At 46.3% G+C, this 115,343-nt stretch carries 103 protein-coding genes, 4 tRNA genes and 3 pseudogenes (2 of these 110 running past the window's edge); 77 read left to right on the forward strand and 33 right to left on the reverse strand.

Annotated elements, in window-relative coordinates; translation table 11 throughout:
* The 8 genes from ACYZ97_RS03190 to ACYZ97_RS03225 all read left to right on the forward strand — a co-directional run.
* Window positions 1–948, forward strand: the 3' portion of a protein-coding gene (locus ACYZ97_RS03190) for a pyruvate dehydrogenase complex dihydrolipoamide acetyltransferase (RefSeq protein ID WP_473300620.1). It extends 339 nt beyond the left edge of the window; the window shows 948 of its 1,287 coding nt (coding positions 340–1,287); the start codon falls outside the window, past its left edge; the stop codon is at window positions 946–948.
* A 4-nt stretch (window positions 949–952) separates the two neighbouring features.
* Window positions 953–1,591, forward strand: coding sequence for an SGNH/GDSL hydrolase family protein (locus ACYZ97_RS03195; protein ID WP_473300054.1), 639 nt, complete (start codon window positions 953–955; stop codon window positions 1,589–1,591).
* A 28-nt stretch (window positions 1,592–1,619) separates the two neighbouring features.
* A complete protein-coding gene (lpdA, locus tag ACYZ97_RS03200) occupies window positions 1,620–3,080 on the forward strand; it encodes a dihydrolipoyl dehydrogenase (RefSeq protein WP_473300055.1) in 1,461 nt (486 codons plus the stop codon).
* Window positions 3,081–3,150: 70 nt separating this feature from the next.
* Window positions 3,151–4,125: a lipoyl synthase gene (gene lipA, locus ACYZ97_RS03205; RefSeq protein ID WP_473300056.1), complete on the forward strand. Its 975-nt coding sequence runs from the start codon at window positions 3,151–3,153 to the stop codon at window positions 4,123–4,125.
* A complete protein-coding gene (locus ACYZ97_RS03210; protein WP_473300057.1) occupies window positions 4,126–4,593 on the forward strand; it encodes a type II toxin-antitoxin system RatA family toxin in 468 nt (155 codons plus the stop codon). It begins immediately after the preceding gene.
* A 119-nt stretch (window positions 4,594–4,712) separates the two neighbouring features.
* The gene (locus tag ACYZ97_RS03215; RefSeq protein ID WP_473300058.1) at window positions 4,713–5,537 is read left to right on the forward strand and encodes an ABC transporter substrate-binding protein; all 825 of its coding nucleotides are present in this window, start codon (window positions 4,713–4,715) and stop codon (window positions 5,535–5,537) included.
* 71 nt (window positions 5,538–5,608) lie between these two features.
* On the forward strand, window positions 5,609–6,334 hold the full coding sequence (locus ACYZ97_RS03220) for an amino acid ABC transporter permease (RefSeq protein WP_473300059.1): 726 nt from the start codon (window positions 5,609–5,611) through the stop codon (window positions 6,332–6,334).
* Complete coding sequence (locus tag ACYZ97_RS03225) at window positions 6,331–7,023, forward strand: amino acid ABC transporter permease (protein WP_473300060.1); 693 nt, start codon at window positions 6,331–6,333, stop codon at window positions 7,021–7,023. The genes ACYZ97_RS03220 and ACYZ97_RS03225 overlap by 4 nt, the downstream gene beginning before the upstream one ends.
* On the opposite strand, the gene ACYZ97_RS03230 is transcribed toward ACYZ97_RS03225, so the two are convergent.
* From ACYZ97_RS03230 to rirA, 3 genes are read right to left on the reverse strand one after another with little or no spacing between them, the layout of a single operon-like run.
* A complete protein-coding gene (locus ACYZ97_RS03230) occupies window positions 7,007–7,504 on the reverse strand; it encodes a CinA family protein (RefSeq protein WP_473300061.1) in 498 nt (165 codons plus the stop codon). The two genes, ACYZ97_RS03225 and ACYZ97_RS03230, sit on opposite strands and share 17 nt — an antisense overlap.
* The gene (locus ACYZ97_RS03235; RefSeq protein ID WP_473300621.1) at window positions 7,501–8,691 is read right to left on the reverse strand and encodes a bifunctional 2-C-methyl-D-erythritol 4-phosphate cytidylyltransferase/2-C-methyl-D-erythritol 2,4-cyclodiphosphate synthase; all 1,191 of its coding nucleotides are present in this window, start codon (window positions 8,689–8,691) and stop codon (window positions 7,501–7,503) included. The genes ACYZ97_RS03230 and ACYZ97_RS03235 overlap by 4 nt, the downstream gene beginning before the upstream one ends.
* Window positions 8,692–8,718: 27 nt before the next feature.
* Entirely contained in the window at window positions 8,719–9,177 is a 459-nt protein-coding gene (gene rirA, locus ACYZ97_RS03240) for an iron-responsive transcriptional regulator RirA (protein ID WP_473300062.1), read from the reverse strand.
* A 235-nt stretch (window positions 9,178–9,412) separates the two neighbouring features.
* Between rirA and ACYZ97_RS03245 the strand changes: the two genes are divergently transcribed.
* The 9 genes from ACYZ97_RS03245 (at window position 9,413) to ACYZ97_RS03285 (ending at window position 21,030) form a co-directional block, all read left to right on the forward strand.
* Window positions 9,413–11,647, forward strand: coding sequence for a sensor histidine kinase (locus tag ACYZ97_RS03245; protein ID WP_473300063.1), 2,235 nt, complete (start codon window positions 9,413–9,415; stop codon window positions 11,645–11,647).
* A 50-nt stretch (window positions 11,648–11,697) separates the two neighbouring features.
* A complete protein-coding gene (gene ntrX, locus ACYZ97_RS03250) occupies window positions 11,698–13,059 on the forward strand; it encodes a nitrogen assimilation response regulator NtrX (protein ID WP_473300064.1) in 1,362 nt (453 codons plus the stop codon).
* 6 nt (window positions 13,060–13,065) lie between these two features.
* Window positions 13,066–14,442 (forward strand): Trk system potassium transporter TrkA, encoded by a 1,377-nt coding sequence (gene trkA, locus ACYZ97_RS03255; protein WP_473300065.1) that lies wholly within the window; start codon window positions 13,066–13,068, stop codon window positions 14,440–14,442.
* 15 nt (window positions 14,443–14,457) lie between these two features.
* Entirely contained in the window at window positions 14,458–15,261 is an 804-nt protein-coding gene (locus ACYZ97_RS03260) for a glycosyltransferase family 32 protein (RefSeq protein WP_473300066.1), read from the forward strand.
* Window positions 15,262–15,270: 9 nt separating this feature from the next.
* Entirely contained in the window at window positions 15,271–15,765 is a 495-nt protein-coding gene (locus tag ACYZ97_RS03265; protein WP_473300067.1) for a chorismate--pyruvate lyase family protein, read from the forward strand.
* Window positions 15,766–15,862: 97 nt separating this feature from the next.
* Window positions 15,863–16,495 carry an ATP-dependent Clp endopeptidase proteolytic subunit ClpP gene (gene clpP, locus ACYZ97_RS03270; protein WP_473300622.1) on the forward strand — a complete coding sequence of 211 codons (633 nt, stop codon included), beginning with the start codon at window positions 15,863–15,865 and terminating at the stop codon, window positions 16,493–16,495.
* A gap of 183 nt (window positions 16,496–16,678) precedes the next feature.
* On the forward strand, window positions 16,679–17,953 hold the full coding sequence (clpX, locus tag ACYZ97_RS03275) for an ATP-dependent Clp protease ATP-binding subunit ClpX (protein WP_473300068.1): 1,275 nt from the start codon (window positions 16,679–16,681) through the stop codon (window positions 17,951–17,953).
* Window positions 17,954–18,094: 141 nt separating this feature from the next.
* Window positions 18,095–20,518: an endopeptidase La gene (gene lon / locus ACYZ97_RS03280; protein ID WP_473300069.1), complete on the forward strand. Its 2,424-nt coding sequence runs from the start codon at window positions 18,095–18,097 to the stop codon at window positions 20,516–20,518.
* A gap of 233 nt (window positions 20,519–20,751) precedes the next feature.
* Window positions 20,752–21,030: an HU family DNA-binding protein gene (locus tag ACYZ97_RS03285; protein ID WP_473300070.1), complete on the forward strand. Its 279-nt coding sequence runs from the start codon at window positions 20,752–20,754 to the stop codon at window positions 21,028–21,030.
* A gap of 183 nt (window positions 21,031–21,213) precedes the next feature.
* Here ACYZ97_RS03285 and ACYZ97_RS03290 read toward each other — a convergent pair whose 3' ends face one another.
* The 3 genes from ACYZ97_RS03290 to trmFO are packed head-to-tail and all read right to left on the reverse strand — an operon-like array spanning window position 21,214 to window position 23,951.
* The gene (locus tag ACYZ97_RS03290; protein ID WP_473300071.1) at window positions 21,214–21,858 is read right to left on the reverse strand and encodes a YrbL family protein; all 645 of its coding nucleotides are present in this window, start codon (window positions 21,856–21,858) and stop codon (window positions 21,214–21,216) included.
* Window positions 21,859–21,869: 11 nt separating this feature from the next.
* Window positions 21,870–22,541 (reverse strand): HAD family hydrolase, encoded by a 672-nt coding sequence (locus ACYZ97_RS03295; protein ID WP_473300072.1) that lies wholly within the window; start codon window positions 22,539–22,541, stop codon window positions 21,870–21,872.
* 12 nt (window positions 22,542–22,553) lie between these two features.
* Window positions 22,554–23,951, reverse strand: a complete 1,398-nt coding sequence (gene trmFO / locus ACYZ97_RS03300) for a methylenetetrahydrofolate--tRNA-(uracil(54)-C(5))-methyltransferase (FADH(2)-oxidizing) TrmFO (RefSeq protein ID WP_473300073.1) — start codon at window positions 23,949–23,951, stop codon at window positions 22,554–22,556.
* Window positions 23,952–24,131: 180 nt separating this feature from the next.
* Between trmFO and ACYZ97_RS03305 the strand changes: the two genes are divergently transcribed.
* The 3 genes from ACYZ97_RS03305 to tig all read left to right on the forward strand — a co-directional run bounded on the left by ACYZ97_RS03305 (window position 24,132) and on the right by tig (window position 26,750).
* The gene (locus ACYZ97_RS03305; protein WP_473300074.1) at window positions 24,132–24,677 is read left to right on the forward strand and encodes a hypothetical protein; all 546 of its coding nucleotides are present in this window, start codon (window positions 24,132–24,134) and stop codon (window positions 24,675–24,677) included.
* 405 nt (window positions 24,678–25,082) lie between these two features.
* Window positions 25,083–25,165: transfer RNA gene (locus ACYZ97_RS03310), tRNA-Leu, on the forward strand.
* 142 nt (window positions 25,166–25,307) lie between these two features.
* A complete protein-coding gene (gene tig / locus ACYZ97_RS03315; protein ID WP_473300075.1) occupies window positions 25,308–26,750 on the forward strand; it encodes a trigger factor in 1,443 nt (480 codons plus the stop codon).
* A 58-nt stretch (window positions 26,751–26,808) separates the two neighbouring features.
* Here tig and ACYZ97_RS03320 read toward each other — a convergent pair whose 3' ends face one another.
* Window positions 26,809–27,408: a LysE family translocator gene (locus tag ACYZ97_RS03320; RefSeq protein WP_473300076.1), complete on the reverse strand. Its 600-nt coding sequence runs from the start codon at window positions 27,406–27,408 to the stop codon at window positions 26,809–26,811.
* A gap of 107 nt (window positions 27,409–27,515) precedes the next feature.
* On the opposite strand from ACYZ97_RS03320, the gene gcvA reads away from it, so the two are divergent.
* From gcvA to ACYZ97_RS03345, 5 genes and pseudogenes are all read left to right on the forward strand, one after another.
* Window positions 27,516–28,406: a transcriptional regulator GcvA gene (gcvA, locus tag ACYZ97_RS03325; RefSeq protein ID WP_473300077.1), complete on the forward strand. Its 891-nt coding sequence runs from the start codon at window positions 27,516–27,518 to the stop codon at window positions 28,404–28,406.
* A 124-nt stretch (window positions 28,407–28,530) separates the two neighbouring features.
* On the forward strand, window positions 28,531–30,030 hold the full coding sequence (gatB, locus tag ACYZ97_RS03330) for an Asp-tRNA(Asn)/Glu-tRNA(Gln) amidotransferase subunit GatB (protein ID WP_473300078.1): 1,500 nt from the start codon (window positions 28,531–28,533) through the stop codon (window positions 30,028–30,030).
* Between the two features lie 7 nt (window positions 30,031–30,037).
* The gene (locus ACYZ97_RS03335; protein WP_473300079.1) at window positions 30,038–30,526 is read left to right on the forward strand and encodes a GNAT family N-acetyltransferase; all 489 of its coding nucleotides are present in this window, start codon (window positions 30,038–30,040) and stop codon (window positions 30,524–30,526) included.
* 93 nt (window positions 30,527–30,619) lie between these two features.
* Window positions 30,620–31,021, forward strand: coding sequence for an NADH:ubiquinone oxidoreductase subunit NDUFA12 (locus tag ACYZ97_RS03340; protein WP_473300080.1), 402 nt, complete (start codon window positions 30,620–30,622; stop codon window positions 31,019–31,021).
* 160 nt (window positions 31,022–31,181) lie between these two features.
* A pseudogene (locus ACYZ97_RS03345) lies at window positions 31,182–31,520 on the forward strand (DUF2155 domain-containing protein); the annotation flags it as partial.
* Window positions 31,521–31,629: 109 nt separating this feature from the next.
* On the opposite strand, the gene prfH reads toward ACYZ97_RS03345, so the two are convergent.
* A complete protein-coding gene (gene prfH / locus ACYZ97_RS03350; protein WP_473300081.1) occupies window positions 31,630–32,247 on the reverse strand; it encodes a peptide chain release factor H in 618 nt (205 codons plus the stop codon).
* On the reverse strand, window positions 32,240–33,403 hold the full coding sequence (locus tag ACYZ97_RS03355) for an RNA ligase RtcB family protein (protein ID WP_473300082.1): 1,164 nt from the start codon (window positions 33,401–33,403) through the stop codon (window positions 32,240–32,242). Before ACYZ97_RS03355 ends, prfH begins: the two co-directional genes overlap by 8 nt.
* A gap of 296 nt (window positions 33,404–33,699) precedes the next feature.
* Here ACYZ97_RS03355 and ACYZ97_RS03360 point away from each other — a divergent pair, with 296 nt between their 5' ends.
* The 3 genes from ACYZ97_RS03360 (at window position 33,700) to ACYZ97_RS03370 (ending at window position 35,600) form a co-directional block, all read left to right on the forward strand.
* Entirely contained in the window at window positions 33,700–34,203 is a 504-nt protein-coding gene (locus tag ACYZ97_RS03360; protein ID WP_473300083.1) for a hypothetical protein, read from the forward strand.
* Between the two features lie 135 nt (window positions 34,204–34,338).
* The gene (locus tag ACYZ97_RS03365) at window positions 34,339–34,770 is read left to right on the forward strand and encodes a L,D-transpeptidase (RefSeq protein ID WP_473300084.1); all 432 of its coding nucleotides are present in this window, start codon (window positions 34,339–34,341) and stop codon (window positions 34,768–34,770) included.
* Between the two features lie 110 nt (window positions 34,771–34,880).
* Window positions 34,881–35,600 (forward strand): rhomboid family intramembrane serine protease, encoded by a 720-nt coding sequence (locus ACYZ97_RS03370; RefSeq protein ID WP_473300085.1) that lies wholly within the window; start codon window positions 34,881–34,883, stop codon window positions 35,598–35,600.
* Here the strand turns inward: ACYZ97_RS03370 and ACYZ97_RS03375 are convergent, their stop codons facing one another.
* Window positions 35,601–36,431: a TrmH family RNA methyltransferase gene (locus ACYZ97_RS03375; protein WP_473300086.1), complete on the reverse strand. Its 831-nt coding sequence runs from the start codon at window positions 36,429–36,431 to the stop codon at window positions 35,601–35,603.
* Between the two features lie 203 nt (window positions 36,432–36,634).
* Here ACYZ97_RS03375 and ACYZ97_RS03380 point away from each other — a divergent pair.
* From ACYZ97_RS03380 to rpoC, 12 genes are all read left to right on the forward strand, one after another.
* Window positions 36,635–36,718: transfer RNA gene (locus tag ACYZ97_RS03380), tRNA-Tyr, on the forward strand.
* A gap of 19 nt (window positions 36,719–36,737) precedes the next feature.
* A tRNA-Gly gene (locus ACYZ97_RS03385) sits at window positions 36,738–36,811 on the forward strand.
* 143 nt (window positions 36,812–36,954) lie between these two features.
* A complete protein-coding gene (tuf, locus tag ACYZ97_RS03390; RefSeq protein WP_473300087.1) occupies window positions 36,955–38,130 on the forward strand; it encodes an elongation factor Tu in 1,176 nt (391 codons plus the stop codon).
* 38 nt (window positions 38,131–38,168) lie between these two features.
* A tRNA-Trp gene (locus ACYZ97_RS03395) sits at window positions 38,169–38,244 on the forward strand.
* Between the two features lie 221 nt (window positions 38,245–38,465).
* On the forward strand, window positions 38,466–38,672 hold the full coding sequence (secE, locus tag ACYZ97_RS03400) for a preprotein translocase subunit SecE (protein ID WP_473300088.1): 207 nt from the start codon (window positions 38,466–38,468) through the stop codon (window positions 38,670–38,672).
* A gap of 34 nt (window positions 38,673–38,706) precedes the next feature.
* The gene (gene nusG / locus ACYZ97_RS03405) at window positions 38,707–39,237 is read left to right on the forward strand and encodes a transcription termination/antitermination protein NusG (RefSeq protein ID WP_473300089.1); all 531 of its coding nucleotides are present in this window, start codon (window positions 38,707–38,709) and stop codon (window positions 39,235–39,237) included.
* 131 nt (window positions 39,238–39,368) lie between these two features.
* Window positions 39,369–39,797, forward strand: coding sequence for a 50S ribosomal protein L11 (gene rplK, locus ACYZ97_RS03410; protein ID WP_473300090.1), 429 nt, complete (start codon window positions 39,369–39,371; stop codon window positions 39,795–39,797).
* Window positions 39,798–39,801: 4 nt separating this feature from the next.
* The gene (gene rplA / locus ACYZ97_RS03415; RefSeq protein ID WP_473300091.1) at window positions 39,802–40,503 is read left to right on the forward strand and encodes a 50S ribosomal protein L1; all 702 of its coding nucleotides are present in this window, start codon (window positions 39,802–39,804) and stop codon (window positions 40,501–40,503) included.
* Window positions 40,504–40,854: 351 nt separating this feature from the next.
* A complete protein-coding gene (gene rplJ / locus ACYZ97_RS03420; RefSeq protein ID WP_473300092.1) occupies window positions 40,855–41,373 on the forward strand; it encodes a 50S ribosomal protein L10 in 519 nt (172 codons plus the stop codon).
* Between the two features lie 124 nt (window positions 41,374–41,497).
* Window positions 41,498–41,875, forward strand: coding sequence for a 50S ribosomal protein L7/L12 (gene rplL / locus ACYZ97_RS03425; protein ID WP_473300093.1), 378 nt, complete (start codon window positions 41,498–41,500; stop codon window positions 41,873–41,875).
* Window positions 41,876–42,290: 415 nt separating this feature from the next.
* A complete protein-coding gene (gene rpoB / locus ACYZ97_RS03430; protein WP_473300094.1) occupies window positions 42,291–46,430 on the forward strand; it encodes a DNA-directed RNA polymerase subunit beta in 4,140 nt (1,379 codons plus the stop codon).
* A 117-nt stretch (window positions 46,431–46,547) separates the two neighbouring features.
* A complete protein-coding gene (rpoC, locus tag ACYZ97_RS03435; RefSeq protein ID WP_473300095.1) occupies window positions 46,548–50,756 on the forward strand; it encodes a DNA-directed RNA polymerase subunit beta' in 4,209 nt (1,402 codons plus the stop codon).
* Window positions 50,757–51,146: 390 nt separating this feature from the next.
* On the opposite strand, the gene ACYZ97_RS03440 is transcribed toward rpoC, so the two are convergent.
* Complete coding sequence (locus ACYZ97_RS03440) at window positions 51,147–52,460, reverse strand: MFS transporter (RefSeq protein WP_473300096.1); 1,314 nt, start codon at window positions 52,458–52,460, stop codon at window positions 51,147–51,149.
* A gap of 220 nt (window positions 52,461–52,680) precedes the next feature.
* Between ACYZ97_RS03440 and lhgO the strand changes: the two genes are divergently transcribed.
* Both lhgO and ACYZ97_RS03450 read left to right on the forward strand, forming a co-directional pair.
* Window positions 52,681–53,826: an L-2-hydroxyglutarate oxidase gene (lhgO, locus tag ACYZ97_RS03445; protein ID WP_473300623.1), complete on the forward strand. Its 1,146-nt coding sequence runs from the start codon at window positions 52,681–52,683 to the stop codon at window positions 53,824–53,826.
* Between the two features lie 97 nt (window positions 53,827–53,923).
* Window positions 53,924–54,673 (forward strand): FadR/GntR family transcriptional regulator, encoded by a 750-nt coding sequence (locus ACYZ97_RS03450; RefSeq protein ID WP_473300097.1) that lies wholly within the window; start codon window positions 53,924–53,926, stop codon window positions 54,671–54,673.
* An 86-nt stretch (window positions 54,674–54,759) separates the two neighbouring features.
* Here ACYZ97_RS03450 and ACYZ97_RS03455 read toward each other — a convergent pair whose 3' ends face one another.
* Window positions 54,760–55,179: a hypothetical protein gene (locus tag ACYZ97_RS03455; protein WP_473300098.1), complete on the reverse strand. Its 420-nt coding sequence runs from the start codon at window positions 55,177–55,179 to the stop codon at window positions 54,760–54,762.
* 178 nt (window positions 55,180–55,357) lie between these two features.
* Here ACYZ97_RS03455 and mgtE point away from each other — a divergent pair, with 178 nt between their 5' ends.
* Both mgtE and ACYZ97_RS03465 read left to right on the forward strand, forming a co-directional pair.
* The gene (mgtE, locus tag ACYZ97_RS03460; RefSeq protein WP_473300099.1) at window positions 55,358–56,776 is read left to right on the forward strand and encodes a magnesium transporter; all 1,419 of its coding nucleotides are present in this window, start codon (window positions 55,358–55,360) and stop codon (window positions 56,774–56,776) included.
* A 16-nt stretch (window positions 56,777–56,792) separates the two neighbouring features.
* Window positions 56,793–57,179, forward strand: coding sequence for a MerR family transcriptional regulator (locus tag ACYZ97_RS03465; RefSeq protein WP_473300624.1), 387 nt, complete (start codon window positions 56,793–56,795; stop codon window positions 57,177–57,179).
* A gap of 148 nt (window positions 57,180–57,327) precedes the next feature.
* Here ACYZ97_RS03465 and ACYZ97_RS03470 read toward each other — a convergent pair whose 3' ends face one another.
* Window positions 57,328–58,437 carry a hypothetical protein gene (locus ACYZ97_RS03470; protein ID WP_473300100.1) on the reverse strand — a complete coding sequence of 370 codons (1,110 nt, stop codon included), beginning with the start codon at window positions 58,435–58,437 and terminating at the stop codon, window positions 57,328–57,330.
* 301 nt (window positions 58,438–58,738) lie between these two features.
* Complete coding sequence (locus tag ACYZ97_RS03475) at window positions 58,739–59,689, reverse strand: heparan-alpha-glucosaminide N-acetyltransferase (RefSeq protein ID WP_473300101.1); 951 nt, start codon at window positions 59,687–59,689, stop codon at window positions 58,739–58,741.
* A gap of 103 nt (window positions 59,690–59,792) precedes the next feature.
* On the opposite strand from ACYZ97_RS03475, the gene ACYZ97_RS03480 reads away from it, so the two are divergent.
* From ACYZ97_RS03480 to ACYZ97_RS03490, 3 genes are all read left to right on the forward strand, one after another.
* A complete protein-coding gene (locus ACYZ97_RS03480) occupies window positions 59,793–60,488 on the forward strand; it encodes a nitroreductase (RefSeq protein WP_473300102.1) in 696 nt (231 codons plus the stop codon).
* 401 nt (window positions 60,489–60,889) lie between these two features.
* Complete coding sequence (locus tag ACYZ97_RS03485) at window positions 60,890–62,287, forward strand: L-serine ammonia-lyase (protein ID WP_473300103.1); 1,398 nt, start codon at window positions 60,890–60,892, stop codon at window positions 62,285–62,287.
* Between the two features lie 20 nt (window positions 62,288–62,307).
* A complete protein-coding gene (locus tag ACYZ97_RS03490) occupies window positions 62,308–62,739 on the forward strand; it encodes a DUF1489 family protein (RefSeq protein ID WP_473300104.1) in 432 nt (143 codons plus the stop codon).
* Here the strand turns inward: ACYZ97_RS03490 and ACYZ97_RS03495 are convergent, their stop codons facing one another.
* Window positions 62,740–63,027, reverse strand: coding sequence for a hypothetical protein (locus ACYZ97_RS03495; RefSeq protein WP_473300105.1), 288 nt, complete (start codon window positions 63,025–63,027; stop codon window positions 62,740–62,742).
* 41 nt (window positions 63,028–63,068) lie between these two features.
* The gene (locus ACYZ97_RS03500; RefSeq protein WP_473300106.1) at window positions 63,069–64,445 is read right to left on the reverse strand and encodes a serine hydrolase; all 1,377 of its coding nucleotides are present in this window, start codon (window positions 64,443–64,445) and stop codon (window positions 63,069–63,071) included.
* Window positions 64,446–64,741: 296 nt separating this feature from the next.
* Here ACYZ97_RS03500 and clpS point away from each other — a divergent pair, with 296 nt between their 5' ends.
* On the forward strand, window positions 64,742–65,092 hold the full coding sequence (gene clpS / locus ACYZ97_RS03505) for an ATP-dependent Clp protease adapter ClpS (protein ID WP_473300107.1): 351 nt from the start codon (window positions 64,742–64,744) through the stop codon (window positions 65,090–65,092).
* Window positions 65,093–65,101: 9 nt separating this feature from the next.
* Window positions 65,102–67,420, forward strand: coding sequence for an ATP-dependent Clp protease ATP-binding subunit ClpA (gene clpA, locus ACYZ97_RS03510; protein WP_473300108.1), 2,319 nt, complete (start codon window positions 65,102–65,104; stop codon window positions 67,418–67,420).
* 31 nt (window positions 67,421–67,451) lie between these two features.
* On the opposite strand, the gene ACYZ97_RS03515 is transcribed toward clpA, so the two are convergent.
* From ACYZ97_RS03515 to ACYZ97_RS03525, 3 genes are all read right to left on the reverse strand, one after another.
* Window positions 67,452–67,877 carry an HIT family protein gene (locus ACYZ97_RS03515; protein ID WP_473300109.1) on the reverse strand — a complete coding sequence of 142 codons (426 nt, stop codon included), beginning with the start codon at window positions 67,875–67,877 and terminating at the stop codon, window positions 67,452–67,454.
* A gap of 97 nt (window positions 67,878–67,974) precedes the next feature.
* Window positions 67,975–68,709 carry a glycerophosphodiester phosphodiesterase family protein gene (locus ACYZ97_RS03520; protein WP_473300110.1) on the reverse strand — a complete coding sequence of 245 codons (735 nt, stop codon included), beginning with the start codon at window positions 68,707–68,709 and terminating at the stop codon, window positions 67,975–67,977.
* 11 nt (window positions 68,710–68,720) lie between these two features.
* A complete protein-coding gene (locus tag ACYZ97_RS03525; protein ID WP_473300111.1) occupies window positions 68,721–69,182 on the reverse strand; it encodes a RidA family protein in 462 nt (153 codons plus the stop codon).
* 143 nt (window positions 69,183–69,325) lie between these two features.
* On the opposite strand from ACYZ97_RS03525, the gene ACYZ97_RS03530 reads away from it, so the two are divergent.
* Window positions 69,326–70,162: a cell envelope integrity EipB family protein gene (locus tag ACYZ97_RS03530; RefSeq protein WP_473300112.1), complete on the forward strand. Its 837-nt coding sequence runs from the start codon at window positions 69,326–69,328 to the stop codon at window positions 70,160–70,162.
* Window positions 70,163–70,184: 22 nt separating this feature from the next.
* On the opposite strand, the gene ACYZ97_RS03535 is transcribed toward ACYZ97_RS03530, so the two are convergent.
* From ACYZ97_RS03535 to ACYZ97_RS03545, 3 genes are all read right to left on the reverse strand, one after another.
* Entirely contained in the window at window positions 70,185–71,084 is a 900-nt protein-coding gene (locus tag ACYZ97_RS03535) for a hydroxyacid dehydrogenase (RefSeq protein ID WP_473300113.1), read from the reverse strand.
* A 65-nt stretch (window positions 71,085–71,149) separates the two neighbouring features.
* Window positions 71,150–72,475 (reverse strand): MFS transporter, encoded by a 1,326-nt coding sequence (locus ACYZ97_RS03540; RefSeq protein ID WP_473300114.1) that lies wholly within the window; start codon window positions 72,473–72,475, stop codon window positions 71,150–71,152.
* A gap of 18 nt (window positions 72,476–72,493) precedes the next feature.
* Window positions 72,494–73,132 (reverse strand): RraA family protein, encoded by a 639-nt coding sequence (locus ACYZ97_RS03545; RefSeq protein ID WP_473300115.1) that lies wholly within the window; start codon window positions 73,130–73,132, stop codon window positions 72,494–72,496.
* Between the two features lie 207 nt (window positions 73,133–73,339).
* On the opposite strand from ACYZ97_RS03545, the gene ACYZ97_RS03550 reads away from it, so the two are divergent.
* From ACYZ97_RS03550 to lpxB, 14 genes are all read left to right on the forward strand, one after another.
* The gene (locus ACYZ97_RS03550; protein WP_473300116.1) at window positions 73,340–74,245 is read left to right on the forward strand and encodes a LysR family transcriptional regulator; all 906 of its coding nucleotides are present in this window, start codon (window positions 73,340–73,342) and stop codon (window positions 74,243–74,245) included.
* A gap of 165 nt (window positions 74,246–74,410) precedes the next feature.
* On the forward strand, window positions 74,411–75,181 hold the full coding sequence (gene rpsB, locus ACYZ97_RS03555; RefSeq protein WP_473300117.1) for a 30S ribosomal protein S2: 771 nt from the start codon (window positions 74,411–74,413) through the stop codon (window positions 75,179–75,181).
* 167 nt (window positions 75,182–75,348) lie between these two features.
* Entirely contained in the window at window positions 75,349–76,272 is a 924-nt protein-coding gene (gene tsf, locus ACYZ97_RS03560) for a translation elongation factor Ts (RefSeq protein ID WP_473300118.1), read from the forward strand.
* 188 nt (window positions 76,273–76,460) lie between these two features.
* Window positions 76,461–77,186 carry a UMP kinase gene (gene pyrH / locus ACYZ97_RS03565; RefSeq protein ID WP_473300119.1) on the forward strand — a complete coding sequence of 242 codons (726 nt, stop codon included), beginning with the start codon at window positions 76,461–76,463 and terminating at the stop codon, window positions 77,184–77,186.
* A gap of 41 nt (window positions 77,187–77,227) precedes the next feature.
* Window positions 77,228–77,788: a ribosome recycling factor gene (gene frr / locus ACYZ97_RS03570; protein ID WP_473300120.1), complete on the forward strand. Its 561-nt coding sequence runs from the start codon at window positions 77,228–77,230 to the stop codon at window positions 77,786–77,788.
* A gap of 23 nt (window positions 77,789–77,811) precedes the next feature.
* Window positions 77,812–78,543 carry an isoprenyl transferase gene (locus ACYZ97_RS03575; protein ID WP_473300121.1) on the forward strand — a complete coding sequence of 244 codons (732 nt, stop codon included), beginning with the start codon at window positions 77,812–77,814 and terminating at the stop codon, window positions 78,541–78,543.
* A gap of 61 nt (window positions 78,544–78,604) precedes the next feature.
* A complete protein-coding gene (locus ACYZ97_RS03580) occupies window positions 78,605–79,420 on the forward strand; it encodes a phosphatidate cytidylyltransferase (RefSeq protein ID WP_473300122.1) in 816 nt (271 codons plus the stop codon).
* A gap of 7 nt (window positions 79,421–79,427) precedes the next feature.
* Window positions 79,428–80,573, forward strand: a complete 1,146-nt coding sequence (gene rseP / locus ACYZ97_RS03585) for an RIP metalloprotease RseP (RefSeq protein ID WP_473300123.1) — start codon at window positions 79,428–79,430, stop codon at window positions 80,571–80,573.
* A gap of 242 nt (window positions 80,574–80,815) precedes the next feature.
* Window positions 80,816–83,230, forward strand: coding sequence for an outer membrane protein assembly factor BamA (gene bamA, locus ACYZ97_RS03590; RefSeq protein WP_473300124.1), 2,415 nt, complete (start codon window positions 80,816–80,818; stop codon window positions 83,228–83,230).
* Between the two features lie 45 nt (window positions 83,231–83,275).
* Window positions 83,276–84,319 (forward strand): UDP-3-O-(3-hydroxymyristoyl)glucosamine N-acyltransferase, encoded by a 1,044-nt coding sequence (lpxD, locus tag ACYZ97_RS03595; RefSeq protein WP_473300125.1) that lies wholly within the window; start codon window positions 83,276–83,278, stop codon window positions 84,317–84,319.
* Window position 84,320: 1 nt separating this feature from the next.
* Window positions 84,321–84,794, forward strand: a complete 474-nt coding sequence (gene fabZ / locus ACYZ97_RS03600; RefSeq protein WP_473300126.1) for a 3-hydroxyacyl-ACP dehydratase FabZ — start codon at window positions 84,321–84,323, stop codon at window positions 84,792–84,794.
* A 28-nt stretch (window positions 84,795–84,822) separates the two neighbouring features.
* Window positions 84,823–85,644, forward strand: a complete 822-nt coding sequence (lpxA, locus tag ACYZ97_RS03605; RefSeq protein WP_473300127.1) for an acyl-ACP--UDP-N-acetylglucosamine O-acyltransferase — start codon at window positions 84,823–84,825, stop codon at window positions 85,642–85,644.
* On the forward strand, window positions 85,632–86,528 hold the full coding sequence (locus ACYZ97_RS03610) for an LpxI family protein (RefSeq protein WP_473300625.1): 897 nt from the start codon (window positions 85,632–85,634) through the stop codon (window positions 86,526–86,528). Before lpxA ends, ACYZ97_RS03610 begins: the two co-directional genes overlap by 13 nt.
* Window positions 86,525–87,691 carry a lipid-A-disaccharide synthase gene (lpxB, locus tag ACYZ97_RS03615; RefSeq protein ID WP_473300128.1) on the forward strand — a complete coding sequence of 389 codons (1,167 nt, stop codon included), beginning with the start codon at window positions 86,525–86,527 and terminating at the stop codon, window positions 87,689–87,691. Before ACYZ97_RS03610 ends, lpxB begins: the two co-directional genes overlap by 4 nt.
* 40 nt (window positions 87,692–87,731) lie before the next feature.
* Here the strand turns inward: lpxB and gltA are convergent, their stop codons facing one another.
* Together gltA and gltX (ACYZ97_RS03625) are read right to left on the reverse strand one after the other, a co-directional pair.
* Complete coding sequence (gene gltA, locus ACYZ97_RS03620) at window positions 87,732–89,024, reverse strand: citrate synthase (protein ID WP_473300129.1); 1,293 nt, start codon at window positions 89,022–89,024, stop codon at window positions 87,732–87,734.
* A 180-nt stretch (window positions 89,025–89,204) separates the two neighbouring features.
* On the reverse strand, window positions 89,205–90,626 hold the full coding sequence (gene gltX / locus ACYZ97_RS03625) for a glutamate--tRNA ligase (protein WP_473300130.1): 1,422 nt from the start codon (window positions 90,624–90,626) through the stop codon (window positions 89,205–89,207).
* A 56-nt stretch (window positions 90,627–90,682) separates the two neighbouring features.
* On the opposite strand from gltX (ACYZ97_RS03625), the gene ACYZ97_RS03630 reads away from it, so the two are divergent.
* Complete coding sequence (locus tag ACYZ97_RS03630; protein ID WP_473300131.1) at window positions 90,683–92,776, forward strand: ComEC/Rec2 family competence protein; 2,094 nt, start codon at window positions 90,683–90,685, stop codon at window positions 92,774–92,776.
* A gap of 290 nt (window positions 92,777–93,066) precedes the next feature.
* Here the strand turns inward: ACYZ97_RS03630 and bfr are convergent, their stop codons facing one another.
* Together bfr and ACYZ97_RS03640 are read right to left on the reverse strand one after the other, a co-directional pair.
* Entirely contained in the window at window positions 93,067–93,558 is a 492-nt protein-coding gene (bfr, locus tag ACYZ97_RS03635; protein WP_473300132.1) for a bacterioferritin, read from the reverse strand.
* Window positions 93,524–93,838, reverse strand: a complete 315-nt coding sequence (locus ACYZ97_RS03640) for a (2Fe-2S)-binding protein (RefSeq protein ID WP_473300133.1) — start codon at window positions 93,836–93,838, stop codon at window positions 93,524–93,526. Before ACYZ97_RS03640 ends, bfr begins: the two co-directional genes overlap by 35 nt.
* Window positions 93,839–94,108: 270 nt before the next feature.
* On the opposite strand from ACYZ97_RS03640, the gene rpiA reads away from it, so the two are divergent.
* The 7 genes from rpiA to gltX (ACYZ97_RS03675) all read left to right on the forward strand — a co-directional run bounded on the left by rpiA (window position 94,109) and on the right by gltX (ACYZ97_RS03675) (window position 102,051).
* Complete coding sequence (gene rpiA / locus ACYZ97_RS03645; protein ID WP_473300626.1) at window positions 94,109–94,816, forward strand: ribose-5-phosphate isomerase RpiA; 708 nt, start codon at window positions 94,109–94,111, stop codon at window positions 94,814–94,816.
* An 82-nt stretch (window positions 94,817–94,898) separates the two neighbouring features.
* Window positions 94,899–95,498 carry a DUF2059 domain-containing protein gene (locus tag ACYZ97_RS03650; protein WP_473300134.1) on the forward strand — a complete coding sequence of 200 codons (600 nt, stop codon included), beginning with the start codon at window positions 94,899–94,901 and terminating at the stop codon, window positions 95,496–95,498.
* A 167-nt stretch (window positions 95,499–95,665) separates the two neighbouring features.
* Entirely contained in the window at window positions 95,666–97,057 is a 1,392-nt protein-coding gene (gor, locus tag ACYZ97_RS03655) for a glutathione-disulfide reductase (RefSeq protein WP_473300135.1), read from the forward strand.
* A gap of 74 nt (window positions 97,058–97,131) precedes the next feature.
* A complete protein-coding gene (locus tag ACYZ97_RS03660) occupies window positions 97,132–98,511 on the forward strand; it encodes a class II 3-deoxy-7-phosphoheptulonate synthase (RefSeq protein ID WP_473300136.1) in 1,380 nt (459 codons plus the stop codon).
* Window positions 98,512–98,572: 61 nt separating this feature from the next.
* Window positions 98,573–98,920 (forward strand): diacylglycerol kinase, encoded by a 348-nt coding sequence (locus ACYZ97_RS03665; RefSeq protein ID WP_473300137.1) that lies wholly within the window; start codon window positions 98,573–98,575, stop codon window positions 98,918–98,920.
* A 57-nt stretch (window positions 98,921–98,977) separates the two neighbouring features.
* Complete coding sequence (locus ACYZ97_RS03670) at window positions 98,978–100,666, forward strand: NAD+ synthase (RefSeq protein ID WP_473300627.1); 1,689 nt, start codon at window positions 98,978–98,980, stop codon at window positions 100,664–100,666.
* Window positions 100,667–100,671: 5 nt separating this feature from the next.
* Window positions 100,672–102,051 carry a glutamate--tRNA ligase gene (gene gltX / locus ACYZ97_RS03675; RefSeq protein ID WP_473300138.1) on the forward strand — a complete coding sequence of 460 codons (1,380 nt, stop codon included), beginning with the start codon at window positions 100,672–100,674 and terminating at the stop codon, window positions 102,049–102,051.
* Between the two features lie 193 nt (window positions 102,052–102,244).
* Here the strand turns inward: gltX (ACYZ97_RS03675) and ACYZ97_RS03680 are convergent.
* The 6 genes and pseudogenes from ACYZ97_RS03680 to nrdH form a co-directional block, all read right to left on the reverse strand.
* Window positions 102,245–103,439, reverse strand: a pseudogene (locus ACYZ97_RS03680) (DEAD/DEAH box helicase); the annotation flags it as partial.
* A 175-nt stretch (window positions 103,440–103,614) separates the two neighbouring features.
* A complete protein-coding gene (locus tag ACYZ97_RS03685; protein ID WP_473300139.1) occupies window positions 103,615–104,388 on the reverse strand; it encodes an NAD kinase in 774 nt (257 codons plus the stop codon).
* Between the two features lie 338 nt (window positions 104,389–104,726).
* A complete protein-coding gene (gene nrdF, locus ACYZ97_RS03690; RefSeq protein WP_473300140.1) occupies window positions 104,727–105,704 on the reverse strand; it encodes a class 1b ribonucleoside-diphosphate reductase subunit beta in 978 nt (325 codons plus the stop codon).
* A gap of 20 nt (window positions 105,705–105,724) precedes the next feature.
* Window positions 105,725–107,860 carry a class 1b ribonucleoside-diphosphate reductase subunit alpha gene (nrdE, locus tag ACYZ97_RS03695; RefSeq protein WP_473300628.1) on the reverse strand — a complete coding sequence of 712 codons (2,136 nt, stop codon included), beginning with the start codon at window positions 107,858–107,860 and terminating at the stop codon, window positions 105,725–105,727.
* Window positions 107,857–108,255 (reverse strand): class Ib ribonucleoside-diphosphate reductase assembly flavoprotein NrdI, encoded by a 399-nt coding sequence (nrdI, locus tag ACYZ97_RS03700; protein ID WP_473300141.1) that lies wholly within the window; start codon window positions 108,253–108,255, stop codon window positions 107,857–107,859. Before nrdI ends, nrdE begins: the two co-directional genes overlap by 4 nt.
* Entirely contained in the window at window positions 108,255–108,479 is a 225-nt protein-coding gene (nrdH, locus tag ACYZ97_RS03705) for a glutaredoxin-like protein NrdH (RefSeq protein ID WP_473300142.1), read from the reverse strand. Before nrdH ends, nrdI begins: the two co-directional genes overlap by 1 nt.
* 818 nt (window positions 108,480–109,297) lie before the next feature.
* Between nrdH and ACYZ97_RS03710 the strand changes: the two genes are divergently transcribed.
* From ACYZ97_RS03710 to ACYZ97_RS03720, 3 genes are all read left to right on the forward strand, one after another.
* Window positions 109,298–111,193, forward strand: a complete 1,896-nt coding sequence (locus ACYZ97_RS03710) for a BCCT family transporter (RefSeq protein ID WP_473300143.1) — start codon at window positions 109,298–109,300, stop codon at window positions 111,191–111,193.
* A 227-nt stretch (window positions 111,194–111,420) separates the two neighbouring features.
* Window positions 111,421–111,597, forward strand: coding sequence for a DUF4391 domain-containing protein (locus ACYZ97_RS03715; RefSeq protein WP_473300144.1), 177 nt, complete (start codon window positions 111,421–111,423; stop codon window positions 111,595–111,597).
* 173 nt (window positions 111,598–111,770) lie between these two features.
* Window positions 111,771–112,748: a site-specific DNA-methyltransferase gene (locus tag ACYZ97_RS03720; RefSeq protein ID WP_473300145.1), complete on the forward strand. Its 978-nt coding sequence runs from the start codon at window positions 111,771–111,773 to the stop codon at window positions 112,746–112,748.
* Here ACYZ97_RS03720 and ACYZ97_RS03725 read toward each other — a convergent pair.
* Window positions 112,743–113,857, reverse strand: a protein-coding gene (locus ACYZ97_RS03725; RefSeq protein WP_473299666.1) for an IS3 family transposase whose coding sequence is annotated in 2 segments (ribosomal slippage) — window positions 112,743–113,605 and window positions 113,605–113,857 — 1,116 coding nt in all. Because the reading frame shifts where the segments join, the coding sequence is not laid out codon by codon here. The two genes, ACYZ97_RS03720 and ACYZ97_RS03725, sit on opposite strands and share 6 nt — an antisense overlap.
* 275 nt (window positions 113,858–114,132) lie before the next feature.
* On the opposite strand from ACYZ97_RS03725, the pseudogene ACYZ97_RS03730 reads away from it, so the two are divergent.
* Window positions 114,133–114,351: pseudogene (locus ACYZ97_RS03730) on the forward strand (hypothetical protein); the annotation flags it as partial.
* 568 nt (window positions 114,352–114,919) lie between these two features.
* On the forward strand, window positions 114,920–115,343 hold the 5' portion of the coding sequence (locus ACYZ97_RS03735) for a DEAD/DEAH box helicase (protein ID WP_473300146.1). The gene runs 4,475 nt beyond the window's last position; the window shows 424 of its 4,899 coding nt (coding positions 1–424); the start codon lies at window positions 114,920–114,922; the stop codon falls past the right edge of the window.

Genomic DNA, 115,343 nt, shown 5'->3' on the forward strand with positions numbered 1-115,343 from the left:
GCCTCTAAAAGCGCCCAGCGTGTTTTTGCTTCGCCTTTAGCGCGGCGTATCGCCAAGGAAGCCGGTATCGATTTGTCAGCTATTGCTGGTACCGGCCCACATGGGCGCATTGTCAAAAGCGATGTTGAAAAAGCTATCGCTGGCGGTGGTGCCAAAACATTATCTGCCGCTTCTGCAAGTATGCCACTTGCAACCGGTCCGTCCGACGAGCAGACTCTCAAGCTCTTTAAAGAGGGTGAATATGAAATTCTTCCTCATGACGGTATGCGCAAAACAATTGCCAAGCGTTTGACAGAAGCCAAGCAGACTGTCCCGCATTTTTATGTCAGTGTTGACTGCAATATTGATGCTTTGCTGAAACTGCGTGCCGAGCTTAATGCCAGCGCACCGATGGTCAAAACCGAAAGTGGCGAGAAGCCGAGCTATAAACTGTCGGTCAATGATATGGTAATCAAGGCGGTTGCACAGTCGTTGAAAGCCGTTCCCGCAGCGAATGTCTCGTGGCTTGATAGCGGGATGCTACAGCATAAATATGTCGATGTCGGCGTTGCCGTTTCTATTCCTAACGGCTTGATTACACCTATCATCCGGCATGCGGACGAAAAGAGTCTATCGGTTATTTCCAATGAAATGAAGGATATGGCAAAACGTGCGCGTGAGCGTAAGTTGAAACCTGAGGAATATCAGGGTGGTTCAACTTCGGTTTCTAATATGGGCATGTATGGCGTCAAGAATTTCTCTGCTATCGTCAATCCGCCGCAGTCAACAATTTTTGCGATTGGTGCGGGTGAAGAGCGGGCAATTGTCAAGGACGGCAAGCTGGCTGTTGCCAATATAATGTCGGTCACCATCTCGACCGATCATCGTTCGGTTGATGGTGCCTTGGCAGCAGAACTGGCACAGGTTTTCAAAAAACTGATAGAGAATCCGTTCTCGATGCTGGTTTGATGAAATGACGAAAAACGTTCTGTGCTATGGTGATTCATTGACATGGGGCTGGAATCCTTTAGGGCCCGGCCGGCATGTCTTTGAAAACCGTTGGACAGTCGTTACGCAAAAAGTGCTTGGATCGGGCTATCGGTTGATTTCGGAAGGTCTGAATGGTCGCACAACAGCCTATGAGGATGCAAGTGTTGCTGAAGATCGCCATGGTGCGCGTCTTTTGCCGACTTTGCTCGCTTCTCATGCGCCGCTTGATCTGGTGGTGTTGATGTTGGGTACCAATGATCTTAAGCCATCAGTGGCTGGAACGGCTTTTGCTGCCCGTATGGGGATGCAAAGACTGATTCAGATTGTGCGCCATCACAGCTATGTTTTTGATATGGATGTACCGGATATTCTGATTGTTTCACCACCTCATATTGTTGAAACGGCAGATGAATATTTTGCAGCCCTTTTTGCAGGTGCGGTGGACGAGTCTGAAAAGCTCAGTCTCTATTATGGAGATTTGGCTGACCAGTTTGGTTGTGGTTTTTTTGATGCCGCAACTGTTTGCCATGCCGACAATATTGATGGTGTCCATCTGGATGTGGAAAACAACCGTGCATTGGGACAGGCTATCGCGCCTGTTCTTCGGTTGATGCTTGGATAAATGAATTTAAAACCACGGAGGAAAAACTGTGGCCAATATTTATGATGTAATTGTTATCGGTTCTGGCCCTGGCGGCTATGTGACAGCTATCCGTGCGGCTCAGCTTGGTTTTAAAACAGCTATTGTCGAACGTGAACATCTGGGTGGCATATGTCTCAATTGGGGCTGTATTCCAACCAAGGCGCTGCTGCGTTCAGCCGAAATCAAGCATTTTGGTGAACATGCCAAGGATTATGGTTTGATGTTGAACGGAACCATTGATGCCGATGTCAAGGATGTTGTTGCCCGTTCACGCGGTGTTTCGGCCCGGTTGAATGCCGGTGTCGGTTTTTTGATGAAGAAGAACAAGATCGATGTGATCTGGGGAGAGGCAAAGCTTACCAAAGGTGCAAAAGGGCCCCAGCCTGCTGAAATTATTGTTGGCAAGTCAACCAAGCCGGTTCATCAGCCACAAAATCCCGTACCCAAGGGTACGTTAGGCGAGGGTACCTATCAGGCCAAGCATATCATTATTGCAACTGGTGCGCGGCCGCGTGCGCTTCCCGGCATTGAGCCGGACGGTAAGCTGATTTGGACCTACTTTGAAGCCATGGTTCCCCAGACTATGCCGAAATCGCTGGTTGTTATGGGATCAGGCGCGATCGGGATTGAATTTGCTTCTTTCTATCGCGATATGGGCGCCGAGGTGACTGTCGTTGAAATGATGCCGCAAATTATGCCGGTAGAGGACATCGAGATTTCAACATTTGCTCGTAAGCAATTGGAAAAAAAAGGTATTCGTATCTTAACGCAAGCCAAGGTTTCCAAGGTTGAAAAGGCTGCCAATTCGGTTACGGCGCATATTGATGTCAATGGCAAGGTCGAGACGATTACAGCCGAGCGGCTTATTTCGGCCGTCGGTGTGCAGGGTAACATTGAAAATTTGGGGCTTGAGGCTTTAGGTATCAAGACAGATCGCGGCTGTGTGGTGATTGATGAATGGAGCCGCACCAATATTGAAGGTATTTATGCTATCGGTGATGTTGCCGGTCCGCCTATGCTGGCGCATAAAGCTGAAGAAGAAGGCGTGATCTGTGTTGAAAGAATTGCCGGTCTGAAAACAGTCCATCCTCTGGATAAAGGCAAAATTCCCGGTTGCACCTATTGTACACCGCAGGTTGCTTCTGTCGGCCTGACAGAAGCCAAAGCAAAAGCTGCCGGTTTTGATATCCGTGTTGGCCGTTACTCTTTTGCTGCCAACGGCAAGGCTATTGCACTGGGTGAGGATCAGGGTATGGTCAAGACGATTTTTGATAAAAAAACGGGCCAGTTGCTTGGTGCCCATATGGTCGGCGCAGAAGTGACCGAGTTGATACAGGGCTTTGTCATTGCGATGAATTTGGAAACAACGGAAGAGGAATTAATGCATACAATCTTCCCGCATCCAACCTTGTCGGAGATGATGAAGGAAAGTGTTTTGGACGCTTATGGGCAGGTATTGAATGCCTAATCTTGCGTCTCTACTTTAGGTGTTGTAACGACACAGTGGCGCAATAGGCGTCAGAACATAGAGGTCGATCATGGTGACTGTTCTCAATACGGTTGAACAAAAGCGGGTGCGCCATCCTGAAAAGGCGCACAGGCCTGATAGTGAAGTTTTGAAGAAACCGGATTGGATCCGTGTCAAGGCACCGACCTCGCGTACCTATGCGCAAACGCGTGATATTGTGCGTACCAACAAACTTGTTACGGTTTGTGAAGAGGCGGGTTGTCCCAATGTTGGTGAATGTTGGGATCAGCGCCATGCCAGCTTCATGATTTTAGGTGAAATCTGTACACGTGCCTGTGCATTTTGTAATGTTTCCACTGGGATTCCGACCGCTGTTGACCATGACGAGCCGGAACGTGTGGCTGATGCCGTTAAGCAGATGGGGCTTAAACATGTGGTTATCACCTCTGTTGACCGTGATGATCTCGATGATGGTGGTGCACAGCACTTTGCCGATGTAATTCACGCTATTCGCCGTAAATCGCCACAGACAACGATTGAAATTCTTACCCCTGATTTTCGTCATAAGGAGGGGGCGCTGGAGATTGTCGTAGCGGCCAAGCCCGATGTGTTCAATCACAATCTGGAAACTGTGCCATCGAAATATCTTACAGTTCGTCCCGGAGCGCGTTATTTCCATTCGATCCGCTTGCTTCAGCGGGTAAAGGAACTTGATCCGACAATCTTTACAAAATCCGGTATTATGGTGGGCTTGGGTGAAGAGCGTAACGAGATATTGCAGTTGATGGATGATTTGCGGACAGCCGATGTTGATTTCATGACGATTGGTCAATATTTGCAGCCTACACGCAAGCACCATCCGGTTATCCGTTTTGTGACACCGGAAGAGTTTGAATCCTTTGCCAAGATCGGTAAGACCAAAGGATTCCTGCATATGGCATCGAGTCCGCTTACTCGTTCCAGTCATCATGCCGGCGATGATTTTGCCGCATTGAAAGCTGCACGTGAGGAAAAGCTCATAAAAGAAGCATCAAAGAAACAGTAAATGCCGAGTTTTACCACACATCGCGAAGTCGGGCACCTTCCCGAACAGATGTTTGCATTGATTGCGGATGTCGAAAAGTATCCGCTTTTTTTACCGATGTGTGAGGCCCTGACGGTAAAAAGTCGTAAGGAAAAAGAGGGTAATACGCTGCTTGTGGCCGATATGACTGTTGGCTATAAGATGGTGCGTGAGACTTTCACAACACGCGTCTATCTTAAACCGGTCGAGCGCTTGATCGAGGTACAATACATTGATGGACCGTTCCGTTATTTGGAAAATCGTTGGGTTTTTCACGCTCTTGAAGGGCGGGCGGATGCTTGTAACGTTGAATTTTTCATTGATTATGAATTCAAGAGCCGCATGTTGGGCATGTTGATGGGGTCAATGTTCGATATCGCCTTTCGTAAATTTACCGATGCTTTTGAAAAACGGGCAGATGAGATTTATGGCGTAAATAAATTTTCTTAAAAAAGTTTTTTTGAGAAAAATAAAATATTATTTTTTATTAAGTTGCAAAAATATTCCTCTTAACTTCTGTTTCTTCTGTCATAAATAGAAAATATTTTTAATCGTGAGGAATCGCCTAAATGAAAAAAATTCTTAAAGCTTTGCGTATTTTGCCGCTTGCTGTTGCTGCGGTTTCGTTGTTGGGTGCAAGCGCCCACGCAGATCGTCTTGACGATATCAAGAAAGCCGGTGTTATCAAGATTGCGTCTTTTGATAGTAATCCACCTTTCGGTTTTGTTGATGAAAAGACCAAAAAGATTACTGGTCTTGATGTTGAATTTGCACAGGCGATTGCTGATAAACTCGGTGTCAAACTTGAAATTGTACCAACCAATCCTGCCAATCGTATGCCACTTCTCGTGTCTGGCCAGGCCGATTTGGTTGTCGCCAATTTTACGATTTCTGAAGAACGTGCCAAACAGGTCGATTTTTCCATCCCCTATTTTGCTTCAGGCCAACAGTTCATCGCCAAGAAAGGCTTTTTGAAGTCGGCTGACCAGCTAGCCAATCTGCGTATCGGTGCGGATAAAGGGACGACAAACGAAGTTAATTTGAAAAATCTCTATCCTAGCGCAAAAATCATTTCCTATGATGATACGCCATTTGCTTTTGCTGCTCTGCGCAATGGTAATGTTCAGGCCATTACACAAGATGGTCCGAAGCTTATCGGCTTGCTTGCTAATGTGCCGGATAAGGATGAATATGAAGTGCCAAACTTTGCCATTTCCGATGACTATATGGCAGCAGCTGCTAAAAAAGGCGAAACACGTTTGATTGACATTGTGAATGAAACGCTCCTTGATCTTGAAAAGTCTGGTAAGGCCGAAGAAATTTACAATCATTGGTTTGGTCCAGATACAAAAACACCATTGCCACGTAATTTTAAAATTGGTGACAAGAAATAAAGACCTTACAAGGTAGAAAATAGAGAGTCGGCTTTGCCGACTCTTTTCTATTCGCAACAGGACGTGCTTTCATGCTTTCGCAAGAATATATTGAATGGATCGCGCAAGGCTATCAGGTCATGATCTGGTTGACCTTTTTATCCTGTTTGCTGGCAACTGTATTGGCTATTCTATTATGCGGCTTACGGTTGAGCAATATAAAGCTACTGGTTTGGTTTGCCCGCTTTTATATTGCGGTCTTTCGTAATACGCCGCTGCTTGTGCAATTGTTTTTCTGGTATAATGGCGTCAGCCGTTATGTTCCTTTTGCCGTCAAAGATTTTTTGATGGACAGTCATGAATGGGCTTTCGGGCCGATAACACTTTCTTTCCCAGGCTATGATTTCATATGGGGATTTGTGGGGCTGAGCCTTTATTCAGCTGCCTATATTGCGGAAGAATTACGTGCCGGTGTGCAGACTGTTGGCGAAAATCAGCGTCTGGCTGCTTTGGCGCTTGGTTTTTCGCCCGTTCAGGCTTTCTTTAGCGTAGTCCTGCCACAGGCTGTACGCAACGCTATGTCGACACTGGTCGGGCAATATATGATGGCGCTTAAAAATTCATCCTTAACTGCCTCGATTGGTGTTGCTGAACTGCTTTATGTGGCAGCACAAATTGAAACACGCTCGTTATTGGCTTTTCAGGTCTATGTGATTTTGACCTTTCTCTATATTGCCACGATCGCAGCCATGGAGCTTGTTCTCTATCTTTGGCAGCGTCGCCAAGCCAAAAAACTTGGATTGAGGGTGCTGGCATGAATTTTTCAATTATTACTGATAATATAGATTATCTTTTGGTTGGTGCTTATCCCAATGGACCTTTACAAGGTCTTGCATTGACATTGATTTTAAGTGTTTTGTCGGCTGTTTTTTCTGGTCTGATCGGCCTTGTTAGCGGCATTCTTTTGGTTATGAGCAGTAAGGCTGTCGAAAGCGTACTGATGGCAATTATTGGGTTCTTTCGTGCTATTCCTGTTTTATTGCTGATTTTGTGGATCTATTTTCTTCTTCCTATTGCTTTTCAGATACAAGCACCAAGCCTGCTAACTGTGGTTATTGCCCTGTCATTGATTGGTGGTGCCTATCTTGGCCATGCTGTGGCGGTAGGTTTGCGTAGTATTGGCGAGGGACAATGGGCTGCAGGATTAGCGCTTGGTTTTAATCGCTGGCAGGTTTTATGGTATCTGGTGTTGCCACAGGCCCTTCCGAAAATGGCACCATCTTTTATCAACCAGTGCATTTCGCTGATGAAGGATACATCATTGGGCTATATTATAGGCAGTCAGGATTTTTTTTATCTGGCGCGCCAGGTTGATGGGCGGTTGACGGGTGCCTATTCTACCGAGATTTATCTTTTTGTCGGCTGTGTCTATTTTATTTTCTGCTCGTTATTGGATTTTGCAGCCAATCGGGTTGCTGCCCGATATACCGTCAAGCCGGCTCATTGAGTTTTTCAAGCATAAGATCAAGCGCTTTATCGACCGTGGCGTGACGGATACCATCACGACCAAGATCACCAAAGCGGGCTTCATAATGCAGTGTTTCATGGTTTTTGTAAGCAACAGCCAAATGTACAAGGCCGACAGGCTTTTCGTTAGTGCCACCGCCCGGGCCAGCAATGCCGGTGACCGCAACGGCTATATCCGCGCGGCTGTATCTGAGTGCGCCTTCAGCCATGGCGATAGCCACCGGTTTTGATACAGCACCAAAGCGTTCTATGTATTCTGCCGGTACACCGACAAGGGCCGTTTTGGCTTCATTGGAATAGGTGATGAAACCACAATCGACAACATCGGATGAACCGGCAATATCTGTCAGGCTTGCAACAATCAGTCCACCGGTACAGGATTCAACCGTTGCCGCCCGAATCCCTTTTTCACGACAGGCTGCAAGAAAACTTTTTGCCTTTTCTTCGGCAATCAGCTTCATTGCGGTACTTCCCCTGGATAGATGACGGTTGCTGTCGCAATGGCTGCAATGCCTTCCTTACGTCCGACAAATCCCATTTTTTCATTGGTTGTTGCGGTTAGCGATACGCGATCTTGTGTGATGGCCAGTATCTGGCTTAAATTTGTCATCATCTGATCACGGTAGGGGCCGACGCGTGGTGCTTCTGCAATTAGGGTGATGGCGACATTGCTAATACGCCCGCCTTTTTCACGTACAATTTGGGCTGCATGGCGCACGAATATATCTGATGATGCACCTTTCCATTGAGGATCGGACGGTGGAAAATGAGTGCCGATATCGCCAGCGCCGCAAGTTGAAAGAAGTGCGTCTGTCAGTGCATGAAGTGCAACATCGGCGTCGGAATGGCCATTGAGCTTTTTGTCATTTGGAATTTTAACGCCGCAAAGCGTGACGTGATCGCCTTCCTCGAAAGCGTGGACATCATAACCGTTGCCGGTTCGTATATCGGGAAACATATTGGATCCTTGTAAAAGCTTCTGGCGCGCAGTCTCTATATCTTTGCGCCAGGTGATTTTGATATTATCGGGTGCGCCGGAAACAATAGACATAGGTAATCCGGCCCATTCTGCGATGGATGAATCATCGGTGAAGTCATGGTTTCCTGATTGTGTAGCGGCTTTATGAGCGCTTAAAATGCTATGATAAGGAAAGCTCTGTGGTGTTTGCGCCGCATAAAGGCGAGCCCGTGGGACCGTATCTGTTACATATTTTTTCTCATCAATTCTTTTCAGCGTATCGGATACAGGCAAGGCTAACAAGATACCGTGGTCGGAATGAAGCGACTGGTGCAACTGGTCAAGCTGTTCGCTATGGATAAAGGGCCGCGCGCCGTCATGGATATGGACAAAGTCCGGATTGTTGTTGCCTAATGCCAATAAGCCATTGAGAGTTGATTGCTGGCGTGTTGCTCCACCTTCAACAAGGGTGACCTGATCATAAAGTTCTGCCAATGCATTGCGGGCAAGGTCGTGGTCATCAGGGTGGATGACGACGATGATAGGATCAATGTCTTTATGGCGGATGAAGGGCAAAACGGTGTGATAGATGACAGCCCTATCATCCAGTAGGCGATATTGCTTGGGGCCTTCTTCTACACCTGCACGCTCACCCCGTCCGGCACTTAAGATGATTGCTGCAATAGAAATGGTTCTGTCCTCGGGCTGATATAGGCATCAGCTTGCTATTTTGCAGCTTTCTTGCGTATCTTCAATGCCTAAATTCTTACGGAAGGTCGGACGCTGCAAATCTTCAATCGTCGTGCTTGAAAGTACATCAAAAAAAGCTTTAAGAGCCTTGCCGAGTGTGGCATTGAGGCCGCAGGCATTGACCAATGGGCATTCAACGGCATTGTTTTCAAAACATTCAGCCATGGCAAAGTTATCTTCTGTTACTTTGACAACATCGGCAACTGTAATTTTATTGGCTGGCTTGGCCAGTTTGACGCCACCATTGCGGCCGCGTACTGTCTGCATCAGTTTTGCCTCAACCAGGGGATGAAGAATTTTGAATAGGAAAAGTTCCGACACGGAATAGGCTTTGGCGATTTCCGGTACGCGGCTCAACTCACCTTCATTGGCAGCACAATACATGAGCATGCGAATGGCATAATTGGTTTGTTTGGTAAGCCGCATTGTCTCATCCTTTTCTTAAAATCATTTGTTCTACTTTAGAACCATTCTTAAAAAGAAGCAAAGATATTCTATACTTTTTAGCCCAAGTTTATTGGTAATATTGAGAAAGTCGGTTTTAAGGCGGCATTGAAATATTGATCCGGCGTTTGCTATTTTATACGGGATAGCTGTGTGAAGCGTTGCAATTTCGCCACAAAGCGTTGCAATATTGCAACGAATAAGGCAAGTTACTCCCATGAAAATGGTCAAAAAATCATCTGATTCGCAATCTCGTGAATATCGGGCATCCGAACATTCGCAAAGCAGGTACTCGCGCGTCTTTTTAGGTGCGTTGATTATTATCCTGGCTTTGGTAACGGCTGTTGTATCATTTGTGATCCTGTTGGGGCTGACGCCAATTATTCCGAACAAACGGGTGACTTGGGTTCTGGCAGCTGTTAACGGCGCTTGGGTTGTATGTCTCGGCACTGTGGTCTTGCGGGAGATTGCTCCTATTATAAAGGCTTGGCGCGCCCGTCGTGCAGCTTCGCGATTGCATGTGCGCATCATTTCACTATTTTCTATTGTTGCAACTTTACCTGCTTTAGCGGTGGCTATTGTGGCGGCTGTAACCCTTAATCTCGGGCTTGATCGCTGGTTTGATACCAATACACGTCAGATTGTGGCTTCATCTGTAAACTTGGCTAATGCCTATGCAGGACAGACATTGCAGAATTTGCGCAATTCAGCCTATACGATGGCCTTACAGTTGGACAATCGCCGTTTGTTGGTACTTAATCCTAAGGAATATCAACGCCAGATGACTTTGCATGCTGATGGGCGTGATTTGCGTGGTGCTTTTTTGCTGAGTCCCAATGGCACGGTTTTTGCTTCGAGTGACAAAGGGGATGAAGATAGCTTGCCTATGCCTTCTCCAGATATGATTGCACGGGCAACTACTGATAATCCTTTTATGTTTCAGCCTGGCGCGCATGATTATTTTGGTGTCATTTTAAAGTTGAATGATATTCCCAATTCCTTCCTTTATGTGCTGAGTGATGTAGACCAGCGTTATCTGGATGCGCTTCGTCTTACCGATGCCAATACAAATCGCTATAAGGAGATGGATGCCAACCGGATTCCGATGCAAATTGCTTTCGGTGTGCTTTATCTGTGTCTTTTCTTGATTATGCTGTTATCGGCAATCTGGACCGGTGTGGCTGTGGCTGACCGTCTGGTACGTCCAATCCGTTTGTTAATTGGTGCAGCAGATGATGTGGCATCAGGTAATCTAGATGTTGTCGTGCCGGTGCGCGCCAAGGATGGAGATGTTGGGCAATTGTCCAAGACTTTCAATACAATGGTTCGTGAGCTTAAGACACAGCATAATGAACTGATTACAGCCAGCAACCAGATTGATGAGCGGCGGCGGTTTTCTGAAGCGGTCCTTGCCGGTGTGACTGCCGGTGTTGCCGGTGTTGATGATGCCGGTGATATTACCGTGATCAATCGTTCCGCTGAAACCATGTTCAACATTGATCAGAGCGATATTGTGGGTAAAAGCTTGTTGTCGCTAAACGCCGAGATCGGTCAGGTGTTCGAGGTCGCACGTGCTTCCGGGCGCCAGAATCACCGTGATCAGGTGACAATTAATATTGGTGGTCGTGCGCGTAGCTACAACATTCAGATTACGATGGAAGACCGTTCGGGTGAGGGGCAGTCTTGGGTGGTCACGATGGATGATATTACCGATTTGGTAGAAGCCCAGCGGTCAAGTGCCTGGGCGGATGTTGCCCGTCGTATTGCCCATGAAATTAAAAATCCGCTGACACCTATCCAGCTTTCTGCCGAACGAATACGCCGCCGTTATGGCAAGGTAATCACCGAGGATCGTGAAGTTTTTGATCAATGTACGGATACGATTATCCGTCAGGTTGGCGACATCGGCCGCATGGTTGATGAATTTTCATCTTTTGCCCGTATGCCGAAACCTGAGATCCGGCGTCTTGATATGCGCGAACCATTGCGCGAGGCGTTTTTTCTGGTGGAAGTGGCCCGCCATGATATCCGTTTCGAACGTGATTTTGCAGATATTCCGCTTTGGGGGCATTTTGACAGCCGTCTGATTGGTCAGGCTTTCGGGAATGTGATCAAGAATGCAAGCGAGGCGATTGATGGCCTTGAAGGTGCTGAAAAATCACAGGGGCATATTCTGGTTCGGGCTTATCTCAATAATGCGCAACTTTTTGTCGATGTTATAGACAACGGCAAAGGCTTGCCAAAAGAATCACGCGAGAAACTGTTAGAACCTTATATGACAACGCGTGAAAAAGGGACCGGTCTGGGACTCGCGATTGTGCGTAAGATTGTTGAGGACCATGAAGGGTATCTTGAACTTCATGATGCGCCGGAAGAGTTTTATAATGGACGGGGCGCTATGATCCGTATGGTGTTTCCTGTTGCTAATGATGATGAAAGCGAAGGGGCGTAATTGTAAATGATAAAAGTTCCTTGCTGCATTGGAAAGAATGGGTGAAGGCTATGGCTTCCGACATTTTGATTATTGATGACGAGGCGGATATCCGTGAATTGGTCGCCGGTATATTGGACGATGAAGGTCATGAAACACGGCTTGCTGCCAATGCGGATGAAGCATTGGCAGCCATCAACGACCGAGTTCCGCGTTTGGTCTTTCTTGATATCTGGTTGCAAGGCAGCCGTTTAGATGGGCTTTCATTGCTGGATGAAGTCAAAAAATCCTATCCCGACTTGCCGGTTGTGATGATTTCTGGCCATGGCAATATCGAGACGGCTGTCTCGGCTATTAAGCGCGGGGCCTATGACTTTATTGAAAAGCCTTTTAAGGCGGATCGCTTGCTGTTGGTTGCCGAACGGGCTTTGGAAACCTCTAAACTGAAGCGTGAAGTTTCAGAATTGCGCAAGAAAACAGTCGATGCACCGGAGCTCTTAGGTCATTCTGTGGCGATGAATCAATTACGGCAGACAATTGAACGGGTTGCGCCAACCAATAGCCGGATCATGATTACGGGGGCTTCCGGTTCAGGTAAGGAAATGACCGCTCGTGCCATTCACGCTCTGTCGACACGTGCCAATGGTCCTTTTGTCACAATCAATGCTGCAACGATCACGCCAGAGCGGATGGAAATCGAGCTTTTCGGCACTGAAATGGATGGTGGTGAGCGTAAGGTCGGTGCATTGGAAGAGGCTCATGGCGGCATTCTTTATATTGATGAAGTTGCCGATATGCCGCGTGAAACTCAAAATAAGATTTTGCGTGTTCTCACAGATCAGACGTTTGAACGTGTTGGTGGTTCCAAACGTGTCAAAGTCGATGTGCGAGTCATTTCATCAACAGCGCAAAATTTGGAAGGGCTAATTGCCGAAGGACGTTTTCGCGAGGATCTTTTTCATCGCTTGGCTGTTGTGCCGGTCAGTGTGCCGCCTTTATCAAGCCGCCGTGAGGATATTCCTATGCTCATCAACCATTTCATCCAACAGATTTCGCAACAGGCAGGAATTAAGCCGCGTGAGATCGGTGATGATGCTATGGCGGTTTTGCAGGCCCATAGCTGGCCGGGTAATGTGCGCCAGTTGCGTAACAATATTGAGCGTCTGCTTATTTTAGCACGTGGAGAAGATACGCTATCGCCTATTACAGCTGACCTTTTGCCGGCCGAAGTTGGCGATTCATTGCCGCGTGCGCCGACCGATTCCGACCAGCATATTATGGCTTTGCCGCTGCGTGAAGCACGTGAGCTTTTTGAAAAAGAATATCTTATTGCCCAGATTAACCGGTTTGGGGGGAATATTTCACGTACGGCTGAGTTTGTCGGTATGGAGCGTTCGGCGCTTCATCGCAAGCTTAAATCATTGGGAGTATAATCTCCGATGAAGGTGATTATTTGCGGGGCGGGGCAGGTTGGTTATGGCATTGCCGAGCGTCTAGCGGCCGAAAGCCATGATGTCACGGTGATTGATGTCGAGCCGAAACTGATCGAGACCTTACGTGATACACTGGATGTACGCGGTCTTGTCGGGCATGGCGCCCATCCGGAAACCTTGGCCGAGGCCGGTGCCGGCGGAGCAGATATGTTAATTGCTGTCACTCTTTATGACGAAGTCAATATGGTGGCCTGTCAGGTGGCACATTCTCTTTTTAATGTGCCGACAAAAATTGCCCGTATCCGTTCGCGCTCCTATCTTGATCCACAATATCAGGACCTTTTTTCACGTGAGAATATGCCCATAGATGTGGTAATTTCACCCGAGCGTGAAGTCGGTGAAATGGTTTTGCGTCGTATTGCCTTGCCTGGGGCCATGGATGTGCTTTATTTTGGGGATGAGCGTATTGTTTCATTGGCAATTGAATGTATGAATGATTGTCCAATCATCAACACGCCTTTACGCCAGCTCAGTGATCTTTTTCCGGATCTTCAGACAACGGTTGTCGGTATACATCGAGGGCAGGAACTGTTGATTGCCCATGCCGATAGCGAGCTTCAGGTCGGAGATATTACATTTCTGGTTTGTGCACGTGAACAGGTTAAGCGGGCGCTCAGTCTGTTTGGCCATGAAGAGAGTGAGGCAAACCGGATCGTCATTGCCGGTGGTGGTAATATTGGTGCTTATGTCGCGCAGGCTATTGAAAAGCGCCAGCATCGTAATCGTGTCAAAATCATTGAACCGGATAAAGCGCGCGCCGAATTGATCACAGATCAGCTTCGACATACGGCGGTTATAAATGGCAGTGCATTGGATGCAGCCATTCTGGAAGAAGCCGATATTGATCGTAGTGATCTTCTGGTTTGTCTGACCAATCAGGATCAGGTCAATGTATTGAGCGGTATCATGGCGAAGCGCTTGGGATGCAAGGCCAATTTCATTCTGATCAATAATCCCGCTTATCGTGAATTTACCCGAACAGTGGGGATTGATGCCTATATTGATCCGCGCAGTGTAACCGTATCTAAGGTGCTCCAGCAGATGCGTCGTGGCCGCATCCGTTCTCTTTACAGTGTAGCGGATGGCAAGGCAGAGATGATTGAAGCTCAAGCTATGCAGACATCGCCTCTGGTTGGGCGGCCTTTGAGTGATATAAATCTGCCCGAGGGGATCAGGATGGGAGCAATTTTGCGGGATAAGGAACTGATCATGCCGCGTGCTAATACCGTGGTGAAATCGGGTGATCGGGTAATATTTTTTGCTTTAAACGAGGCCGTGCGCGATGTCGAGCAGCTCTTCCGGGTTAGTCTTGAATATTTTTAGAGTGAAGGGGGGGTGATGGATATTTGCACATTCTGGTATGGTGAGCAGTTGCGGCCTGTCGATCGATTGTGTTTGTCGTCCATGGTGTTGACAGGACAACATGTGAAGCTTTTTGCCCATAAGCCTATCCGTAACCTGCCGGATGGTGTCGAGTTCTGCGATGCCGAACCGATTTTGCCTTTTTCGATTTTTTATCAGCTGGATAAAAATTTTCCCGATTATAAGCCGAATCGTACAATTGTGCAGTTTTCCGATATTTTCCGTATTATGTTGATGAAACATCGGCAGGGTGTGTGGCTGGATACTGATGTCTATCTTGTCAAACAGTTCCATCCCGATCCGGCGCATGTCTGGCTTGCCCGTGAAAATCGCCAACGTGTTGGGGTTTCGGCTCTTTATTTGCCGCCTGACAATCCAATTATTGCACGCTTTGATGATTATTTGGAAAAAGGGAATCCCGTGCCTAACTGGCTTGGATTTAAACGGCGGGTCTGGATACCATGGCAGTTGCATCGTAAAGGGATAGAGGTCTATCCTGGGCGTCTTGGTATTACGGTATTTGGCAATGATGGTATTTCACGACTTGCCAAGCAATATGGTTTTTTCAAGTCTGCGCAATCAAAAGAAACCTTCTATTATTGGACGGGTCGTGAGGCAGAGCGCATTTTCGAACCGGAATATGGTCTTTTGCCCCTTGATCATCCTGATTTTTACGGGTTCCATATTCATAAAAAAGCCCGTACAACCGAGCAGCCTGTAAAAGGCAGTTTTTATGATTGGGCGGTGTCCCGTATTCCTGATTTTAAGTATTTCGGCTAAAGGCGGACTATGAAGCCATATGAGCGACAGGCCGTTGAGGCACTTGATCAATGTCTGGGGGCGTATGATAGTGCGACCAAAGCACTTGAAAATCTCTTTGGTGGCACACATATAGAGGTTGAACGGATATGCCATGACATTGTCGAGCCGCCGATAGAGGTTCGAAAGGCGCTATGTTTGGCCACAGATGAACATCTCTACTATCGCCATGTTATTCTCAAAGCTCGAAATATTGCAGTTTCCGATGCACATAACTGGTTTGTCGGGCGCTATTTGAGCGGGGATATGTTGCAGCGGCTGGAGACGACATCCGAACCGTTTGGTTATGTTGTTGAGCCACTTGGCTTTAAACGTCAGCGCCTTGCTGTGCGGTTTCTGGATGATAAAGATAAGCATGATAACGTTATTTTGCAGCACCGTGCGCTTTTGACATTAGCAGGCGGGACGCCTTTCTGTTTTGTTGAAGAAAACTATCTGAAAGGGCTACTGGAGCATCTCGCATAGGAAAATCGCCGATAATGGGTTGCGAAGGCCTGCTACAATAGCCTATTTATAAGGCAGAAGCGCTAGAATGCGCGATTCGAATAGATGGAAAGAAAATATGCGTGATCCGATTGAAACAGCAATGAGCCTCGTTCCTATGGTTGTCGAACAGACAAGCCGTGGCGAGCGTGCCTATGATATTTTTTCGCGCCTTTTGAAGGAGCGTATCATTTTTATCAATGGGCCGGTTGAAGATGGCATGGCTATGCTGGTTTGCGCACAGTTGCTATTTCTCGAAGCGGAAAATCCGAAAAAGGAAATCAATCTTTATATTAATTCGCCCGGCGGTGTGGTGACATCCGGCATGGCAATCTATGATACGATGCAATTTATCCGGCCTCCGGTTTCGACCTTGTGCATGGGACAGGCGGCTTCTATGGGGTCGTTGTTATTGACAGCTGGTGCGCCGGGGCAGCGTTTTGCCTTGCCTAATGCGCGTATCATGGTGCATCAGCCTTCAGGCGGTTTTCAGGGGCAGGCTTCCGATATTGAACGCCATGCGCAAGATATTATCAAAATGAAGCGCCGCCTTAATGAAGTTTATGTCAAACATACCGGCAATGATTATGATGTGATTGAAAAGACTCTGGATCGTGACCATTTTATGACAGCTGAAGAGGCCAAGGATTTCGGTTTGATTGATCAGGTCATCGAGAACCGCGGTGAGACGGAAGAAGATAAGAAAGATTGATTTAATGGGGACGGATGGCAGAATATTTTCATTCTGTCATTAGACCCTGAATAAGCGATCTGACACCATAAAAAGAATACGATAAGCTTTAAGCAAGAAAATGTATGCTATATAATATGGTGAGATATTAGAAATGATGATGGATAGAGTTATTTCATCCTTCATTGGTGAAAGGAAAAAGAGATGAGCAAAATAGGAAATAGTGGGGGCGATTCCAAAAATACGCTTTATTGCTCATTCTGTGGCAAAAGCCAGCATGAGGTGCGTAAGCTTATTGCCGGGCCGACTGTTTTCATCTGTGATGAATGTGTCGAGTTGTGCATGGATATTATCCGTGAGGAAAACAAAACATCATCGGTTAAGTCCAGCGATGGTGTTCCGACACCTCAGGAAATCAAAGATGTGCTTGATGATTATGTCATCGGTCAAAATCATGCCAAACGCGTCTTGTCGGTTGCTGTTCATAATCATTATAAACGTTTGGCCCATCAATCGAAAAGTGCCGAGATCGAACTGGCAAAATCCAATATCATGTTGGTGGGGCCGACCGGTTGCGGTAAAACCTATCTGGCGCAGACACTGGCACGGATCATTGATGTACCTTTTACCATGGCTGATGCGACAACATTGACCGAGGCCGGTTACGTCGGTGAAGATGTTGAGAATATCATTCTCAAACTGTTGCAATCGGCTGATTATAATGTCGAACGGGCGCAACGCGGTATTGTTTATATCGATGAGGTCGATAAAATCAGCCGTAAAGCTGACAATCCTTCCATTACCCGTGACGTTTCGGGCGAGGGGGTGCAGCAGGCACTACTCAAGATTATGGAAGGTACTGTTGCTTCCGTGCCGCCACAGGGCGGGCGTAAACATCCACAGCAGGAATTCTTGCAGGTTGATACTACAAATATTCTATTTATTTGCGGTGGTGCTTTTGCCGGACTTGAAAAGATCATTTCTGCACGTGGAGAAAAGACTTCGATCGGTTTTGGTGCCAAAGTCAAGGGACCGGATGATCGTCGTGTTGGTGAAATTTTTCATGAGCTTGAGCCGGAAGATTTGTTGAAATTCGGCCTTATTCCTGAATTTATCGGGCGTCTGCCGGTGATTGCGACTCTGGAAGATCTTGATGTCGATGCTTTGGTGAAAATTCTTTCACAGCCGAAAAACGCGCTTGTAAAACAATACCAGCGTCTTTTCGAGATGGAAAATGTCGAGTTGACTTTCCATGATGATGCGCTGAAAGCCATTGCTAATCGGGCGATAGAACGTAAGACGGGCGCTCGTGGTCTGCGATCAATCATGGAAAAGATATTGCTGGATACCATGTTCGAATTGCCGACACTGGAAGGTGTACAGGAAGTTGCCGTTTCGGCAGAGGTTGTCGATGGCAAAGCCAAGCCGCTTTATATCTATGCTGAAAACAAAGGCGAAAAAGAAAACGCTTCTGCTTAATCATTCAAGACCGTTTCGTTATGGTCTTGAATTTTGGGAGATAGCTCCCAATTATAGGTTTCTGTGCATACTGTTTTTTTGCTGAAGAACCGGGAAAAGATAGTATGGCTCCGGGCTTGAAGCCCAAGAAAGGATAACTAAATGGATAATCAGTCACCGAAGACGGACGCAAAGGCTGCAGGGCTTTTCGCGGTGTTGCCGTTACGTGATATTGTTGTTTTCCCTCATATGATTGTACCGCTTTTTGTCGGGCGCGATAAATCAATTAGGGCCTTGGAAGAGGCTATGGGTGAGGATAAACAGATTTTATTGGCAACACAGAAAAACGCCAGTGACGATGATCCTAAGGATGAAGATATCTATGATATCGGAACATTGGCCAATGTGCTGCAATTGCTTAAATTGCCTGATGGTACCGTCAAGGTACTTGTTGAAGGTTCTACGCGCGCCAAGATTACATCATTTGTAGAAAACGAGGCTTTTCATCAAGCCCGTGCAGAAGCCTTGAATGAGCCTGAAGAAGACGATATCGAAATCGAGGCATTGTCGCGTTCGGTTGTTGCCGATTTTGAAAATTATGTGAAGCTCAACAAGAAGATTTCACCCGAGGTTGTTGGCGCTGTCGGCCAGATTGAAAGCCCTTCAAAACTGGCGGATACGGTAGCTTCACATTTGGCAATCAAGCTTTCTGAAAAGCAGGATATGCTGGCTTTGCTGTCTGTCCACGCCCGTCTTGAAAAAGCCCTTTCCTTTATGGAAGGTGAAATTTCGGTGTTGCAGGTTGAAAAGCGTATCCGTTCACGCGTTAAGCGCCAGATGGAAAAGACCCAGCGCGAATATTATCTTAACGAACAGATGAAGGCGATCCAGAAAGAGCTGGGTGACGGCGATGAAGGCCGTGACGAGCTTTCAGAACTTGAAGATCGTATCAAAAAAACCAAGCTGACCAAAGAAGCCCGTGACAAGGCTGAATCTGAAATGAAGAAATTGCGCAATATGTCGCCTATGTCTGCGGAAGCAACGGTTGTGCGTAATTATCTTGATTGGCTTTTGACGCTGCCTTGGGGCAAAAAATCTAAGATCAAAAAGGATTTGACCTTTGCCGAAAAGGTGATGAATGAAGAGCATTTCGGCCTTGATAAGGTTAAGGAACGTATTGTCGAATATCTTGCCGTGCAGGCTCGTTCTGCCAAGATAAAAGGTCCGATCATCTGTCTTGTCGGTCCTCCCGGTGTTGGTAAGACATCGCTGGCCCGTTCGATTGCTAAGGCAACTGGACGTGAATATGTCCGCATGTCATTGGGTGGCGTGCGTGACGAGGCTGAAATTCGCGGTCATCGGCGTACTTATATTGGTTCTATGCCAGGTAAGATTTTGCAATCGATCAAAAAGGTTAAAAAGGCTAATCCCTTGTTTCTTCTAGATGAAATTGACAAGATGGGGCAGGATTTCCGTGGTGATCCGTCATCAGCCTTGCTTGAAGTGTTGGATCCCGAACAGAATTCAACTTTCATGGATCACTATCTGGAAGTCGAATATGATCTTTCTGACGTTATGTTTGTGACGACAGCCAATACGCTTAATATTCCAGGTCCTTTGCTGGATCGTATGGAGATTATTCGTATCGCCGGCTATACCGAAGATGAAAAAATGGAGATTGTACGTCGTCATTTGTTGCCGAAAACGATCAAGGAACATTCCTTGTCGAAGAAGGAGTTTTCGGTTTCCGATGATGCTGTGCGCTCCATCATCCAGCATTATACCCGTGAAGCGGGTGTGCGTAGCCTTGAGCGCGAGCTGATGAAGCTTGGTCGTAAGGCTGTAACGGAGATCATGAAAACCGGCAAAAAATCGGTCAAGATTACCGATACAAATATTGCTGATTATCTTGGCGTCAAACGTTTCCGTTATGGGCAGATTGATGGTGAGGATCAGGTCGGTGTTGTAACCGGTCTGGCTTGGACGGAAGTCGGTGGTGAGCTGCTTACCATTGAAGGTGTCATGATGCCTGGTAAAGGTAAGATGACAGTGACGGGAAATCTGCGTGATGTGATGAAGGAGTCGATTTCGGCAGCGGCATCCTACGTGCGTTCGCGTGCTGTTGATTTTGGTATCGAACCGCCACTCTTTGACAAGCGTGATATCCACGTTCATGTGCCGGAAGGAGCAACTCCGAAAGACGGTCCTTCTGCTGGTATTGCGATGGTGACAACTATTGTTTCGGTGCTGACGGGTATTCCTATCCGCAAAGATATTGCCATGACGGGCGAAATTACTTTGCGGGGACGGGTTCTGCCGATTGGTGGATTGAAAGAAAAGCTGCTGGCAGCTTTGCGCGGTGGCATTAAAAAAGTTATGATACCGGAAGAAAACGCCAAGGACCTTGTCGATATTCCGGATAATGTCAAAAACAATATGGAAATCATTCCTGTGAGCCATGTCAGTGAAGTGCTGGAGCATGCGTTGGTGCGTCGTCCCGAGGCCATTGAGTGGGTTGAACCCAAGACACCGGTCGAATCAGCGGCAAAAGGTGATGAGGATCCCTCCGTTTCTATTGCCCATTGATTTATTATGAATGACATAAAAGATAACAAAAAGAGCGGGTTTCCCGCTTTTTTTTATTATCGAACTGTCTTTGTGATCAAAAAAACGCACTTGGAATGAAAAAAGCTGTGTTTATCCCATGAAAACCAGTGGTTACAGTGCTTTTTAGCCTTTTGTTTGTAAAGCTTTTGAATAAACTCGTGCCCAACCGGCATGCGTTATGTCGTCCGGTAGACAGAGAAAGGAAATACCGAATGAATAAGAATGAATTGGTTAGCTCCGTTGCTGAAAAAGCTGGCTTGTCCAAGACCAATGCAGCAGCAGCAGTTGACGCTTTCATTGCTTCTGTTACTGAAGCTTTGAAAAAAGGTGGCGATGTTCGCCTTCCAGGTTTTGGTTCTTTTGAAGTATCGCATCGCGCAGCAACAAAAGGCCGTAACCCTTCAACAGGTGCTGAAATCAAGATCGCTGCCCGTAACGTACCGAAGTTCTCGGCTGGTAAAGGCTTGAAAGAAGCTGTAAACAGCAAGTAATATGATGCTGCCGAAATAGTTTTGCGGGAGAAACCGTTGAGACTATAGGCGACATTTTTATAAGCCCGCCTTTATGGCGGGCTTTTTTATTGTGTCGTGCCGATCTGTTTTATGATGGAATAAATCTTCTTTTATGAAAGAATTGTGCGGATAATAGCTACCCTGCATGTTGAAATAGGAAACCTATGTTTTGTCTGTTTCCATAAAAGGCTGGACTCGGGCAATGAACTCGGCGAGTTCCTTGTTGTTCTTGTGCCTGTTATGTTTGCGAAACCAGGTACGGCGTAAAATTAGGCCACTTTCACCAATGCCATCAACCAGTACGACCTGTGGTGCATTATCACGCCATGCCAGAACAATATTGTCAGCCTTGAGGTCATGGTAGATATAGTCGGTGTTTTGGGCCCAATGGATAAATTCTTCAATCTCTGCTTTATAAAGGTGAATGTCGTCTTGGCGCTGTTCCAGTGGTTTGGCATAATGGCCGTCTTGATCTCGCTCGGCTTTAACGACCAGTCCCCAGCCGATATCGGTCCAGATCATACCGACAATCTGTACCATATGTTTGACGGTCTTAAGGCCCATCGGGTTGAGACGCATCATTTCCATCAGTTCTTTGAGATTGTTTGAATTACGGTTCCATGACTTGCGCCATCGGCGAAATCTCGACGATAAGGCAATCTTGTCTTCCCATGCATCTTTGGGAATTTTGATGAGATAGTCAGGATGTGAGGGATGACGATAAACCGCCCGTGTCATGCCTTCAAAGATCGGTTCTGCATCTTTTAGATGAACAATAAAATCGCCCTTTTTTCGGTTGGTAGACATGGTTTTTCCGTTCAGCGTTCAATCAGTCCGTTGACCATATTGACGGTCATTTCCTTGTAGTCAGAAATGATGACCGAGGGTTTGAAAGTGCTGACAGGTTGTTCGGTATAGCCGAAATCAACTGCAATGACAGGAATATCGGCGCCTTGTGCTGCTAGAATGTCGGCGCGGCTGTCGCCCACCATGACAGCTTGTGCTAGATCACCGCCAGCTTTTTCAATAGTCGAAATAATGTGGCGTGGATCAGGTTTGCGATAGCTGAATGTATCTCCGCCAATAATGACCTTGAAATGGTGGGTGGCACCCAGTCCATTGAGAAGGTGTCGTGCCAGATGTTCAAATTTGTTGGTGCAGACAGCCAGTATAAAACCTGCCTGATTCAAATCATCAAAAACACGATCCAACCCATTGAAAAATTTGGTTTTACCCGGCATGTTCTGTTCGTAATGATGAAGAAAAACTTGTAAAAGCCCATCGACACGTTTTTCTTCCGGTTTGATGTTTTGATATTCAAGTGCCCGTTCAATCATAATGCGCCCGCCCATGCCGACAAGGCGACGTAGATCACTGGGAGCATAGGCGGTTAGCCCATCTTTTTCGAGACAGAAATTGAGGCTTTCCAAGAGATCCGGTGCGGAATCAACAAGCGTTCCATCAAGATCAAAGACAACAATAGGCTGCATCGCTTTTCCTTTTTATCGTTGTTCATCAAGCCATTGGCGGCAATCATTCAAGGCACGGGCAGTGATTGCCTGCCTTTTGGCTGTGGTTTTTTCTTTGCCGCGTAATCTCTTACCTTCCGGCTTGACTATTTCAACGGGTGGGAAAAGTCCGAAATTGATATTCATTGGCTGGAATGAGCGTTTCCCTTCGTTTTCATCAATCAGATGGCCACCGGTAATATGATTGAGAAGTGCGCCGAAAGCGGATGTGATCGGTGGAAGGCAAGGCTTTTTACCCATGGCTTCAGCTGCAGCAAAGCATCCGGCTAATAAACCGATAGAGGCAGATTCAACATAGCCTTCACAGCCGGTTATCTGTCCGGCAAAACGTAGACGCGGCATGGATTTGAGCCGCAAGCTTTCATCCAGAAGCGCCGGAGAGTTGAGATAGGTGTTGCGATGTAGGCCACCAAGACGGGCAAATTCTGCTTTTTCCAAGCCCGGAATCATACGAAAAATTTCAGTTTGGGCACCGTATTTCAGTTTTGTCTGGAAGCCGACCATATTGTAAAGCGTGCCCAGCGCATTATCCTGACGTAATTGTACAACCGCATAAGCTTTGACGTCCGGATTGTGGGCATTGGTCAACCCCATCGGTTTCATTGGGCCGTGGCGCAAGGTTTCGGGGCCACGTTCCGCCATGACTTCAATCGGTAGACATCCATCGAAATAGGGCGTTTTCTCGAAATCACGAAATTCTGTTTTCTCGCCTTTTATCAGTGCATCAATAAAGGCGTAATATTGGTCTTTGTCGAGTGGGCAATTGATGTAATCCTTACCTGTGCCGCCGGGGCCGACTTTGTCATAACGGGACTGAAACCAGCAAATATCCATATTGATGGAATCGGTGTGGATGATCGGAGCAATAGCATCGTAAAAGGAAAGCGCTTCTTCGCCATTTTGTTTCTGGATGGCTTGTGCAAGCCCTTGTGAAGTCAATGGGCCGGTTGCAATAATAACATTACCCCATTCTTGCGGCGGTAGGGCGCTAATCTCGTCACGGTCAATTGTAATGTTCGGATGGGCGTAAATGCGTGTTGTGACTTCTTCGGCAAACTTTTCACGGTCAACTGCCAAAGCACTGCCTGCCGGCACCTGATGGGCATCGGCTGCTGCCATAATCAGTGAGTTGGCCATCCGCATTTCAGCATGCAGCAGGCCAACCGCATTATTATCCGCATCATCGGACCGGAAAGAATTGGAGCAGACGAGTTCTGCCAGCTTATCCGTTTTATGGGCATCGGTATTGCGAATGCCGCGCATTTCGTGCAAAACAACATGGCAACCGGCATTGGCTAATTGCCAAGCCGCCTCACTGCCAGCAAGGCCGCCGCCGATAATGTGGATGGTAGGATCAGATTGTGCTTTCATAAAGCTTCTTTAGACCAAGCGTGAGGCGCTGAAAAGCGAAGATTGGCGTAGTCAAACGGATTTGCGATTAAAATAGGCGTGGCACGTTATTTTGGGACCGTTGATAGATCATTGATGGGGCGAAAGTGGATGATAAAGAAATGTTTGTGTTTTTTGGTTCTATGTTATGTCGGAGGCAATGTGTCTTTATGGCCTGCATATGCACAGACAACTAGCCTACAAATGACTAGTCCGCGTTTTCGTGTTTGTCATGGTTATGACTGCCACTATCGCACCATTGTCGTATTAAATGATTCTAATCTGAAGGCCATTGCGTCTCTATTTGTTGCGGTTGATAGTGCTATAGCTGAACGTGAGGCAATCAAAAGAGCGGTAGCAATTTTTGAGGAACGTGCAACTGAGGTCATCGGTGTGCGCGATGAGCCCAAAATGGCTTTCGGCCGTTCTAAGCGTAAAGGGCAGATGGATTGTGTTGATGAGTCGACTAATACGGACGCATTTTTGCAGTTTTTAAAATCGGCGGGGCTTATGCGCTATCATAATGTCGTGGCAAAAGATTCGCGCGGGTTTTTCCTGGATGGGCGTTATCCACATTGGACCGCGGTTATTATGGATGGAAATAAAACAAAATGGGCTGTTGATTCATGGTATGGCGCAGGCGGGGACGAGCCTGACATTATGCCTTTGAAAGAGTGGAAGAAACGTGGCCGCAAGGGCGGGCGTTAAATGGGAGTATATAGCCGTTATGATAGGAAGGTGCCGACTGTATAGTCGTTTGTCATATTATACATTCGCCTTATAGAAGAAGATTCAGATACGATTTTTACCTATGATGGTTTGCGCTGATGCAGTAAAACGGCCATCCATAGTCATCATAGCTTGTCCTATTTTATGGAATAAGCATTTTAAGTGCCACAAAGCAGAAAGAGTATGTGATTAAAACGCTATTATATGGCGTTTGAATATGGTTTGAGATACATTGGTTACAGTTTTTTGCTGTGTTTATTGTCTGAACCGGCTTTTTTCCTTTGATTGCTTGAAATTGGATGATATAGAAACGCGCGCTTGCTAAAGGTTTTATGATAGGCTGTGTCAATATTACCGGTTTTCCGGTATGAATATGGTCAATCGGCGGATATGGCGAAATTGGTAGACGCACCAGATTTAGGTTCTGGCGGGAGACCGTGGGGGTTCGAGTCCCTCTATCCGCACCATAAACCCCCCTTTTATCAAGGGATGCAGAAGAATTTGAAAACATCATTATGGTGTTTGTGAAATAAATGCATCGTTATGATGCTCGAATGAAAATGATTGAACACGGAGCAAATGCTCCCATAAAGAAGTGAAGGTTGTCCGATGCAGGTTACTGAGCAGCTCAATAAGGGATTGAAGCGCGAGATCAAGGTTGTGATTCCCGCTAAAGACCTGGAAGCGAAACTGAATGAAAAGCTTGATGATGCCAAAGACAAGGTTAAGCTCAACGGTTTCCGTCCGGGCAAAGTGCCTGCCGCTCATCTGCGCAAGATGTATGGCCGTTCATTTATGGCCGATGTCATCAACGATATTTTGCGTGAGGCACCTGTTTCGATTTTGTCAGATCGTAAAGAGCGTTCAGCTACACAGCCGCAGCTTGATATGAATGAAGATGAAAAAGAAGCTGAAAAGGTTCTTGCAGGCAAAGCCGATTTTGTTTTTACCTTGAAATATGAAGTCTTGCCGAAAGTTGATCTCAAAGATGTTACTAAAATTGCGGTAACGCGTGAAGTTGTTGATATTCCTGCCAAGGATATTGATGCGCAAGTCGAGCGCGTTCTTGCCAATACACGCACCTTTACCGAGAAAAAAGGTAAAGCCGAAGACGGTGATCGCGTAACAATGGATTATCTCGGCAAACTCAATGGCGAACCATTTGAAGGCGGAGCCGATAATGACGCGCAATTGGTTTTGGGTTCCAAGCAGTTTATTCCCGGTTTCGAGGAACAGTTGATCGGTACCAAAGCCGGTGACAAGACCACGATTGAAGTGACATTTCCTGAAAACTATGGTGCTGCCCATCTTGCCGGACAGAAAGCGACGTTTGATGTTACTGTCAAGGAAGTGGCCAAGGCTGATGCTGTTAAGGTTGATGATGAAGCTGCCAAGAAACTTGGCATTGAATCAATTGCCAAATTGCGTGAACTGGTTCAGCAGCAGCTTGAAAGCCAGTATGGCAATATGACTCGCCAGAAGGTAAAGCGTCAGATTCTGGATGCGCTTGATAAGGATTATGAGCTTGAAACGCCTGAAACGCTGGTGGATGTCGAGTTCAATAATATCTGGGCGTCGATCAATGCAGAGCTTGAACAGGCTGGACGCACTTTTGAAGACGAAGATACAACAGAAGATGAAGCGCGTAAGGAATACCGCAAGCTGGCGGAACGCCGTGTACGTCTTGGTCTTGTCATGTCGGAAATTGGTGAAAAAGCCGGTGTAGAAGTTTCTGAAGAAGAATTGCAGCGCGCTGTATTTGATCAGGTTCGTCAATATCCGGGTCAGGAAAAGGAAGTAATGGAATTCTTCCGTCGTACACCGGATGCCGTTGCCAATTTGCGGGCGCCGATTTTTGAAGAAAAAGTCATCGACCATCTTTTGGGTCAGGTCAAGGTAACCGATAAGAAGGTTTCAGTTGAAGAGCTGATGAAAGACGACGAAGACGAAGCAGCGCCGAAGAAAAAAGCTGCTTCCAAGAAGAAGGCTGATGATAGCGCCGAGAAGAAGGCGCCAGCCAAAAAAGCACCGGCTAAGAAAAAAGCCGATTGATCGTTGTTAATGTTGATTTGAAAACCCGGCTTTGTGCCGGGTTTTTTTATTGAACGGTTCAAAGGAGTGAAATGGCCGAGAGGGCAATGGATAGGGCGAAAAACAGATTGAGAAGGCGTTGCGCCTTTATGCTGCGAAGACGGCTGAGCAGCACTTGTCCGCTGATAATCCATAGACCGTGTGACAGGATAGATACCAGCATGAAGCCGATAATCATCTGTATCAGCATGGATGTACTGTTGGTCCATGTAGATTGAGAAAATAAAGCGAGCAGCATGGTGTGGATTTTGGGGTTGAGGCAGACCGATAAAAACCCGTCAATGAGACCGAGGTGCGTGATCGATGATGGCTGATCCGCTTTTTTGATTTGAAAGGCAGCTTGGATGAAAGTCCATGTCAAATAGGCAAGAAAGAGAATGCCTGCCCATTTCAGAAAAAACACGGCGCCGTGTGAAGCGTGAATGAATTCACCGAGACCGAAAGCATAGAGGGCGCTCAAGAAAAGGTCGCCGATTTCAAAACCGATCCAAAAACAGATGGATCCTTTAATTCTATATTGGGTGCCCATCGCCGCCAATATTGTATTGCCGGGGCCGGGGCTGATGACCATCGGTACGATAAATCCTAAAAATTGCAGCCATATTGTCCAAGTTGCCATGTTGCTCCGTCATGTTTTGTCGTGAGGAAATTCCAATTGTCTAGCGCATCTTTTTTTGTCGATGAAAATGATTTATTCTTATTCTTTCAATAAGGAGAGCTAATCGAGTGAATAAAATACCGCCATTGTCGGCTTTGCGGGTTTTTGAAGCCGCCGCCCGCCATATGAATTTTACGCAAGCGGCTGACGAACTTTGTGTAACGCAGGCTGCTGTCAGCCATCAGATCAAGAGCCTTGAAGACTGGTTCGGCTTTCCTTTATTCATTCGTCGCGGTCATCAATTGGTGCTGACACTTGAAGGCAAGACCTATCAAAAGGAGTTGGCGGATATTTTTGTCCGTTTGGCACAAACAACACATGATCTTTATGATTTACATAAAAAGACGGTCAGGATAACAGTTTTGCCGTCTTTCGCCAGTTGCTGGCTGCTTCCGCGTCTTGGTGTTTTTAAGGCGCGATATGGTGATATATCGGTTCATATCAATAGCTCGATCGATATTTGGTCTTTTGATCAGGATGGATTTGATCTTGCGATACGCTCCGGTCAGGGCGGCTGGAAGAAGGTTGTCAGTGAATGGATTGCCAATGAAGCCTTGTCACCGCTTTGCAATCCGTCTTTTGCGGATTATCACCGGATTGAAGAGGCGCAGGATGTTTTTAACTGTTGTCGCCTTTACGATACGCCGAAAAAAAACTGGCTTAACTGGTTAAGGCAATATGGTCTTCATGATTCCAAAAAGGGCGACCGTTTGGTATTTGATGATCACGGGCAGATGCTGCAGGCTGCGATGAACGGGCAGGGTGTTGCCATGGGGCGTCTGTTTCTGGCCAATGATTTTATAAAGGCAGGTCGTCTCATGCGTCTGTTCGATGGTTCTTCTATTGCCAATGATTATGCCTATTGGCTTGTCTATCCGGCGGATCGGCTGAAACATGAGCCGACACGGCTTTTCCGTGAATGGCTGATGGAAGAAGCGGCAAAGAGCAGGCTTGAATGATGGTTTATCGATAATTTAATGCGGGTTGATCATGATTTTCATCGGACAATGAGTGCTAAGACTTGCCTTTACGGGCACTTTGTTTTAGCCAATAAAGTCATTATTGGATATGAAATGGTATAAAATGACCCTTGTTGATACCCGTATAACAGAAGCAAAGCGTTTGATTCCCGGTGCAACCGGCGATTGGGAAGTGATCATTGGCATGGAAGTGCATGCCCAGGTTCTGTCGCAATCCAAACTGTTCTCCGGTGCTTCAACGACTTTCGGTTCGGCCCCGAATAATAATGTCTCGTTGGTGGATGCCGCGATGCCCGGTATGCTGCCGGTCATTAATAGGGAATGCGTACGTCAGGCTGTGCGTACAGGTCTGGGCTTGAAGGCACAGATCAATCTGAAATCTGTTTTTGACCGCAAGAACTATTTTTATCCGGATTTGCCGCAAGGTTACCAGATATCGCAGTTTAAACAGCCTATTGTCGGCGAGGGGAAGATTACCATTTCTGTTGGTCCCGATAATAAGGGACAATTCGAGGATATTGAAATCGGTATCGAGCGGTTGCATCTGGAGCAGGATGCCGGCAAGTCCATGCATGACCAGCATCCTTCCATGTCTTTTGTCGATCTGAACCGTTCCGGTGTCGCTTTGATGGAAATCGTCTCCAAGCCTGATTTGCGTTCATCCGATGAAGCTAAAGCCTATATGACCAAATTGCGTACGATTGTGCGTTATCTTGGGACTTGTGATGGCAATATGGATGAAGGCTCGATGCGTGCCGACGTCAATGTTTCAGTACGCCGGCCGGGTGAGCCTTTCGGTACACGCTGTGAAATCAAGAATGTCAATTCTATCCGTTTTATTGGTCAGGCGATTGAATACGAGGCCCATCGCCAGATTGCTGTTTTGGAAGATGGCGGCACGATTGATCAGGAAACCCGCCTGTTTGATGCGGCCAAAGGTGAAACACGTTCGATGCGTTCTAAGGAAGAGGCGCATGATTATCGTTATTTCCCTGATCCAGATCTTATGCCGCTTGAGTTCGATCAGGCTTTTGTTGATGAATTGGCGCGTGATTTGCCGCGATTGCCGGATGAAATCAAGGAACATCTGGTTCAGGATATGGGATTAACGGCTTATGATGCTTCTATTCTGGTAACAGAAAAGGCCATTGCCGACTATTTTGATGAAGTTGCCAAGGGACGTGATGGCAAGCTTGCAGCCAATTGGGTTATTAATGATCTGCTGGGGGCCTTGAACAAGGCTAGCCTTGATATCGAGCAGACACCGGTCAGGCCTGAACAGCTGGGTGTGATTATTGATTTGATCAAGGAAGGTACGATTTCCGGCAAGATCGCCAAGGACCTTTTCGAGATTATCTGGAATGAGGGCGGTGATCCACGTGAGGTTGTTGAAAAACGTGGATTGAAACAGGTAACCGATACCGGTGCTATCGAGAAAGCTGTTGATGATGTTATGGCCGCCAATCCCGATAAGGTGGCGCAGGCCAAGGAAAAACCGACCTTGGCCGGCTGGTTTGTCGGTCAGGTTATGAAATCGACAGGCGGAAAAGCAAATCCGCAAGCTGTCAATGATCTTGTAAAGGCCAAATTGGGAATCGAGTGAGGGGATAATGTGGCTGAGAACAGCTTCTAAAGATGATCTTGAAGAGATACAGAAACTTCTAAAAGAGACATGGCACGCAACGTATGATGATATGATTGGTGTTGAGGCGGTCAGCCGCCTTAGTGATGAGATGCATTCTCTGGAAATGCTGAAAAAATACCTTTCCCGTCCACATAGCGAGTACATTGTCGCGGATGATGGCGAAAGTCTTCATGGTGTTGCTTATGCTGCACAAGGTGCGGTTAAAAGCGATCCGGATGCTGTAAAGCTGTTTCAGCTTTATGTTAGACCGGAAAGCCAGAGTCAGGGAATCGGCCGTCAGCTATTGATCGAGATTGAAGAGTCTTTCCCCAATGCACGTCGGATTCGGCTTGATATTTTTGAAAAAAACAGTCGGGCTATACAATTTTACGAGAGCCAGGGGTACAAGCAATCGGTCAAAAAGGCGCAGGATGGTGACTTTCCCGAGATTTCGATGGAAAAATCGATCTTTTGATTAAACAATAAAAAGCCTTGCTTTTCGGGGGTATGAGCGCCATAAAGACTGCAAGGCAAAGCTTGAAATTGCATAGGCAAGGAGCTGAAGGACATGGCTGGTTTTCTAAAGCAGACCTTTACTTGGTGGAATGGTAACACCATCAATACGCGTTTTTTTACTTGGCGCAAAGGAAAGCGTGTGGGTGAAGACCAATTCGGCAATGTCTATTATGAAGGCAGCATGCACAAGGATGGTTATCCGCGTCGCTGGGTCATTTATAAGAATTATTCTGAAGCTTCGACTATTCCTGCAGGTTGGCATGGTTGGATGCATCATCGTACAGATACACCGCCAAGTGCAGAAAATTATAAGGCTCGTGATTGGGAAAAAAGTCATTTACCCAACATGACCGGTACATCACAAGCCTATACACCGAAAGGCTCTATTGCCCATCATGGCAGCCGACCACAGGTGACAGGCGATTATGATGCTTGGACACCGGAAAAAAAATGATCTTTGTTTGCCCCTTGTCTCGCCATAATTGAGATCTACAAAGGGATCTTGTCTGTCAGGAATGTGAGCTATTACGCCCTTGTTGTCATTGTTTTATAAAATCTTCGAGCGCGCTACAGCTTTGTCCGGGGCTATTTTATTGTGTGGTCTTGTCACTACGGCCCATGCTGAACGTGTGAGCAATCCGGTCGCTGAATTTTCCGGTCTTGATAAGATTACCGGCCGTATTACTTCATTTGATGTCTATATCGGTGAAACATACCAGTTTGGTGCTTTGCAGGTGACACCGCGTGCCTGTTATACTAGCTCGACTGATGAGGCGACCCGTACGGATGGTTTTGTCGAGGTTGACGAGATTACGTTGGATAAGAAAATACAGCGTATTTTTACCGGCTGGATGTTTGCTGATAGTCCGGGTTTGAATGCGGTCGAACATCCGATCTACGATGTGTGGCTGACAAATTGTAAGCAACAGTCCAAGGTTCCACCGCCACAATAGGGTGGCAGGAAAAGATATTTTTTCATTATAAAAAAACAGCTCAAATATATGGGGTGAAATAGCTAATCCTTTAATAAGATTAGCTATTTTTTCTGATATAAGTCATTGGCTATAATTTATAATGGCGTATCTCATTGCCACGTTCCAATTGCTTGTTACGTAGCGCGAGAGACTGCTTCTTGCTTTCGTTTCTTTCCTCTTTCAGACAATCCAGCATATATATTATTTGCTGCACGGCTTTGGCCTTGTTGCGATGTTGTGAGCGTTCATTGCGTGATATGACACACAGTCCGGTTGGCAGATGGGTGGCGCGAACCGCACTATCTGTTGTGTTTTGGTGTTGGCCACCGGGGCCGCCAGCGCGCATCGTATCAAAACGGATGTCACGCATATCGAGATCGTGGGTGACATCGGCATTATCATCTTCAATCACGCTAACGCCGACATACCAGTTTTTTCGTTTGTGGTTTGGGCGTAGCGGACTTTGAAAAGTGAAGCGGATGGAACCTATAAAGGTGCGGGCGAGTTGCTCTGCATTTGGTCCTTCCAGTGTGATAATAGCGGAGGAGGGGCCGTGATTATCGATAACACGGCCATATACAGTTTGGCAGTTGCTTCCTTGTGCTTCGGCATTTTTTTTAATGTCTTTTATAAGATGTGAAAGGGCAATACGGCATTCCGCTGGACCTTCACCACTGGTGATAAAAAGATGGATGTGTTCAGACATCTTTTTTTCCTTTCCGATCAAGATGAATACTGCGATCCATTATTGCTTTTTTGTATGTAATGATGGGACGCATAGCAGCTATTGGTTCTGCTAGTTTACGTAATTCGAGCTGGCGTATAACGGCCATGCTATCCTTGTAGGCTTGTGGGGATTCTTCGATAATCAATTGGCGATCATCGCAGATAATATGGCCGCCCCATTGATTACGCTGCATGGATTCACGTTTTGAACGCGGTTTGCCGATTCGCCCGATCATGGAACTACGGTCATATTTGCGCCCTGAGCCATGTGATAGTGAAAACTGGGCGGAAGCAATTTTTTCTCCCGGTTTTACTATAAAGCTTAACGAATCGCGCGAGCCGGCGATGGGAAGCATAGTACCTGTTGCAATTGCTGCGCCTTTTCGATGCAGATAATGGCCATTGATTTTCTCAATCATATTATGCGGTATGTCGCATAGGCATTTAAAATCGACCTTTAGGGCTCTGGCGGCTTTTAAAGCAATAAGCTGGCGATTAAGCCGTGCCCAAAGTAAGGCCTGATCATGCACTTTCATATAGGTATTCGCATCATCGCTGGATGGTTCAAAGCCCGTCATGTCAGCCTTTGTACGGTCAAGTATCTGTTGGCCTATTCCGCGCGATCCTGAATGGACAAGCAGATAAGCATAGGCCGGATCTATTGCACCTGAAATATAATTATCTTGAACCATTTGCAGTTCACAAAAATGGTTGCCACCGCCAATCGTGCCCAATGAGAAGCTGTCGAGTGCGGGATCGATTCCGGCGTCCGCCATATGTGTTTCAAGGTCTATAATAGGGCGCTGATCCATCTCTCTTAATCGGTCGGCTGTTTTATCAAGTCGGATAGAACGGACCTTAAGATCAAGCTGATAGATGGCCATGCCACAGCCGATGTCATTGCCAATCAGCAATGGATAAAGGCGATGGGCAAGAAATGCCATTCCGACAGGGCCGAATTTGCCTGGGTGTAGATCGGGAAAAGCATCCACCGCCAGACTGTCGGGTAATGCGGCTATTTGGGAAAGTTGTTCGAGTGCTTTGTCCTCAATCCAGAAATTGTCATCGAAATGATGTTGAATCAATGTTTTTTGCATCGCCAAGGATTGCGATGCCTCAAGTTGATCATATGTCAAAATAAAATCCTGATAACGAACAGATACGCCTGATTGGCGCATAATTGAATGGCTGTTAGTGGAAAGCCCTTGAAGGGCGTGTTGTATAATATGTCATTTTATACACCCCTTTGTTCGATTTCAGATGGCCTCTTCTGTCATGCCTTGTCAGCATATTCAAGAGTCGGATAAGTCTCTATTTTCAAATTTTTACTGCTGTATCCATATTGCAACAGTTGCCCGCATGCATCCGCTAGGCACTGATAAGCTTGGCGTAAGGATCGGCTGGTAGTTTATTTGTATTCAAGGGACAGATTATGGTTTTTTATAAAAAGCATCTTGCCGTTTTTCTTACGCTTCTCGGCTTTCTATTTTTTTCCGGGTGCCAGTTAGCAACCCAGCCCGGTGTCAAGCACGACTATAATACCAGGGTGACTGAAGTTTCGTCCAAAAGTTATTATTTTACCAATAATCCCTTGATTCAGCTTGAAATGCAGGCAAAATGGATTTCTAATCAGGGCTATGTCATTGATACAGTGGCAACATCGACCAATTCCAATGATTTGATGCTGAGTATGGCCTGGTCAAATAAACGCAATTACCGTTATGTCGCGCGTGAAGCTGGTACAATTGCCTGTACCATTGGTTGTACCAATACAGAAGCCGGTCGTCTTTTTATTCCTGAAAAAGAATTTCGTGAATATGCCCAGAGCGGTTTTACCTTCAAACTCGTCGGTGTCGGTAATTATGTGGATGGCTATCTGGCTCCTCGCGCTTTCCAGCAGGTGCTCGATCAAATGCAGAATATGCCAAAATATTGATGTCATTGTAGAAAAATCCACCTGTTTTGTCTTGTTAACCACGGCAGGGCAAATCTCTTTTTCTCTTCGTCAGAGCGCGTTACTTTAATGCGTTATTGATTGTAAGCGGATGGTGTTCGGTAAGGGGGGATAGCAATGGTAAGACAGTGTATCGTGATAATTACGGCATTATGGATGGCATTGATGACATCAATGGCTTCCTATGCGGCAGATATATTGGCCGAGGTCAATGTGAAGAACCAGACCATGACTGTCAAACAGGATGGTAAAATCCTTTACAACTGGAAAGTATCAACCGGTCGCAAAGGCTATACAACACCGGGTGGCAGTTATAAACCACAGCGCATGCATACGATGTGGCGGTCACGTAAATATAATAACTCGCCAATGCCTTATGCCATATTCTATCATAATGGCTATGCCATTCATGGTACCAATGCGGTTGGTCGTCTTGGTCGTCCTGCCAGTCATGGCTGTGTGCGGCTCAAGACCGCTAATGCTAAAATCCTCTATAATATGGTCAAACAGTCCGGCCCTGAAAATATGCAGATTGTGATACGGCATTAGGAGATTGCATATACATTTATGGCTGTTCATGAAGATTTGCTTTATATGCGTTTTATACATTTTGTCGTAATTGATAGGATGTACATCAAATGAACGGCAGGTAAGAACTGATGCGTGAAAAAGCTTTTAATATATCGACGGTTGTTACCCTTTTGGTTTTTGCCTATGCAATGGCATTTTTTATTTTAAATTATGGGATCAATCCTGAAGACCGTGCATATGTTTTTGCACGCTTTGCATTCAATCCCGGTTTATATACGTTGAGCTTTCAAGAGTCCTGGTTTTCGATCTTTACCTATAGTTTTGTCTATTATGATGATTTTACTGTTTTTATCGTCAATATGGCATGGCTGATTGTTTTTGGGTCGCCATTGGCCAATCGTATAGGCGTACGGTCGTTTGTTTTTTTCTGGATTGTGACCTCTATCTTGTCGGCTTTGATTATCTACATCAGTGCCAGTCAAGCTTTAGGCTTTGTTTCAGGAAGCTATTCTTTCGTTTCTGCAATGATTGGGGCAGGTGCACGCTATAATTTTCAAAGAGTGAAATTGCCATCGGAACAAACTGAATTTAAAGGTCCGGTCTTAACGATAAGGCAAGTAATGAATTGTCCTTTGGCCCTAGCTCTTATAGGGGGATGGCTCACATGGAATCTTGTGTGCATGGTGGTGTTTGGTAATGTTGATCCATTGATTTTAACCGAACCGAGCAATGATGTTGAAATTAACATGACAGGAAGCCCTTTGAATTGGCAGATATGCATGGTGGCTTTGCTCGTTGGTTTTTTCCTTATTGGCTATTTTGACCGTCGGCAAGATAGGGGTGCTTGATTATTTCAGATATTGTCTGGCCGCATAAAGGGCGATGGCTGCTGCATTGGAGACATTTAGAGACTTGATCTCTCCCGGCATGTCAAGGCGGGCAAGGGCGCTTACTGTCTCGCGCGTTTTTTGTCGCAGACCTTTGCCTTCAGCACCTAAAACAAGCGCTATTTTTTTGCCTGAAAATGTTGGTTCCAAAGGCTGAGGCCCTTCTGAATCAAGGCCGAAGGTTGAAAAACCCGCCTGATGGATCTGGTCAAGCGCTTCAGCCAGATTTCGCACGGTGATATGATCGATCATTTCTAGCGCTCCAGAGGCAGACTTTGCCAAGACACCGCTTTCTTGCGGGCTGTGGCGGGCCGTCGTTACCAGGGCGCCGGCATTGAATGCCACGGCTGAACGCATAATCGCGCCGACATTATGCGGATCAGTGACCTGATCAAGGACGATAATGAGGTTTGATGATGAAAGTTCGTTTAAAGAACGGGGCTTGAGCGGATTAGCTTCTAGCATGATACCTTGATGAACGGCATCAGAACCCAATTCACGATCAAGGTCGCGTGGCTCTACAATCTCTGCTTCAAGTGGTAGAGCCGATTCGTCTATATCCAGTCGTGAAAGCGCATTACGTGTAGCCAATAGGCGATGGCAGACACGGCGCTTGTTTTGTAAGGCTGCAGCAACTGTGTGTAACCCGTAAAGGCGTACTTTTCCATTGTCTGTTGTTTTGCCTTCAAAATACGGACGTGCTCTCTGTGGGGCCGGGCCTGTCCGTTTGGAATCACGATGCTGGCGGCGTAGCCGCGCATAATGGGAATCTTTAGGTGTTTTTTCGTTCATTGCGTATTCATAGCGGTTTGTAGTCTTTCCAGATAGTCAAAATCGACATAAATAAAAATAAATCGCGCATTTTCAAAAGAAGCTGATGAAAGCGGTTGACACAAAGGTTACTAATCGGCATAACCGCCACCGCAAAGCATATTTACAAATTGTTGATATGCTATGCGGTGATACCTCATCGCGCAACTCTGTCGGTAGTATATGGAGGGGTGCCCGAGTGGTTAAAGGGGACGGACTGTAAATCCGTTGCGTACGCTACGTTGGTTCGAATCCAACCCCCTCCACCACTACTGGTACAGAGATAGCGCGGGTATAGCTCAATGGTAGAGCAGCAGCCTTCCAAGCTGAATATGCGGGTTCGATTCCCGCTACCCGCTCCAGTGATTAGGTGACACTTTTTTTGAAGTGGACGGAATCTTCCGTCTTAGTGGTATGGAGCCGGGCCGCTTTAGCGGGTCGGTTAAATTCAGTTCTGATATCCTTGTATGTCAAGGATGCTAAACAAGACGAGAGATAGACGGCGATGGCAAAGAGTAAATTTGAACGTAATAAACCGCACGTAAACATTGGCACGATTGGTCACGTTGACCATGGTAAGACCTCACTGACAGCGGCGATTACGAAATTTTTTGGTGAGTTCAAGGCGTATGACCAGATTGATGCTGCTCCTGAAGAGCGTGCACGCGGTATTACGATTTCGACAGCTCACGTTGAATATGAAACAGAAAACCGTCACTATGCACACGTTGACTGCCCTGGTCACGCTGACTATGTGAAGAACATGATCACCGGTGCTGCGCAGATGGATGGTGCTATTCTTGTTGTTTCTGCAGCTGACGGCCCGATGCCCCAGACACGTGAGCACATTTTGCTTGCCCGTCAGGTTGGTGTTCCTGCGATTGTTGTATTCCTGAACAAGGTTGATCAGGTTGACGATGAAGAGCTTCTTGAATTGGTTGAATTGGAAGTTCGTGAACTTCTTTCGAAGTATGACTTCCCTGGAGACGAAATTCCGATCGTGAAGGGTTCTGCTCTTGCTGCTCTTGAAGATAGCAATAAGACAATCGGTGAAGATGCTGTTCGTCTGTTGATGAGCGAAGTTGATGCTTATATTCCGACACCTGAACGTCCTGTTGATCAGCCGTTCTTGATGCCGATTGAAGATGTTTTCTCGATTTCGGGTCGTGGTACAGTTGTGACCGGTCGTGTTGAGCGTGGTGTTGTCAAGGTTGGTGAAGAAATCGAAATCGTCGGTATTCGTCCGACTTCGAAGACGACAGTCACCGGCGTTGAAATGTTCCGTAAGCTTCTTGATCAGGGTGAAGCTGGTGATAACATCGGTGCGCTGCTTCGTGGTGTTGAACGTGATGGTATTGAGCGTGGTCAGGTTCTGGCTAAGCCGGGTTCTGTTACACCGCACACGAAATTTAAGGCAGAAGCCTATATTCTGACGAAGGAAGAGGGTGGTCGTCATACACCGTTCTTTACAAACTATCGTCCTCAGTTTTATTTCCGTACCACAGACGTTACCGGTATTGTAACGCTTCCTGAAGGTACAGAAATGGTTATGCCTGGTGATAATGTTGCCGTTGATGTTGCTTTGATCGTGCCGATCGCCATGGAAGAAAAGCTCCGCTTTGCTATCCGTGAAGGTGGTCGTACCGTCGGTGCTGGCATCGTCGCCAAAATCATCGAGTAATTTGATTTTGATAGGTGGTATATTTTGCCGCCTATTGTAGGGGTATAGCTCAGTTGGTAGAGCGGCGGTCTCCAAAACCGCAGGTCGCGAGTTCGAGCCTTGCTGCCCCTGCCATTTACTTACAGGAAAAAGCTTCGGTCACGCCGGAGCTTTTTCTTTTGAGTGTCTGGCCATTTTATCTGTTCAAAGGGCTTGTGTTTCGCCGCATGATTGGGTATTGAAGTGGCTCATTGATTGGGGCGCGTAAGGCTGATATTGGCTTTCCGCGTCTTAACTGTATGTTTTTTAACGATTTAAATCGTGTAGATGACATTGAACCGGGATCTAGAATAGCAATGGCTAAAACCAATCCGATAACATTTATCAAACAGGTACGTTCGGAAACCGCCAAGGTGACTTGGCCGAACCATCGTGAAACGGTTATTTCAACCGTGCTGGTTTTCGTGATGGCGCTTTTGGCTGGCTTTTTTCTGTTCTTTGCCGACCGGATTATTGATTTTGGTTTATGGCAGATGATCGGTTTTTTTGAGCGTCTATTTTAATTTGTAGAATTTTTGATTGTAAGGGAACGTCACTGTGGCCGCGCGTTGGTATATTGTTCAGGCATATTCGAACTTTGAAAAGAAGGTCGCTGAGGCTATTGAAAAAGAAGCCAGACTGAAAGGTCTGGATCATTTGTTTGAGAAAATTTTGGTGCCGACCGAAAAGGTTGTAGAGGTGCGTCGTGGTCGTAAGGTCGATTCCGAGCGTAAATTCTTTCCCGGTTATGTTTTGGTGCGTGCCCAGTTGACGGATGAAGCTTATCATCTAATCAAGAATACGCCTAAGGTCACCGGATTCTTGGGCTCTGATTCCAAGCCTGTGCCAATTTCTGACCGTGAAGCCGAACAGATTTTGATGCAGGTTCAAGAGGGTGTTGAACGTCCCAAGGCTTCTGTCTCTTTCGAAGTTGGCGAGCAAGTTCGAGTGGCAGATGGTCCGTTTGCATCTTTTAATGGTATTGTTCAGGAAGTTGAAGAAGAGCGCTCCCGTTTGAAAGTGGAAGTTTCGATCTTCGGTCGTGCAACGCCTGTTGATCTTGAATTTGGTCAGGTTGAAAAGCTTTGATCATCTTACTGCCGTAATATGATGTTACGGTATAACTTGGTGGAAGGAGAGGGCAGCTTAGCCGGTTGTTTAAACCGTACCACCAGACTGCAACGCCGGGCTTCCGGCATTTTGAATGAAGGCAGAAAAATATGGCTAAAAAAATTGCTGGCCAGTTGAAGCTGCAGGTTCCGGCAGGGGCGGCCAATCCGTCTCCTCCGATTGGGCCTGCTTTGGGTCAACGTGGTATCAATATCATGGAATTCTGTAAGGCTTTTAATGCAGCTTCGCAGGAAATGGAAAAGAACGCGCCGATTCCGGTCGTTATCACTTATTATCAGGACAAGTCCTTCACCTTCACAATGAAGACTCCGCCCGTTTCCTTTTTCTTGAAAAAGGAAGCCAAATTGAAGTCGGGTTCCAAAGAGCCGGGCAAGATTGTTGCGGGTCAGATTTCGCGTGACAAGGTGCGTGCTATCGCAGAAGCCAAGATGAAAGATCTTAATGCAAATGACATTGAGTCGGCTATACGTATGGTTGAAGGTTCAGCCCGTTCAATGGGCCTGGAAGTGGTGGGCTGAGATTATGGCAAAATTAGCGAAAAGAACGAAAAAGATTCGTGAAGGCTTTGATGTTGATAAGCTTTATGGTTTGGCTGAGGCTGTTGGTCTCGTTAAAGAGCGTGCTGTTGCCAAATTTGATGAAACCATCGAAGTTGCATTGAACTTGGGCGTTGACCCGCGTCATGCCGACCAGATGGTTCGTGGTGTTGTCAACTTGCCGAATGGCACAGGACGTAATGTTCGTGTGGCTGTTTTTGCCCGTGGAGACAAAGCTGATGAAGCTAAGGCCGCTGGTGCCGATATCGTTGGTGCAGAGGATCTTTTCGAGATCGTCAATGGCGGAACAATTGACTTTGATCGTTGTATTGCAACGCCGGATATGATGCCGCTGGTTGGTCGTCTGGGTAAGGTTCTCGGGCCGCGCTCGTTGATGCCAAATCCCAAAGTCGGTACTGTGACACCGGATATTGCTGCCGCTGTTAAGGCTTCCAAGGGTGGTGCTGTTGAGTTCCGCGTTGAAAAGGCCGGTATCATTCATGCTGGTGTTGGTAAGGCTTCTTTTGATGCTAAAAAGCTGGAAGAAAATATCCTTGCTTTTGCTGATGCGGTTATCAAGGCCAAGCCTGCCGGTTCCAAGGGTGAATATCTCAAGCGTGTTGCGATTTCATCGACAATGGGTGTTGGTGTTAAGGTTGATCCGGCGACTGTTCGTCCGGCACAATGATTTTAAAATTTGCCGCCCCGCAAGGGGCGGTTGTCGGCAAGTTTTGATAGCGTGTCGATAAACTATCCGGGTTTTGAAAAGAACTCGGGTCATGCCGGAGAAATCCGGAATGTCCTGTCCGAGATTGTGGGCGATGTGGTGACACATCTTAATCGTAAAAGCCTGCATGAGACTGGGGGAATGACCCGAATATCGAAAGATATGAAGGTTTGAACCAGCGTTACCTTTGAATGTCGGCGGTCTGACCGTTGATGAGAAGGGGACAGGATCCTCATCGGTCACACAGTGGTTGTGTGGTCAAAGGTAACCCGGCAGATCTTGTTATCAGGATCTGTCAAATGGAGAGAGACAGTGGATAGAGCGGAAAAACGCGAATTTGTCACATGGCTCAACGGGGCTTTCAAAGAGTCCGGTGCAGTTGTTGTGGCTCACTATTCCGGTCTGACCGTTTCACAAATGAACGATCTTCGTTCGAAAATGCGTGAAGCGGGCGGTACCGTTAAAGTTGCGAAAAACCGTCTTGCCAAAATCGCTCTTAAGGGCACGGAATCGGAAAGCATGTCGGAGCTGTTCACCGGACAGACTTTGATTGCTTATTCAGCCGATCCGGTCGCGGCGCCGAAAGTCGCTGTCGATTTTTCCAAGGGCAACGATAAACTCGTTATCCTTGGTGGTGCAATGGGTGCAACCAGCCTCAATGCAGATGGTGTGAAGTCTCTGGCTTCCTTGCCGTCGCTTGATGAGCTGCGCGCGAAACTGGTAGGCATGATTTCTACGCCTGCGACCCGTATTGCCCAAGTTGTCAATGCACCGGCCGGTCAAGTGGCTCGTGTTGTCGGCGCTTATGCCCAGAAGGGCGAAGCAGCGTAAGGCTGTTTCGCAGGCCGGGTAACCGTAAGGTTTTCCGGTTGACTGTTAAACAAATCAATGTGGGTTTTGAATGTTCAAAATCTGCGACTAGTGTTCAAACCTTTGTAATGTAAGGAATATTAAAATGGCTGATCTCGCAAAGATCGTAGAAGACCTTTCTAACCTGACTGTTTTGGAAGCTGCTGAGCTTTCCAAAATGTTGGAAGAAAAATGGGGCGTTTCGGCTGCTGCACCTGTTGCTGTTGCTGCTGTTGCTGCTGGTGGCGGCGCTGCTGCTGCTGGTGAAGAAAAGACTGAATTCGACGTTGTTCTCGTCGATGGTGGCGCTCAGAAGATCAATGTGATCAAGGAAGTTCGCGGCATCACAGGTCTTGGCCTCAAGGAAGCCAAGGATCTTGTTGAAGGTGCACCTAAGGCCGTTAAGGAAGGTGTTTCCAAGGACGAAGCTGAAAAAATCAAGGCTACACTTGAAGCAGCTGGCGCTAAGGTCGAACTTAAATAAGTTTGTTTTTCCGGCGGGCCATATAGTCCGCCGGTTTTCCTCTTTTGGGGAAAAACCGTGTTTTGTTAAACCCTTTTCCTGACGGTTCGGTGGCCGTCAGGAAACGGGTTTAGCCCGTTCAAGGCCAAGGATGAATCAATGTGTTGATTTCTTGGGTTTGAGAAGCTAGGCGCTCCGGTTGCATAGGGGCGCGATGAATAGGCCATTTGCCGATAAAAGCTGTAAAAAGCAGGGCGGGTGGCCAAGCTCTGGTATGTGTCAAACGATTGAATGGTTTGTCGCCAGATGTTGAGAGTTGAGCGCCTTGCGATTGAATTGCAGGGTGTTGCAGTGATGGATCAGGCGTAGCCTGAAATGACAAAAACAGCTTTTTCCGGTTTAGTCGGCTGGTTAAGGCAAATGTGAAGGAGCGACGATGGCTCAGACCCAATCATTTAACGGTCGTAAGCGCGTACGCAAATTTTTTGGCAAGATTCCCGAAGTGGCGGAGATGCCGAACCTTATCGAGGTTCAGAAAGCATCTTATGACCAGTTCCTGATGGTTGAAGAACCAAAAGGTGGGCGTTCTGACGAAGGTTTGCAGGCCGTTTTTAAGTCCGTATTCCCGATTAGCGATTTTTCGGGCGCCTCTATGCTCGAATTCGTTCGTTATGAATTTGATGCACCGAAATTTGACGTTGAAGAATGCCGTCAGCGCGATCTGACTTATGCCGCACCTTTGCGTGTGACATTGCGTTTGATCGTATTTGATATTGACGAAGATACAGGCGCCAAGTCAATCAAGGACATCAAAGAGCAGGACGTCTATATGGGCGATATGCCGTTGATGACTGATAACGGTACCTTTATCGTTAACGGCACAGAGCGTGTTATCGTTTCGCAGATGCACCGTTCACCGGGTGTTTTCTTCGATCATGACAAAGGCAAGTCACATTCTTCCGGTAAGCTTCTGTTCGCAGCTCGCGTCATTCCTTATCGCGGTTCATGGCTTGATATTGAATTCGATGCCAAGGATGTGGTCTATGCACGTATTGATCGGCGTCGTAAAATCCCCGCCACCAGCTTGTTGATGGCTTTGGGTATGGATGGTCAGGACATTTTGTCGACTTTCTATGACACCGTAACTTATGAAAAGACTAAGAAAGACGGCTGGCGTATTCCTTATTCGGTTGACCGATTTAAGGGTATGAAGCTGATTTCCGATCTTGTGGATGCGGATAGCGGTGAAGTTGTTGCTGAATCCGGTAAGAAACTCACAGCCCGTTCAGCTAAGCTTTTGGCAGAAAAAGGCCTGAAATTTATCAAGGCAACAGAAGATGACCTTTATGGTTCATATCTGGCTGAAGACCTTGTCAATTATGAAACCGGTGAAATCTATCTTGAAGCCGGTGACGAGTTGGACGAGAAATCGTTGCAGGTCTTGCTTGATACCGGTGCGAAAGAGATCAAGGTTCTTGATATCGACCATGTTAATATCGGTGCCTATATTCGCAACACGCTGGCTGTCGACAAGAATGAAAGCCGTCAAGACGCCTTGTTCGATATCTATCGCGTGATGCGTCCGGGTGAGCCACCAACTATGGATACGGCCGAGGCCATGTTCAATTCATTGTTCTTCGATCCGGAGCGCTATGATCTGTCGGCTGTCGGACGTGTGAAGATGAATATGCGTATGGAGCTTGATTGCCCTGATACAGTGCGTACCCTTCGCAAAGAAGATATTTTGGCTGTCGTCAAGATGCTGGTTGAGTTGCGTGATGGTAAAGGCGAGATTGACGATATTGATAATCTTGGCAACCGTCGTGTACGTTCGGTCGGTGAGTTGATGGAAAATCAGTATCGCATCGGTTTGCTCCGTATGGAACGTGCCATCAAGGAACGTATGTCTTCGATCGAAATCGATACTGTCATGCCGCAGGATCTTATTAATGCCAAGCCGGCGGCTGCTGCTGTGCGTGAATTTTTTGGTTCTTCGCAGTTGTCACAGTTTATGGATCAGACCAATCCGTTGTCTGAAATCACCCATAAGCGTCGCCTTTCGGCTCTTGGGCCGGGTGGTTTGACCCGTGAGCGTGCTGGTTTTGAAGTGCGTGACGTGCATCCAACCCATTATGGTCGTATCTGCCCGATTGAAACGCCGGAAGGCCCGAATATCGGTCTGATAAACTCCTTGGCTACATTTGCCCGCGTCAATAAATACGGCTTTATCGAAAGTCCGTATCGTAAAATCGTTGACGGTAAGGTGACAATGGATGTGCTTTATCTTTCAGCTATGGAAGAGTCCAAGCACTATGTAGCACAGGCCAATTCGTCGCTGGATAAAGACGGCCGTTTTACCGAAGAGTTCGTTGTCTGTCGTCACGCCGGCGAAGTTTTGATGGCGCCGCGTGAAAACATCGACCTCATGGACGTGTCGCCAAAGCAGCTGGTTTCTGTTGCTGCAGCTCTTATTCCGTTCCTTGAAAACGATGATGCCAACCGCGCTCTGATGGGTTCGAACATGCAGCGTCAGGCCGTGCCGTTGGTGCGTGCTGAAGCGCCGTTTGTCGGTACCGGTATGGAAGCGATTGTTGCGCGTGATTCTGGTGCGGCTATTGGTGCGAAACGTGGTGGTATTGTTGATCAGGTCGATGCGACCCGTATCGTGATCCGCGCCACAGAAGACCTTGATCCGTCAAAGTCAGGTGTGGATATTTACCGTTTGCAGAAGTTCCAGCGTTCCAACCAGTCGACCTGTATTAATCAGCGTCCACTGGTCAGTGTCGGCGACCGGATTGAAAAAGGCGATATTATTGCCGATGGTCCGTCAACCGATCTTGGTGATCTGGCTCTGGGTCGTAACGTGCTTGTCGCGTTTATGCCTTGGAATGGTTACAACTACGAAGATTCGATCCTACTTTCTGAAAAGATTGTTTCGGATGATGTTTTCACATCGATCCATATTGAGGAATTCGAAGTTGCGGCCCGTGATACCAAGCTTGGACCGGAAGAAATCACCCGCGACATTCCCAATGTTTCGGAAGAAGCACTCAAGAATCTTGATGAAGCCGGTATTGTCTATATCGGAGCCGAGGTTCAGCCGGGCGATATTCTGGTCGGTAAGATTACGCCAAAGGGTGAAAGCCCGATGACACCGGAAGAAAAGTTGTTGCGTGCCATCTTTGGTGAAAAGGCTTCGGATGTGCGTGACACCTCCATGCGTATGCCCCCCGGGACATTTGGTACAATCGTTGAGGTTCGTGTCTTTAACCGCCACGGTGTGGAAAAAGACGAACGTGCTATGGCGATTGAACGCGAAGAAATCGAACGTCTGGCCAAGGATCGTGATGACGAACAGTCAATCCTAGATCGTAACGTCTATTCGCGTCTTGTTAATATGCTGGATGGTAAAGCTGCTGTTTCTGGCCCGAAAGGCTTTAAGAAAGGCACCAAGCTTGATCAGGCGGTTATGGATGAATATCCGCGTTCGCAGTGGTGGATGTTCGCTGTTGAAGATGAAAAACTTCAGGGCGAAATCGAAGCGCTCCGCAACCAATATGACGATTCCAAGAAGCTGCTTGAAGCCCGTTTCATGGACAAGGTCGAAAAGGTCCAGCGTGGCGACGAGATGCCTCCAGGCGTTATGAAAATGGTCAAGGTTTTTGTTGCTGTTAAGCGCAAGATCCAGCCGGGTGATAAAATGGCCGGTCGTCATGGCAATAAGGGTGTTGTTTCACGCATTCTGCCTGTTGAAGACATGCCATTCCTAGAAGATGGTACACATGCGGATATCGTGCTTAATCCTTTGGGTGTGCCGAGCCGTATGAATGTCGGTCAAATTCTGGAAACCCATCTTGGTTGGGCTTGTGCCGGAATGGGCAGGCAGATTGGCGAACTTCTTGAAGCCTATCAGCAGTCAGGTGATATCAAGCCGTTGCGGAGTCGTATTGAGGATGTCATTCCTGATAACAACCGTAACGAGCCTGTACGCAACTATGACGATGAAAGCGTTGTCCGCTTGGCTAAGCAGATGAAGCGTGGCGTGTCGATTGCAACACCGGTCTTTGACGGTGCGCATGAAGCCGACATCAATGATATGCTCAAGGATGCGGGTCTTTCGACTTCAGGTCAGGTTACCCTTTATGATGGTCGTACAGGTGAACCTTTCGACCGTCAGGTAACAGTGGGCTATATATATATGCTTAAACTGCACCATCTGGTCGATGACAAGATCCATGCCCGTTCGATTGGACCTTACTCGCTTGTTACCCAGCAGCCGCTTGGTGGTAAGGCGCAGTTCGGTGGTCAGCGTTTTGGTGAAATGGAGGTCTGGGCTCTGGAAGCCTATGGCGCCGCTTACACCTTGCAGGAAATGCTCACCGTCAAGTCGGATGACGTGGCGGGTCGTACCAAGGTCTATGAAGCGATTGTTCGTGGTGATGATACGTTTGAAGCCGGTATACCGGAAAGCTTCAATGTTCTTGTCAAGGAAATGCGCTCGCTGGGTCTTAATGTTGAGCTTGATGATACCCGCGAGATGGTAGCTCAGCAGCAGCTGCCGGACGCTGCGGAATAACGCCGATAGCGCGCCGTTTTGCGGCGCGCTATCGATTGTTTAAAGAATTTCGACTTTAAGGCAGTTTGAAGAGAACTGCCGCAACGGGTTCAAGGAAGAACCCCCAAGGAGAACGGCATGAACCAAGAGGTCATGAATCTATTCAATCCTCAGGCGCCAGCGCAGACGTTTGATTCTATTCGTATTTCGATTGCGAGCCCTGAGAAGATTCTGTCCTGGTCCTACGGCGAGATCAAAAAGCCGGAGACCATCAACTACCGTACGTTCAAACCGGAACGCGACGGTCTTTTCTGCGCCCGTATTTTTGGCCCTATCAAGGACTATGAGTGCTTGTGCGGCAAATATAAGCGTATGAAATACAAGGGCATTATCTGCGAAAAATGTGGTGTTGAAGTTACGCTTTCACGCGTACGTCGTGAGCGTATGGGCCATATCGAGCTGGCAGCTCCTGTTGCCCATATCTGGTTCTTGAAGTCACTTCCAAGCCGTATCGGCACTTTGCTGGATATGACTTTGAAGGATATCGAACGTGTGCTCTACTTCGAAAACTACATTGTTACCGAGCCGGGCCTGACTTCGCTCAAGCTCCATCAGCTGCTTTCAGAAGAAGAATATATGATTGCTGTTGATGAATTCGGTGAGGACCAGTTTACAGCCTTGATCGGTGCAGAAGCCATTTTTGAACTTCTGGCCGCTATGGAACTTGAAAAAATTGCCGGTGATCTACGCGCTGATCTTGCCGAGACAACATCGGAACTCAAGACCAAGAAGCTGATGAAACGTTTGAAGATTGTCGAGAATTTTCTGGAGTCGGGAAACCGTCCGGAATGGATGATCATGAAGATCATTCCGGTAATTCCGCCGGATCTGCGTCCTTTGGTGCCGCTTGATGGCGGTCGTTTTGCAACATCCGATCTCAATGATCTTTATCGTCGTGTGATCAACCGTAATAATCGTTTGAAGCGTCTGATCGAGCTTCGTGCTCCCGGTATCATTGTGCGTAACGAAAAGCGTATGCTGCAGGAAGCTGTTGATGCGTTATTCGACAATGGTCGCCGTGGCCGTACCATTACCGGTGCCAATAAGCGTCCATTGAAATCGCTCTCTGATATGCTGAAAGGCAAGCAGGGTCGTTTTCGTCAAAATCTGCTGGGTAAGCGCGTCGATTATTCCGGCCGTTCGGTTATTGTGACCGGTCCTGAATTGAAACTGCATCAATGTGGTCTGCCGAAGAAAATGGCTTTGGAACTTTTCAAGCCGTTTATCTATGCCCGTCTTGATGCCAAGGGTTTCTCTTCGACTGTTAAACAGGCCAAAAAACTGGTTGAGAAAGAACGTCCAGAAGTTTGGGATATTCTTGATGAGGTCATCCGTGAGCATCCGGTTCTTCTGAACCGTGCCCCGACCCTTCACCGTCTGGGTATTCAGGCTTTTGAACCTATCTTGATTGAAGGTAAGGCTATCCAGCTTCATCCGCTCGTCTGTACAGCTTTCAACGCCGACTTTGACGGTGACCAGATGGCTGTCCATGTGCCGCTTTCGCTGGAAGCCCAGCTTGAAGCACGTGTTTTGATGATGTCGACCAATAACATCCTTCATCCTGCTAATGGTGCGCCGATTATCGTGCCGTCACAGGATATGGTGCTGGGCCTTTATTATCTGTCGATTCTGGCGGAAAAAGAGCCTGGTGAAGGTATGATTTTTGCTGATCAGGGTGAATTGCAACACGCGCTCGAAAACAAGATCGTTACCTTGCATACCAAGATCAAGGGTCGTTTCAAGACTGTTGATGCCGAAGGCAATGAAGTTTCCAAAGTCTATGATACCACACCGGGTCGTATGATCATTGGTGAATTGTTGCCTAAAAATGCCAATGTGCCATTTGATATTGTCAATCAGGAAATGACCAAGAAGAACATTTCCAAGATGATCGATCATGTCTATCGTCATTGCGGCCAAAAAGAGACAGTCATTTTCTGTGACCGTATCATGCAGCTTGGCTTTGCCCATGCCTGCCGTGCGGGTATTTCCTTTGGTAAGGATGACATGGTCATTCCGGAAACAAAGGCACGTCTCGTTGCCGAGACAGAAGCTTTGGCCAAGGAATATGAACAGCAGTATAATGATGGTCTCATTACACAGGGTGAGAAGTACAACAAGGTGGTTGACGCTTGGGGTAAATGTACTGACCGTGTGGCTGAAGAAATGATGAAACGCATTCAGGCGGTTGAATTTGATAAGGAAACCGGTCGCCAGAAGCAGATGAATTCGATTTATATGATGTCGCATTCAGGTGCTCGTGGTTCGGCTAACCAGATGAAACAGCTGGCCGGTATGCGTGGTCTGATGGCGAAACCTTCAGGCGAAATCATCGAAACACCGATCATTTCAAACTTTAAAGAAGGCTTGACTGTGAACGAGTACTTCAACTCGACCCACGGTGCCCGTAAGGGACTGGCCGATACGGCGTTGAAAACCGCTAACTCCGGTTATTTGACACGTCGTCTGGTTGATGTTGCACAGGATGCGATTATCTCGTCTGTCGATTGCGGCACCGAGAAAGGTCTTACCATGCAGCCGATCGTCGATGCCGGTCAGGTTGTGGCTTCTTTGGGCCAGCGTATTCTTGGTCGTACAGCGCTTCTTGATATTCTTCATCCGATTTCCGGTGAAGTGCTTGTCGAAGGCGGGCGTATGATCGAAGAAGCCGATGTGGTCAAAATCGAAGAAGCCGGTATCCAGTCTGTCCAGATTCGTTCTGCTCTGACCTGTGAAACCCGTCTTGGCGTTTGTGCTAAGTGCTACGGCCGTGATTTGGCCCGTGGTACGCCGGTCAATCAGGGTGAGGCTGTCGGTGTTATTGCTGCCCAGTCTATCGGTGAGCCGGGAACACAGCTGACCATGCGTACCTTCCACTTGGGTGGCACGGCACAGGTTGTCGACTCGTCCTATCTTGAAGCCTCTTATGAGGGCAAGGTCGAGCTTAAGAATCGCAATGTGGTGCGTAATTCCGAGGGCAATCTTGTGGTTATGGGCCGTAATATGGCTGTTGTCATCAAGGATGAAGCCGGCAAGGAACGTGCTTCGCATCGTGTCACTTATGGTGCACGCGTCTTTGTTGACGATGGTGATATGGTCAAACGCGGCCAACGTGTTGCCGAATGGGATCCGTATACACGTCCGATTCTTACCGAAGTTGAAGGCTATGTTGGTTTTGAGGACATGGTTGACGGCCTTTCGGTTACAGAAACGGCTGATGAATCCACCGGTATCACCAAGCGTCAGGTTATTGACTGGCGTGCCAATCCGCGTGGTGTAGATCTGAAGCCTGCAATTGTCATCAATACAGACAAGAAGGGCAGCAAAATTGCCAAGCTTGCCAAGGGTGGAGATGCCCGCATTCAGCTTTCGGTCGAGACCATTCTTTCGGTTGAACCGGGTGCGCATGTTAAGGCTGGTGACGTGATTGCCCGTCTGCCGATGGAAAGTGCCAAGACAAAGGATATTACCGGTGGTCTGCCGCGTGTTGCCGAGCTTTTCGAAGCCCGTCGTCCGAAAGACCATGCGGTTATCGCTGAAATTGATGGTACAATCCGCTTTGGTCGCGATTACAAGAACAAGCGTCGTATTATGATTGAGCCAAATGATGAAACGGTCGAGCCGGTGGAATATCTTATTCCAAAAGGCAAGCCATTCCATCTGCAGGACGGTGACCAGATCGAAAAGGGTGATTATATCCTTGACGGCAATCCGGCACCGCATGACATTCTTGCTATTAAGGGTGTTGAAGCGTTGGCCTCCTATCTCGTCAATGAGATTCAGGAAGTTTATCGTTTGCAAGGCGTTTTGATCAATGACAAGCACATTGAAGTGATTGTTCGTCAGATGCTGCAGAAGGTTGAGATCACTGAATCGGGTGATTCCACCTATATTCCGGGTGATCATGTTGACCGTATCGAGCTGGATGAGGTTAATGACCGTCTGTTGGAAGAAGGCAAGAAGCCGGCAATCGGCAATCCTGTCCTGCTTGGTATTACCAAGGCTTCGTTGCAGACACCGTCCTTTATCTCGGCGGCATCCTTCCAGGAAACAACCCGCGTTCTTACTGAAGCGGCTGTTGCTGGCAAGATGGATACATTGCAGGGCTTGAAAGAAAACGTCATTGTCGGCCGTCTTATCCCAGCTGGTACCGGCGGCACGATTGCCCAGATCCGTCGCATTGCAACAGCGCGCGATGATCTGATTGTTGACGAACGTCGTAAGGCATCGGGTGGCGAAGTAGCCAATGCGATGTTGACAGATATGACAAACACAGCTGCCGAATAATCGGTTTGCTTGATGTAATGAAAAGCCCGGTCTTGCGACCGGGCTTTTTTATTTGACCTTGAGCTGTCATAACATCATTGCTTTAGGGTATAGGCGATATGTGTAAAATGTTACGCTTTATATAGATGCTGATATTGGTGTTATAGGCCTTTGGGCTTGGCTTATATAAAGCGTCCGTGGTCATTACGGCGCTGGTACAATGATAGAGGCTATTGGGATGTTCGGAAATCTGATCAAAAATCTGATCGGATGCGCTCTGTGTTGTAAAGCGTCTTGGGTGCTTATTTTGCCATGACGAACGCTAAAATTCCGTACCGATTTTTAACGACATGATATGCGTAATAAGGGAATAGAACGCCGTAATATTTACGGCGTTCTTTGAGAGGGATTTTAGTTTTTATGTTCGGAATGGTGTTTTCCTTGATCAAGCAAGGCGGCAATCACTAGAATAACAGCGGATACTGCAAGGATAATGATAACACCAGTAACCGAATTGGTCGGAGAGGCCGCAACCAGTCCCAATGCACCAAGAGGAGCAAGACCACCAGCAATGGCTGTTCCTATTTCTCGCCCGGTTCCAACACCGGTAGAGCGGGTATTAACAGGGAATTGGCGGCTGAGGAATGAACCTTGTGGTGCAAACATCATAGGTGCTAATATGCCTGTTGCAATGGCCAGAGCAAGATAGATTGCCATTTCATTGCCTGTTTGTAATAGCGCCATAAAAGGATAGGCAAAGGCAATTGAAAGGACACCACCGCAAGCCAATACTTTTTTACTGCTCCAGTGATCGCAAAGCCAACCAAAGCTTGGCACAGAAAAGATTGCGACAAGACTGGCAATAGTCACAGAAAGTGATGTTACCGATGCGCTTACATGTTGATATTCGGTCAGATAGGCCAATGAGAATGTTTTGAAAATATAGCTGAGAGCATTGTAGCCGATAGCGACAAAAAAGACGACCAGCAATCCTTTCATGTTATAGCGGAATACATCAATAAAAGATGCTGTTTTTTCGTGCTTTTTCTTTTCCATTGCAATGTATTCGGGGGTCTCCGGTAGGCTGCGACGAACCCACAGACCGACAAAAACCAATATGATGGAGAGGATAAATGGTATTCGCCAACCGCCGGAAAGCAGGAATTCATCACCATTGATTGTTAGGATATAGATGGTAGCAGAGGAGAGCAGCAGGCCAAGATTGAGGCCTAATGCAGGCCATGCGCCTTGGCGGCCACGTCGGTCGTTACTGGCGTGTTCATAAGATGTAACAGCTGCGCCTGCAAGCTCGGCACCAGCACCAAGACCTTGGATAATGCGGATAATAACCAATAACACTGCCCCCCATATACCGATTGTTGCATAGGAAGGAATGAGGCCGATCATAGCGGTGCAGATACCCATCATGCAAAAGGTCACAACAAGCATTTTCTTGCGTCCATACCGATCGCCGAAATAGCCGAAAAACATGCCGCCGATAGGACGGGCAAGAAAGCCGATCGCGAATGTTGCAAAAGCTTTTAATGTCGCTGATTGGGTATCTGTACTATCAAAGAAAACGCGACCGAAAACAATTGAAGCCATGGTTGCATATAGGTAGAAATCGTACCACTCAAGCATCGAGCCGACAATGGTTGCCGTTGCGACTTTACGGATGCGTTTTTTCTTTTCAATTGATGTTTCGGTTGTGCTTTGGAATGCCATGATTTTCTCCTCCGATATCGAAAAGTGCCCGGTTTGAAAGGCTTAGACTTGTGACGGCATCATTTCGATTATTGTTGCCAGTTATCATGTTGTCTGATAACCTTCAAGTCTGTTTACTTAAATGTCAGGTAATATTTCTGGAATAGCTGTGGAATAGGAGTGGTGGGCCGTGTTTGATTTCTGTGTCATTGGTGCCGGTATTGTCGGTTTGTCGACAGCTATGCAGTTGCTACAAAAATACCCTCAGGCCAAACTTGTTATTATCGAGAAAGAAAAAGGCCCCGCACTTCATCAGACCGGTCATAACAGTGGTGTTATTCATGCTGGTGTCTATTATGCGCCCGGCAGTCTTAAAGCCCGCTTTTGTAAAGAGGGGCTGGTTGCCACGATTGATTTTTGCAAGAAACATAATGTGGCATTCGAACAATGTGGAAAGTTGATTGTTGCAACGTCGCCGATCGAAGTGGAGCGACTGGATGCCTTGGAAAAACGTGCCACAGAAAATGGACTTGATCTTTTGCGTCTTGATGAGGCTGGTTTGCGCCAACACGAACCATCTATCGCCGGAATAAGCGGATTACTGGTTAAGGATACCGGTATTGTTGACTATCCCGGCATGGCAAAAGCGATGGCGGACGAGATACGCCGGCTTGGCGGCGTTATTCATTATAATATGCCCTGTGCGGCGATTAACGAGACATCTGATAAAGTTGTTGTATCCACAAATAAGGAAATAATTGAAGCGCAGAGGCTGATTGTATGTGGTGGCTTGCAGGCTGATCGACTGGCTAAAATGGCTGGCCTTAAAACCAACTTCCAGATTGTACCTTTTCGTGGTGATTATTTCCGTTTGTCACCGCAACTGAACCAGCTAACAAAACATCTGATCTATCCTGTACCGGATCCTGATCTTCCTTTTTTGGGTGTGCATCTGACACGCATGATTGATGGTAGTATTACTGTCGGGCCTAATGCCTGTCTTGCCTTGGCCCGTGAAAAATACAGCCGTTTTGCTTTCACTCTTAAAGATGCTCTTGCAATGGCATTCTTTCCAGGCCTTTGGCACGTATTATGGAGAAATAGAAAATCGGCTGTCTCGGAGCTCAAGAGCAGCTTTTCATCACGCCAATATCTTGAATTATGCCGTAAATACTGTCCCCAGTTGCAATTGAGTGATCTTCATCCTTATCCATCGGGTATTCGTGCGCAGGCTGTTTTGGCCAATGGTGAACTGGTCCATGATTTTCTCATCGAGGAGACAGCTCGTATGGTGCATATCTGTAATGCACCATCTCCGGCGGCAACCGCTTCATTGCCGATTGGCGAGCATATTGTTTCATTGATAAGTGCAAAAACTGCGACATAAGCGGCGGGTAAAGCTCTAGCATAGGACTGCCGCTGGAAAATATGCTCGAATTACGCTATGTGATATAAAGCATTTGGCAATAAGAGAGGCAGTTATCATGGGAAAAGTCGAGGCAAACCCCGTTCAGGATCTCGGCTATTCTTTGGGAAACCTTGATCTTGCACCGGTTCGGCGTAGAGAAACACTGGCGGACCAGATTGTGGAGGTTTTGCTTGCCCGCATCAATTCCGGTGATCTTGCCCCCGGCGATCAGTTGCCAACAGAACAGCAGCTTTCTGAGGCTTTTCAGGTTAGTCGTGCCGTGGTTCGTGAAGCGGTTGCTCGATTGAAGCAGGCGGGTACGATTCGGACCCAGCAGGGGCGGGGGGCCTTTGTTGTCGAGCAGATTGAAGCGACGGCTATGTTTAAAATGCCGTTACAGTCAAAATTATTGCCTGCCCATATCATGGAATTGCGCCGTGTTATCGAGCCGGCAGCAGCGCGATTGGCTGCAACGCGACGTAATGACAAGGATATCGCTGTTCTTAATCATGAAATTGAGAAGTTAAAAGGAGCAGGCAATCAGCTTGCACACAGGGCAGATGCTGATATGCGATTTCATCGGGCTGTTGCTGTTGCAAGTAATAATCCGCTTTTTAAACTGGTTATTGAAACGCTTAATCAGCCGATTATTGATTTTCTGACCTTGGCACATGGCAATACCAGCAAGGTAACGGGGGCTTTTGGGGCCGCCGAACAGGAGCATATTGCTGTTGCTCAAGCTATTATTGCAGGCAATGAAGAAGAGGCTGCGGGTGCGATGCTACGTCACCTTGAAAGGTCGGCCATCCGGCTTTCTATTTTTTGATCATTATCCGGTTAATGCCTGTGCCTATCGAGTAGAATAAAAGCGCTATTAAGTCGCTGTTCTCTACGGTCTTGGTGATAGAGATTTTAATTATGCTGGTCATTATGATCATCCTCGTCATGATCATGATTATGTGGTTCGCCAATGGTGATATTGGCGTCATCCAGTGTCAGCTCGTCGCGTTCGCAGCGCTTATACATCAGATTGGCAAATTTGTTTTTAAGGGCGTTAAGCAACGGTATTTCAGCGAAATAGATTTTATTGGTCGCCATACACCATGGTATTCTTTTCGCGTCCAATCCTGATTGCTTGACCAAAATATCGGTCGCCCATGCAATGCCGTCTTTGCATGTTTCATCACTGCATTGCCCTTTTTCAAGTGCGATGTCGCGCAGTTCATTGCGGCCGATAGAATTGATAAATGGTTCGAATGTTGCAGCAGCAACGAAAATAATTGTCGATATGGCTATAATCGCAACCAGCCATTTCTTTTTTTTGCGCATCATATTGCCGCCATTGGACCTGTTTCGTTTCTTATCCTGTCATGAAGCGGTAGAAAAAAGACAGTCGGATTTGTTTCATCACACAGTTTTATTATCATGATAATAGGAAGAGGTGAAAAAGCGCTTCTCTCCAAGCCCAACTTGTTCTATTCCGAAAGGCAGAGGCAATTAAAGGTCATTCATGAGCGAAAGCGTACATAACCAACAGTCAACACAAGAAGCAGCATCGCAAACGATTTACGGTGAGGATGGCGCTATCGACAGTGGGTTTCTGGAGCGGGTGCGCCAGGCGGTTGAAGGGCATGATACGCAATTTTTAAAAGAGGATGTTGCTTCACTCCATCCTTCGGAACTTGGCCATCTTATTGATGCGCTTGATACGTCCGAGCGCCAGAACCTAATTGCGCAGTTGGGTGATGATTTCGATTTTGCTGCCTTGACCGAGGTTGACGAGGCTATTCGCCTTGAGATCATGGAGGCGCTGCCCAATGCGCAGATTGCCGAAGGCGTTCAGGAACTTGATTCCGATGATGCTGTTTATCTGCTTGAAGACCTTGATGAAGAGGATCAGGCCGAAATTTTGGCACAGCTGCCTTTCACTGAGCGTGTGAGATTGCAGCGTTCGCTTGATTTTCCAGAAGATAGTGCCGGTCGGCGTATGCAGAGCGAATTTGTTGCTGTGCCACCATTCTGGACGATCGGACAGGTTATTGATTATCTGCGTGACGATGAAGGATTACCGGATCACTTTATGCAGGTTTTTGTTATTGATCCGACTTTTCATCTTCTGGGGGCTCTTGACTTGGATCGTCTGCTTCGTACCCGTCGTCCGGTACGGGTTGACGAAGTCATGCATGAGACGCGTCAGCCTATTCCTGCCACAATGGATCAGGAAGAAGCGGCACAAATATTCGAGCAATATGACCTTTTGTCTGCGGCTGTCGTTGATGAAAATGGCCGTCTGCTTGGTGTTTTGACGATTGATGATGTTGTTGACGTCATTCAGGAAGAGGCGGAAGAAGATATTATGCGCCTTGGCGGCGTTGGCGATGAAGAATTATCTGATACGGTGATTCAGACAGCACGCTCTCGGGCACCATGGCTGACGGTCAATTTGTTGACAGCTTTTGTATCGGCGGCCGTTATCGGTTTGTTTGACGGTACAATCCAGCATATGGTCGCTTTGGCTATTTTGATGCCGATTGTTGCCTCTATGGGAGGGAATGCAGCAACGCAGACCATGACGGTGACCGTCCGCGCGATTGCTACACGTGATATTGATATCTATAACGCGTTTCGTGTTATCCGCCGTGAAGTGCTTGTTGGCCTGATGAACGGATGTGTTTTTGCTGTTTTTATCGGGCTTGCCGCCGGTCTATGGTTTGAAAATGCAGATCTTGGCGCAATTATCGCTTCGGCTATGGTAATCAATATGTTGGCGGCTGCCTTGGGGGGGATTCTGATACCGCTTTTGTTGCATCGTTTAGGGGCCGACCCGGCGATTGCGTCATCTGTTTTTGTAACAATGGTGACGGATATTGTCGGCTTTTTTGCGTTTCTGGGGCTTGCCACATGGTGGTTCGATTTTCTGGGGGGCTAGAAAAGGCAAGCCGATGATCCATGAATATTATACCATTCGTGAATTGACGCGTGAATTCGGAATTACGACCCGTACACTCCGGTTTTATGAAGATGAGGGACTAATTTCTCCTTTTAGACGGGGGCGTACCCGTCTTTATACGCAGGCAGACCGTAACAGGATTGAACAGATTTTACGTGCCAAAAGGCTAAATTTCTCACTGGCTGATATTGCTGAATTACTGGCCATGTATAATGAACCGGCTTTTGACGAAGCATCGGTCAAGGGCACGCTTGGCAAAATCAACGAGAAACGTATCGCTTTACGACAGATGCGCCGTGATATTGATGATTCATTGCATGAGTTGGAGCGTATTGAAGAAATGTGCTTCGAACGCTTGGCCGAACTCGGTGTCAGTCGCTAAAGCATGTTACGAAAAGCTTTATTCAGCGTCGACCTTCCAGATTGTTTGGTTTCTTTCTTACTGTTCGCAACATGGACAGGATAAGCACCCTCGACAGTATGGGCAAATGTCAAAACAAGATATGCCCTAAAAATAGATTTTCTTTACGTTAGTGGCGGGAAGTCTCGTTGTCATTTATATCAAAAGCGCAGTCAGCCCGGATCATGTCCATCATCTTGTCAATAATAAGATCATGATCTTTCGAATCGCCTTGTGCGAGTATAACAGTTGATATTTGCCATAGACGCCCACGCTTATACGTAACATATTGAGCGGATACATAGGGAATCTTGCTGGTAGTTTCGCGGTTTTCCGTAGATCGTAGAAATATCATGTCCTTATCTTTATATTCTTTGACAATGAGGGCTGGGTTGTCTCTGGCAAATTTTTGCGGCCATTCCAGCGCATACTCAGCCGGCATCCATCGTGCACTGTAGGTGATACGATTCATACCCTTGAAAAGCATCCTATCGTAGGTTCCTTTATTGGGATCTTCAAAAACGGGCGGGGAAACTTCCCAGCCTTTGGGCAAGTCAAAAGCAAAGTGGCTGATCGGGCTTTTAAGGGTAGTAACGGGTGCTTCTTTGTTTCCTAGAAATTTCAATTCATCATTGAGCATTGAATAAGTCCACCTATAAGGCATATCGAGGTCTTCTTTTTTGGTATTCGGCGGTGATATGATGACGGCATAGCCGACATAATTATGTTCCAGGCTGAACACTTCCAGATATTGATTTTTTGCGTCAAAACGAGCGGCTTTGCTTTGTGGTCCGACGCCAGTACTCGATTTTGGTATTATCTCGAGATAGGGATACATATTTTCATGACCAAAAAATCGCATAAAATCTTTAAGATCTGTCGGATTGATATGTCTTTCACGACGCGCAACAAGAGCAGAGATGATATTTTTTTTAGGGGAATAAATACCCCACCCCATTATAGCTTTATTTATTCGTATATAGCTTAATTGCCAGTCATCGTCCCAATCACCGCTTGTTCCGGTTATAAAATTTTTGACGGATGAAAACTCCACCAATGGACGTAAGGATTCTAGTATCTTTACAGCCAGCTCTACAGTATTTTCACAGTCTTCGGATTTTTGGCAGCTTATTTTGATAAGCCGCTGCCGCCTGAAATATGTGTCTTGAATAAAGATTGTATTGCGTGTTCGTGCGATAAGAAAATGGTAAGGGGTGGAAAAATGTTCCTGCCATTCCAAATCGATATTGTTCTCGATAGAGGCCCACCGTTTAATATCATCATTAATGTCGTCTTGTAGAGGAACATCCACATTGGACATAGGACTGCGATAATAGTCAATTTGCGCTGATGGTCCGCTAAATCTTATCCGGTTCTCATTCTTATCAACGAAATTATAGTCGTAAAACCAGCCGTGAGTCAGTGTGATTCGATTGCCACTTTCTGGATTGATCCATATGATTTTTTCAGGTGGTTTTTGCGCAAGGCTTATCATGGGTGCGACAAATAATGAGGCAAGCATGATCAGAACAGGCGTTAATCTAGTTTTCATCGCTCTTTATCTCTGTTTGCTGTTCCATACATTTCATCGTTATGGCATCCAGTTCCTGTGAGCCGCGGGGTATTTCGCCCGTAATAAATATACGCAAACGTCCGTTCTTTTTGAGTGTATCGATTGTGCATCGGTCAATTGCGACACAATACTCCGGATCCGTTGTGTTTTTGCAAAGTTGTTTGCTGGTTTTGATAAGTTCGCCTTCAAGGACATGGAGGGATGGTGGGATAATCAGGGAAACACCCCAAAGTATGACAATCAAGATGGGCTGATGGATTAGATAAATGACGAGTGAATGCTTGCCGCTCCATTCAATAAGGCTGGAAATACGAATATTGATACATGGCTTTTCAAGGTATTTGAGCTTGTCATAATGTTTGAGTAGACGTGCTACAAATATACCTGCAAGGTCGGCCGAAAACCATGGGAAAAGCGGAACGAAATCGAAGCTTTCCCGTGGATTGAGGGCAAGACCTGTCCACCAGAGCAGGGGCGTATTGAAAAATGGATGTGAAAAATAATAAGGCAGCAGAAATGCTGCAATTGCACTGGCAAAAACCAGAGCATTGGGGATACGTAAAAACAAAAGGCCAAGGAGGCCGGTCAGGGCAATATGGTGCAAAATGCCGAAATAGACAAAATCCTGCGGCATAAAAAAATAGGTAGCAATAGAAACAAGAAGTGCTGCGGTGATAATGACCGAGAATCTTTTAATGACTTTGCGGACATAAATATGCTCGTGATTGGCCAGTACAAGGCTGAAGCCGCTTAAGAATAGAAATGAGGCAGCGACAATTCGCGCCAATATACGCAATCCCCCAGATGTCGGAGTATCCGATGGGAGATAATTGAAATAACTAAGATCCCAGCTCAGGTGGTAAATGATCATGCCGATCAATGCGAGACCGCGTAATATATCGATTTTTCTTAAACGCAATCTGTGTTTATCCTTGTGTGCTTGTTGTCTTGTTATGGGCAACTGCTAAAGTCACGTCAATTCTAATTCTTTGTCTTGTTGTTTTTTCACGTGAGGGTATGAAATGGTTTCATCAGAAATATTGGATGTCGTCAGTGCATTGAACAGTCGCAAGTCTATCCGTGCATTTACGCAACAACCTGTATCACCTGCACTGATAGAAGAAATTCTAACCCTAGCTGCGCGTTCGCCTTCAGGTGCCAATATACAACCATGGAAAGTAACGGTTATTACAGGAGAAGCCTTGAAAAAATTGGGAGAGGAGCTGGTCTCTCTTTCCTTGTCCGGTGAAAAGCCTTCTCGTGAATATCATTATTATCCGCGGGAATGGCGTGAGCCTTATCTGGGACGCCGGCGCAAGGTCGGTTGGGATCTTTATCACAGCGTAGGGATTGAACGCGGCGATAAAGAAAAAATGGCCCGACAGCAGGCCCGTAATTTTTGCTTTTTTGATGCGCCGGTCGGTCTTTTGCTCACTCTAGATCGTGATATGGAAACAGGAAGCTGGCTTGATATGGGCATGTTTATGCAATCGATCATGATTGCTGCCCGCGGCTTTGGTCTTGATACATGTACGCAGGCAGCCTTTACCGATTATTGGCAGCATGTGGTGCGAATTCTTGATATTCCGTCCGATCAGCAGCTTATTTGCGGGATGGCGCTTGGCTATCGTGATGAAAAGGCACCTGAAAACAATTTCTCCACAGAACGTGAGCCGGTTTCCAGTTTCACCCGCTTTATTAACAGTCTTGGCGATTGAGGGCAGGTCATGCATTGTTCCATGTTGAAACAATGTTGTATTTTAACTATTTATTAAGGCTGTTTTGTTGCTTGTGAACAAAATATCACGTTGTTAACTGTTTTTTAATATTGCGTGTTCGTGTCGTTGCCTTTATAGGCATCGCACTGCCTCGTTACGAGGATGATGTCATAGAATTTATATGATGGTTTCATTGTGAAGAAGAGCATGAAACCCTCAAAGAGGGATATTAATGGAAAATACAGTTGAGAAATCCTGTCTGGCTGTTGCCGTGCGTGGTCTTGTTGTTTTGAGTTCGGCTATTTTTCTGGCTTATCTTTTTTTTGGCGCATAATTTTTTTTCGATTTTTCCCAATAAAACCTATATAAAATCATGCTTCATATGAAGGGAGCAGGATTTTATGTTTCTATCTGTTTTTGATTTATTCAAAATCGGTATTGGTCCATCTAGTTCTCATACGATGGGACCTATGACCGCTGCCGTAATGTTCCTTGATGAAATTCAAAATGGTGATTGGCCGCGCCCGCATGGTGCTGTTGTCAACCGTCTGAAGGCCTATTTGCATGGTTCATTAGCATTTACCGGTATCGGCCATGCGACGGATCGTGCTGTTATCCTTGGCCTTTGCGGTGAAAGCCCGGCCGATGTTGATCCAGATAAAATGGATGAGATGCTGGAAAAGGTAAAGAAGCGGAAATATGTCCATCCTGCTGGCCATCCTAAATATTTTTTTAATCCTAAAGACGACCTTATATTTGATCGAAAAACGCCACTTCCTGGACATCCTAACGGGCTGGCTTTTGAAGCTTATGGCAAGAATGGCGATATGTTGCTTCGGCGTATTTATTACTCGGTTGGTGGTGGTTTTGTCGTTAATAGCGATGATCTTGACCGTATCAAACATAATGAAAAACCGGTGGTTGAAAATGTGCCTTATCCATTTGCCAATGCAAAGGAAATGTTGGAAATGGCACGTGCGAGTGGCTTGAGCATTGCCGAGATGAAACGGGCCAATGAAGAAGTTTTCATGGAACGTGAGAAGCTGGATCAAGGGATTGATGCCATTTATGATGCCATGAATGCTTGTGTCGAGCGTGGTTTGGCAAAAGAAGGCGAGCTGCCTGGTGGCCTGCATGTGAAACGACGCGCCAAAAAGCTTTATGAGCGGTTAGAGGATGATTGGAAGAAAAACCGTAATAATCCGCTGCTCGCCAATGATTGGTTATCTGTCTATGCTATGGCGGTCAACGAAGAAAATGCGGCTGGTGGACGTGTTGTTACGGCGCCGACAAATGGTGCTGCCGGCGTTATTCCGGCAGCATTGCGCTATTATCTGCGTTTTAATGACGGGGCTGATGTTGAAGGTGTGCGCCAATTTTTGCTGACAGCAGCCGCTGTTGGCGGTGTCATTAAAAGCAATGCATCAATCTCTGGGGCCGAGGTTGGTTGTCAGGGTGAGGTCGGTTCGGCGTCGGCAATGGCTGCAGCAGGTTTGACGGCTGCTTTGGGCGGCACGTGTGAACAGATTGAAAATGCAGCTGAGATTGCTTTGGAACATCATCTGGGCATGACATGTGATCCGGTAGCTGGGCTGGTGCAGGTTCCTTGTATCGAACGTAATGCACTGGGGGCTGTTAAGGCGGTAACAGCATCATCATTGGCGCTTTATGGCGATGGGACACATTTTGTATCGCTTGATGCTTGTATCGAGACTATGCGCCAGACAGGGCGTGATATGCTGGATAGTTATAAGGAAACCAGCAAGGCCGGACTTGCTGTGAATGCGATTGAATGTTGATTACTAAAGGCGAATGCTAGATGCCTCTTCATCTTGTCAAATTATGTGTGGGTGTTTCATCGATAGAGGAACTTGCCGCCTGGATTGACTTCCGTCTGGAAGAAAAGCGTGCGGCCGGGCTTGTGCCCGAGCAATTCCATACCACCCGTATGGTGCCCAAACGTATTGACGAATTATTGGATGGAGGCTCTCTTTATTGGGTGATCAAGGGTAATATACAATGCCGGCAGCTATTGAAGGATATTCGCATATTTACCGATGACAAGAATATCCAGCGGTGTCATCTGGTTTTGGAATCCAAAATTATACCGACAATATGGCAGCCGCGTCGGGCTTTTCAGGGGTGGCGTTATCTTAAAGACGAAGAAGCGCCCACAGATGACAGGATCGGGGCGCATTCGGATTTGCCGCCCCATCTTAGACAAGAGTTGGCGCAATTGGGACTTTTGTGATTATGAATTGGTTGCACCAAGGCGCAACATGACCGCTTTACGGCCGGAAGGGCTGGACAAACGAAGATGGATTTTTACAAATTTTTGCGCCATGCGCCGATTGCGCTGGCTCTGGCAGATAAACAGGTTGACCAGATCTTTTGTGCCGAGTGCTTTTGGCGTACTCTTCAAGTCAGCCAGTTTCGCAGCCGCTTCCTGTAGTGATTTGAAGTGAAGCGCTGAGCGCGTTTGCGATGGTTGAGCGGTCGCAAGACTTTGTCCCAATCCCAATTCCATTCCATACGCCATAATGACACCCCTTTACGCTTACACTCTTTAATCAACAATTTTTATTGGGATAATGCATAGCAGTTAAAATTTGCTTTCTTTAAAGCGGCACATGCATCGGAAGCCGATTTTTTGTCATTAAAACCGGTGAAACGGGCACGGAAATAACGCTGACCATTTTTTTCGAAAACTTCGGTGTGCGGAGACGCTTTTCTCAGTGCAATTTTGGCCGAAGACGAGGAAGCTTTGGAAAGCATCTCGCTTGCCTGTGACTGGCTTGGTAATGAACCGATCTGGACGCTCCAGCCTGAAGATACAATGCCACGTGCTGTTGTTGGTGCTGAAGCTGTAATGACCGGATCAATATCTTTGACGATTGCATTATTCGCGGCGACAGCGGCTTGTGGTTGCTCTTTGACCGATTGTGAAGCCAGGGCGGTCAGTATGGCGCTGTCCTGTTCGCGTGCTGTTGCTGCTTTTTTCGATAAGGGGATGGGGGCTTCATGACCTGAAGGCAGATGGGAGGAGAGTGCAACATCGGTTGAAGGTGTCGCCGATACGGCGGCAACTAGTGCCGATTCTCTACCTTTGCTTTTCGTTGCCTGAGGTAGATAGCGACGCAGCAGCTCAGCCATATGGGCATCGCGTAAGCGGGCTGTACGGCCACCCATGACAACAGCAACAAGGCTTTTATTATCCATGCGCATGGAGGTTGCAACATTGAAACCAGAGGCATTGATATAACCGGTTTTTATGCCATCTACACCCTTCATGGTTTTGACCAGTGTATTATGGCTGCTGATCGTTTGACCGCGATACTGAAAGCTTTCAATCTTGAACCATGCATATTGTCTTGGAAAATGTTGGCGCAACGAAAGCGACAGGATCGCCATATCACGTGCGGTCGAATAATTGTTTGGATTCGGCAAACCTGAAGGGTTGGCGAAATTGGTGTTCATCATGCCGAGGCGACGCGCTTTTGCCGTCATCATCTGGGCGAATCGGCTTTCTGAGCCGCTGAGATATTCTGCAATAGCGGATGCTACATCATTTGCTGAACGTGTAATCAATGCCTTGGCTGCGGCCTCTGCACCAATGGTCTGGCCAGGCTTGAAACCGATCTTTGTTGGCGGACGCGAAGCGGCATGGGCTGAAACCGGAATAGGTGTATTCGGAGATACACGGCCTTCTTGCATGGCTTCAAATAACAGATAGAGCGTCATCATTTTTGTTAAGGAGGCGGGATAACGGCGTGCGTTTGCATTGACTTGAAACAAAGTTTTCCCTGAATTGGCATCAATAACGATTGCTGCATACCGATCGGCATAAATGCCGTTTGGGGTTGCTGCTTGAACATTGCCGATTCCAAAAATGGCAATCGAAGCAATAACAGCTATTTTCTGGATGGCAGGTAAGGCTCTGGAAAATGAAAAAGACACGCTGAACACCTTAAAATCAAAACAAATTAACATCTTAGACAAAATGATTGCAGGTCTGATGTATTTAATCCATCAGTCTGCTGATTGACTATAGCGTGACAGCGTTACCAATCCGTTTATAGATTGAAGCTTTTAAGGAGATGAATTTTTTCCTAGAAATGGAGTTTGGTGCAGATTAGTGCCGAGAAAAATGCCGCTTGTTGTAAACATCTGTTGCATTGCCGTCATGAGGCCTTAAAATTGGAAGATAAAATACTACATAGAAGACCATGATGAAGTTACGTAGATTCAATAGAATGCTTATAGCCCCTGTTCTGCATGAGGACAAAAACAGGTATAGGGGGAGTTCGGATCATGAAACAGGCATTGTAACGCAGACGAGAACGCGTCTGAAGAAGCCGAATCTATACCGCGTTTTGTTGCTCAATGATGATTATACGCCGATGGAATTTGTGATCATGGTTCTGGAGCGGTTCTTTAAAAAGAATCGTGAGGAAGCAACCCGTATCATGCTTAATGTCCACCATGACGGTGTCGGTGAGTGTGGGGTTTTTACTTATGAAGTAGCGGAATCGAAGGTGGCTCAGGTGATGGGTGTAGCGCGAGAAAATCAGCATCCCCTGCAATGTGTGATGGAAAAACAGTGAGGTTGTCTTATGCCGTCTTTTACATCTAGTCTTGAATTGACATTGCATCGTGCTCTGACTTTAGCCAGTGATGCGCATCATGAATATGCAACCCTTGAACATTTGCTTTTGGCTTTGATTGAGGACGAGGATGCCAGTGCTGTCATGCGGGCCTGCCGTGTTGATTTGACTGTACTTGAAAAGCGCCTTTCCGATTATGTTCAGGCCGAGTTGGAAGCTCAGATCAGTAGTGATCAGGATGACACTCGTCCGACTGCTTCTTTCCAGCGGGTCATCCAGCGTGCTGTCATTCATGTACAGTCGGCCGGTCGCGATGAGGTGTCGGGCGCCAATGTGTTGATTGCCATTTTTGCCGAGCGGGAAAGTCATGCTGCCTATTTTCTGCAGGAGCAGGGAATGACACGTTATGATGCGGTCAATTTTATTTCGCATGGAATTGCTAAGGAAGGTGTGCTGTCATTGCCAAATCATGGTGATTTGGATGATGACGATGATTTGGATGATGATTATGGTGAGCGTTTACGAAAAACACCGGATGCACTTTCTGCCTATTGCATCAACCTCAATCAAAAAGCCAAGGACGGCAAGATTGATGTGCTGATTGGACGTGACAGTGAAGTTAACCGGACAATACAGGTTCTATGTCGCCGCTCGAAAAACAATCCGCTTTTTGTCGGTGATCCCGGTGTTGGAAAAACAGCGATTGCCGAGGGACTTGCCAAGCGTATTGTTGAAGAACAGGTGCCGGAAGTACTGCGTGAGGCGGTGATTTTTTCACTCGATATGGGATCACTTGTGGCTGGTACACGCTATCGTGGTGATTTTGAAGAACGTTTAAAGCAGATTATCGTAGAGCTTGAAGCCTATCCCGGTGCGATCCTATTCATTGATGAGATCCATAATATTATTGGAGCAGGATCAACCTCGGGGGGGACGATGGATGCAGCCAATTTGTTGAAGCCGGCTTTGTCGTCGGGTGCTATCCGTTGCATGGGATCTACAACCTATAAGGAATATCGCCAGATTTTTGAAAAGGATCGTGCGCTTGCCCGACGGTTCCAGAAAATCGATATCAATGAGCCTTCTGTGCCCGATGCAATTGAAATTATGAAGGGGATTAAATCCTATTTTGAAGATTTTCATAAGTTGAAATATACAGATGATGCAATGAAAGCATCGGTTGAACTTTCATCACGTTATTTGGCGGATCGTAAATTGCCTGATAAGGCGATTGATGTTGTTGATGAGACCGGTGCAGCACAGATGCTGCTGCCCAAGAACAAGCGCAAAAAAACAATTGGTGTGAAGGAAATTGAAGCGACAATTGCAACGATGGCGCGTATTCCACCTAAAACGGTATCGCGCGATGACCGGAAGGTTTTGGCCAATCTGGAAAACGAATTAAAACGTGTTGTCTATGGGCAGGATAAAGCTATCGAAGCACTGACAGCTTCGATTAAATTGGCGCGCGCTGGATTGCGGGAACCTGAAAAACCGATTGGAAATTATCTTTTTTCTGGCCCGACAGGTGTCGGTAAGACGGAAGTTGCCAAGCAATTGGCACATTCTTTAGGTGTTGAGCTTTTACGTTTTGACATGTCGGAATATATGGAACGCCATACTATTTCACGTTTGATTGGAGCGCCTCCCGGTTATGTCGGTTTTGATCAAGGTGGCTTGTTGACCGATGCTGTGGATCAAAACCCTCATGCGGTGATTTTGTTGGATGAGGTGGAAAAAGCCCATCCTGATCTTTTCAATATATTATTGCAGGTGATGGATAATGGTCGTTTGACTGATCATAATGGCAAACAGATTGATTTCCGCAATGTCATTTTGATTATGACTACCAATGCCGGTGCTTCCGATATGGCCAAAGCAGCAATCGGCTTTGGCAAAACCCAGCGTGAGGGCGATGATGTTGAGGCTATCAACCGGCTGTTTACGCCGGAGTTCCGTAACCGCCTTGATGCGATTATTCCTTTTGCACCTTTGTCGACAACTGTTATCCATCAGGTGGTGCAGAAATTCATTTTACAGCTTGAAGCGCAGCTTGCCGATCGGGATGTCACTTTTGAATTGTCGGACGCCGCGATGAAATGGCTTGGAACAAAAGGTTATGATGAGCGCATGGGGGCACGTCCTTTGGGGCGGGTGATTCAGGAACATATCAAGAAGCCGCTGGCCGATGAGATATTGTTTGGCAAGCTCAAAAGCGGCGGTACAGTCAAGGTGCTCGTTGATAAGGATAAGCTTGCACTTGAGATATTGCCCCATCAAACATTAAAAGCACCGGCCAAAGGCAAGAAGCCAAAAACCCATGCCTGAAGTCCATCTTGATAAGGGAGAGGCGCTTATCTTAGGCTAGGGCTGCGCGGATTTTTTTAGCCTGTTCTTCCAGTTCAGCGGGATCAGCCATAGCGCCGGTATGGGGCTTAAGATCAACGCCATCAAAACGTGGAATAATATGGAAATGCAGATGATAGACGGTTTGTCCGCCGGCCTGTTCATTGAATTGCATCAAGGTAATGCCGTCGGCATTGAAAGCGCATTTGACAGCTTGTGCAATTTTTTGAACAGCAAGAATTGTTTTGGACAGTGTCTCCGGAGAGGCATCCAACAGGTTGCGTGAACTTTGACGGGGAATGACCAGCGTATGCCCTGGGCCTTGTGGCATAACATCCATAAAGGCGACAATATCGTCATCTTCGAAAACACGCACAGATGGAATTTCACCGCGCAACAATTTTGCAAAAATATTGTCATTATCATAGGCCGTCGACATATTGGCATCCTCTGTTGAATAATTTGGTTGGCCAAGAGTACCGATGAAATGTTTGTGCATCAAGGCGTTTGTTTGAATAGATAAAGTGTTAAGAAAACTATTTATTTATATGAATTGATTCTTTTTTTGGGGAGAAGCCTTCAAAAATCATCTGGTTGGCCTGGTTGGCAACAGTATCCCATTCTTTTTGTGAATGGACGGTATAGGCAAGAACAGGCAGATTAAGTTTGGTACGGACAAAGCGCGTGAAAGAGTTTGAAATATCATTTTTATCATAGGCGACAAAACTGACACTGTGGGCGAGCATGGAAAAATGGGCTTCGATATCGTTACGCTTAACACCTTTGCCGACAAGCCCATGAGGAATATTCTGGCCAGTTACAGGAAAGCGGCGCAAAATATGCTGATCTTTGGACATCATGGCGGTTTTATTATCATATTGGATAAGAAGATCGGCAACGGATGTAATAAGGCCGCTATCCTCGCCATCATTACCATGGATATCAACCAGTATAGGCGCCTTTCCGTCAATATCTTCAAGGAGTGTTTCCAGAGAGATGATTTTTTGTCCGCTGTTACCGATTTCGAACTTGCGTATTTCTGAAGAGCTTAAATCAATGATACGTTCTTTGCGGCCGATAAGACGCTGCAATGTTAAATCGTGATAGATCATTGCGACACCGTCACGCGAAAGCTGGACATCACATTCGATCACATAGCCGCGCAGAGCAGCCAGTTCGAAAGCTGGCAGTGTATTTTCCCACAGGGTTTTGTTCATGTCGTGTAGGCCGCGCGCTGCGATGGGCAGCGCGCACAGCCAGTCGGTTGTCATGATCGGGTGCCTTAAATTTCCAGAATGGCTTCGATTTCGACGGGTACATCAAGTGGTAGTGCTGCCACGCCGACAGCAGAACGAGCGTGTTTGCCAACATCGCCTAGCGCATTGACAAAAAAGTCGGAAGCGCCATTGGCAACTTGCGGAATGTCAGTAAAGCTTGGTTCGACAGCAACAAAAACATTGATTTTGGCAACACGCTTGATTTTATCAAGGTTGCCAAGAGCGGCCTTGGCCTGAGCGAGAATGTTAATAGCGCAGGCTTCAGCAGCTTTTTTACCGGTTTCGGCATTAACATTGCCGCCGACTTTACCTGTGGCAACGGCTTTCCCGTTAACAAGGGGCAACTGCCCGGAAATAAACAGCTGGTTGCCACATTTGGCTGTTGTTACGTAATTGGCAACCGGTTGTGCAGCTTCGGGAATGGTGACGCCAAGTGCTTGCAAGCGGGATTCAATAGTATTTGACATAGTGCCTCCTCTTTATTGGATGTTTTCATTCATCCATAGACGATTTTTGCTGGTAAGCAAATAGTCGCATGATCATCGTCGCGTTTTTACTCGCTTTTTGCCATTTTTCTATGCTAACGGCTTATATATATGGAGAAATGATAATGCGTGTTCAACTTTATTTGGCAAGTGTTTTAATCTGGAGCGGTGTGGCTGTAACACCTTTATACGCAGCTGATACCCCCCATTTTTCTTCACATCGGGCTGTTTATGATCTGGTCTTGGATAATGCATCGGACAAGTCTGGGATTTCCGGATTAAATGGCCGTATGGTCTATGAATTCAATGGTTCACCATGTGAAGGTTATACAACACGGTTTCGCTTTGTTACACGTATTGAGTCGAGTGAAATGCCGGTGCGCGTTTCCGATCAGCAGACAACAAGTTTTGAAAGTGCTGACGGCCGTGAGTTCAAATTTGTATCCAAGACCTATATGGATCAGGAATTAACGCAGGAAGTCGATGGTAGTGCAAGTCAGGATGGTAAAGTGATTAAGGTTCATATTACCAAGCCACACGAAAAGGATGTTGAGCTGAAGAAAGCTGATTTCCCAACGATGCAGACGTTCAATATTGTGCGTAATGCTTTGGGTGGCAAGCATTTTATGCACTCTGTTCTTTATGACGGTTCCGATACAGCTGAAAAATTGAGTGAGACAACGGTTGTATTGGGGGCGTTGAAGCGTCCTGAGGGTAGTGCGGAAGAAAAGGCCATGGGAGAGGTTGGCAAAGCTTCTTTTTGGCCGGTGACAATTTCCTATTTTGATGATGAAACCAACCCGGATGGGCTGCCTACCTATCGGACCTCTTTCAAGCTTTATGAAAATGGCGTGACCCGTGATCTGGTGATGGATTATGGCGATTTTAGCGTCAGGGGTAAACTTGTTTCACTCGAACTTTTCAAGCCTGACAAGACCGCAAAGACCTGTCAGGCAAAATAAGGTAATATCTTTTCGTTGCCTATTAGATGGCAAGGTGATCAATGATATTTTGTGCGGCAGCCAGACCTACTCGTTGAAGTGAGTCGTCTGTATTGCCACCAGTATGGGGGGAGGCAATGAAGTTGGACAATGTCAGCAATTTATTATTATGCATGACAGGTTCATCTGCGAATACATCGCTGGCGGCTGCGGCAATTCTACCAGATTGAAGTGCATTATAAAGCGCATCTTCATCAACGATTCCACCACGCGCTACATTGATCAAGAAAGCATCTTTTTTCATTAGATTGAATTGTTTTTCTCCAATCATCATTTTTGTGTCGCTGGTCAAGGGAACATGAACACTGACAATGTCGCTTTGTGATAAGACATCATCGACGGTTGCGCAGCGTTTTATGCCATAGGTTGTAAAGATATCGACTTCAGCAAAAGGATCATAGGCGCAAATTGAGCAGCCGAACCCATTTTTGAATATTTGGGCTGTTTCTTTGCCTACGCTGCCAATACCGATAAGCCCGATTGTCTTACCGCTGATTTCAATGGCTTTTTCAGGTAATTTCCAATGACCGTTTTTGATGTTGCTATCGGATTGTATCAGTTGTCGGCTTAGTGCCAGACTGAAGGCTATAACCAATTCGCTAACAGAGCGCGCATTGGCACCGGGGGTATTAGTCACTTTTACACCGGCCTGTTCGGCAGCAATGATATCAATATTGTCAAGCCCGACACCGTGTTTGGAAATTATTTTCAAGTTTTTGGCTGCTTTGATGTCAGTTGCGTGGATAGGGGCAACGCGGACAACAATAGCCCGGGCATTTTGGCGCCAGTCTGAGTTCAATGATTGTGGATAGTTCACAACGTCGAAATGCTTTTCCAGCATGTTAACAGCCGACTCGGCAATCGGATCGAGTATATAGATCATGTGATGTTCTCTTTATGATTGGCTTTGAAATGCCATGCCGGACGAGGAGGCATGGCATTTGGTTTTTAGTGGCTGGTTTTTCGTGGCTCGATCATTGTCATAAGCAGGATCAACGCCAATAATGAACAGCCTGCGAGGAAGATAAAAACGCTGTTCCAGTCATAATGATCGAGAATCCAGCCCACCACGAAGGGGGCAAAGGCACCGCCCAGCGATCCGCCGGTGTTGACGATGGAGGCGGCAAAGGGAACCTTGTTCTTTGATGCCAACCCCATAGGATAAACCAGAAAGGTTGAATAGCCTAGATTGAGCAGAATGCCGGTGACAAGGAAGAGTAGCGCAAGCAAAGTTGGATTCTCGGGCGCATGAAGCATAGTGTACATCATGCCGATTGTAGCGAAAGTGGTGATCAGCATGACAGGTTTACGGCGTTTTTTGAAGACACGATCAGATAGGATGCCACCTAAAATATTACCGATAATGGCGCCAATCCATGGAGCTGATGCGACAAAGCCCATTTTTATAATGGTAAAGTGCTTAACATTGATCAGATAGGTTGGAATCCAAGTCATAATGGCATAAGTGATGCCAACCATCAAAAAATATCCTAATGCGCAGGCCCAATTGTTCCATGAAAGTAAGATGGAACGATTGTTGTCTAGTGCTTGAATGGATTTTGTTCTGATGAGTTTATCTAGAAGCGTGTTGTCGGCTGCTTTAGTAGTGCTATTGCCATTGCTATTTGAGACGGCATCTTGTTCGTCGGCATTGATGTAATCACGTTCTTCCTGTGAAGTATGAATGCTGTCTTCAGGGTTGTCTTTGACGAGCCAAATCCATAAAGCTGCAATAATCAGACCGGGTACCGCAAATATGTAAAAAACTTCACGCCAGCCATAAAGCGCAATAATCATTGCGCAAAGAGGCGGTACGATAGCTGGAGCGACTTTAGCGGCTGACATGAAAATGCCGGTAGCGAGACCTTTTTCCTTGGCGGGGAACCAGCGATTAATGACTGATATAATACCGATATTGATAGGGCCTTCGGCTGCGCCTAAGAGGCCGCGGGCGAATTTTAATTGCAGGACAGAATGTGTCATGCCGATGAAGAGTGTTGCTAGAGATGTTAGGATAAGGGAACCGGTTAATAGTTTTTGGATACCAAATCGGCTGAAACAATAACCTGCAGGTATTTGAATAATGGCGTATGTTATATAGAAAAGACTGGCAAGTGCGCCGATATCTGTATTGCTGAGGTGGTATTCATTTTTGATGAATGGAACGACCACGCCGATATTTGCACGGTCAGCACCGGCTATCAAATAGGCAAGGAAAAATATAAGGGCAATGATCCAGCGAAATGCGGATTTATTTTTTTTTGCAGGTGTCATAGAGTCTTCCCCTGATTGTCATTTTGAATAGGCGTTTTTGTAGGTGCCGTCAGCAATGGAGCGCAGGATATCTGCTTCTTTTTCGATTTGGGCTTGAACTTTGATCAGAAGAGATTCTGCAATTTCTTGTGAAAAAGCGACAACGCCATCAAGGTCGGCGACGACGATATCACCGGGCGAGATCAAAAGCTCTCCAATGTTGATGGGAACATTGATCGCCCCAGGTCCATCTTTGTACGGGCCACGATGATTGGCTGCGATGGCATAACAGGGAAAGCTGTTTTCACATATGGCATCACAATCGCGCAATGCGCCGTTTATGATGAGTCCGCTGGCATGGCGTGATGCTGCAATGGAGGAAATTATTTCCCCGATAAGGGCGCGTGAAGTATCGCCTTCGCCATCAACGACAAGTACATCGCCCGGGCGAATAATCTCTAACGCTTCATGAATGGCTTTATTGTCACCCGCGCGCGTTTTGACCGTAACAGCAGTACCAACCAGACGTCCGCTATATTTATGAAAATGATGAATGGAACTGCAGCCGGGTAACCGTTCTAGATTGTCGCTGATAATAGATGTGGCAACATTTTTATAGGCTTTTATCAAGCTGGGTTTGGCAGGCGATGCAGATGGGTTCATTGCAATTGCGGCCATTTTTTCCTCCTCTTAAATATTCTAAGGATCGTGTTATGACGATTGTCACGAATAGAAAAGAGATAAATAAATATTATTTATCATGAAAATAAAATATCATTTAGAATAATGTTTTTTGATTTTTTATGATTTTATTGGATGTAATGACTTTTTACGATTAAATTAGGCATATAGATTCGATCTATTTATATTTTTTAGGAATGATAAATGTCGGCTTTAACGATAAAACAGCTTGAAGCGCTTTATTGGATTGTAGAATTGGGAAGTTTCGAACGTGCTGCAATGAAGCTTAATACATCGCAATCAGCGATTTCGAAAAGAATTAGAGAGCTTGAGGCCATTGTTAATCAGGAGTTGTTCGATCGCTCCAAGCGAACGGCTGTACTGACACCTGTCGGTGAAAGAGTGTTATCTACCGCTGTGCAGGTTCTGGATATTGAACTTGATATTTTGAATATTGGAACATCAACTACGATTCCGATCAATCGTTTGCGGTTGGGTATAACAGAGTTGACAGCCATGACATGGTTTCCTCTTTTTGTCCAAGAGGCAAAGGCACGATTTCCCCACTTGTCTATTGAGCCTCAGGTTCAGGCGAGTCGGTTATTGATGAGTCAGCTTGAGGACGGCAAGGTTGATATGGTGGTGGCGCCTGATGTTTTTTCCAACGGGGAATTGCAGGTTGTCCGTTTGGGAGAATTATCCAATGTATGGATGGCCAAACCCGGGTTGGTTGATCTGGATCATGTTCGTACGCTCGATGATCTGACGCGATATCGTGTTCTGGTGCAGGGAGGTGAATCCGGTCTTGGTATCAGCTATAATCGGTTTTTGCGGATGAATGGTGTTGTGTTTCCCCATATTATGACAGCTGATAATCTTGTGGCGTTGCTTGGTCTGACTGTTGCTGGGCTTGGTGTTTCCTATCTGCCTCGGCATTGCTTTCGCGGATTGATCTCACAGCAGAAGTTGGAGATGATACCGGTGCAGCCGATGTTGCCACCGGTGGCCTATAGTGCATTTTATCATGGTGAGAGGATTGGCGGGTTTCTGACGCAGATAGCCGATATGATGTGCGATTTGTGTGATTTTAGGGTGGCGCTGCAGACATAAGTCTCGTTAAAGAGCGTAAGGCTCTTGTCTTTTTCATGTGGAACATGTAAGAGACCCCCATTCCACACACGGAAAATGGGTATAGGCGGGAGAAATCCGCCTGTTTCCGCCGGTGGCAGATATCTGCCAATTTCCGTGGAGGTTCAACCGGAAAGGATTAAAACAATGGCATTGCCCGATTACTCAATGCGCCAATTGCTTGAAGCTGGCGTTCACTTTGGTCACCAGACACATCGCTGGAACCCTAAAATGGCTCCTTATATCTATGGAGCGCGCAACAACATCCATATTATTGACCTTGCACAGACTGTGCCGTTGCTACATCAGGCACTTAAAGTTGTGTCGGATACAGTTGCACGTGGTGGTCGTGTGTTGTTTGTTGGCACCAAGCGTCAGGCTTCCGATATCATTGCCGATGCAGCCAGCCGCTCGGCCCAGTATTATGTCAATGCCCGTTGGCTCGGTGGTATGCTGACCAACTGGAAGACGATTTCCAATTCAATTCAACGTCTGCGCAAGGTTGATGAAATTTTGGCCAGCGAAGCACAGGGCTTCACCAAGAAAGAGCGCCTTAATCTTGATCGCGAACGTGAAAAACTCAATCGTGCTTTGGGTGGTATTAAGGATATGGGTTCGGTTCCCGATCTGATCTTCATTATTGATACCAATAAGGAAGCGATTGCTATTCAGGAAGCTAAGCGACTGGGTATTCCGGTTGTTGCGGTTATTGATACCAATTGCGATCCTGACAGCATTGATTATCCGATTCCAGGCAATGATGACGCATCACGTGCAATTGCACTTTATTGCGATTTGGTTGCCAAGGCAGCGCTTGACGGTATTGCTCGTCAGCAGGGTTCGATGGGCGTTGATCTTGGAGCACAGGCCGAAGCTCCGGCCGAGCCGGCTCTGGCAGAAGCCCCGACTGCTGAATAATAGCCTTGGCAAAGAAGCATCTGCTGTCTTTGCCACTGTAAATTGCGGCAAACGGGCATAGGAGGAAAACCTCTTTTGCCCGCTTTGTCTTTTAAGGGCGTTTGTTGTCAAACGGGATTATCCAGTTCGCAGGCGTCATGTTTTTAAAAAAAATCGAGAGGCATAGAATGAGCATTTCCGCTGCACAGGTAAAAGAACTGCGTGAATTGACTGGCGCAGGTATGATGGATTGTAAAGCTGCTTTGGGTGAAACCAACGGCGATATGGAAGCGGCCGTTGATTGGCTGCGCAAAAAAGGGATTGCAAAGGCCGATAAGAAGGCTGGTCGTACAGCGGCCGAAGGTTTGATCGGTGTTGCATCCAATGGTGAGACTGCAGTTCTGATTGAAATCAATTCGGAAACAGACTTTGTTGCCCGTAACGATGCCTTTCAGGATATTGTCCGTAATGTTGCTCAGGCCGCTCTTGATACGGATGGTTCTGTGGATGCGGTTTCCAATGTAACCTATCCGGGAGCGACGAAGTCTGTTGCTGATACGATCAAGGATGCTATTGGTACAATTGGTGAAAACATGGCATTCCGCCGTTCAGCTATGCTGAATGTCAAGCCGGGCGTTGTTGCAACCTATATCCATAATGGCGTTGCTGATGGTTTGGGTAAAATGGGTGTTCTGGTTGCTATTGAAACCGAAGGTGATAAAGACGCGGCAATCGCTTTTGGTCGCCAGATTGCTATGCATGTTGCTGCAACCAATCCACTGGCCTTAACGCCTGCCGAAGTTGATCCGGCCGCTGTTGAACGTGAAAAAGAAATTTTCTCTGATCAGGCCCGCCAGAGTGGCAAGCCGGAAAATATCATTGAAAAGATGGTTGAAGGACGGTTGCGCAAGTTCTACGAGGAAGTTGTGCTGTTGTCACAGGCTTTTGTTATGAATCCTGATCTCTCGGTTGAAGCCGCTTTGAAGGAAGCTGAAAAAACAATTGGCAAGCCAGCCAAAATTGTTGGCTTTGTCCGTTTTGCACTGGGTGAAGGTGTTGAAAAAGAAGAAACCGACTTCGCTGCTGAGGTTGCAGCTGCGGCCAAGGGATAATGTCGTGAATATTGCGATGTTGAACGCATAATTATCAAGGGCATCGCGTGACAACGCGGTGCCCTTCGTGTATCGAGAGTGCTAGCGTATTCCTAGATGTGGGAGCTGCCTTTAAGGATAAGGCACACGCTAAAAGAATAATGAATGCATGGTTTAGCGTGCATTATCAAGAATTCGGAGACAAGGTCATGGCTGCCAAACCACTTTATAAGCGCGTCTTGTTGAAAGCCTCCGGTGAAGCATTGATGGGCGAGCAGAGCTTCGGGATTGATGTTTCTGTTGTTGACCGTATTGCCGCTGATATTGCGGCGGCGCGCCAGTTAGGTGTCGAAGTCGGCGTGGTGATTGGTGGTGGTAATATTTTTCGTGGTGTTGCTGTGGCTTCACGGGGGGGAGACCGTGTTACCGGCGATCATATGGGGATGTTGGCAACAGCGATCAATTCATTGGCCTTGCGGACATCTCTGACGAAGCTGGGTATAGATGCTGTTGTTTTGTCAGCGATTGCCATGCCGCAGATTTCTGAAAGTTTTTCACAGCGCAAGGCAATGGCTTATATGGGGCATGGCAAAGTGGTTATCTTCGCCGGCGGTACAGGCAATCCATTTTTTACAACTGATTCAGCTGCAGCTCTTCGTGCCGCAGAAATCGGTGCGGATGTGTTGTTGAAAGGTACGCAGGTTGATGGCATTTACTCTGCAGATCCTAAAAAAGATCCGACAGCTACCCGTTTTGATCGCCTGACACATGAAGATGTATTAAGTCGCGGCTTGGCTGTTATGGATACGACTGCCGTTGCCTTGGCACGTGAAAACAATATTCCTATTGTTGTCTATTCTATTCATGAAGCAGGTGGTTTGGCACGTGTTTTGGATGGTAGCGGACGCTTTACAATTGTATCGGACCAGAAATAATGCATAAGCTGCGTTAAGTGCAGTGAATAAGGAGCATATTGATGAGTGGAGCTATGGATATTAGTGACCTGAAACGTCGGATGGAAGGAGCTGTTAACGCGTTCAAACATGAGTTGAACGGTTTACGCACAGGGCGTGCTTCGGTTTCACTTCTTGAGCCAGTTATGGTTGAAGCTTATGGTTCATCCGTTCCGTTGAATACTGTTGCTAATATCTCGGTGCCTGAAGCTCGTATGTTATCGGTTTCGGTTTGGGATAAAAGTATGGTAGGTGCTGTCGAGCGCGGCATTCGTGAATCGAATCTTGGTCTTAATCCTATTACAGATGGTACAACCTTGCGCATACCTTTGCCCGAGCTGAATGAAGAGCGCCGTCGTGAACTGGTTAAGGTTGCCCATCAATATGCCGAGGCTGCACGTGTTGCAGCGCGGCATGTGCGTCGTGATGGCATGGACAATCTTAAAAAAGCGGAAAAAGATGGTGAAATCAGCCAAGATGACAGCCGTAGCCAGTCCGATAAGGTGCAGAAGCTAACGGACGAAACAATTGCCGATATCGATAAGATCTTGAGTGAAAAAGAAGTTGAGATCATGCAGGTCTGATTCTGCGAAAGGTGCAGTTTTTAATGTCGGATCCCCGTCATATCGCTATTATTATGGATGGCAATGGCCGTTGGGCGCAGCAACGCAAGTTGCCGCGTATTGCAGGACATAAGGCGGGGATGGAGACCTTACATAAGATTGTCCGTTACGCTGGCGAGCGCGGCCTTGAATGGCTGACCCTTTTTGCCTTTTCATCGGAAAATTGGTCTCGTCCGAATGAAGAAGTCATTCATTTGATGGGTTTGCTGAAATTTTTTATCCGTCGTGATTTGAGTGAGCTTCATAGCCGCAATGTGCGTATTCTTGTGATTGGTGGAAAAGACAATCTGCCGGATGATATTGCAAAAATGTTGCAGGAAGCAACAGATATGACAGCAGATAATAGCGGTCTTAATCTTGTTATTGCATTCAACTATGGCGCACGGCAGGAAATTGCACGGGCTGCCAGACGTATTGCGATTGCGGTCGAACGTGGTGAGTTGAAGTCTTGCAATGTTACTGGTGATACAGTCTCGTCCTATCTGGATACTGCGGATATGCCTGATCCTGATTTGATTATTCGCACCAGTGGTGAGATGCGTCTATCCAATTTTCTGCTTTGGCAGGCTGCTTATGCAGAAATGTATTTTACCGATGTTTTTTGGCCTGATTTCTCACCCCAGGATTTTGATCGGGCGATTATGGCCTATCGTTGTCGTGATAGACGATTTGGTGCGCTTGGTGCTGATGAAGAGCGCCGGAGTGCTTTATTGTGAAGATATGGCGCTATAGCATGGTAGTGGGTGGTTGCAGTGTGAAAAAGCGGGGTAGAGGCTGATGTCTAATCTTGTGCTACGTGTAATCACGGCCGTTGTTTTTTCAGCCGTTGCCTTATGGATGACATGGGTAGGCGGGGTGCCTTTTGCTATTTTTGCATGCGTGATCGGTGCGGCTGTCTATTATGAGTGGATAAATCTGTCAGCCCAACATTACCGTATGATGACAACAGTCATCGGTGTCGTCTGCTATGCTGTTCTTGCCTATTTGCTGATTGCCGATTATGCCGCGTGGCTGCTTTTCAGTCTGGTTGGTGCTTCAGCGCTTTTATTGGCATTGTTTTCCGGCCGCTCTGCCGGTTGGGTGGCTGGTGGCTTTTTATATGCAACAATACCGACAATATCATTAGCGCTGTTGCGCGGGGATGAACCTGCCGGTTTTGGCACGATCATTTTTCTTTATGCTGTTGTATGGGGAACAGATATTGCCGCCTATTTCAATGGCCGGGCCTTAGGTGGGCCTAAGCTGGCGCCTCGGCTTTCTCCAAATAAAACATGGTCGGGTGCCGTTGGCGGTGCAATAGCTGGCGTTGCCGGTGGAATGTTGGTTGCTTATCTTGCTATGGATACGACACCGGCAAATATAATCGTTCCTTTGCTGGCTTTTGTTCTGTCTGTCGTGTCGCAAATGGGCGATATTGGTGAATCATGGGTCAAACGACATTTTAATGTCAAGGATTCAGGGCGCCTTCTGCCTGGACATGGCGGATTTATGGATCGGGTTGATGGGCTTGTTTGTGCCGCCGTGATTCTTTACCTTGTCTGTGCGTTCTGTTCGGATGCGCAGGTTCCCTCCAATTTTTTTAATCTGGTATAGAGGTCGAATGTTGGAATCTGTTGATCTCTTTTCATTGTTGGTAATTGTTCTACGCCTATTCGGCGTTATTGCCGCAGTATTGACGATTATTTTTGTTCATGAATTCGGTCATTATATTGTCGGGCGCTGGTGTGGCATTGGTGCTTCTGCTTTCTCGCTGGGGTTTGGGCCGGAATTATGCGGTTATACGGATAAACGGGGAACGCGTTGGCGTTTGGCTTTGATTCCGCTTGGCGGCTATGTCAAATTTATCGGTGATGAGGATGCTGCGAGCATGCCGGGGGCACATGATAATAAGATCATGCCGGCCAATGCTTTTCCTGTTGTTGGGCCTTGGCGGCGGGCGGCGACCGTTTTTGCCGGTCCGTTTTTCAATGCCATTTTTACAGTCGTGGTTTTGAGTTTCTTTTTCTTTTTATACGGGCGTCAGGTTACAGAGCCGGTTGTCGGGACTTTGTTGCCTAATATGCCGTCGGTCGAGGCTGGCTTACAGTCCGGAGACCGGTTTGTCAAAATGGCAGGCGATACGGTTGAAAGCTTTGAAGATCTACAGGCCTATATTTCTTTGCATAGCGGTGATCCGATTGATTTTACGATAGAGCGCCAGGGGCGTATGCTGGATATGACGATTACGCCGTTGCGGGATGAGCGTGATGACGGCTTTGGCAATAAAACCCGTATTGGCCTTATTGGTGTGACGCCGCCGCTTAATCCTGCCGATGGCCGTACGGTTGATCCAGCTTATGTTAAGCGGGTTCATTACTCACTCTTACAAGCCGCGAATGAAGGGCTGGATCAGGCCGTCTTTATTGTGACCCAGACGATCCATGTCGTTGGACGGTTGATTACTGGACGTGAGGACCGTTGTCAGCTGAGTGGTCCGACAAAGACAGGCAAGATTGCTTGGCAAATCAGCGAGTTTGGCTTTGTTTCTCTTTTGAACTTTACGGCCTTCTTGTCTATCAGTATTGGTCTGGTCAATCTTTTCCCGATTCCGCCGCTTGATGGCGGTCATCTTGTCTTTTATGTGGCTGAAGGGCTGATGGGGCGGCCAGTGCCGCAAAAAATACAGGCGATTATTTTCCGAATCGGTATGTTTTTGGTGTTCGCTTTTATGGTTTTTGCGGTTTCCAATGACTATTTTCCGTGTTAAAGCGTCGGCGTGGATGATCTAAAGGGATGAAATTGCTGATATTTGCTGTTTTTTTGCAAAAAACAGTGAATTTTGTTTACCATATTTGTCTTTTGGCGTGACATCCATGCCACGGTTGCGCAAGAACTACTGAGGATTTTGATCTGGGGTCTTGCTTGTGTGAAAAAAACCGTTATTAGGGTAGACAAGTATTTTCCGGCGTAAGATCGGTAAAGAATAAAAGAAACAAGGGTAAAGAGCCAATGAAGGCGAATTCTAAATTTCTTGCTGCAGCTTCTGCAGTGGCCATGTCAGTTGCTTTGGCGGTTCCTGCAACAGTTGCAGTGTCGTTGGCATCTATAACAACAGCCGATGCGGCAACTGTTCGCAGTATTGAGGTGCGCGGTAATCAACGTGTTGATTCTGCGACGGTGCGCGAGCACATCAATATTAAGGTTGGCAAGAATTTTTCCAATAATGACATTGATGAAAGTGTTAAAAATCTTTTCGCGATGGGCGTCTTTTCAGATGTGACCATGCGTCAGGTCGGCAATACGCTTGTGATCAATGTTAAGGAATATGAAGTCGTCAATCAGGTTCTTTTCCAAGGTAACAAGAAAATCAAGGATCCTGATCTTCAGCGTTATCTTTCGTTGAAGCCACGCGAATCTTTTGATCTTGTTAAATTGAAAAATGATGAGCAGACAATTCGTGATGCCTATTCTTCAACAGGTCGTAATGATGTAACCGTTAATGCCCGTACAGTTGATCTGGGGCAGGGCCGTGTCAATGTTGTCTTCCAGATTTCTGAAGGCAAGAAAACCAAAATCGGTAGCATCACTTTTGAAGGCAACAAAGCTTTCGGTGATCGTCGTTTGCGCGATGTTATCGCAACAAAAAAATCGAACTTTATGTCATGGATGACCCGTGGCGATGTTTATAGTGAAGATCGTCTTGCCGCTGATAGCGAAGCATTGCGCCGTTTCTATTTCAATCGCGGCTATGCGGATTTCCAGGTTGTTTCCTCTCAGGCTACTTTTGACGAAGCTCAAAACAAGTATGATATTACTTTCGTTGTTGACGAAGGTGCCAAATATAAGCTTGGTGATATTTCTGTCGAAAGCACCGTTGATGGTGTTGATACAGCGACCATGAATGGTGTTTTGAAGACCAAACCGGGTCAGACTTATAATGCCAAGCGCATTGAAGATACGGTTCTGGCTTTGAATGATCGTGTTGCGGATTCCGGTTATGCTTTTGCCAAGGTTGAGCCGCGTGGTGATCGTGATTTTGAAAATCATACAATTTCGATTGCCTATAATATCGATCAGGGTCCGCGCGCTTACGTCGAACGCATTGAGATTCGTGGTAATGATAAGACACGCGATTATGTTATCCGTCGTGAATTTGATGTGAGTGAAGGTGACGCTTTTAATCAGACGATTGTTCAGCGCGCTAAGCGTCGTCTTGAAGGTCTTGGCTTCTTCCAGACAGTGAATGTAACGACGGCGCCCGGTTCTGAACCGGATCAGGTAATTCTTGTTGTTGATGTGACTGAAAAATCGACGGGTGAATTCTCGATCGGTGGTGGTTATACAACAGGGGGTGAAAGCCCGGGTGCTTCGGTTGAAGGTTCAATCACCGAACGTAACTTCCTTGGTCGTGGCCAGTATTTCCGTATTGGTGCCGGCTTCGGTGAAGACGATGCCCGTAATTATAGCCTGTCATTCACAGAGCCTTATTTCCTCGGCTATCGTTTGTCAGCCGGTTTTGATCTGTTCCGTAATACATACCGTATGAATGACGATTATGATGTCAAGCAGACGGGCGGTACAATCCGCTTCGGTGTTCCTGTAACGGATCAGTTGACAGCTTCGATTGCTTATAATTACAGCCAGGAAGAATATGATCTGGATCGTAGCGGCTATTATAGTAAGCTGGTTGATCAGAAGGGTCGCGAAAAAGAGTATTGGCAGGCAGAGGATTATTCCGGTGCCATTATTCAGGCCTCAAAGAATAGTCCATGGGTTCGTTCATCAATTAGTTATGGTCTGACCTATAATACCATCGACAATATGAAGACCCCGCATGACGGTCTGTTTATTCGTGCAACGCAGGAATATGCTGGTATTGGCGGTGATGCTGATTACCTGAAGACATCGGGTAAGGCGATGATGTATAAGACATTGTCGGAACAGCTTGATATTGTCGGTTTGGTGTCTGCCGGTGGTGGCTATATTCATGAATTCGGCGATGATGGTGCTCGTGTTTTTGATATGTTCAAAGGCAGCACAGACATGATCCGTGGTTTCAAATATAACGGTATCGGTCCACGTCAAAAATCTAGAAATGGCGATAAATACTTCCTCGGTGGGACAACCTATATGAATGCTACAACCGAAGTGCAGTTCCCGATGCCTGTTGTGCCTGAAAGCCTCGGTATGCGCGGTGCATTTTTCGCAGATGCTGCAACGCTGTATGACTCAAGTTACGATAAACAATATTCTTGGGAAAACGATGTTACGGGCGACAGCAGCGCATGGCGTGCTTCAGCCGGTGTCAGCTTGATGTGGGCATCTCCGTTTGGTCCATTGCGCTTTGACTATGCATGGCCGATTGCTAAAGAAAAGGGTGATCGTACCCAGGCCTTTAATTTTGGTGTTTCAACCAAGTTCTAATAGATATTTTCTTCCGGTTCTCGTACCGGAAGAGAAAGTGGTTTGATGGCGGATCCTGTATTTTTTACGCCGTCACGGCAATTGACTGTAGGGGAAGCAGCGGAATTGACCGGTGCTTCCCTTCGTCATCTTGACCTGGCGCAAACAAAAATTGAGCGACTGTCTTCGCTGGTCAATAGCGGGCCGGGTTCGCTCGTTTTTGTCGAGAATAAAAAACATACGAGTTCTTTAAAAAATATTGCCGCAGCGGCTGTTCTATGTCCGCCTGATCTTGTTTCGAAGATTCCAGACGGTATTGCCGTGCTTGTAACATCTTCGCCGCAACGTGACTTTTCCATGATTGGTAGAGTCTTATACCCGAACGCAGTTCTTTCCGGTACATCCTTCGGCGATGTCGGTATTTCAAAACAGGCTTTCATCCATCCTGAAGCACGCATTGAAAAAGGTGCAACAGTCGAGGCCGGGGCTGTTGTTGGACGCAATGTAGAAATTGGTGCCGGTACGATTGTTTGTTCTACGGCGGTTATCGGTGAAAATTGTCGGGTTGGACGTGATTGCTATATTGCTGCAGGGGCATCGGTTCATTTTTCGTTGCTTGGTAATCGCGTTTATCTTTATGCTGGCGTGCGTATCGGGCAGGATGGCTTCGGTTATGTAACGGGTGAAAACGGAATTGAAAAAGTCCCGCAGCTTGGCCGTGTTATTATTCAGGATGATGTTGAAATTGGTGCCAATACAACAATTGATCGTGGTGCACTTGATGATACGATTATTGGTGAAGGTACAAAGATCGATAATTTGGTACAAATTGCCCATAATGTAAAAATCGGTCGTCATTGCGTGATTGTCGCTCTTGCCGGGATTGCTGGTAGTTGCACGATTGGAGACGGAACACAAATTGGTGGGCGTGCAGGCCTTGCTCCGCATTTGAAAATTGGTTCACAAGTACAGATTGCTGCTGCAAGCGGTGTTATGAACGATATACCGGACGGTGAAAAATGGGGTGGTACACCTGCCCGTCCATTCAAACAATGGTTCCGTGAGGTTGCGGCTTTGCGCAATATCGGAAAGTCTACTCGGGAGAGATAGAATGAATACCTCTATTGAAAATAACGCGCTGGAATCAGCTGATATTATAAAGTTATTGGCGACATTGCCGCATCGTTATCCATTTTTATTGATTGATCGTATTGTTGATATCAATGGTGATGAATCAGCAACCGGTATTAAGAACGTTACGATTAATGAACCGCACTTTACCGGCCATTTTCCTGAAAACCCGATTATGCCGGGTGTGCTGATAATTGAAGCAATGGCACAGACAGCCGGTGCTATTTCTTTGCTTAGCCGTGGCGCGGACAAGCCGGGAATTGTTTATTTTATGACGATTGATAATGCCAAGTTCCGTAAACCTGTTGTGCCGGGAGACCAATTGAAACTTTATGTTAAAAAGTTGAAACAACGTGGCGGCATATCCAAATATGAATGTACGGCAGAGGTTGATGGTTTTAAAGTTGCTGAAGCTGAAGTCGCCGCAATGATTGCGGTCGCAGAAGAGGCCTGACTATAGTTTCAGGCAGGAGATTGATCAGATGGCCAATGTTACAATCCACCCTACGGCATTTATTGAACCGGGTGCGCAATTAGGCGAAGGTGTGGCCATAGGCCCATTTTGTCATATTGGAGCGGAAGCAAAAATTGGCGATCGGTGCCGCTTGATGAGTCATGTGGTTGTAACAGGTGACACAACACTTGGTGCGGATTCAAAAGTTCATTCCCATGCTGTATTGGGCGGTGATCCGCAAAACAATAAGCATAAAGGCGGGCCGACAACTCTGGTTATTGGTAAGAATTGTGATATCCGTGAAGGTGTTACGATGAATCGCGGTTCCGATTGTTCATTGGCAACAACGATTGTTGGTGATGATTGCCAGTTTTTAGCCTATGCCCATGTGGCCCATGATTGCGTTTTAGGTAATCATGTAACTTTTTCCAATAATGTTATGATTGGCGGCCATGTTGTGATCGGTGATTATGTGATTATCGGCGGTGGTGGTGCTGTGCATCAATTCGTCCGTGTCGGCCATCATGCCTTTGTTGGCGGGTTGGCAGCGCTCGTTGGGGATCTTATTCCGTTTGGTATGGCAATTGGTGTTCATGCCTGGCTTGGCGGTCTTAATATTATCGGCATGAAGCGTTCCGGCATGGAGCGGAAGGAAATACACGCTTTGCGCCATGCAGTGCCGATGTTGTTTGATCGTAGCAAACCAATTCAGGAACGTGCTGATGATGTTTTGGGCGCTTATCCGCAATCGGCCGCTGTTGCCGATATGATCGGATTTATTACCAATGGCAGCAAACGATCCTATTGCACACCCAAAATCGGGCAGGGCGGACAGGAATTAGGGGATTGAGGATGGTGGCTGCGGGCACGGAAAGTGACGACCGCATCATCAATGGACGCACGGCGATCATTGCAGGCAATGGTATTTTGCCGGTTGCTGTTGCTGAAAATTTGGCTCAACGCGGTCAAAATCCTTTTTTGGTTCCCTTACGTGGTGAAGCCGATTCTTCTCTTTACCAATACGAGCATTGTGAAATTTCCATTGTTGAATTTGCCAAGTTGGTCAAGGCGCTGAAAAAAGCGAATATAAGCAATGTTGTTTTGGCGGGGGGCGTAAAAAGCCGTCCACATTTGAGTGATCTTCGCTTTGACGGCCCTACTTTGGCAGCAATACCGCGGTTGTTTAGAGCTTTTGGTAAGGGTGATGATGCCCTTTTGCGTGCTTTTATCTCGTTACTTGAAGCATATCATTTTCGTGTTGTCGGCGCGCATGAGGTTGTGCGTGATTTATTGGCTCCACGCGGTCAACCTTTGACACGTAAAAAGCCGGATCGTCGTGAGCAGCATAATATTATATTGGCTGCAGAAGCAGCTCAATGTCTGGGGCATCTTGATGTCGGGCAGGGAGCAATTGCCATTGGTGGTCGTGTTGTTGCTTTGGAAGGTGCAGAAGGCACAGATAATATGCTAAAGCGTATTGGCGAAATGAGGATGGAAAAACGTGTGCCATTGAAAGGTGGCGTTCTTGTTAAACGGGTCAAGCCTGATCAGGATGCCCGTGCCGATTTACCAACAATTGGGCCGGAGACTGTCGACAATGCCTATAAGGTCGGTCTTGCCGGTATATGTGTCGAGGCTGAGAGAACGTTTATTCTTCAGGCAAAAGAAGCAATCGAGCGCGCTAATCAACACGGCATGTTTATTGCGACATTTGACGGTGAGGACATCGTATGACTAAACCGTTGAAGATAGCTATTATAGCCGGAGAAGAATCAGGCGACTTGTTGGGGGCCGATCTGATTGCTGCCTTGGCTCGTAAATCTGCGCATAATATTGACCTGATCGGTGTTGGTGGGCATCACCTTGAGCGGCTGGGTCTTAAAAGCATGATGAGTGCTGATGAGATTGCGTTGATGGGGCTTGGGGCTATTTTGGCGAAACTGCCAAAACTGCTATCGCGTATTTCGTCTATTGCCAAGATGATTGCTGCACAAAAACCGGACTGTCTGGTTGTTATTGATAGTCCTGAATTTACCCATCGTGTTGCTAAAAAGGTCAAAAAACTCAATCCAGATATTCCGGTGATCAAATATATAGCCCCGTCTGTCTGGGCATGGCGTCCCAAGCGGGCAGCCGATATGCGCGCTTATATTGATCATGTTCTGGTCATCTTGCCTTTTGAAGAAAAGGTAATGCGTGATCTTGGTGGTCCGCCAGCAACCTATGTCGGTCATCGTCTGGTCAATTATCCACCATTGCTGAGTGTGGTCAAGGAACGCCAGTCCAAAAAGACAGAAAGCGCAATACCGCCTAAATTGGTTATATTGCCCGGTTCCCGTCGCTTTGAAATAGATCATCTGATGGCAGATTTCGGGCAGACCGTTGCTTTGCTGGTCGAGCGCTTGCCCGGATTGGAGATTGTGCTTCCGACTTTGAAACGCCATGAAGCCCGCATTATGGAGCATATAAGCCACTGGAAAAAGCGGCCGGTTGTCGTGACCGATGAAGAGGCTAAATGGCAGGCATTTGCCAATGCTGATGCGGCTTTAGCGGCATCTGGTACTGTATCCTTGGAGTTGGCCCTTTGTGCTATTCCGACAGTTCTATCCTATAAAGCAGATCTTTTTTCCAGAATATTTATTCTGCCGCATATTCATATATGGAGTGCGGCCCTTCCCAACATTATTGTCGATCAGCCAATTGTTCCTGAGTATTTCAATGAGTTTGTAAGACCCGGCATGTTGGCCCGCCAGATTGAACGCTTGTTACAGCCGGGGGCTGCTCGGCAGGCACAAATGGATGGTTTCTTACAAATGAGAGCGATGATGAAAACAGATAAACCATCGGGTGAATTGGCCGCCGAGGTTGTGCTTAATCTTCTTAAAAATAAGATATAAAAAAACCGGCCCAAAGGCCGGTTTTGTGTTTTTGAAATTGTTATTTACGTTCATTTACCGGAACATAGTTACGCGGCCCTGCACCGGTATAGAGCTGACGTGGGCGGCCGATTTTTTGTGCCGGATCCTCAATCATTTCTTTCCATTGTGCAACCCAGCCGACTGAACGGGCAAGCGCAAAGAGAACTGTAAACATTTCGGTCGGGAATCCCAATGCTTTCAAAGTGATGCCTGAATAGAAGTCAACATTAGGATAAAGTTTCTTTTCAATGAAATAAGGATCATGAAGGGCGATTTTTTCAAGTTCCATAGCAATATCAAGCAGCGGATCGTCCTTGATGCCAAGTTCGTTCAAGACCTCATGACAGGTTTTCTGCATGATCTTGGCACGCGGGTCGTAGTTTTTGTAAACACGATGTCCAAAACCCATCAGGCGGAATGGGTCGTTCTTGTCTTTGGCGCGTGCAATAAATTCGGGAATACGTTCAACAGAACCGATTTCTTCCAGCATTTTCAGGCAGGCTTCATTGGCACCGCCATGGGCAGGGCCCCAAAGACAGGCAACACCGGCAGCAATACAGGCGAATGGGTTGGCTCCCGACGAACCGGCCAAGCGTACAGTTGATGTTGAAGCATTCTGTTCATGATCGGCATGCAAGGTAAAAATGCGATCCATAGCGCGTGCCAAAATAGGATTGACCTTATATTCTTCACATGGCACAGCAAAGCACATATGCAGGAAGTTAGCGGCATAATCGAGATCGTTACGTGGATAGATGAATGGTTGGCCGATTGAATATTTATGTGCCATAGCTGCCAATGTTGGAACCTTGGAAATCAGGCGAATAGAGGCGATCATACGCTGCTTGGGATCGGTAATATCGATCGAGTCGTGATAGAAGGCCGACATGGCGCCAAGGCAGGCCACCATAACAGCCATAGGATGCGAGTCACGACGGAAGCCGTGGAAGAAGCGAGACATCTGCTCGTGCACCATAGTATGCTGCATGATACGACGGTCAAATTCTTCTTTTTGGGCCTTGTTTGGCAAATCGCCATAAAGCAGCAGATAGCAGCTTTCAAGAAAGTCGCCTTTTTCAGCCAATTCGTCAATCGAATAGCCACGATAGAGAAGAACGCCTTTGTCGCCATCAATAAAAGTGATTTTGGATTCGCATGATGCTGTTGAGGTAAAGCCCGGATCATAGGTGAATGTATCGGTTTCTTTGTATAGGGGAGCAATCTCGATAACATCGGGTCCCAGTGTTCCTTTTCGGATTGGAAGTTCAATTGTATTTCCGGCTACGGTAATTTTTGCTTTATTATCAGACATGATTTTCCTTTCAGATCCTCCGCCTCTATAACGAGGTGCCGCTTATGTACCTACCCCGTTGCGCGGTATTTTTGATAACAGGGAATTCCTTGTATCAAAGTAATCAAATCTACGCCGCTTGCAATGGTAAAAACATCGCTTTTTAGTGTGTTTCGTCACGCTTGCGTGAAGTTAATCGATTTAATTGGTCTGATCTTTGATGCGTGCCAATGATTCTTCACGACCTAGCACAACAAGAACGTCGAAGACTCCGGGTGAAACACCTTTGCCGGTTAAAGCTGCACGCAAAGGTTGTGCAATCTTACCGAGCTTGATATCCTTTATTTGCGCATAATCACGGATGGCACTGTCGAGTGCTTCACTGGTCCATGAGCTGCAGTTTTCGATGACGGGAAGAATATCGGTGAGAAGTTTTTTACCTTCTTGATCAAGTAGAGATTGTGCTTTTTCGTCCAGCGGCAACGGACGCTTGGCAAAAAGATAGTTGGAACTGTCTATTAGTTCGACCAGCGTTTTGGCGCGTTCCTTCAGACCGGGCATGGCTGCCAGCCATTGGTTGCGTTTTTCATCATCAAGAGTAGCGAGTATATCCTGTCCATTGTCAATGGAAGGCAGGATATCGAGGGCCCGCTGCAGAAGCTCGCTATCAGCGGCTTCTCGCATATAGTGGCCATTGATTGATTCCAGTTTTTTGAAATCAAAGCGTGAGGCGCCTTTATTGATGTCATCAATATCAAACCATGAAATCATATCCTTGATTGACATGATTTCATCATCGCCATGACTCCAGCCCAGACGGGCCAGATAATTGAGCAATGCTTCCGGCAGATAGCCCATATCCCGATAAGCTTCGACACCAAGTGCACCATGGCGTTTGGAAAGTTTGGCTCCATCTGCCCCGTGTATCAGTGGAATATGCGCCATCACCGGCACTTCCCAGCCCATGGCATTGAAAATCAGCGTTTGACGGGCGGCATTGGTCAGATGATCGTCACCTCGGATAATATGGGTTACGCCCATGTCGTGATCATCGACCACCACAGCATGCATGTAGGTGGGGGTACCGTCAGAGCGCAGAATGATCATGTCATCCAGATCCTTGTTGGGGAAACGCACTTCACCTTGTACGCGGTCATGGACAATGGTTTCGCCGTCTAGCGGCGCCTTGATGCGGATAACAGGTTTAATACCCTCAGGGGCCTGTGATGGGTCACGGTCACGCCAGCGCCCGTCATAGCGTGGCGGTCGTCCTTCAGCGCGTGCTGTTTCACGCATTTGTGTCAATTCTTCAGGCGAGGCGTAACAATAATAAGCTTTACCAAGTGCAACCAGTTCTTCTGCCACTTCCCGATGTCGGTTAGCACGCGCGTATTGCGAGATCGGTTCGCCATCACATTTCAGTCCCAGCCAGTCGAGTCCTGAAATAATCGCGTTGTAGGCTTCAGGTGTGGAACGCTCGCGGTCGGTATCTTCGATGCGTAGAAGCATTTTTCCGCCATGATGACGAGCATAGAGCCAGTTGAAAAGGGCGGTACGGGCGCCTCCGATATGCAGGAACCCGGTAGGAGAGGGCGCGAAACGTGTAATGACAGGTTTAGACATAAAAACTCCGGCAATGATGCTTTTTTTCTTAAGTGATGTAGCATAGACTGGTAGACATGCAACAGTCATCGTGGCGGGTTGATCATAATTTGCAGCCCAATTCTACATTAAACGAGGTGGATGAGCGCAGCCATTTTCCGATGGTAGAGCCTATACGGCATAATATTGCCGGTATGCCGCTAAGTTATCCAGATGCTGACGCCGCTTTTGTCGAAATGCATCATCATGCATGGTTCTATATGCATCATCATGCATGGCTTTATCGTATTATACGCCGTATGGCAGAGACAATTGAAATAGAAAGGGCCCATCGGGTCGGTTTCTTGTTTACGCCTGTTTGGGCTGGTTCGGGCGCGTTAATCTATTTCAATCTTTCTTATGAAATGCATTGGAGCGATGCTTTTATCATTTTGCTTATTGTAACAGGTTTTCGCTTTTTATGCCGTCATTATTATCTGTTAAAGACAATTTCAGGATTTAGCCTGTGTCTATGCGCAGGATTATTGGCTGCAAAGTTGGAAACATGGCGGCTTGATACCGTGATGCTAGGCAATAATGTATCAACAAATCTGACAGGGCGTCTTGTCGATTTGGAAAAGCGTGATGGCGGCCGTTACCGACTTCTGATCGATATTTTGGCTACTGATACGCCGTCATTGAAATATGCACCTTCCCGGGTTCAGTTGACGGCTCGTTTGTCTCCTCAAGGTATAAAGGTCGGGGATATAATAGAGGGACGCGTCCATATGAGACCGCCTTCAGGTCCGGTACGGACGGATGGTTATGACTTTGCTTTTAATCTTTATTTTAAAGGAATTGGTGCTCAGGGCTATTTTGTTGGTATGCCGCAAAAGTCCAAACTGACTTTTCCTGTTAGTTTGAAGGAAAGGCTGTTTATAGGAATTACACGATTGCGCAGTCTTATGACAGCGCGTATCCAGCAGGTCATTAAAGGTGAGAATGGCGCTATTGCTGCTGCCCTCATTACTGGCCAGCGCGGTGGTATAAGCACTGCGACCAATGATGCAATGCGCCTGTCCGGTCTGTCGCATATTCTTTCCATATCTGGTTTGCATATGGCGATGGTTACCGGTCTTTTTTTGTGGGGTATGCAAAGTATTTTTGCGTTTTTTCCTGTTTTTTCATCACATTATCCGGTGAAAAAAGTTGCCGCTGGCGCGGCTTTGTTTATGTCTGCATTTTATCTTATGCTTTCAGGTGCAGATGTGGCGGCGCAGCGTAGTTTTATCATGGTTGCCGTCATGCTTTTTGCCATTGTTCTGGATCGGGCGGCATTAACTATGCGTAATCTGGCTATAGCTGCATGGATTACCTTGATTTTGACACCGCATGAAATTCTTGGACCGAGTTTCCAGATGTCTTTTGCTGCAACGGCTGGTTTAATTGCGGCCTTTGGCTGGTGGAGCCGCTATCGCCAGAATGCCGGAAATCTCGTGGAAGAATATTCTTTTGTCATGCGCATTGTTCGTTCTTGTTTTGTGGCTTTTCTATCAACGGCTGCAGCGTCTCTTATTGCAGGAACGGTCAGCGGTCTTTATTCGGCTTATCAGTTTAATAACATTGCGCTACTCGGTGTTTTGAGTAATGCGCTCGCTTTTCCTGTTATGTCTGTCATTGTTATGCCGTTTGCTTTAATTGCGGTTTTGTTGATGCCTTTGGGGCTTGAGTATCTGCCTTTGTGTATTATGGGGTATGGTATTGATCTTGTTCGCGATATTGCGCTTTGGACGGCATCGTTGTCGCCAAATTTTAATTTTGGCCGTATCACAACATCGGCAATTCTTGCTATGAGCGCGGGCTTGGTCTGTTTATTGTTCATGCACAGTATCTTAAGATTTTTTGGACTGGCTGGTTTGATTGTTGGTATTATTATCAATCTGGCACAGCCCAAGCCACAAATTCTGGTATCGGAAGATGCAAGACTGGTAGCGTTCTTTGACCCGCAGGGGCATATGGCTGTCAATCAAAAGAATACTTCATCTTTTGTGGTTGATAATTGGAGGCGTACTTTTGCCATCCCTGATATTATCCACCTGTTTCAAAGCCAGAAGCATGGGGGAATGGGTTTTTATGCCAGCGTGGTTATTGTGTTGCTATTCTTCCGCATGGACGACGTCTGTATAGTGTGACGCGTCCGCTTCTTTTGCCTGAGATTTGCCCAAAGGCGGCAGTTATTATTGCTGATTTTAGTAATATGCTTGCAGATTGCGCACCTTTCACCACTACGTCACAGATGCCCATCATGATTACACGGCAGGATCTAACCTTAAAGGGTGCATTGGAAATAGATCAGGATAATTATTTTAACTGGGGAAGTGGCCTGCCGACAAGGCCATGGAATAGACAAAGAATATATGCTTCGCGGGCATGGGAATAAAAATAGGGCTTAGAGCCCTATTTTTATCTGGTCACTATGACTTTATTCGGACTCTGCATCATCGGCAGAACCGGCATTCAACTGGCCGTATTTCTCTTCACCGATCTTGTTCAGCAGTTCAAGCTGGGTTTCGAGGAAATCGATGTGGCCTTCTTCATCTTCAAGAAGCTCATCAAAAATCTTTTTCGAAATATGGTCGGAAAGTTCGGCGCAGATTTCACGTGATTGGCGATAGGATTCGCGGGCTTCATATTCGCCGGCAAGATCGCATTCCAGAACTTCTTTGATGTTCTGACCAATACGCAAAGGTGCCAGTGTTTGCATATTGGGATGGCCTTCAAGGAAGATGATACGCTTAACCAGCTTATCAACATGAGCCATTTCTTCAATGGATTCCTCACGTTCTTTTTTGGCGAGTTTCGTATAACCCCAGTCCTCTGTCAGACGATAGTGAAGCCAATATTGATTGACGGCTCCCAATTCAAGAAATAAAGCTTCGTTAAGCCGCTCGATGACCTTTGCGTGACCTTTCATGATTTCCAATTCTCCTGTATTTTGAATGCAATGCCCGCACCCGCTCAAGATAGACGAGAGTTTTTGCCTCATCGATTGCATGCGTGAGGTGATATTCTTTTGTTACCTTAATTATTATCTCAAGTACATTAGGAAAACAGCCACAGCAACGACCACGCTTTTCCATAGCATGATAAACATGCCCAGGAACGATCAATTGCCAGCAGTCATGATCCAGCATTTCACGGATAACAGCCTCGATTTCTTGTGAGCTGATTACATTGCAAGAGCATACCAGCATGGAAAAATCCGTTATTCTTCTATAGAAAACCATTAAACTTGATAGATATATGAAGGTATTGTTTCAAAAAATCAATTAAAATCTTGATGCCAGAGTTCAACTTTATAAAAGTTGGGGAAATCGGCTATTATCAATTGAAAGTGGTTGTGTAGAGGGTGCCTTTTCTAGAACGGCTGTTTTAAAATTCTGCCAATAGGATTTATGAATGATTATAGTGGCTGGAAGCTGGCATATCGGCTTTTGCCTATAGATGTAGATTGTAAAGATATTATGGACGCTCAAAAGTTAAAAATTGCGGCAGCTGCCAAAGCGTTGGAATTTGTCAAGGAGGGCATGAAACTTGGTATTGGCACAGGATCCACGGCCAATGAATTCATACGGTTGTTGGGGGCAAAAGTAGCTGATGGCTTCAACATTGTCGGTATTCCAACATCCATAGCATCTGCCGATTTATGCCGGTCTCTTTCAATTCCATTGGCAACACTTGATGAAGAGCCGATTCTTGATCTGACAATTGATGGAGCCGATGAAATCGGTCCGAAAATGGGGCTGATTAAAGGCGGTGGCGGTGCATTGCTGCGAGAAAAGATTGTGGCTTGTGCTTCGCATGATATGATTGTTATTGCGGATGAGAGCAAGCTTGTATCCGAATTGGGTGATTTTGGCGTGCCGATTGAGGTGAATTCTTTTGGGGTAGGCGCAACAAAACTTGCCATAGAAAAGGTTGCTGCAGATTACGGACTAAGGTTGGATATCCGTCTGCGACAGCGTGATAACAAAAACTTTATGACAGATGGCGGGCATTACATTCTGGATGCATTTTTTGGCCGTATTTCTAAGCCAAAATCATTATCAGATGCACTTTTTGCGATTCCCGGTGTTGTTGAGCATGGCCTGTTTTTGGATATTGCTTCTCATGCTGTTATTGCTCGCAAAGATGGCAATATTGATGTTTTGTCGGTATCTGACCTCGTTTGAAGATGAGTTTACAGATATTGAATTTAAGAATATGGAAGAGGCGGGATTGATCCCACTTGTTTGCAGATATGGAGAGAACTGAATGAAAACTTTTTATCGTCAATTGATTAAACCTGCCGGAGTTGCTTTGCTTGTTGCTGCAAGCATTGGCTTTGCACAGGCGCAGGAAATCAGTGCTTCCCATATTGCGGCTGCACGTAAAGCAATCGCGGCTGTTCATGCAACAGATCCGTTTGATAATTTTTTGCCCAGCACGGCACGTGATCTAAAGAACGAACTGGTGCGCAAGGATCCTAATCTTGAAGCTGTTATTTCTGATACAGTTGATACAGAAGCTTTGTCTTTGGCTAAGCGTCGTGGTGATCTTGAGACAGAAGCTGCCCGTGCTTATGCCAAGCATTTCAGTGAACAAGAATTAAATGCCATTGCCGCTTTTTATGAGTCGGACGCTGGCAAAAAGTTGTTGTCAAAAGGTCCTGTTGCTATGAATGATGCAGTCGGTGCCTTTAATGTCTGGAGTCAGGCTGTTGCACAAGAATTGGCAACTAATGTTGGAAAAGCTCTGGTTGAAAAAATCGGTGCAGCTAAGGCACCTCAGTTGGATGTAGTGCCTGCGGCGCCTGAAGCACCGAAAACGCCTGAAAAGCCTGCGGCACCAACAAATCCTAGTGATCCAAAATAAGAATATTGGTAACTGTATAAGCGGCCGTAAGGCCGCTTTTTTTATGGTACGATCTCTGTCTGGTCTTGTCAGGAATAAAAAATACAAATTAAGAATGCGCATAAGGCTTTTATCTTGATAGAAGCATACCGATATATTGATCGGTCATTGGAATAAAGGAGACTGCTGTGTCGGCATTTGATTTTGATCTTTTTGTTATTGGCGGCGGATCTGGCGGTGTGCGGGCGGCAAGGGTTGCAGGCAGTCTTGGAAAACGTGTGGCAATTGCCGAAGAATACCGTATGGGCGGCACCTGTGTTATTCGCGGATGTGTACCCAAAAAACTGTTCGTCTATGCTTCGCATTATTCGGAAGAATTTGCTGATAGCGCCGGTTTTGGCTGGAAGGTTGAAAAGCCAGTTTTCAATTGGTCTGAATTGCGTGATGCTAAGGATAAGGAAATTGCCCGCCTTGAAGGCCTTTATCGTAAAGGATTGGATAATAACAATGTTCGTGTGTTTGAAAGTCGTGCTCAGCTTGTTGATGCGCATACGTTGGAACTGACCAAAACAGGTGAACGTGTTACGGCGCAGACCATTCTGATCGCAACCGGTGGTCGGGTGGCGGCCTATCCGGATTTACCAGGACATGAATTATGTATTTCTTCGAATGAAGCGTTTGATCTGGCGCAGTTACCTCAATCTATTGTTATTTCCGGCGGCGGTTATATTGCGGTCGAGTTTGCCAATATTTTCCATGGGTTGGGTGTGGATACGACATTGGTTTATCGTGGTGATTTATTATTGCGTAAGTTTGATCATGATCTGCGTGGGTTGTTAAGTGAAGCGATGACCAAAAAAGGTATTCGCATTATTTATAATAACGAACTGAAAAGTGTCGAACGCAAAGAAAGGCTACATGTAACCCTTTCTGATGGTGAAGTTTTGACTGCTGATGAAGTTATGCTGGCTATGGGGCGTGTGCCTAATACGCAAGGATTAGGATTGGAAAATGCCGGTGTTGAACTGGATAAGGCCGGTGCAATTCTTGTTGATCCTTATATGAAGACCAATGTTGATAATATCTATGCTGTTGGTGATGTAACCAATCGCGTTCAATTGACACCGGTCGCGATCCATGAAGCTATGTGCTTTATCGAGACAGTATTTAAAAACAACCCGACCCAGCCTGATCATGATCTGATTGCAACAGCTGTATTTTCTCAGCCTGAAATCGGAACTGTTGGTTTGTCGGAAGAAGATGCCGTGAAGTCATATGAAAAAGTTGATGTATATCGTGCATTGTTTCGTCCGATGCGCAATACGATTTCCGGTCGCGATGAGCGTATGTTGACCAAGCTGATTGTTGATGGAAAAAGCCGTCTTGTTATTGGAGCCCATATATTCGGGCCGGATGCCGGTGAAATGGCGCAGCTTTTAGGGATTGCTTTGAAAGGTCGTCTGACAAAAGATGTCTTTGATGCAACCATGGCACTGCATCCCAGTGCGGCAGAGGAATTGGTAACCATGTATCAGCCGAGTTATAGCTATGAAAACGGCCAGCGGCTTGATAGCAAATGAAATGCTGGCAAGTCGGGGTATGTTGGTCTATAAACGTACGCATTGATGTATGACTTTTGAATGGCGAGTATCAAATGAGCAAGAATTGGACACCGCAATCATGGAGAAAAAAACCGATCAAGCAGGTTCCCTTTTATCCTGATCAGGCACAGCTACAGGAAGTTGAAGACAAACTTCGTCGTTATCCGCCATTGGTTTTTGCCGGTGAGGCCCGTGAATTGAAAAGTGAATTGGCTGAAGTTGCTGAAGGCCGTGCTTTTCTGCTGCAAGGTGGTGATTGTGCGGAAAGCTTTGCTGAGCATGAAGCCGATAATATTCGCGATTTTTTCCGTGTTTTCTTGCAAATGGCGGTTGTGTTGACATTCGGTTCGGCCAAGCCGGTGGTGAAGGTTGGTCGGATTGCCGGTCAGTTTGCCAAGCCGCGTTCTTCCGATACTGAAAGTAAGGATGGGGTAGAGCTGCCATCCTATCGCGGTGATATTATCAATGGTATTGACTTTACTCCTGAATCGCGCATTCCCGATCCTCATCGTATGTCGATGGTTTATCGTCAATCGGCAGCAACCCTTAATCTTTTACGCGCTTTTGCCCAAGGCGGTTATGCGAATCTTGAAAATGTTCATAGCTGGATGTTGGGCTTTGTCGGTAACAGTCCACAGGGTGAACGTTATGATGCTGTGGCCAGACGCATTTCCGAAACGATGGACTTTATGCAGGCCATCGGTATTAATGCCAAAACCAATTCGTCATTGCGCGAGACATCGTTTTTTACCAGCCATGAGGCATTGTTGCTGGGCTATGAAGAAGCTTTGACACGTATTGATTCAACATCCGGTGATTGGTATGCAACGTCTGGTCATATGTTGTGGATTGGCGACAGGACACGCCAGCTTGACCATGCCCATGTTGAATATTGTCGTGGCATTAAAAATCCGATCGGTGTTAAATGCGGTCCATCGTCTAATCCGGACGAATTGCTTAACCTTATTGATTTGCTTAACCCGGAAAATGAATCAGGTCGTCTGACGCTGATTGCCCGCTTTGGCTATGACAAGGTCGGCGATCATTTGCCAGCTCTTATTCGTGCTGTCGAGCGGGAAGGGCGCAAGGTTGTATGGTCATGTGATCCGATGCATGGCAATACAATTACAGCCGGTGGTTATAAGACACGGCCTTTCGATCGTATTTTAAAGGAAGTTGAGCAATTTTTTGCTATTCACCGTGCCGAAGGTACCCATCCCGGTGGTATTCATATCGAGATGACAGGAAAAAATGTTACCGAATGTACTGGCGGTGCGCATGGTATTTCGCCGGAAGATCTGTCGAATCGCTATCATACCCATTGCGATCCGCGTCTTAATGCAGATCAGGCCTTGGAACTTGCTTTTCTTGTTGCAGAGCTTTTGAAAAAAGAACGTGATGCGATTGAAAACAAAAAGGCTACTCACGGCTGATCTTATAAAAACCGCTTTTAAAAAGTGGTTTTTATATTTTCAATGAAATAGGGTTTTATGTATGAAACGTCTTTTTGCGGCTTTTCAGAATTCCTGTCGGGCGTTGGTTTATTTGCTTAAAACAGAAAAAGCCGTGCAACAGGAAGTCGCGGTTTTGTTGATCGCTATACCAGTCGCGATTTGGCTTAGTCAAAGCATGGTAGAATTTTTTATATTGATCGGTGTGATTGTTTTTGTCCTGATTGTTGAAATCCTGAATACAGCAGTTGAAGCCGCATGTAATGCGCTGACGCGGGATTTTAGGGAAGATATCCGTATTGCCAAAGATGCCGGCTCTCTTGCTGTTCTGCTTGCTATTTTATTGGCAGCAGTCGTTTGGGGATGGGCTGTCATCAATACTTTTTGGTGATAAGGGCAAAGATTAAAGCGGATTGCATAAGGTGATAAGGCACGCTACAGCATGAATATGGCGAAACAAGAATTTATCACTGACCATTTATGTCTGGCAGTTGCCCAGTTAAATCCTGTTGTGGGGGATGTTGCAGGCAATCTTTCTTTGGCAAAAACAGCCTATGACGAGGCTGTTGCCAAGGGCGCTGATATTCTTCTTTTTTCCGAGCTTTTTATCTGCGGTTATCCGCCTGAGGATCTTGTTCTTAAATCGGCGTTTTTATCGGCCTGTGCTAATAGCATTGAAGATTTGGCGCGATATACAAAGGGAAAAGGAACCGCCATTGTTATAGGGATGCCTATCCATAGGGATCATAAGGTCTATAACGGTGCCGTGTTGATTGATGATGGCAATATTATTGCCGATCGCTTGAAGTATGATTTACCCAATTATGGCGAATTTGATGAAAAACGCGTTTTCGAGAAGGGCCCGTATCCTGAGCCGGTTGAGTGGCGCAGTATCAAAATCGGCATGCCGATTTGTGAAGATATTTGGAACGATATTACGATTTGCCATTCTCTCGTAACGGCAGGCGCTGAAATTATTCTGGTTCCCAATGGCTCGCCCTATAGCCGTTCCAAGCCGCAATTGCGACTTCAAATTGTTGAAAAACAGATTGAACAATGTAATCGGCCTGTTATTTATGCCAATCAATTGGGCGGTCAGGACGAGCTGGTTTTTGATGGCGGTTCTTTTGCTTTTAATGGTGATGGTTCTCTGGCTTTCCAGATGAAGCATTTTGAAAGCCAGATCGGCATCAGCCATTGGAAAAAACATGATAATCAATGGCAATGTATCGAAGGCCCGCAAGAGACACTTTATGATGGTCTTGCTGCCGATTATCGTGCCTGTGTTTTGGGTTTTGGCGATTATGTCAATAAAAATGGGTTCAAGGACGTTGTATTAGGCCTTTCCGGTGGTGTGGACTCGGCCATTTGTGCGGTTATGGCTGTTGATGCCTTGGGTGTAGATCGTGTACGTACCATTATGCTTCCCTATCATTATACATCACAGGAATCCTTCAAGGATGCCGAAGATTGCGCCAAGGCGTTGGGATGTCTTTACGAGACCATACCGATTTTTCAACCGGTTGAAGGCTTTCTCAAAGCGCTTGAACCGATTTTTAAAGACACAGATAGCGGCGTTACTGAAGAAAACCTGCAAAGTCGGACACGTGGTACCATTTTGATGGCAGTGTCCAACAAATTCGGTTCCATGGTTGTTACAACAGGCAATAAGTCGGAAATGTCGGTTGGTTATTGTACGCTTTATGGCGATATGAATGGTGGTTTCAATCCGATAAAGGATCTTTATAAAATGCAAGTTTATGCGCTGTGTGATTGGCGTAATAAAAATAAGCCTGACTATATGTTGGGACCAAAAGGTATTGTTATTCCGCAAAATATTATTGATAAGGCACCTTCAGCAGAATTGCGTGAAAACCAGACGGATCAGGATAGTCTGCCGCCATATCCGGTGCTTGATGATATTCTGAAATGTTTGGTTGAGAAAGAAATGGGCGTTGATGAAATTGTCGGGCGCGGGCATGCGCGGGCAGTGGTTGAACGAATTGAGCATTTGCTTTATCTATCCGAATATAAACGCCGTCAATCTGCGCCTGGTGTCAAAATATCGCATAAGAACTTTGGCCGCGATCGCCGCTATCCCATTACCAATCGTTTCCGCGACAAAAATAGAGCATAATCCCCATGGTTAAAGTACGTTTCGCTCCTTCGCCCACCGGTTATATTCATATCGGCAATACACGTATTGCGCTATTTAACTGGCTTTATGCCCAGCAAAATAACGGAAAATTTGTGTTGCGCTACGATGATACCGATCAGGAGCGCTCTGAGCAGCGTTATATTGATGCTATTGCCGAAGATATTGACTGGTTGGGTATAAAGCCCGATCAGGTGGAGTATCAATCCAAGCGGTTTTCATCTTATGACAAGATTGTAGAGGGGCTGAAAGAAAAGGGGCTGCTTTATCCATGTTATGAGACGCCGGAAGAGCTGGAACGGCGCCGTAAAATAAGGTTGTCTCGTAAATTGCCACCGGTATATGGGCGTGAAGCCTTGCAAATGAGCGATGAGCAAAGAAAAGCTTATGAGGCAGAAGGGCGTAAGCCTCATTGGCGTTTTTTGCTCCCTAATTTTGAAAGTAGCCCTTTTGAAACACGACGTAGCGAAGTGCAGTGGAATGATCTGGTACGTGGTCCTCAGACTATTGATCTGGCCTCGATGTCAGATCCGGTGCTCGTGCGTGGTGATGGCACCTATCTTTATACGCTACCATCGGTTGTTGATGATATGGATATGGAGATTACCCATATTATTCGTGGTGATGATCATGTTACCAATACCGGCGTGCAGATTGCTATTTTTGAAGCGCTTGGCGGCAAAGTGCCGACATTTGGCCATATCAATCTCCTGACGACTTCATCCGGCGAGGGCCTTTCCAAACGCAAGGGTGCGCTTTCTATTCGTGGGTTGCATGAAGATGGTTTTGAACCAATGGCCGTAGCCTCACTTGCAACCTTGATCGGTACATCGGAGAATGTAATAGCCTATCCGACGATGGAAGTGTTGGCACAACATTTTGATCTAACCGCCACATCTAAATCTGCTGCCAAGTTTGATCCTGCTGATCTTGGTAATCTTAATCGTCCTCTTGTCCACGGCTATTCTTATGAAGATGTGGCAGAGCGGCTCGAGCGTTTGGGTATTTACGGCGAGAAAGCAAAAGATTTTTGGACAATTATCCAGGGCAATATTGATAAGGTCAATGATACGGTTCATTGGTGGCCGATTGTTTCAGATGCCGACCAATCATTTATATCACTGCTCAATAGCGAAGATCAGGAATTTATAGCTGTTGCCGCTGCTCTTTTGCCATCGGCGCCATTTAATCAGGAAAGTTGGAAGAATTGGACTTCTGTATTGAAAGAAAAGACAGGACGTAAGGGAAAAGAACTTTTTATGCCTTTGCGAGTAGCCTTGACCGGCCATCAGCATGGCCCTGAAATGGCTGGTCTATTGGTTTTAATTGGACACGAAGTTGTGCTGAAACGGTTGGCCGCCGGATGATCTTATTTTTTGAAGGTTGGTTCGATGAGCATAAAGGCCGGTACGTCTTCACCAAAACCTAAGGGAGCAGGATCGTCACGCTCTTCAGGGCGTGATTTGCGAATGGGCTTTGGTGGGGTCGTTTGTTTTTCAGGCGCCGGTTTGGTTTCCTGCAGTTCTTCAATCTTCTTTTGAGGTGGCGATTTTTTATCGCTTTTGCGAGTATTTCTTTTATGGCGGGTATCTGTTCCCTCTTCCGTCGTCGCTAGTAGCGTCGAGAGGTCGCCATCCAGCCATTCGAGCTTTTCTTTGCTCATGGATTCAATTGCATCGACATATTTTTTGTCGGATTTTGTGACAATAGTAAAAGCCTTGCCAAGACGTCCGGCACGACCGGTACGTCCAATACGGTGGACATAGTCTTCGGCATGGATCGGTACATCGAAATTGAAAACATGGCTGACATCGGGAATATCCAGTCCACGTGCGGCTACATCAGAGGCCACAAGGAGCTTGAGCTTATTATCTTTGAAGTTAGCCAGCATCGTCATGCGGGACCGCTGATCCATATCGCCATGAAGCGCACCGGCGCTGAAATCATGTTTGACCAATGAACGAAAGAGTTCCGAGACATCCTTTTTGCGATTGCAGAAGATAATCGCATTTTTCAGTTCACTACCTTCTTTTTTGATCAGGTCACGTAAAACCGCACGTTTATCCCATGCTTTGGAACCGGATTTGACCAGTTTTTGGGTAATGGTTTTGGCTGTAGAAGATGCTTGGGCGACTTCGACACGAACGGGTGAATGAAGGAATTGCTCTGTCAGTTTGGTAATTTCCGGTGGCATCGTTGCTGAAAAAAACAGTGTCTGACGGGTGAACGGAATAAGCTTGCAAATGTGTTCAATATCAGGAATGAAGCCCATATCAAGCATACGGTCGGCCTCGTCAATAACAAGAACTTCAACACCTGTTAGCAGCAATTTTCCCCGTTCAAAATGATCCAGAAGGCGTCCGGGCGTTGCTATCAAGACATCAACGCCACGCTCAAGCTTGCGATCTTGATCCTCAAAGGAAACGCCGCCAATAAGAAGAGCCATATTCAGGCGGTTGTTGATGCCGTATTTATCAAAATTTTCACCAACTTGCGCGGCCAATTCTCTTGTGGGTTCAAGAATAAGCGTACGTGGCATACGGGCTCTTGCCCGCCCTTTTTCAAGCAGAGTCAACATCGGCAATACAAAGGAGGCTGTTTTTCCTGTTCCGGTTTGGGCGATGCCGAGCACATCCTTGCGTTGTAAGACATGCGGGATGGCTCCAGCCTGAATAGGCGTTGGATTTTCATAACCCGCTGCGGTGACGGCTTGAAGAACTTTATCGGAAAGGCCCAGATCGGCGAAAGTTGTCAATGCTAAGAATACTTCTCTTCAGGGAGTTGAACATGTGCAGAATACGACTTTTAAAGTCAAATATTTGCAAAAAATGCGTTAAGCTTTAATGGCGTTAAGCCGCTGGCGCATAAAAGTCAACCTTTGCACATAAAAGCACACGTTTTTATAAGCTTTTGATCCTTTTTGTGGTGTTTTAGTAACGGAATTGTTCAGAAAGAATGCGTTCATCCCATGAATGGTTGGGGTCAAAGAGGACAGAAGCTGTCATATCAGGGGCTGATGATATGGTAACACAGCGTACAGATTTGACTTCAACATTGTCGGCTGCGGCATTGACTGGACGTTTATTGGCTTCCAGCATATCGAAACGTACTGTAACAGTATCGGGAAGCAAGGCACCGTGCCAGCGGCGTGGCCGGAACGGACTGACAGGTGTGAGTGCCATCAGTGGAGACATTAGTGGCAAAATAGGGCCTTGTGCCGAGAGATTATAGGCTGTCGATCCTGCGGGTGTGGCAACCATGATGCCGTCGCAAATCAACTCTTCCATACGAACTTTTTCATCAACGCTTATTTTAATCTTGGCAGCCTGATAGGACTGGCGAAAGAGAGAGACTTCATTGATGGCCAGAGCCTCTATACGACCGTCAACATCGGAATCGGCGATCATACGTAAGGGTCGGATTTCTTCGCGGTGGGTTGCAGATATGCGTGCCAGCAAATCGTCTTCACTATATTCATTCATCAAAAAGCCGATTGAACCGCGGTTCATGCCATAAATCGGTTTGGCCGTATTCATATAGTCACGTACAATTTGCAGCATCGTTCCATCGCCGCCTAAAGCGACAATAACATCTGCTGTAGCCACATCGGTTTGGCCGTAGCGTTCTATCAGGTTTTTACGTGCTTTATGGGCTTCATCCGTATCAGCGGCAATAAAACAGAGTTTTTCAATTTGTTTGTTCATGCGTGGAGATAATCACAGTTCGTATGAATAGAAAAGGCGCTTTTTCAATCATTAGGAAAATCAAGGTCGATATCAAGGATGGGAGCGCTATGGCTAATCCATCCGGCTAAGATGAGATCAATATCGTGTATCGTAATAGCTATATTGATTCATGCTTTTGATTTTGTCATGGGGCGTGATGTGGTAAATAACTTTTCGGCAGGTGTGCTTGGGTGTTCAAACAATCTTTGGAGCGTTTGGAAAGCGGTTTTGGATGTCTTGCTGAAAAAGGTGGCGCGTCTTTTGGAAATAAAAAGGCCGGTATATTTTTCCGGCCTTCTTTTTTTACTTGGGATCGATCAGAATGCCCAGTCATCATCGGTTGTTGCAACTGCTTTACCGATTACATAGGAAGAGCCCGAGCCGGAGAAGAAGTCGTGATTTTCATCCGAGTTGGGTGAAAGGGCTGAAAGTATTGCCGGATTGACACGGGCTGTCTCTGGCGGAAATAGTGGTTCAAAACCAAGATTCATCAATGCCTTATTGGCGTTGTAATGAAGGAATACTTTAACGTCTTCGGTCAGGCCGATACCATCATAAAGCTCTTCAGTATATTTACATTCAATATCATAAAGGTCGAGCAGCAGACCGAAAGAGAAATCTTTCAGTTCTTGCTTTTCTTTAGCCTTGAGTTTTTCATAGGCCAGCTGAAATTTATAGCCGATATAATAGCCATGGACCGCTTCATCACGAATGATAAGACGGATAAGGTCGGCTGTGTTGGTGAGTTTTGCACGGCTTGACCAATACATTGGCAGGTAAAAGCCTGAATAGAACAAAAAGCTTTCTAGAAAAACAGAAGCGATTTTTTTCAAGAGCGGATTGTCTGCACGATAGCGTTCAAGAATGAGCTGAGCTTTTTTCTGTAGATGAATATTTTCACGTGACCAGCGATAAGCAGCATCAACATCGGGTGTTGAACACAGTGTGGAGAAAATCGATGAATAGGAGCGTGCATGTACGGCTTCCATGAAGGCAATATTGGTCAATACCGCTTCTTCATGGGGTGTAATCGCATCCGGCATCAATGCTACGGCACCGACATTGTTCTGGATTGTATCAAGTAATGTCAGGCCAGTGAAAACGCGAATTGTCAAAGTTTGCTCATCCGGTGTCAGGCTATTCCATGACGGGATATCATTTGATAGCGGGACTTTTTCTGGCAGCCAGAAATTACCGGTCAGTCGATTCCACACTTCAAGGTCTTTTTCGTCCTCAATGCGGTTCCAGTTAATTGCTTCAATCATGTTGTTTTGGTGGGGTGTGGTGGTATTCATTTTTTCCTCACAAGCAGCTCTTACAGCGAACAGGATACACAACCTTCAACTTCGGTACCGTTCAAGGCCATTTGGCGTAAACGGATGTAGTAGATGGTCTTAACGCCCTTTTTCCATGCGTAGATCTGCGCTTTATTGATGTCTCGGGTTGTCGCCGTATCCGGGAAGAACAGTGTCAGAGATAATCCCTGATCGACATGTTGTGTTGCTGCTGCATAGACGTCAATGATTTTTTCAGGACCGATTTCATAAGCATCCTGATAATACTCCAGATTATCATTGGTCATATAGGGAGCAGGATAATAGACGCGCCCGATTTGGCCTTCTTTGCGAATTTCAATCTTCGATACAATTGGATGAATCGAGGATGTCGAGTGGTTGATATAGGAAATTGAACCGGTCGGTGGGACTGCCTGCAGATTGCGGTTATAAAGTCCATGTTTGGCAACCAGAGCTTTCAGCTTTTCCCAATCTTCTTGCGTTGGGATTGCAATGCCGGCTTCTTCAAACAGCTTTTTGATTTTTGCGTGTTTGGGCTTCCAAGACTTGTTGATATATTTGTCAAAGAATGTTCCGCTGGCATAGGTCGACTTTTCAAAGCCGGCAAATTTTTCTTTGCGTTCTTTGGCAATTAGATTGGATGCTCTGAGAGCGTGATAGGTGATGGTATAAAAATAAATATTGGTAAAATCGACAGATTCCGGTGAACCATAATAGATACGACTTTTGGCAAGAAAACCGTGAAGATTCATCTGACCAAGACCGATGGCATGACTTTGCGCATTTCCTTTGGCAATGGATGGTACACAGGAGATATCGCTCATATCGGAAACAGCAGAAAGCGCACGAATAGCGGTTTCGACTGTCTGGCCAAAATCAGGAGATTCCATGGTCTTGGCAATATTAAGGGATGCCAGATTACAGGAAATATCGGTTCCTATATGTTCATAATTCAGGTCAGTTTCTAAAACACTCGGTTCGCTGACTTGCAGGATTTCCGAGCAAAGATTGCTCATCGAGATACGGCCATCAATCGGATTGAGTTTATTGGCTGTATCTTCAAATAATATATAGGGATAGCCGGATTCAAATTGGATTTCGGCAATCGTTTGGAAGAATTCGCGGGCATTGATCTTTTTTTTGCGGATACGCGGATCATCGACGAATTCGCGGTAATGGTCGGAAAGTGCGATATCGCTAAATGGCTTGCCGGTGACATTTTCAACGTCATAGGGCGAGAAGAGATACATATCTTCATTATTTTTGGCAAGCTCGAAGGTGATATCGGGAATAACAACACCCAAAGACAAGGTTTTAATGCGGATTTTTTCATCGGCATTTTCACGTTTTGTATCAAGGAAACGCATAATGTCAGGATGATGGGCATTAAGATAGACCGCGCCGGCACCTTGACGTGCCCCAAGTTGGTTGGCGTAAGAAAACGCGTCTTCCAAAAGCTTCATGACCGGAATAACGCCGGATGACTGGTTTTCGATTTTCTTGATTGGTGCACCGGCTTCACGCAAATTGGTCAAGCATAATGCTACGCCGCCGCCGCGCTTTGAAAGCTGTAGGGCGGAATTGATCGACCGACCGATTGATTCCATATTGTCTTCAATGCGCAGCAGAAAGCAGGAAACAAGCTCGCCACGTTGTTTTTTGCCAGCATTGAGGAAGGTCGGTGTCGCCGGCTGGAAGCGGCCGGAGATAATCTCGTCCACCATTTTTTCAGCCAGTTTTTTGTCGCCGCGTGCCAGAGCCAGCGCGACCAGACATACGCGGTCTTCATAGCGTTCCAGATAACGTTTGCCGTCAAATGTTTTTAGTGTGTAGCTGGTGTAGTATTTAAAAGCGCCAAGAAATGTCGGAAAACGGAATTTATGTGCATAGGCACGTTTGAAAAGATTTTTGATGAAAGGAAAGTCATAAGCATCAAGCACATTCTTTTCATAATATCCTTCATCAACCAGATAATCGAGCTTTTCCTTCAAATTATGAAAGAAAACCGTGTTTTGGTTGACATGTTGAAGAAAATAGTGACGAGCGGCCAGCTTATCCTTGTCGAATTGAATGTGGCCTTGCTCGTCATAGAGATTGAGCATGGCATTCAGCGCGTGATAATCTGGCTCTTGTGCAAGCGATGACGAACGGTTCATGGTTGTTTTTTCCAAAATTCTTCTAATCCGTGTTTCACGCGGTCGACATCGTCGGGTGTTCCGCGCAGTTCAAAGCGATAAAGGCATGGTACATTGCATTTTTTTGCAATGACATCGCCTGCAAGGGCATAAGCCCAGCCGAAATTGCGATTACCGCCTGCGATCACACCGCGCAGCAAAGCGCGATTGTGTTCATCGTTTAAAAAGCTGATAACAGCTTTATGGACTGCGCCAAGTCCTTCACCATCGGCATAGGTCGGCACCACCATAACATAGGGTTCATAGACCCGCTCTCCCGGCTTGTCTTTTTCAATCCGGAAGAGAGGTTGATCGAGTCGTTTTACAAAGTGATGGGTGTTGCCGGTTGCGCTTGAATAGTAAACCAGCAGGCTCATTAGTGTGCAAGCCGGTTAATCATATCAGGGCGGAAGCCTGCCCAGTGATCTTCACCGGCTACGACAACCGGCACCTGACGATAACCAAGCGATTGCACATATGAATAGGCATCTTGGTCTTCAGAAATATCTACAACCTGATAATCGAGGCCTTTATTGTCCAGTGCACGATAGGTAGCATTGCATTGAACACAAGACGGTTTGGAATAGATTGTAATAGTCATGGTGCAGTCTTTCATTATCTAAAGGAGCGGATCCATCCGCCCGTGTAAAAGTTTTCTCATAGTAAGCACTACAAATTTAACACTACATTGCGACTAGACGCTTGAGATCAGATTCTTTTCTTGTGAAATAACTCAATTCTCTTCCCTCTTCACAAGAACTTCATTCCGAGCCTTAACAAAAAATACCCCACGAGTTGTTGGGTACTCTACCCTCACGCCAACAACCCTATATTTATTCCAGTCTATCAATGTCTTTGCTGAAGGCCATCCTTACAAAAAAGCGGTCGCACACCAACGCCACTGCAATATATTCCAGCGGTGTTCATGTATAATATCAACCAACAAATTCGCGGTATGGCTCTAAGTTGGGCTGAAAAACAACCTTTCCTAGACTTCCTTTTTCTTTTCCACTCAATACGAATCAAAAAGAACCTTCGAACACTAGATATAGTATTGATCGTGAAAAAAACGTCAAGATACATATGTTATTTTGTGAAGAAGAATGATGGAAAAATGTCGTTTTTCAATTCTTTTCCGTGTTCATATAGCACTAAAAACGGATCAAAAAAAAGAAAACTTCTGGATTTTTAATCCGTTATTGACGGCAAATTTTGTCCTGTGAATATCGTGGAAAACTTTCCTGTGATTTTATATCTTTTCAAAATTATATGATGTCCGGATAAAATAGACTAGGTTCGATCTGGATAAGGGCAAGTGACTTTGTGTTAAAGCTGAATATTATGTAGGGTATGGGTTATATGTATCAATGCTTTTGCATGCCATACCGATATCAGAGTTAAAATAGTAGGGATAGGATATTGAAAAGTTTAAAGTTCCACCTCATCGACAAAGTGACGTTCTGGGGCTCTGTCGTTTTGTTATTGGCGGTAACATTACCGCTTGTGTTCTTTCCTGAAATGGGGGCGCAGTGGGTGGGAGTTGCTAAAGCTTTCATGACCGATAAGCTCGGGTTCCTTTATCTTCTGCTTGGTCTTGTATCCTTTTTCTTTATGATTTTTGTGATCTTTTCCGATATCGGGCAGATCAAATTGGGTGAGCCGGATGAAGATGTTGAGTTTGGCACCATGTCTTGGGCAGCCATGTTGTTTTGTGGAGGTATAGGGGCATCTATCCTTTATTGGGGAACGATTGAATGGGCCTATTATATCATAACACCACCTTTCAATCTTGAGCCGGGTAGTCATGAAGCTTATCGTTGGGCAACCACTTATGGCCTTTTCCATTGGGGCTTTGTTGCTTGGGCCATTTATCTTGTCCCAGCTTTGCCTATTGCCTACTTCTTTTATGTGCGTCAGCAACCGGCGTTAAAAATCTCGATGTCTCTTATGCCGGTATTGGGTGAAGAACGCAGCAAGGGGCTTATTGGTAAAATTGTAGATATCCTGTTTGTTTTTGGTATGTTGGGTGGTGGTGCAACAACGCTTGGTCTCGCCGCGCCTCTCATCACCGAAGGTTTGCACCACTTGTTCGGCATACCCAAAACGATTACCGTACAGCTTTGTATTCTTCTGCTATGTACATGCATTTTTGCCTATTCCTCCTATGCCGGTATGGAAAAGGGCATTAAATTTCTTTCTAATATAAATTTCTGGGGCGCTATGGGCTTTTTGCTTTTTGTGCTTTTAGCCGGCCCGACAGTTTTTATGCTCAATACCGGCCTTGATGCTTTCGGACACATGTTGACGAATTTCTTTCGCATGGCAACATGGACGGAGCCTTTTGGTGGGATGGGTGATTTTGATCGTACGCATTTTCCACAAAACTGGACAATATTCTATTGGGCATGGTGGCTGGTTTTTGCTCCCAGTATGGGGCTGTTTATAGCCCGCATCTCGCGTGGGCGTACCATTAAGCAGATGGTTGTGGGATCAATCTTTTTTGGTTCTATCGGTTGTTTTCTGTTTTTCATCATCTTGGGTAATTACAGTTTGTCGCTGCAATTAAACGGTGTTGTTGATGTTATCGGCATCTTGAAGCGTGAAAGCCCGACAGCGGCTATTTTTGCCACGCTGGAACAACTACCATTCAGTTATATGGTAATCTTGGTCTTCACACTTTTATGCGTTATATTCACGGCCACAACTTTTGATTCAATTTCCTATATTCTCGCTGCTGTGGTGCAGAAAAAGGTTGTTCATGAACCATTGCGCTGGAATAGGCTTTTTTGGGCTTTTGCCTTGTCCTTTATGCCCGGTGTTCTGTTGTTTCTGGGCGGTCTTGGCACATTGCAAACGGCAGCTATTGTTGGCGGTCTGCCGCTGTTGTTTATAACCTGCCTGCAGATGGTGTCGATTGTTAAAGCGGCCAATTTTGATCTGCGCAATCAGGAAGATTATTCCGACCCGATTATCCATATCAGTGATTCCAATACGATGGATCCTTGGTCGAAAGAGGGGGTTGCTTTGGCAAAATTCGAACAGATGCGAGACAAGGCTATGGAAGCGGCTGAAATTGAGCGTGATGCCAATCGTGATTTGGCCAAGGTTCGTAAGAAAATACGTGCTCTGGCGCTTGAGTGGGATGCGGATGTATCTGAGCATACCATACCGCAAGAATTACAGGATGAATTGCAGCGCCTTTCAAATACGCTGCAAAAAGCCAAGGAAGCCAAACTTGAAGCTTCTCAGGCGGCCCAGCAGGCACGTGTTGAATTCACCCAATTGATGCGGGAGAAAGAAGAACAAGAATCCTGATTGCTCTTAATGTGACGGCTTTATCCGTAGCGTATGGCAACAAGCGTAAAGGCCGGTGAGGGTGCGGCGCTGGGGTCATAGGTAATTGGGATAATATGGGATAATAAAGGTGAGAGCTTGAAAAGGGTAGGCGCCCTTCTTTTCAGAAAATACTGAGTGGCAGATTGTTCTAATTTATTGGTAAACCATTACATAAGTAATCCAATCAAAATAGGTAGAATTTTCTCTTGTTTGAAAACACAAATTGTCTAAAAGCATTTGAAGACGGACAGCAAAAAGAAAAAGACATTATAAGATTACAAGTACAGCTTAGTCGTGAAAAACAGTTTAACCGCAAGGTTGAGATTAATAGTGAATTGAAGAAACAGCAAGCCGCGCTTCTGCATTTGCAGGAAAGTGAATAGTAGAAAAGACATAGTTGGGTAAGACAATGGAAAAAATGAAGCTGCATTCGCCGGATTTGAGCCAGCAGAATATCGACAGGATCAAGACATTTTTCCCCAACTGTGTAACGGAAGCAGCGGACGAAAACGGGGATATTGTCCGTTCTATTGATTTCGACTTGCTAAAACAGGAATTGAGCGACCATATCGTCGAAGGGCCACAAGAGCGTTATAGAATTGATTGGCCGGGCAAACGCGAGGCGCTTCTCACCGCCAATGCGCCAATTGCCAAGACATTGCGCCCGGCGCGTGAGGAAAGTGTGGATTTTGATACCACCAAAAATCTCTTTATCGAGGGTGATAATCTTGATGCGCTGAAACTGTTGCAGGAGACCTATCTAAATAAGGTTAAGATGATCTATATCGATCCGCCTTATAATACCGGTAATGATTTCATTTATGAAGATGACTTTGCCGACGATACATCGTCTTATCTGGAACGCTCAAACCAGATTGATGAGGATGGCAATCGGCTGGTGGCCAATACTGACAGCAATGGCCGCTTTCATTCCGATTGGTTAAGCATGATGTATCCGCGCCTGAAACTGGCGCGCAATCTACTGCGCGCTGACGGCGTTATTTTTATATCAATAGATGATAATGAGCAGGCCAACCTCAAACGGCTTTGTGATGAGGTGTTTGGTGCCGAGAATTTTATTGGATGCGCAGGGCGTGTTACTAAGAAAAGTAACAATAAGGGAGATTTTTGGGCGCCAAATTTTGATTATATCATGACCTATGCAAAAGATATAAACTCAACGATAAAATTTTTTGGTGGTGTAAATTATGAAGCATATAATTTGATTGATGAAACGGGCCCCAGAAAAGGGGAAAAATATCAGCTTGTTAGAATGTATATGTCTAGCTTAGAAAATCAAAATCCTGAACAAAGATTTTTTATAACATGTCCAGATGGTTCTAGAATAATACCGCCAGGCGTTACTTTCCCTCCAGAACGTCCACGATTAGGTGATGGTATTTGGCGTTGGACTAAATCAAAAATGGAGGCAGAAGCAGATCGTGTTGTTATAAAAAAAGTTAAATCATCTAATTTGATAACAGAAGATGGAGCGCCAGCTGTGACCTTGCCCCTAACTTATCCCCATTTATAAGTTAGCAATGTTCACATTTTGATCTTTTTTATGCATTTTAGTAAATTCTATGGGGGTTAAACCCTTCAGGCTTGTATGTGGTCTTTTATGGTTGTAGTCATTCCTCCATTCTTCGATAAGGTGGCGTGCATATGTCAAACCAGTAAAAAGATGCTCATTGAGGCATTCGTCACGTAACCTGCCATTGAAGCTTTCAATAAAACCGTTCTGCATTGGCTTTCCCGGTGCAATGTAATGCCATTCGACATTTTTATGCTTTTCCTGCCATTCAAGCATAGCATTGGATGTGAACTCGCTGCCATTGTCACTGACAATCATATTGGGTGCTCCATGGTATTCACAAAGCCTGTCAAGTTCGCGCGCAACACGCTTGCCTGATAGGGAATAATCGATAATCATTGTCAGACATTGCCGGTTGAAGTCATCAATCACATTCAAAAGTCGGAAGCGTCGACCATCAATCAGAGCATCCGAGACAAAGTCGAGGCTCCAACGTTGATTGACATCCTGTGGAATGGTCATTGGTGAACGTGTTCCCAAAGCACGCTTTCGGCCGCCACGTTTGCGCACCTTAAGCTCCTCTTCTCGATAAATACGATAAAGCTTCTTATGATTGACAATAAACCCCTCACGTTGCAGCAGCAGATGCAAACGGCGGTAGCCAAAACGGTGACGTGCCTGCGATAGTTCACGCAGACGTTGGCGCAGAATACCATCATCAGATCGGTGGGATTGATAGCGGTAAACCCGCGGATCAATACCAACCAAATAACAGGCACGGCGTTGCGAATAAGATCGCTCTTCAATCGCCCAGTTCACGGCACTTCTCCTTGAACCAGGCGTTAAAAGTTTTTTGACAGCATCTCGCGCAAGCTCGCCACATCCATAACGCTTTCAGCCAGAAGCTTCTTCAAGCGGGAATTTTCATCTTCAAGCGCTTTTAAGCGCTTGGCATCCGACACTTCCATCCCACCATATTTGGAACGCCATTTATAAAAGGTTGCATCACTAATCCCATGGCGGCGGCATAAATCAACCGCAGTCATGCCACTTTGATGCTCTTTCAATATCCCGATAATTTGCTCTTCGCTAAACCGGCTCTTCTTCATCTCGTTCGTCTCCTAAACAGAAAACAAACTAACTTAATAACGAGGATAATCTAAGGGGCAAGGTCAAAGAGCAGTGCACCCAGATAGACGAACGGGTGGCTATTCTTGAATATGATGGCGGTTTTTCAAGGGAAGAGGCTGAACATATTGCAGCGGAACTGTCGATGTTGACAAATGTTGACATTTTAGAGCGCGCCACCACCGTACCGATGTTGAATAATGTTGAGACATTCAAGTGGTTTAAACCACCCCAGCTTTATCCTGAAATTATCTATGATAGTAAAGCCAAGCCGGATGACGATGAGACCTATTTCAAAGCTCTTCAGCTTCATGGTGCTATGTCATATGGGATGGCCATGCGTGTGCTGGGATGGGGCGGTACTCGTGCAGCCAATGCGGAAGACCGATTGCGTGAAAAGGGACGCATTGCATACAACAAGCAAGGCCGTGCGGTGGCGGTGGATAGTGACACCAGTGGCAAGGCCGTGGCATGATGGGGGGGGGGAGCTTGAAACATTAAAAGCTTGTGGGGAGCCACTACCAGCGTGGGGCTCATGCGTATCTTTTTTATTGATGTTTGATTGTTTTGATTTTCATAGCCTGCAAATGGCAGGGTAAAAGGTTTCCATGAACAGCCTTTTTATAGGCAGTAAGGTTATAACGGCCAGCGCGCTGGTTTTGCTATGCTTTTCACGAATTAACCTGACAAACAGCATGCTAAGACATGTTAAGGTTTTTCAAAAGAAATAAAAGCCGCACTATGTTAGCAAATGTTAGCATGGAAATAACAGCTTTTGATTTTGATGGTAGTTTTTCAAAAGCCGGTACAAAAGGTACTAGGAGGGGGAGGCCTAAAGTCTTGAACCGCATGGGAGCTCAAACCGGCATGGGGCTTTTCTTTCCATAAACCGTATGATTTTTTGATTTGATGATACCCTTATGGCTTTCCGGACACTATAAAACACTATTTTAGTGAAAGTGTTTTTTTATTTTTAACGTTTAAGGTATGATTTTGATACATAAATCAGTCAAAGGCTGCATAGATTAAGCGGAGGCAATAGCATGAGCGAGATACTGGAACAGACATCCCTTGAAAAGGTCTTGACCCGTTTTCGCAATGCTTCCGTTTCTGAGCGTGAAAAAGGCACCTATTTTGAAGAGTTGATTATCTCTTATCTCAAGCATGAACCGTTCTATTCTAATCTTTATGCCGATGTCTGGACGTTCAAAGACTGGGCATTGGCACATGGTAAAGATGGCAAGGACAAGGGGATTGATCTTGTCGCTCAGGAACGTAAAACTGGTTTTCTTCATGCCATACAATGTAAGTTTTATGCGCCAGATCATAAAATTAGTAAGAGTGATATCGATAGTTTTATGTCGGCATCTGGGCAAAAACCTTTCACTAATCGCATCATTGTTTGCACGACCAATCGCTGGGGCGAGAATGCCGAGGCGATGCTGGATAACCAGCATATTCCTGTTA

The sequence above is a fragment of the Bartonella sp. bp_1 genome, assembly GCF_055808085.1.

Bases quoted from the DNA above. Each gene is read 5' to 3' on its own strand.
- lipA (WP_473300056.1), top strand. From the start codon at position 3,151: ATGGTGACTGTTCTCAATACGGTTGAACAAAAGCGGGTGCGCCATCCT.
- bfr (WP_473300132.1), bottom strand. From the start codon at position 93,558: ATGAAAGGTCACGCAAAGGTCATCGAGCGGCTTAACGAAGCTTTATTT.
- ACYZ97_RS03640 (WP_473300133.1), bottom strand. From the start codon at position 93,838: ATGCTGGTATGCTCTTGCAATGTAATCAGCTCACAAGAAATCGAGGCT.
- ACYZ97_RS03245 (WP_473300063.1), top strand. From the start codon at position 9,413: ATGAAAATGGTCAAAAAATCATCTGATTCGCAATCTCGTGAATATCGG.
- ACYZ97_RS03290 (WP_473300071.1), bottom strand. From the start codon at position 21,858: ATGTCTACCAACCGAAAAAAGGGCGATTTTATTGTTCATCTAAAAGAT.
- ACYZ97_RS03525 (WP_473300111.1), bottom strand. From the start codon at position 69,182: ATGTCAAATACTATTGAATCCCGCTTGCAAGCACTTGGCGTCACCATT.
- gatB (WP_473300078.1), top strand. From the start codon at position 28,531: ATGACCCTTGTTGATACCCGTATAACAGAAGCAAAGCGTTTGATTCCC.
- ACYZ97_RS03215 (WP_473300058.1), top strand. From the start codon at position 4,713: ATGAAAAAAATTCTTAAAGCTTTGCGTATTTTGCCGCTTGCTGTTGCT.
- ACYZ97_RS03265 (WP_473300067.1), top strand. From the start codon at position 15,271: ATGAAGCCATATGAGCGACAGGCCGTTGAGGCACTTGATCAATGTCTG.
- nrdE (WP_473300628.1), bottom strand. From the start codon at position 107,860: ATGAACCGTTCGTCATCGCTTGCACAAGAGCCAGATTATCACGCGCTG.
- trkA (WP_473300065.1), top strand. From the start codon at position 13,066: ATGAAGGTGATTATTTGCGGGGCGGGGCAGGTTGGTTATGGCATTGCC.
- prfH (WP_473300081.1), bottom strand. From the start codon at position 32,247: ATGTCTGAACACATCCATCTTTTTATCACCAGTGGTGAAGGTCCAGCG.
- nrdI (WP_473300141.1), bottom strand. From the start codon at position 108,255: ATGAGCCTGCTGGTTTACTATTCAAGCGCAACCGGCAACACCCATCAC.
- ACYZ97_RS03295 (WP_473300072.1), bottom strand. From the start codon at position 22,541: ATGCAGCCTATTGTTGTCTTTGATCTTGATGGAACGCTTGTTGATTCC.
- trmFO (WP_473300073.1), bottom strand. From the start codon at position 23,951: ATGAAAGCACAATCTGATCCTACCATCCACATTATCGGCGGCGGCCTT.
- tuf (WP_473300087.1), top strand. From the start codon at position 36,955: ATGGCAAAGAGTAAATTTGAACGTAATAAACCGCACGTAAACATTGGC.
- bamA (WP_473300124.1), top strand. From the start codon at position 80,816: ATGAAGGCGAATTCTAAATTTCTTGCTGCAGCTTCTGCAGTGGCCATG.
- ACYZ97_RS03225 (WP_473300060.1), top strand. From the start codon at position 6,331: ATGAATTTTTCAATTATTACTGATAATATAGATTATCTTTTGGTTGGT.
- ACYZ97_RS03285 (WP_473300070.1), top strand. From the start codon at position 20,752: ATGAATAAGAATGAATTGGTTAGCTCCGTTGCTGAAAAAGCTGGCTTG.
- ACYZ97_RS03490 (WP_473300104.1), top strand. From the start codon at position 62,308: ATGCCTCTTCATCTTGTCAAATTATGTGTGGGTGTTTCATCGATAGAG.
- ACYZ97_RS03530 (WP_473300112.1), top strand. From the start codon at position 69,326: ATGCGTGTTCAACTTTATTTGGCAAGTGTTTTAATCTGGAGCGGTGTG.
- ACYZ97_RS03210 (WP_473300057.1), top strand. From the start codon at position 4,126: ATGCCGAGTTTTACCACACATCGCGAAGTCGGGCACCTTCCCGAACAG.
- ACYZ97_RS03260 (WP_473300066.1), top strand. From the start codon at position 14,458: ATGGATATTTGCACATTCTGGTATGGTGAGCAGTTGCGGCCTGTCGAT.
- ACYZ97_RS03230 (WP_473300061.1), bottom strand. From the start codon at position 7,504: ATGAAGCTGATTGCCGAAGAAAAGGCAAAAAGTTTTCTTGCAGCCTGT.
- clpX (WP_473300068.1), top strand. From the start codon at position 16,679: ATGAGCAAAATAGGAAATAGTGGGGGCGATTCCAAAAATACGCTTTAT.
- ACYZ97_RS03370 (WP_473300085.1), top strand. From the start codon at position 34,881: ATGCGTGAAAAAGCTTTTAATATATCGACGGTTGTTACCCTTTTGGTT.
- ACYZ97_RS03495 (WP_473300105.1), bottom strand. From the start codon at position 63,027: ATGGCGTATGGAATGGAATTGGGATTGGGACAAAGTCTTGCGACCGCT.
- gltX (WP_473300138.1), top strand. From the start codon at position 100,672: ATGGTTAAAGTACGTTTCGCTCCTTCGCCCACCGGTTATATTCATATC.
- frr (WP_473300120.1), top strand. From the start codon at position 77,228: ATGAGTGGAGCTATGGATATTAGTGACCTGAAACGTCGGATGGAAGGA.
- gltX (WP_473300130.1), bottom strand. From the start codon at position 90,626: ATGTCTAAACCTGTCATTACACGTTTCGCGCCCTCTCCTACCGGGTTC.
- clpS (WP_473300107.1), top strand. From the start codon at position 64,742: ATGCTTATAGCCCCTGTTCTGCATGAGGACAAAAACAGGTATAGGGGG.
- ACYZ97_RS03575 (WP_473300121.1), top strand. From the start codon at position 77,812: ATGTCGGATCCCCGTCATATCGCTATTATTATGGATGGCAATGGCCGT.
- ACYZ97_RS03450 (WP_473300097.1), top strand. From the start codon at position 53,924: ATGGGAAAAGTCGAGGCAAACCCCGTTCAGGATCTCGGCTATTCTTTG.
- ACYZ97_RS03440 (WP_473300096.1), bottom strand. From the start codon at position 52,460: ATGGCATTCCAAAGCACAACCGAAACATCAATTGAAAAGAAAAAACGC.
- lon (WP_473300069.1), top strand. From the start codon at position 18,095: ATGGATAATCAGTCACCGAAGACGGACGCAAAGGCTGCAGGGCTTTTC.
- tig (WP_473300075.1), top strand. From the start codon at position 25,308: ATGCAGGTTACTGAGCAGCTCAATAAGGGATTGAAGCGCGAGATCAAG.
- ACYZ97_RS03365 (WP_473300084.1), top strand. From the start codon at position 34,339: ATGGTAAGACAGTGTATCGTGATAATTACGGCATTATGGATGGCATTG.
- ACYZ97_RS03520 (WP_473300110.1), bottom strand. From the start codon at position 68,709: ATGACAACCGACTGGCTGTGCGCGCTGCCCATCGCAGCGCGCGGCCTA.
- ACYZ97_RS03195 (WP_473300054.1), top strand. From the start codon at position 953: ATGACGAAAAACGTTCTGTGCTATGGTGATTCATTGACATGGGGCTGG.
- secE (WP_473300088.1), top strand. From the start codon at position 38,466: ATGGCTAAAACCAATCCGATAACATTTATCAAACAGGTACGTTCGGAA.
- ACYZ97_RS03515 (WP_473300109.1), bottom strand. From the start codon at position 67,877: ATGTCGACGGCCTATGATAATGACAATATTTTTGCAAAATTGTTGCGC.
- ACYZ97_RS03360 (WP_473300083.1), top strand. From the start codon at position 33,700: ATGGTTTTTTATAAAAAGCATCTTGCCGTTTTTCTTACGCTTCTCGGC.
- rplK (WP_473300090.1), top strand. From the start codon at position 39,369: ATGGCTAAAAAAATTGCTGGCCAGTTGAAGCTGCAGGTTCCGGCAGGG.
- rpoC (WP_473300095.1), top strand. From the start codon at position 46,548: ATGAACCAAGAGGTCATGAATCTATTCAATCCTCAGGCGCCAGCGCAG.
- clpP (WP_473300622.1), top strand. From the start codon at position 15,863: ATGCGTGATCCGATTGAAACAGCAATGAGCCTCGTTCCTATGGTTGTC.
- ACYZ97_RS03545 (WP_473300115.1), bottom strand. From the start codon at position 73,132: ATGGCCGCAATTGCAATGAACCCATCTGCATCGCCTGCCAAACCCAGC.
- clpA (WP_473300108.1), top strand. From the start codon at position 65,102: ATGCCGTCTTTTACATCTAGTCTTGAATTGACATTGCATCGTGCTCTG.
- ACYZ97_RS03685 (WP_473300139.1), bottom strand. From the start codon at position 104,388: ATGAACAAACAAATTGAAAAACTCTGTTTTATTGCCGCTGATACGGAT.
- ACYZ97_RS03630 (WP_473300131.1), top strand. From the start codon at position 90,683: ATGCAACAGTCATCGTGGCGGGTTGATCATAATTTGCAGCCCAATTCT.
- lhgO (WP_473300623.1), top strand. From the start codon at position 52,681: ATGCAGTTGCTACAAAAATACCCTCAGGCCAAACTTGTTATTATCGAG.
- fabZ (WP_473300126.1), top strand. From the start codon at position 84,321: ATGAATACCTCTATTGAAAATAACGCGCTGGAATCAGCTGATATTATA.
- ACYZ97_RS03580 (WP_473300122.1), top strand. From the start codon at position 78,605: ATGTCTAATCTTGTGCTACGTGTAATCACGGCCGTTGTTTTTTCAGCC.
- ACYZ97_RS03660 (WP_473300136.1), top strand. From the start codon at position 97,132: ATGAGCAAGAATTGGACACCGCAATCATGGAGAAAAAAACCGATCAAG.
- pyrH (WP_473300119.1), top strand. From the start codon at position 76,461: ATGGCTGCCAAACCACTTTATAAGCGCGTCTTGTTGAAAGCCTCCGGT.
- ACYZ97_RS03540 (WP_473300114.1), bottom strand. From the start codon at position 72,475: ATGACACCTGCAAAAAAAAATAAATCCGCATTTCGCTGGATCATTGCC.
- ntrX (WP_473300064.1), top strand. From the start codon at position 11,698: ATGGCTTCCGACATTTTGATTATTGATGACGAGGCGGATATCCGTGAA.
- lpxA (WP_473300127.1), top strand. From the start codon at position 84,823: ATGGCCAATGTTACAATCCACCCTACGGCATTTATTGAACCGGGTGCG.
- ACYZ97_RS03375 (WP_473300086.1), bottom strand. From the start codon at position 36,431: ATGAACGAAAAAACACCTAAAGATTCCCATTATGCGCGGCTACGCCGC.
- tsf (WP_473300118.1), top strand. From the start codon at position 75,349: ATGAGCATTTCCGCTGCACAGGTAAAAGAACTGCGTGAATTGACTGGC.
- ACYZ97_RS03320 (WP_473300076.1), bottom strand. From the start codon at position 27,408: ATGGCAACTTGGACAATATGGCTGCAATTTTTAGGATTTATCGTACCG.
- ACYZ97_RS03340 (WP_473300080.1), top strand. From the start codon at position 30,620: ATGGCTGGTTTTCTAAAGCAGACCTTTACTTGGTGGAATGGTAACACC.
- rseP (WP_473300123.1), top strand. From the start codon at position 79,428: ATGTTGGAATCTGTTGATCTCTTTTCATTGTTGGTAATTGTTCTACGC.
- ACYZ97_RS03485 (WP_473300103.1), top strand. From the start codon at position 60,890: ATGTTTCTATCTGTTTTTGATTTATTCAAAATCGGTATTGGTCCATCT.
- rplL (WP_473300093.1), top strand. From the start codon at position 41,498: ATGGCTGATCTCGCAAAGATCGTAGAAGACCTTTCTAACCTGACTGTT.
- nrdH (WP_473300142.1), bottom strand. From the start codon at position 108,479: ATGACTATTACAATCTATTCCAAACCGTCTTGTGTTCAATGCAATGCT.
- rpsB (WP_473300117.1), top strand. From the start codon at position 74,411: ATGGCATTGCCCGATTACTCAATGCGCCAATTGCTTGAAGCTGGCGTT.
- ACYZ97_RS03455 (WP_473300098.1), bottom strand. From the start codon at position 55,179: ATGATGCGCAAAAAAAAGAAATGGCTGGTTGCGATTATAGCCATATCG.
- nrdF (WP_473300140.1), bottom strand. From the start codon at position 105,704: ATGAATACCACCACACCCCACCAAAACAACATGATTGAAGCAATTAAC.
- rirA (WP_473300062.1), bottom strand. From the start codon at position 9,177: ATGCGGCTTACCAAACAAACCAATTATGCCATTCGCATGCTCATGTAT.
- lpxB (WP_473300128.1), top strand. From the start codon at position 86,525: ATGACTAAACCGTTGAAGATAGCTATTATAGCCGGAGAAGAATCAGGC.
- ACYZ97_RS03335 (WP_473300079.1), top strand. From the start codon at position 30,038: ATGTGGCTGAGAACAGCTTCTAAAGATGATCTTGAAGAGATACAGAAA.
- ACYZ97_RS03670 (WP_473300627.1), top strand. From the start codon at position 98,978: ATGGCGAAACAAGAATTTATCACTGACCATTTATGTCTGGCAGTTGCC.
- ACYZ97_RS03650 (WP_473300134.1), top strand. From the start codon at position 94,899: ATGAAAACTTTTTATCGTCAATTGATTAAACCTGCCGGAGTTGCTTTG.
- gltA (WP_473300129.1), bottom strand. From the start codon at position 89,024: ATGTCTGATAATAAAGCAAAAATTACCGTAGCCGGAAATACAATTGAA.
- ACYZ97_RS03220 (WP_473300059.1), top strand. From the start codon at position 5,609: ATGCTTTCGCAAGAATATATTGAATGGATCGCGCAAGGCTATCAGGTC.
- ACYZ97_RS03550 (WP_473300116.1), top strand. From the start codon at position 73,340: ATGTCGGCTTTAACGATAAAACAGCTTGAAGCGCTTTATTGGATTGTA.
- lpxD (WP_473300125.1), top strand. From the start codon at position 83,276: ATGGCGGATCCTGTATTTTTTACGCCGTCACGGCAATTGACTGTAGGG.
- ACYZ97_RS03480 (WP_473300102.1), top strand. From the start codon at position 59,793: ATGGTTTCATCAGAAATATTGGATGTCGTCAGTGCATTGAACAGTCGC.
- ACYZ97_RS03665 (WP_473300137.1), top strand. From the start codon at position 98,573: ATGAAACGTCTTTTTGCGGCTTTTCAGAATTCCTGTCGGGCGTTGGTT.
- rpoB (WP_473300094.1), top strand. From the start codon at position 42,291: ATGGCTCAGACCCAATCATTTAACGGTCGTAAGCGCGTACGCAAATTT.
- ACYZ97_RS03535 (WP_473300113.1), bottom strand. From the start codon at position 71,084: ATGATCTATATACTCGATCCGATTGCCGAGTCGGCTGTTAACATGCTG.
- mgtE (WP_473300099.1), top strand. From the start codon at position 55,358: ATGAGCGAAAGCGTACATAACCAACAGTCAACACAAGAAGCAGCATCG.
- rplA (WP_473300091.1), top strand. From the start codon at position 39,802: ATGGCAAAATTAGCGAAAAGAACGAAAAAGATTCGTGAAGGCTTTGAT.
- rpiA (WP_473300626.1), top strand. From the start codon at position 94,109: ATGGACGCTCAAAAGTTAAAAATTGCGGCAGCTGCCAAAGCGTTGGAA.